Here is a 115,343-nt window from a genome sequence, read left to right as displayed (position 1 = left end):
AGGACGAACGAGGATTCACCGTCCACTGCGTCCTGGACGAGAACCCCGCGGGTTCCGGATCAATCGGCAGACAGGAGAGTGATCCTCTTCAGCCGGAACCGGCGCCCGGCCGAGCATGCGGTTCCGCGTTGATGTGCACACGGGGCACGCGAGGGCTGATGCGGGTCACGATCTCGTAGTTGATGGTGCCGGCCGCCCGGGCCCAGTCGTCGGCGGTCGGGCCGCCGTCTTCGCCCGTGCCGAAGATCACGGCCTCGTGGCCCGCCATCGTCGTGCTGTCGGTACTGGGCCCGAGGTCCACAACCGTCTGGTCCATGGCGACGCGCCCGGCCACACGGTATGTCGTGCCCGCGATCCGGACCGGGCCACCGCGGGAGGTGCGCGGGATGCCATCCGCGTATCCGAGGGGGATGAGACCGAGCACGCTCTCCTCGGACGTCCGGTAGGTGAGCCCGTAGCCCACGCCCTGTCCCGCCGGCACCCGCTTGCAGTGGGACACCAGAACGCGGAGCGTCATCGCCGGGCGGAGGCCGAGGTCGGCCGAGGAACGGTCTTGGAACGGGGAGAGGCCGTAAAGAGAGAGTCCTGTGCGAACGAGATCGAAGTGAGTGTCGGGCCGTGAGAGGGCCGCCGGTGAATTCGCGATGTGCCTCACTTCGAGCTCGCATCCGGCGTCTTCCGCGAGTGCGACGGCGTCGCGGAAGACGCCGAGCTGGGCGTCGGTCCCGGGCCGGTGCGGCTCATCGGCGAGGGCGAGATGGCTGAAGACTCCGACGACGCGGAGCAGACCCCGGTCCTGGTACCCGGTGGCCTCGGCGAGCACGGCCTCCCAGCGGTCCGGGGTCGCGCCGTTCCGGCCGAGTCCGGTGTCGATCTTGAGGTGAACACGTGCCGGCCGTCGTCGCCCGCGGGCTGCCTCGGCGATCCGGCGCAATTCCCAGCCGGAGCACCCGAGGTCGATCTCGGCGCCGACGGCTGCGGAGAAGTCGCCGGCGGGGGTGTGGAGCCATGCGAGGACCGGCGCCACGATACCTTCCGCGCGCAGCGCGAGGGCCTCGCCGATGTGTGCGACTCCGAGCCAGGTGGCGCCCGCTTCGATCGCCGCCCGGGCGACGGGGACGGCCCCGTGCCCGTACGCGTCCGCTTTCACGACGGCCATCACGCGGGCAGGCCCGGCGATCTTCCGTATGACGCGGACGTTGTGGCGGATGGCCCCGAGGTCGACGACGGCGCAGCGCTCCGGAGGACGAGCGGGGCGTCCTCCGTCGGTGTCCTTCTCCGCCCGGACGGCGGGTGGCACACGTCGCATCCCGTCACGCCCGCGCAATCGGTTGTCCGGCCTTGACGACCGTCTTCGGCCGGGTGAGCACCGAGAGGTCTGTTAGCGGGTCACCGTCCACCATGACCAGGTCGGCGAACGCCCCGGGGGTGACCTCGCCGATGCGGCCCTCCATGCCGAGCAGTCGCGCGGCCACCGTCGTCGCCGAGCGGATCACGTCGATCGCGGGCTGCACCTGTCCCCGGAGGGTGAACTCCGTGGCTTGGTGGGAGTGCATTCCGCCCAGCAGATCGGAACCGAAGACGATCTCGACGCCTCCACGGTGCGCCAGTTCCAACGCGCGCAGTCCGTGGTCGAACACCTCGGACACCTTGCGGTGGCTCACCCCCGGCAGACCGTTCCGCGGGCCCTCCTCCGCGAGTGCCTGGTAGGTGACCAGGGTCGGCACGTAGAACGCCTCGTGCTCCTTGAACAGTTCGACACTCGTCCCGTCCAGCAGGTTGCCGTGCTCGATGCTCCGGACGCCCGCACGCAGCGCGCGGTTGACGGCACGCGCCGTGTAGGCGTGACCCGCGACGTACCGGTTCGCGGCCTCGGCCTCCTCCACCGCGGCGCGGATCTCGTCTATGGACAACTGGGTGGAATCGATCCGGTCGGTGGGCGAGGCTACCCCGCCGGACAGCATGAGCTTGAGGTGGTGGGCACCGGTGCGCAACTGCTCACGCGCCGCCTTGCGGATCTGCTCCACCCCGTCGCACACCATGCCGACGGTCGGGCAGCAAGGGTGACCGTCGATGGTGTTCCGGCCGCGCTGGCGCATGTCGGCGTGCCCGCCGGTCTGGGACAGGGCCTTGCCGCCGAACAACAGGCGCGGCCCGGTGAGGTGTCCCTCGTCGAGTGCGTCGGCGAGGCCGTAGTCCGCGCCGCCCATGTCGCGCACGGTGGTGAAGCCGCGCTCCAGCATGCCGCGCAGGATGTGCCCGGACCGCGCCGCGACGTAGGACGGTGCCCATTCGGCCTGTGCGGCGATGTCCGCGGTGCATGCGGTGACGTGCACATGGGCGTCGGTGAACCCGGGCAGGACGGTGCGGCCCTCGGCGTCGATGATGACACTCGTGGAAGGAATCGGGCCGGTCCGGCTGCCGACCTCGGCGATCGTGTCCCCGTCGGTCAGGATGCCGACGCCTTCGAGGTACTCCCCGGTGTGCACGTCGAGGACGCGGGCGTTGGTGATGAGGATGCTGGACGTCACGAGAGTTCCTTCGGGGTGGGGACGGAAGGCCCGAGCGGGCTGATGCGGATGCCCGGCCGCAGGCGGCGCCATGGGAGATCGGCGGGGTCGGCGGCGACCGGGCCCGGTGCGGCGGCCACGAGCACGGCTTCGGCGGCGGGCTGGAAGTCCGCGCGGAAGTGCACCGAGCTCTTGAGCACCACTATGCGTTCGGATTCCGTCCGGATACCGAGCATGCGCAGTTGCGCCCGGTCGAGGAGCTGGACCTTCCCGCTGGTCACGCCGATGCGCAGGCCGCCGATGCGCAGGCATGCGCTCGGTCCGGAGTCGACCTCGGTGCCGTGCATCATCGGTCCTTCGAACCGGCACCGGCCGTCGGCGAGGTGCTCGACCACGAACGCTCCCTCGAAGGGTTCGGCGCCGGCGATTCCGGGGTGACCGCCGAGCGCCGTGTGGACGGTCGCACCCAGCCCGGCGGCGTGTGCGGCCGCCGCCGCGCCGGGGTCCCAGATCGCCGCCAGCGCCGCGGATTCCCCGGCACCGGCCAATGCCCGGAGCATCCCGGTCGTCTTGGCGTCGCCGCCGGCGCCGGGGTTGTCCTGCGTGTCGGCGATGACGACCGGACGCGAGGCGCCCTCGGCGAGGCGGCCCGCCTCCACGACCGCGGCCTTAGGCGGCAGGACGTCGATCCGCCACTCGGCCTCGCGCCGCACGACGTTCTCGTACAGCGAGTCCACGGCCCGGCCCGCGGCCTCGGGATCGGGGCCGTGGCACCACACGACCGGGCCGCACTCGGGGAAGTCCGCGGCCGGGAAGCCGGCGGCGAACGAGAGACACGCGTCGTCGCCGCTGAGGGGGGCGACGGTCCCGTACACCTCGCGGGCCGGGCCGAAGTCGGTGCACCCGCTGTTGACCGGGATGAGGAACGGGATCCGGCGCCATCGCAGATGCAGCCGCTCGCCCGAGCAGAGCCGGCGCAGCAGCCCCGCGGCCCGGACGCCGGTCTCGGCCATGTCGACATGCGGGTAGGTACGCAGCCCCACCGCGGCGTCCACGGCGGACAGCATCTGTTCGGTGACGTTCGCGTGCAGGTCCAGGCTCACCACGACGGGCACGTCGGGCCCGATGACGGCCCGCAGCCGGGTGAGCAGCTCGCCCTCTCCGTCGTCGCAGTGCTCGGCGGCCATGGCTCCGTGCAGATCGAGGAAGACCGCGTCCGGCCGGGTGGTGCGCGCCGCGTCAACGATCTCGCCGGCGATCCGTTCGTAGGCGTCACGGGTCACCCGGCCGGACGGGCATGCCGCTGCCCAGATCACCGGTACGAGGTCCGCGCCGCTGTTCGCCATCGCGGTGAGGAAGCCACCGACCGCGAGGTTGACCCGCGTCAGTTCGTGCAGCCGCTCGCCGCGGCGCAGCGCGGGGAATCCCTCGCCGTTGAGGAAGCTCTCGTAGGTCGCCGGGGTCGCGGCGAAGGTATTGGTCTCGTGCTGGAATCCAGCGACCAGGATGCGCATCGTTCTCTTCTTCCGGTGGCTCAACGGGCGCGGACGGGGAGCCGGATCAGGGCGATCCCGATGCCGCTGGCCAGCAACATGCCGACCAGGACCAGGAGCCCGGGGACGTCGGAACCGGTGCCGTCCTTGAGGTGGCCGAGCAGCATCGGGCTGAGGAAGCCGCCGAGCAGGCCAATGCTGTTGATGAACGCGATTCCTCCCGCGGCGGCCGTCCCCGACAGGTACGCCGACGGCATCGACCAGAACACCGCGTACGCGGCCCAACTGCATGCGGTCGAGACGGTGAGGGCGAGCAGCGAGAGCGGGAGGTTACCGTTACTGAACGCGGCGACCGCCATCGCCAGCCCGGACAGGACCGCCGGGACCGCGCTGTGCAGCCGCCGTTCCCCCAGCCGGTCGGAACGCCTGCTCACCACGAGCATCGCGAGTATCGCGGCGGCGTAGGGCACCGCGGAGAGCAGTCCGACGGTCGTGAGGCTTTCGACTCCGTTGCCGGCCAGGATCGTCGGGAGCCAGAAGATCGCCGCGTACATCCCGCCGATGAGGCAGAAGTAGCTCACCGCGAGCCCGTACACGCGGGGGTCACGCAGCACCTGGCGGAACTCGTGCCGCGTCCCGGCCTTCGTCCCGACGGTGAGGTCCCGCGCCAGCCGGCTCCTCTCGTGCTCGTCGAGCCAGCGCGCCTGCGCGGGCGAGTCGGCGAGGGTCTTGTACACCACGAAGGCGAGCAGGACCGTCGGTACACCTTCGAGGAGGAACATCCATTGCCAGCCGGAGAGACCGCCGGCGCCGTCCATTCCGGTCATGATCCATGTCGACACGGGCCCGCCGATCATCGCGCTGAGCGGCCCGGCGAGCATGAAGACGGTCATGGGCGTGGCCAGCAGTCGCGACGGATACCAGAAGCCGAGGTAGAAGATGATGCCCGGGGCGAAGCCGGCTTCGAACACACCGAGGAGGAACCGCAGGACGAGGAAGCTCGTGGTGTCGTTCACGAACATCATCGCGGTGGAGGTGAGGCCCCACAGCACCATGATCCGGACGATCGTCTTGCGGGTGCCGATCCGGGCCAGCAGCAGGTTGCTGGGAACCTCGAACAGGACGTAGCCGAGGAAGAAGATGCCCGCACCGAGGCCGTACACCGCTTCGCTGATCCCGATGTCCTCCGACATCTGCAGCTTGGCGAACCCGATGTTGACGCGGTCCAGGGCCGCGAAGGTGTAGCAGACCAGCAGCAGCGGCAGCAGCTTGCGGCTGATCTTGCGGTACAGCCCGTCCTGTCGGGTGACCGGTCTCTCCCCGGTCTCGGTGGAATGGTTCATGTGGTGTACTCCCTCCCGGTCCGCCGGGTGCGGCGTCCTCGTGTCGGTAGAGCATTGACCTGGGGACCCGTGCGGCCCGAGAAATGATGGATACTGCCTCCGGAGGTCCGGTGAGTGATGGATTCGGACAAACTGCTGGACGAGACCGACCTGGCGTTGGTGGACGCCCTGCAGGTCGGCCCGCGGGCGAGCTGGGCGAAGCTCGGTGAGGTGCTCGGTGTCGCCCCGGTCACGCTGGCCCGCCGCTGGCAGCGGCTCGTGGACACCGGCGCCGCGTGGATCAGCGTCGCGGGCAGCGACGCGCACTCACGTGGTGCGATCGTGGAGTTCGTCTGCGCGCCCGGCACGGAGCTGACCGTGGCGGCGGAGCTGGCGGAACTCCCCTACGCCAGCACGGTCGGGATCACCACCGGCGACTACCACGTGTACGCGAACATCGTCGCCTCCACGCTGGCGGCGACCACCGAGATCCTGCTGCGCGGCCTGCCCCTGTCGCCGCACGTGCTGCGGACCCGCAGCCATGTGTTCGGCAGCCTGTTCGGTGGCATGGTGTGGCGACTGGGCGTGATGAACAAGTCGCAGACCCAACAGATCCGCGAGGTACTCGGCCCCCCGCAACAGGAGGCCCGACCGCTCGGCGTGCTGGACCGCGCCCTGTTCCTGGCCCTGGGGCACGACGGGCGGCGCACCTACACGGACCTCGCCGAGGCACTCGACACCACCCCCAAGGCGGTTCAGCGCCGCCTGAACCGCCTCGAACGCAACGGCGACATCGCGTTCCGCTGCGATGTCGCCCGCACGCTGGCGGGCTGGCACACCATGGCCCTGCTGTGGCTGACCGTCCCCGACGCCGAACTGCGGACCGTCGGCAACCGCATCGCGGGCTGGGCGGAGACCCGGATGTGCGCGGCGGTGGCAAGCCCGACCAACCTTGCGGTCATCCTGAACCTGCGGTCGTTCGAGCACCTGGAGGAGATCCTTCTCCGGATGGCCACGGGCATGCCCGGGGTGACGGTCACCGAACGGCGGTTGGTCCTGCGACAGGTGAAGATCTACGGCCGCTTGGTGGACGAGGAGGGGCGGAGCACCGGGGTGGTCCCGCCCGATCCATGGGCCGAACCACAGCGGTGACGCGCGGGGGAAGGAGTCCGGCCCGCACGGCCTGGCGGGCCTTGACCCCGCGGGGCTGGACCTGTCCGGTCCGAGCGCCGGGGGACGCGGGTATGAGATCGGTACGCCTATGGGCGAACCGAACGATCGGGCGACCCGGTTCGACGAATCCGCGAGCCTTCCCGGCCCGCCGCCGGACGTCAGGTCCCGCACTCCGACACCTCTGGGACATCCGGAGGCCGGACCACCCCCGAAGAGCAACTGCCCTCCGGCCTCCACAAACCGGATCCGTAACCTTGGCGCTATTCTCCAGAAAGGACGTCGCGGAAGAGGACGCACACCCTCCCCGCGTCGATGCGCATATCTGGTTCCGTGACAGGAGAAAAGTGCGCCCCACGGGCAAGGAAATTTGAAGTGTGCCACCGCACCCACATCGGCCCGGAGCGCGGTCAACCGCCCTGCGCTAAACATGGCGGCCAGTTGCATTAGCGGTTCCCAGAGCTTCAATTGTCCTCACCGAATTTTTATACCGGTGAGAGCTTTTTGGTTTCCGGTTTCTTTCCGGAGGGGGCAATCATCACGGCAGCGCTGTACCCGCACAGTGCGGACACAGGACACCGCCCCAAAGGAGATATGACATGGCTACCGGCACCATGAAGTGGTTCGACGCGGAAAAGTGTCTCGGCTTCATCGAGCAGGACGGCGGCGGCGCTGATGTGTTCCCCACTACTCGAACATCGCCGCTTCGGGCTTCCGCGAGCTGCGGGAGGGCCAGAAGGTGGAGTTCGACGTCGCTCAGGGCCAGAAGGGCTCGCAGGCGGAGAACAACGTTCCCGCCTGACGTCGACACGTCGACACCGGGCTGGGGCCCGCGCCTGACGGATGCGGGCCCCAGCACTGCTGCTTCACAGATTCCCCTTCCGCGGCAATCGCTTCGCGGACAGCGGGGGAGCCCCGCCCGGGTCGGCGAATAGCCCCCGATGAATCACGACGGGGAGAAGGCCGTCATTTGTTTGCGGCTCGCGGATCTTTTCGGGCAGCCCTTCCCCCGTCGCAACAACGGGAAGTTCCGTCCTTCTCGATTTCGTTTCTTTTCACTGGTTCGTACTTGCGATTCTCCCTGGGGATCACTGCTGCGGGAGTCCCTCGATGCATGCCGTATCGAGGGACTGTTTCGCATGAAGCACACCACCCGCACCACTCGACCTCGTCGTCAACGTCGTCAACGTCGTCAACGTCGACCCTCCCACCGATCACAAGGACTACCTCCACCGCGGCGGCCGCACCGCACGCGCCGGAGAGTCCGGCCGCGTCGTCACCCTCGTGATGCCCAACCGGCGCCGCGACATGACCCGGCTGACGGCCGACGCCGGCATCACCCCGCTCACCACCCAGGCGCGCGCCGGCGATGCCGAACCGAACCGCATCACCGGCGCCCGGACCCCGACGGGCGTCCCCGTCACCATCACCGCACCGGCCCCCGAACAGCCCAAGCGCCGCCCGTCCGCGTCACGCGGCCGACGCGGCGGGGACCGTCGTTCCCAAGCAGGGCAGCCCCCGCGCCCTCACCCCTCCGCCGACCTTGAGGCCGGTTGGCCGGTTGCGTCCCGACTGCCGGAGCGGCGACTTCGTCCTCCGTCCCGCCGACGGCGCCGCGGCGGGGCCACGGCTGGAGGCTCCGGTCGGGGCCGGGCGGTTGGTGCTGCCCCTCGTGCTCCTGGCGGCGCCGGTCGACCGCTCCGGCCGGGGCGGCGATCGGGCAGTCGACGGGTTCGGAGTCGACACCGGCTGTCCTCAGCCTGCTCGGCGTCTCCACGCGAACCGGTCAGGGATCGCCGTGCTCACCTCCGCGCGCCAAGGCGGCGGCAATGCCGTCCAGGACGGTCTCCAGGCCCGCGGTGAACTGGGCCTCCAGATCCCAGGGCTGGGCACCCGCGGCCATGGCCCGGGCGAGGCGGGGGAAGTCGGAGAAGTCGTCCGGAGGGCCAGTCGATGTGCCGGACCCGGTGGAGGCTTCACTCGCGACCAGAGTGAGGGCCACCCCCTGCACGTAGGAGGCGAACGTGAACATATGACGGAACGCTTCCGCAGGCTCCAGGCCGAGCCCGTCGAAGGACGCGAGCGCGCTCTCGCTGTCGGCGGCCACTCCCCGACCGAGCCGCCCACGGGTGGACATCATGACCTGCGGCAGGATCCAGGGGTGGCGGAGGTAGAGCTCCCAGTCGCGCCGGGCTGCCCGCCTCAGCCCTTCACGCCAGCCGTCCGCCGGGGTCTGCGGTGGAGGATCCTCGTTCTGTGCGGCCTCCACCATGCGTGCGAGCAGTTCGTCCTTGGACGGAACATGCCGGTACAGGGACATGGTCGCTGCCCCCAGAGCCTCTGCCACCCGGCGCATCGACAGCGCGTCCAGTCCCTCGGCGTCCGCGATCCCGATCCCGGCGCTCACGATCCTGTCCACGGAGAGGGGGGACTCGGCGTCAGGGGGCGCGTCGGCGCCCGATCCGGGAAGTCCGGGGCGCCCGTCCAGTTCGGCGTACCCCGCGCGACGGGTCCGGTACGCGCGTGCCTGGCAGGCACGCGAGCAGTACCGGCGCGGACGTCCTCGCGCCGCGTGGTCGAACAACGTGCCGCAGCAAGCGCATCGCGCACGGCCCGGCGTACCGCCGTCTCCCTCCGCCACCATCCCGACCCTCCCTTTTCGTCACACCGCCAAGTCGTGACGAAATTCTAGCGTAACAGGATCCATGGCGCTCACCTCGCATCTTTAAAGCCTTCGTTGACTTTCTACACTCTCGCGTATGCTGTACGCGGCCGTTCGGAATGAAGCCTTCGCATGCAGCGAATCCCGGCCGACGCACGGACCCATGAGCAGAGAGAACGAGGCGGACCGATGAACGGGACAGTGAAGGACCGCGTGCCCGCACGCGCCGGACGCAGACAGTGGGCGGGGCTGGCCGTCCTCGTCCTGCCCTGCGTGCTGGTATCGATGGACATGTCCATCATGTTCACCACGCTCCCGACCCTGACCGCCGACCTCCGGCCAAGCAGCTCCGAGCTGCTGTGGATCATGGACGGCTACGGCTTCATGCTGGCCGGCCTGCTGATCACCATGGGCACCCTCGGCGACCGGTTCGGCCGCCGCCGCGTCCTGCTCTGCGGAGCCGCGGCCTTCGGTCTCGCCTCCGCCCTCGCCGCGTTCTCCACCACCCCACAGACGCTCATCGCCGCCCGGATGCTGCTCGGCGTCGCGGGTGCCACGCTGGCCCCCTCCACCCTCTCCCTGATACGCGCGATGTTCCACGACGAGAAGCAGCGCACCACCGCCGTCGGCGTGTGGACGGCCGGCTTCGCCGGCGGCGCGGTACTCGGCCCGATCATCGGCGGCCTCCTCCTGGACCACTTCTGGTGGGGTGCGGTATTCCTGGTGAACACCCCCGTGATGGCAGTGCTGCTCGCCCTCGGCCCGCGACTACTGCCCGAGTTCCTCGACCCCTCTCCCGGCCGCTTCGACCTCTCCGGCGCCCTCCTCTCCCTCCTTGCCGTCCTGGGCGTGATCTACGGCATCAAGTCAGGTGCGGAACACGGCTTCGGCACTCCGGCACTGCTGTCCCTGGCCGCCGGGACCACCTTCGGTTACGCCTTCCTGCGCCACCAACGCCGGAGCCCCTACCCCATGTTCGACCTGGGGCTCTTCCGCGAACGCCGCTTCAGCGTGGCTCTCGGCATCGACGCACTCGCCACCTTCGGCCTGGTCGGCTTCTCCCTGTTCAGCTGGCAGTTCCTGCAGCTGGTCCTCGGCATGAAGCCCTTCACGGCAGCCCTGTGGACGCTGCCCACCTTCCTCGTCATGCCAGTTGGCATCGCGCTTGCCACCATGGCCGCTCCGCGCCTCGGCAAGGACCGGGTGATCACCGCCGGACTGGCCATCGCCGTGGCCGGGTTCATCCAGCTCGCCTTCACCGGCGCGCACAGCGGCGCTCCGCACATCGTCACAGGCATGGGGATCGTGTCGATCGGCATCGCCGCCGTCTCCGCCGTCGTCACCGAAGTGATCGTCTCCGCCGCTCCGCCCGAACGCGCCGGAGCCGCCTCCGCGATGGCCGAAACCTCCGCCGAGTTCGGCGGAGCCCTCGGCATCGCAATCCTCGGCAGCATCGGCGCCGCTCTCTACCGGGCCGACGTCACCGCGACGGCCCCCGGCTCACTCGGCCCGGAACAGCTGGAGGCGGCAGCCGCCACCCTCGGCGGTGCCGTCGACCTCGCCGCGGATCTCCCGCACTCGGCCGGGGCCGCCGTGCGCGACAGCGCCTTCGCCGCCTTCGCGCACGAGACCCGTATCGCGGCCATCGTCTGCGCCGCCCTGGCAGCGGCGGGCGCACTCCTGGTGGCCACGGCGCTGCGGCGGCCCCGCACCCACCCCTGACCGGTCTTCCTCTGATACACGTCCCAGACCGCCGGCTCCACGACCACGTCGCCGTATGGCGCCATCAGGGTTCGGTCGGCGCGAGGACACCTGCCCGGTTCTCGTACTCGCGGCGGGCCTTGCGCCGGGCCGGGACCGCCGGGAGGCCCTGGCAGCCGCCGACCGGCCGGCAGCGGGCGAGGTGACGGGGTGCACGACCGCGATGGCGGTGACGCGGGGGATGCAGCCCAGACCGCGTCGTACGGTGCCCCCTGATCGTGCGCCTCCGGGCCTTGAGCGATGAGTGGGTGCTGGGGCACGGCCGTTCCGACTCCGCTGTCCTCCGTTGCCGTCCGTACGGCGCCAACCCCCTCTCCTCTCGTCTCTCTCCCCCTCTTCGCCCGGCGCGGCCCGGGATCCGCCGCCGTGCCGGGCGGGCGCCCGCCAACGGTCGTCCCCGGCCCTCCGGACGGTATAAAGATTTCCTATGACTGGGGGAACGCGCTTCGCGGTTAGGCTCAGGGCTCAATCAGCCGGGGCCGAGATCCGGGCCTTCCGCATTTCGCAGCGCAAGAGGAGTCCACCGTTGAACGCGATGTGGCGCGTGAATCCGAGGAATACGGCACTGCTCGTGATCGACATGCAGAACGACTTCGTTCTGGAGGGGCATCCGATGGAGGTGCCGATGGCACGCCGGCGGATACCGCAGATGCAGGAGGTCGTCGCCGAGTGCCGGACCGCCGGAATTCCGGTCGTCTACAGCCGGCACGTCCTTCTCGACACCTTCAACGTGTCGCCATTGGAATCCACCTACAACCCGGCACTGCTCACCGCTGGAATGCGCAGCGGTACGCCCGGGGTGGAGATCATCGACGACCTCGCGCCGGAGCCCGAGGACGTGGTCATCCCGAAGCACCGCTACGACTTCTTCCACAACACGCCGCTCGAGACCGTGCTGACCAGCATCTCGGGCCTGCGTCAGGTGGACACGGTCATCATCATCGGCACCCTCACCGAGGTCTGCTGCGATTCGACGGCACGCAGCGCCTACATGCGCGATTTCAAGGTGGCATTCGTCGCCGACGCCACCGGTGCGCGCAGCGAGGCCGCACAGAAGGCCACGGAGGAGAACATCGGCACCTTCTTCGGCCGGGTTCTCCGGACCCGGGAACTGGTCGCGGAGATCCGTGAAAGCACGGAAGGGAGAGCGGCATGACGACGAAAGAGTACGACGTCCGCTACGAGCGTTCCGCGGTACTGCTGCTTTCCCTCGGTTTCGGTCTCGTGGGCCTGGACCGCTGGATCATCAGTCCGCTTTTCCCGTCGATGATGAAGGAACTCGGGCTGGACTATCAGGACCTGGGGAACATCATCGGTGTTCTCGGTCTTGCCTGGGGTGCTTCCTCCCTTCTCATGGGCGGTCTTTCCGACCGACTGGGACGGCGCAAGATCCTGGTCGCGTCGATCGTGTTCTTCTCGTTCTGTTCGCTGCTGACCGGACTGGTCGGCGGACTCTTCAGCCTGCTGATGGTGCGCGTCATCATGGGCGTCACCGAGGGCGCGTTCACCCCGACTGCGGTGGCGGCCACGGCGGAGGCGTCGCGCCCGCGGCGGCGCGGGCTGAACATGGGCATCCAGCAGAGCACCTTCGCCCTGTTCGGCGTGGGCCTCGGCCCCATCATCGCCACCCAGCTCCTGCGCGTCCTGCCGAGCTGGCACTGGGTCTTCGGCATCATGCTGCTGCCCGGACTGGTGCTGGCCTGGTTCGTCTTCAGGACCATCCGTGAGCCGCACCAGCTCCCCGCCTTCGAGTCCACGGTCGTCGCCACTTCCCCCGGCGAGAAGCCCGGCTGGCTGGACGTCTTCCGCTACCGCAACATCCGGCTGGCGATCCTGGCCCTGTGCGGCGCGATGACCTGCATCTTCGTGCTCAGCGCCATGGTGCCGAGCTATCTCGTCGACCACCAGGGCATCGGCACCACCCAAATGGGCGTCATCGCCTCCGGCATCGGATTCGGCGCCTTCGCCGGCCAGCTCGTGATCCCCGGGCTCTCCGACCGGTTCGGACGCAAGCCCGTGGTGATCGCCGCGCTGCTGATGGCGATGGCGATGCTGATCGGCTTCATCTTCCAGGGCCCGGTGGTGCCGCTGCTGTTCCTGCTGCTGTTCTTCATCGCCTTCGGCGCCAACGGCTGCCTGGCCCTGCTCGCCGGCACCATCACCGTGGAGTCCGTGCCCGCCGGGCTGATGGGCGCCGCGGCCGGCACCGTCATGGGCGTCGCGGAGATCTTCGGCGGCGGCGTGGCCCCGTCCGTCGCCGGTTACCTGGCGCAGAACCACGGCATCGAGACCGTCCTCTACCTGGCGCTGGGCGGACTGGTGCTCTGTGTGGTCGCCGCGTCCTTCCTCCAGGAGACGGCGCCGAAGAAGGCCGACTCCACCGACCGGGCCGACCCGGCCGACCCCGCCGCCAGGGCGCCCGCCGGCGCCTGACCGGCCCATGGCTCCGTCCCCGTTTCCCCGTCCCCCGGCCCCTTCCCCCCGGGGGCCGGCGCCCGGACCGGACGCCCCGCGTGAGAACGCGGGGTCACCCGGCTCCGGGCGCCTCGGCGTCCAGGAACCGGGCGATCGACGCGGCGAACTCCTCGCTCACCCCGTGGTCGCGTCCGGCGTCGCTGATGCCGACGGTGACGTTGATCTCCGGCAGGAGTCCGGGCAGCGGTGTGGCGGGCAGGTCGGTGCCGCAGCGCTCCCGGTCGTCGAGGACCACCCCGGTCGGCACGACGGAGATGCACTCGCCCAGCCGGATGAGGGCGTGCATCGTGCGGTAGTCGTCCACCACGTGGAAGCGGGAGATCTCGTAGGTCTCGATCAGGGTCGTGGTGATGCGGGCGTGATGGGTGAGCACCGGGTTGTCGAAGAGGACGAACCGGTAGCGGGAGAGCAGCTCGGTCAGGGCGGGGACGCTGTGCTCCTCCAGGACGGTGCCCGGCGGGTGGACCAGCGCCATGTCCTCGGTGCCGACGACCTCGGTGTGGAACGGGTGGTCGGACTCCGTGGAGTAGAAGAACCCGGCGTCGAGCTGGTTGAGTTCCAGCAGGTCGATGAGGGTGGTGGCGGGCCGGCTCGTGATCCGGAACTCGTCGGCGCCGTAGGAGCCGAGGGCGCTGCTCACCACGGCCCGCACGGAGCGCTCCGAGAGCCAGTTGTCCACGCCGAACATGACCTTGTGCGGGTGCCCGGCGACCTCGTCGAAGCTGCGGGGCCGGGCCGGGTCCTTGGTGCCGAGGACGGCGGAGGCGTTCGACAGATCGCGGATGAGCGTGGCGGCGTAGGGCAGGAAGTAGGACCCCTGGGGCGTGAGCACCACCCCGGTCCAGCCGCGTTCGAACAGGGCGAAGCCGAGGCTGTCCTCCAGCCGCCGCAGCCGTTGGCTCATCGTCGGCTGGGTGACGTAGAGGCCGGCGGCGGCCTTGGAGATGCTCCGGTGCTTGGCCACCGCGAGGAAGGAGTGAAGGGCCTCAAGGTCCACGAATGCCCCGCTTCGTTCATGTTCGGCTTGGTTGAAAGGGACCCTACTGCCTCACGGGGCCCTGTCGACCTGCCGCAGGTCACGGTTTCGCGTGCCGCGCGCGACGTGAGGGAGGGCCGGCGGGGTACCGGTGGCGCTTGATGACGTGGGGGTCCGTCCCGTCCGGCGCCCTGCGGTTCGGTTTCGTTCCGGCCCGTTCGAGGGCATTTCGCGACCCGATCGGGTCATATGAGGAGGGATCAGGTTCTTCCGGAGGCTCACTCCGGGACGATGCGCGAGGGCCGCGACCCCCGCGGACCGCTCGCCCCCGCGTCCTGGGGAGGACTCCATGAGACACCGCGCAGCCCTGCTCTGCGGCGCCGCCGTCCTCGCGGCCGGCTCGTTCACCGCCGTTCCCGCGGAGGCCGGAGCGTCCGCCTCCGTTCCCGTCGCGAAGCCCGCGCGGATCGACTGGAAGGCGTGCGGCACCGACGGTCACCCGACGCTCCAGTGCGCCTCGCTGGCCGTGCCGCTCGACCACGCCCGCCGGCGCGGCGAGCGGATCACCCTGGCACTGACCCGCGTCCCGCACACCGCGAGGACGTTCCAGGGGCCGCTCCTGGTCAACCCGGGCGGCCCCGGCGGCAGCGGACGCGGACTCGCCGGGTTCGTGGCCTCCTCGCTGCCCGGGGAGGTGGCCTCGCAGTACGACGTGATCGGCTTCGACCCGCGCGGCGTGGGCGCGAGCGAACCGGCCCTGGACTGTGCGCCGGGCCACTTCGACCCGGTGCGCCCCGGGTCGGTGCCCGCCACCCCGGCCGTCGAGCGGGCCAACCTGGCGCGGGCGAAGTCCTTCGCCGACGCCTGCGGCGCCGCGTACGCGAAGCTGCTCCCGCACATGAGCACGGTCGACGCGGCACGCGACATGGACGCGATCCGCGCGGCCCTCGGCGCGTCCCGAATCAACTACTTCGGCTACTCGTACGGCACCTACCTGGGCGCCGTCTACGCCAAGCTCTACCCGGAGCGGGTGCGCCGCCTGGTTCTGGACTCGGTCGTCGACCCGGCGGACATCTGGTACGACGCCAACCTCAACCAGGACCGCGCCTTCGAGGACCGCCACCGCGCCTTCATGGCCTGGATCGCCCGGAACGACGCCGCGTACGGGCTCGGCAGGGACCCGGACCGGATCGGGGCGCGCTGGTACGCCATGCGGGAGGCGCTGGCCGAGCACCCCGCCGACGGCAGGGTGGGCGCCGCGGAACTGGAGGACACCTTCCTGCCCGGCGGCTACTACGACGGCTACTGGCCCCACCTGGCGGCGGCCTTCGCCGCCTACGCCAACGACGGGGACACCGGGCCGCTCGTCGGAATGTACGAGGCCCTCGGTGCCCAGGACGCCGCCGGGGACAACGGCTACAGCGTCTACACGGCGGTGCAGTGCGCCGACGCCCCCTGGCCGCGCGACTGGCGCACCTGGCGCGCCGACAACGCCGAGGTGGCCCGGAAGGCCCCGTTCATGACCTGGAACAACGCCTGGTACAACGCGCCCTGCGCCTTCTGGCCCACCGCGCCGCGCCGCCCGGTGGACGTCGCCAACCGCGCGCTGCCCCCGGCGCTGCTGTTCCAGGCGACCGGCGACGCCGCCACCCCGTACGAGGGGGCCGTCACCACACACCGCCTGCTGCGGGGTTCCCGTCTGGTGGTCGAGGAGGGCGGCGGCAACCACGGCGTCACGCTCAGCGGCAACGACTGCCTGGACGGGCATCTGGCCGCGTATCTCGCCGACGGAACCGTGCCGCGCGGCGGGGGCGCGGGCGGGGAGGCGGACGCGGTGTGCCCCGCGCCGCCCCGGCCCGAGCCCCTGACGGCGAAGACGGCGTCCGCCTCCTCGCGCGGCTCCACCCTGCACGGGCTGCTCGGCGTCCGCGGCTGACCGGCCCGTCGCGAGGATCCCGGCGGGAAGTCCGGGCGGGCCGGGCGCTCCGGGCCGGGCGGCCCGCCCGCCGTGCCCGGCCGCCGGGTCGAGGGATCACGGGCCCCGCCGGTGACGGGCCCTCAGCGCCGCCCGGGGATGCGGGCCAGCGCCCGGACCGCCGCCTCGGCCAGCGCGGGATGCGCGAGGGCATCGCGGAGGACGGGCACGGCCCGGTCGTCGCCCAGGGTGCCGAGGCCCTCGACGCAGGCCAGGGCCACCCGGCGGTACGGGTCGCGCGGGCCGAGCCGTCTCGCCAGGGCGGTGATGAGCGCGGGCGCCGACTCCGGGGCGCGCAGTTCGGCCAGCAGTCGCACCGGCTGCAGGGCGTAGGCGACGCGCAGTTCGTTGGTGGCGAGCGTGGCGGCGGCGCGGGCGGTGCGCGGGTCGCCGAGGCGGGCGAGGGCGTGCGCGGCGGCGGCGCAGCGCGGCGGATCGCGGTGGTTGAGCAGCAGGATGAGCGATTCGAAGGCGCGCCGGTCGCCCGCGACGCCGAGCCGGAACGCGGCCAGTTCACGGGCCCAAAGGGGCTGCCCCTGTTCGGTGAGCACCGCGGCCAGTTCGTCGTGGTCCCCGGTGGCGGTGAGGCGGTCGTACTCCGCCGTCCCGCCCGACTCCATCCGTAAGCGCTCCGTGAGCGCGCGCGACTCCTCGTCCATGGCATCGAGGTTAGGCCGGTCACACCCGCCATGGGAGTCACGTCACGAACACGGGGGGCTGGCGCGCTCGTTACCCGCCGGTTAAGCTCGGATGAGCGAGTCATCCACTCGTACGCACTCCCCATGGCGGTCCGGTGACGCGGCCGGCATGAGGAGTTCCCGTACCCGGGCACAGGTGTGCGCCGGTCGCCCCAGGCGCTCCGGGTACCGCAGGACGGCATGGCCCCGGGACAGGGCCGGGCCGGAGGCCGCCGGGCGGGCGCACAACACGCCCCCGACGGCACGCACGGACACGCCGGGGCACCGGCGCGTTCCGCACCCGCACCCCCCTTCCCCGCACGCGTCCGGCGCGCTCCCGCGCGCCGGGGCGTGTTCCCGTCGTCATCCCCTTCTGGAGTCCTGTGATGGCCACTCCCCCGTCCGGCATCGTCCCTTCCCCGCCGCGCACCGTCGCCGTGGTCGGCCTCGGCACCATGGGCACCGGCATCGCCGAGGTCCTGGCCGTGGCCGGCCGGGACGTCATCGGCATCGACATCGGTGAGGCGCGGACCGCCGGGGCCCTCGCCGTGCTGGAGTCCTCCACCGCCCGCGCCGTGGAGCGCGGGCGGCTGACCGGGGCGGAGCGCGCCGAGGCGCTCGCCCGGGTCCGCACCGCCACCGACCTGCGGGCGGCGGCCGACGCCGATCTGGTGATCGAGGTCGCCCCGGAGTCGTACGAGGTCAAGCGGGAGATCTTCCGTGAGCTGGACCGGATCGTGCGCCCGGGGACGATCCTGGCGACCGGCACCAACGCGCTGTCCGTGACCCGGCTGGCCGCCGAGTCGGCCCACCCGGAGCGGGTGCTGGGCCTGCACTTCTTCAACCCGGCGCCGGCCATGCGGCTGGTCGAGGTGGTCTCCTCGGTGCTGACCTCGCCGGACGCCGTCGAGGTGGTCACCGGTCTCGCCCTGGATCTCGGCAAGGAGCCCGTCGCGGTCGGCGACCGGCCCGGGTTCGTGGCGGACGGGCTGCTGTTCGGCTACCTCAACCAGGCGGCGGCGATGTACGAGTCGCGCTACGCGACCCGCGAGGACATCGACGCCGCGATGCGCCTCGGCTGCGGTCTGCCGATGGGACCGCTGGCCCTGCTGGACCTGATCGGCGTGGACACCGCGCGCACCGTCCTGGAGGCCATGTACGCGGCCACCCACGACCGGCTGCACGCGCCCGCCCCGGTGCTCGGCCAGCTCGGCGAGGCGGGGCTGACGGGCCGCAAGGCGGGCCGCGGCTTCTACACCTACGAGGCGCCGGGCGGTGCCACCGTGGTCCCGGACGCCCTGACACCGCTCGGCGGCGGCCCCTCGGTCGCGGGCCGCCCGGTGCGCGTGGTCGGCGTCGCCGGATCGGGCACCATGGCGTCGGGCATCGCGGAGGTCTTCGCGGCGGCCGGGTACGAGGTCGTGCTCGCCGCCCGGAGCCCGGAGCGGGCGCGCGCCGCGAGGGACCGGGTCGCCGCCTCGCTGGCCCGCTCGGTCGGCAGGGGACGGCTGTCCGCCGAGGCGGCGGCCGGGACCCTGGAGCGCATCCGCCCGACGGGCACCTACGACGACTTCGTGGACGCCGATCTGGCGGTGGAGGCGGTCGCCGAGGACCTGGAGGTCAAGCGGCGGGTGTTCGCCGCCCTGGACAAGGTCTGCCGTCCCGGCGCCGTCCTGGCCACGACCACCTCCTCGCTGCCGGTCGTCGCCTGCGCCCGCGCCACCTCGCGCCCGCGCGACGTGATCGGCATGCACTTCTTCAATCCGGCGCCCGCGATGCGGCTGGTCGAGGTGGTGCGCACGGTGCTGACCTCCGACGAGGCGCACGCCACCGTCCGCGAGGTCTGCGCCACGGTGCGCAAGCACGCCGTGAACTGCGGGGACCGGGCCGGGTTCATCGTGAACGCGCTGCTGTTCCCGTACCTGAACAACGCCGTGAAGATGGTCGGGGAGCACTACGCGACGCCGGACGACATCGACGCGGCGATGCGGCTGGGCGGCGGGTACCCGATGGGCCCGTTCGAGCTGCTGGACGTGGTCGGCCTGGATGTCTCGCTGGCCATCGAGCGGGCGCTGCACCGCGAGTTCCGGGATCCGGGGCTCGCCCCGGCGCCACTGCTGGAGCATCTGGTGGCCGCGGGCTGCCTCGGCCGCAAGACCGGCCGGGGCTTCCGCGAGCACGCCCGCCGCTGAGCCGCCGGGCCCGCCTCCGTCCGCCGGGCCCGCCCGGCGCCGCCCGGCGGGTCTCCACCCGGCGGACCGCCGCCCGACGGGTTCCGGCCCGACGGGCGGCGGGGCGGACCGCCCGATCCGGCCGGGTCCTCCCCGCCCCCGGCGGGCGGGACGCCCCCCCCCGGTTGCGCGCACCGGTTCACGCCCATGCAGTACGTTCGGTGCATGTCCCAGCCCGCCAAGTCCTCACGTACACCAGCCACGCCCGACGCGCCGGAGAGCGCGGCCGGCAGCCGGGCCGCCGCCCAGCGGCTCAAAATGCGCCGGGAACTGGCGGCGGCGGCGATGGAGCTGTTCGCGACCAAAGGGTACGAAGCGACCACCGTCGACGAGATCGCGGCGGCGGCCGGTGTCGCCCGCCGCACCTTCTTCCGCCACTTCCGCTCCAAGGAGGAGGCGATCTTCCCGGACCACGACGACACCCTGGTCCGCGCCGAGGCCGTGCTGAACGCGGCGCCCGCGCACGAGCATCCGCTCGACACGGTGTGCCGCGGCATCAAAGAGGTCATGAAGATGTACGCGGCCCGGCCCCAGATCTCCGTGGCCCGCTACAAGCTCACGCGCGAGGTGCCCACCCTGCGCGAGGCGGAGATCGCCTCGGTGGCCCGCTACGAGCGCCTGTTCACCCGCTATCTGCTCGGCCACTTCGACGAGCACGCCCACGACGACGACTCCAACGACGACCCGCTGCTGGCGGAGGTGGCCGCCTCCGCCGTGGTGACCGCCCACAACCACGTGCTGCGGCGCTGGCTGCGCGCGGACGGGCAGGGGGACGTGGAGGCCGAGCTGGACCACGCCTTCGCGATCGTCCGCCGGACCTTCGGCACCGGCATCGGTGCCGGGCGGGGTGCCGCGCCGTCGCGGCCGGCCGCCGCCTCGGCCTCCGCCGACGGCGAGGTGCTGGTGACGGTGGCGCGCACCGACGCGCCGCTGCACGAGGTCATGCGCGCCATCGAGCAGGCGCTGAAGGACCGCTGAGAGGTAGCGGACGAGCCCCCTCCCCCGTGATCACGGCCACCCCTGTGGGTGGCCGTTCTCGTATCTCCGGGACCGGTTTCCACCTCCTCGGTGATCGCATTCGATCGATCATCGCTCATCTGTGAGGTAAAGAATTCATCTGAGTGCAATCTCTGACACTCAGTGCCTTGCAAGCTGACACGGCGTGCCATACGTTGAAGGTGTCCGGGCTGTCCCCGCGAGCCATCCCCCGCGTGCCCGGCGCCTGCGTCACAGGCACCCTCACGCCCCCTCACGCCCCCCTCACGCGCCGGCGCACACCACCCCGCCGAACCGATGGCATCCCCCGCACCGATCACTCAGCAGGAACCGACGCACCCCCAGCGCCCCTCCTCTGGGCGCCCACTGCCGGAGGCACCACCGTGACCATGAAGGACATCCTGGACGCGATCCAGTCGCCCGGCCCGACGGCGGCCGACATCGCCGCGCTGCCCCTGCCCGAGTCGTACCGCGCGATCACCGTGCACAAGGACGAGACGGACATGTTCGCGGGCCGCGAGACCCGCGACAAGGACCCCCGCGAGTCCCTCCACCTGGACGAGGTGCCGCTGCCCGAACTGGGCCCCGGCGAGGCCCTGGTGGCCGTGATGGCCTCCTCGGTCAACTACAACTCCGTGTGGACCTCGATCTTCGAACCGCTGCCCACCTTCGGTTTCCTGGAGCGCTACGGCAGGGTCAGCGAGCTGACCGGCCGCCACGACCTGCCGTACCACATCATCGGCTCCGACCTCTCCGGCGTCGTCCTGCGCACCGGCCCCGGGGTCAACGCCTGGCGGCCCGGCGACGAGGTGGTCGCCCACTGCCTCTCCGTCGAGCTGGAGTCCTCCGACGGCCACAACGACACGATGCTCGACCCCGAGCAGCGCATCTGGGGCTTCGAGACCAACTTCGGCGGCCTCGCGGAGATCGCCCTCGTCAAGTCCAACCAGCTCATGCCCAAGCCGGGCCATCTGAGCTGGGAGGAGGCCGCCGCGCCCGGCCTGGTCAACTCCACCGCCTACCGCCAGCTCGTCTCCCGCAACGGCGCCCAGATGAAGCAGGGGGACAATGTGCTGATCTGGGGCGCCAGCGGCGGCCTCGGCTCCTACGCCACCCAGTTCGCGCTGGCCGGCGGCGCCACCCCGATCTGCGTGGTCTCCAGCCCCCGCAAGGCCGAGATCTGCCGCCGGATGGGCGCCGAGCTGATCATCGACCGCAGCGCGGAGGACTACCGCTTCTGGCGGGACGAGCACAGCCAGGACACCCGTGAGTGGAAGCGCTTCGGCAAGCGCATCCGCGAACTCACCGGCGGCGAGGACGTCGACATCGTCTTCGAGCACCCCGGCCGCGAGACCTTCGGCGCCTCCGTCTACGTCACCCGCAAGGGCGGCACCATCGTCACCTGCGCCTCGACCTCCGGGTACGACCACCAGTACGACAACCGGTACCTGTGGATGTCGCTCAAGCGCATCATCGGCTCCCACTTCGCCAACTACCGCGAGGCGTGGGAGGCCAACCGCCTCGTGGCCAAGGGGAGGATCCACCCGACGCTCTCCAGGGTCTACTCCCTGGAGGACACCGGGCAGGCCGCCCACGACGTGCACCGCAACGTGCACCAGGGCAAGGTCGGCGTCCTGTGCCTCGCCCCCGAGGAGGGCCTCGGCGTGCGGGACACGGAGCTGCGCGCCCGGCACGCCGACGCCATCAACCGCTTCCGGAACATCTGAGGGGCGCGTCATGAGCGAACGCCAGAAGGACCGTCCGTGGCTGATGCGGACATACGCCGGCCACTCCACGGCCGAGGCCTCCAACGAGTTGTACCGGCGCAACCTGGCCAAGGGCCAGACGGGCCTGTCGGTCGCCTTCGACCTGCCCACCCAGACCGGCTACGACGCCGACCACGTCCTCGCCCGGGGCGAGGTCGGCCGGGTCGGGGTGCCGGTCGCCCACCTCGGTGACATGCGCCGCCTGTTCCGGGACATCCCCCTGGAGCGGATGAACACCTCCATGACCATCAACGCCACGGCCATGTGGCTGCTGGCGCTCTACCAGGTCGTCGCCGAGGAGCAGGGCGCGGACCCGGCCCTGCTCCGGGGCACCACCCAGAACGACATCGTCAAGGAGTACCTGTCCCGGGGCACCCATGTCTTCCCGCCGGGCCCCTCGCTCCGCCTGACCACCGACATGATCGCGTACACCGTCTCCCACCTGCCCCGGTGGAACCCGGTCAACATCTGCAGCTACCACCTCCAGGAGGCGGGCGCCACGCCCGTCCAGGAGATCGCCTACGCGATGTCCACCGCCATCGCCGTGCTGGACGCGGTCCGCGACTCCGGCCAGGTGCCCGAGGAGCGCATGGGCGAGGTGGTCGGCCGCATCTCCTTCTTCGTCAACGCGGGCGTCCGCTTCGTCGAGGAGATGTGCAAGATGCGCGCCTTCGGCCGCGTCTGGGACCGGGTCACCCGCGAGCGGTACGGCATCGAGGACCCCCGGCAGCGCCGCTTCCGCTACGGCGTCCAGGTCAACTCCCTCGGGCTCACCGAGGCCCAGCCGGAGAACAACGTCCAGCGGATCGTGCTGGAGATGCTGGCGGTCACCCTCTCCCGGGACGCCCGCGCGCGGGCCGTGCAGCTCCCCGCCTGGAACGAGGCCCTCGGCCTGCCCCGGCCCTGGGACCAGCAGTGGTCACTGCGCATCCAGCAGGTGCTGGCGTACGAGAGCGATCTGCTGGAGTACGGCGATCTGTTCGAGGGATCGACGGTGGTGGAGGCCAAGGTCGAGGACCTGGTGGCGGAGTCGTCCGCCGAGATCGGGCGCATCGAGGAGATGGGCGGTGCCCTGGCCGCCGTGGAGTCGGGCTACCTCAAGTCCCGGCTGGTCGCCTCCCACGCGGAGCGCCGGGCCCGGATCGAGTCCGGCGAGGAGCGGATCGTGGGGGTCAACGCCTTCGAGGGCACCGAACCCAGCCCCCTCACCGCCGATCCGGACACGGCCGTCCAGACCGTGGACCCGGCGGTGGAGGCCCGGGTGGTGGAGTCGCTCCGCCACTGGCGCGACACCCGCTACCAGCCGCCGTTCAACCACCCGCGCCCCTGCAAGGCCCTGGAGCGGCTGAAGGAGGCCGCGCGCGGCACCGGGAACCTCATGGAGGCGACCCTGGAGTGCGCCAGGGCCGGTGCCACCACCGGCGAGTGGGCGGGGGCGCTGCGCGAGGTGTTCGGCGAGTACCGGGCGCCCACCGGCGTCTCCTCGGCACCGGTGGCGGTCGCCGCCGAGGAGGGCTCGGCGCTGGCCGGGGTGCGCCGCAAGGTGGAGCTGACGGCCCGCGAGCTGGGCGTGGGCAAGCTGCGGTTCCTGGTGGGCAAGCCGGGCCTCGACGGGCACTCCAACGGCGCGGAGCAGATCGCCGTGCGGGCCCGGGACGCCGGGTTCGAGGTGGTCTACCAGGGCATCCGGCTCACCCCGGAGCAGATCGTGGACGCCGCCCTCGCGGAGGACGTGCACGTGGTGGGCCTGTCCGTGCTGTCCGGCTCGCACACCAGGCTGGTGCCCGAGGTGCTCGAACGGCTGCGCGCGGCCGGTGCCGCCGACATCCCGGTGATCGCCGGTGGCATCATCCCGAAGGGCGACGCCGACGGCCTGCGGGCCGCCGGAGTGGCCGCCGTCTTCACCCCGAAGGACTTCGACATCACCGGCATCATCGGCCGCGTCGTCGACGAGATCCGCACCGCGAACACACTCGAACCCCTGGAGGTCCCCGCATGACCAGCCCCGCTCCCCAGGTCGACCGCCTGCGCCCCCGGCGCTCCTGCCTGGCGGTGCCCGGCTCGAACCCGCGCTTCCTGGAGAAGGCCCAGGGCCTCCCCGCCGACCAGGTCTTCCTGGACCTGGAGGACGCCTGCGCGCCGCTCGCCAAGCCGGAGGCACGGCACACCGTCGTCAAGTTCCTCAACGAGGGCGACTGGACCGGCAAGACCCGTGTGGTGCGGGTCAACGACTGGACCACCGAGTGGACGTACCGCGATGTGGTGACGGTGGTGGAGGGCGCCGGGCAGAACCTGGACTGCCTCATGCTGCCCAAGGTGCAGGACGCCCAGCAGATCGTGGCCCTGGACCTGCTGCTCACCCAGATCGAGAGGACGATGGACTTCGAGGTCGGCCGCATCGGCATCGAGGCGCAGATCGAGAACGCGCGCGGTCTGAACAACGTCAACGAGATCGCCCAGGCCTCCCCGCGCGTCGAGACGATCGTCTTCGGCCCGGCCGACTTCATGGCGTCGATCAACATGAAGTCCCTGGTCGTGGGCGAGCAGCCGGCGGGCTACCCGGCGGACGCCTACCACTACATCCTGATGAGGATCCTGATGGCCGCCCGTGCCAACGACGTCCAGGCCATCGACGGCCCCTACCTCCAGATCCGCAACGTGGACGGCTTCCGCGAGGTGGCCCGGCGCGCCGCCGCGCTCGGCTTCGACGGCAAGTGGGTGCTGCACCCCGGCCAGGTGGAGGCGGCCAACGAGGTCTTCTCGCCCACGCAGGAGGACTACGACCACGCGGAGCTGATCCTCGACGCCTACGCCCACCACACCTCCGAGGAGGGCGGCAGGAAGGGGTCCGCGATGCTCGGCGACGAGATGATCGACGAGGCGAGCCGCAAGATGGCCCTGGTCGTCTCGGGCAAGGGACGGGCCGCCGGGATGCGGCGCACCTCGGCGTTCGAGATCCCGGAGGGCTGAACGCCATGCGGTTCGGACGCACCTACGAGGAGTTCGAGGTCGGCGCGGTGTACAAGCACTGGCCGGGCAAGACGGTCACGGAGTACGACGACCATCTGTTCTGCCTGCTGACCATGAACCACCATCCGCTCCACCTGGACGCCAACTACGCGGAGCGCACGACCGACTTCGGCCGCAACGTGGTGGTGGGGAACTACATCTACTCCCTGCTGCTGGGCATGTCCGTGCCGGACGTGTCCGGCAAGGCGATCGCCAACCTGGAGATCGAGTCGCTGCGGCACGTGGCGCCGACCTTCCACGGCGACACGCTCTACGGCGAGACGACGGTGCTGGACAAGCGGCCGTCGAGGTCGAAGGACGACCGCGGCATCGTGCGGGTCGAGACCCGGGGCTACAAGCAGGACGGGACGGTGGTCTGCGTCTTCCGCCGCAAGGTGATGGTGCCGACGGCGGCGTACACCGAGGAGCGCGGCGGGGAGCAGCCCGGCCGCCCCGAGCCGAGGGAACAGGGGAAGTAGATGAGCCGTCTCGCCCGCACCCACGGGCTCACGGACGTGCAGCGGGAGATCCTCTCCACCGTCCGGGAGTTCGTGGACAGGGAGATCCTCCCCGTCGCCACGGAGCTGGAGCACCGCGACGAGTATCCGCAGGACATCGTGGACGGGCTCAGGGAGCTGGGGCTGTTCGGCCTGATGATCCCCGAGGAGTACGGGGGGCTGGGCGAGTCGCTGCTCACCTACGCCCTGTGCGTGGAGGAGATCGCCCGCGGCTGGATGTCGGTGTCCGGCATCGTCAACACCCACTTCATCGTGGCGTACATGCTCAAGCAGCACGGCACACGGGAGCAGAAGGAGTTCTTCCTGCCGCGCATGGCGGCCGGTGACGTCCGGGGCGCGTTCTCCATGTCGGAGCCGGCGCTGGGCTCGGACGTGTCGGCGATCACGTCGAAGGCGGTGCGGGACGGCGACGAGTACGTCCTCACCGGCCAGAAGATGTGGCTGACGAACGGCGGTACGTCGTCCCTGGTGGCCGTGCTGGTGAGGAGTGACGAGGGTCACCCCGAGGGCACCGCCCCGCACCGGTCGATGACGACCTTCCTGGTGGAGAAGGAGCCGGGCTTCGGGGAGGTCCATCCCGGCCTCACCATCCCCGGGAAGATCGACAAGATGGGCTACAAGGGCGTCGACACCACCGAGCTCATCATGGACGGCCTGCGCGTTCCCGCGGACCGGGTGCTCGGCGGGGCCACCGGCCGGGGTTTTTACCAAATGATGGACGGGGTCGAGGTGGGCCGGGTCAATGTGGCGGCGCGTGGCTGCGGTGTCGCGCAACGTGCCTTCGAGCTCGGGGTCCGGTACGCCCAGCAGCGGCACGCGTTCGGCCGGCAGATCGCCCAGCACCAGGCCATCCAGTTCAAGCTGGCGGAGATGGCTACCAAGGTGGAGGCGGCGCATGCGATGATGGTCAATGCTGCACGCAAAAAGGACTCGGGCGAACGAAACGACCTGGAAGCGGGGATGGCCAAGTACCTCGCCTCCGAGTACTGCAAAGAGGTCGTGGAGGACGCCTTCCGGATCCACGGCGGCTACGGCTTCTCCAAGGAGTACGAGATCGAGCGCCTCTACCGCGAGGCGCCGATGCTCCTGATCGGGGAAGGCACCGCCGAGATCCAGAAAATGATCATCGGCCGTCGACTGCTCGAAGAGTATCGATTCCAGGGTTAGATGTCCGGATACGGGGTGTTTTCTTGGAGAAGAAGGTCACACCCCGTAGGCGCTGTTCGGCCGTCGACTCGGCTTCCTGGCTTACCCAGTTGCGACCGATAGCCGCTACGATCGCCGGAAAGCCGCCGTCCCCCGTCAGAGCGCGGCATCATCCGCTACGAAGGTCATCCATGCCCCACAGCCAAATCTCTGCACCCCGCGACAGCCGCGCCAGCGTACGCCTCGCGCGCGGAGCCTCGCCGTGGCTCCTGCCGACCGTCGCCACCGCAGCCCTCAGCCTGGCCCGCGCCCGCCGCTCGGGCGCGGCCAAGGCCGTTGCCGTTCCCGCCACCGCCCTGGCGGCGGGGATGCTGTGGTTCTTCCGCGACCCCGAGCGCGAGATCACACAGGGCCGGGTCATCTCGCCCGCCGACGGTGTGGTGCAGAGCATCATGCCGTGGAAGGACGGACGGACCCGGGTCGCGATCTTCATGAGCCCGCTCAACGTCCATGTGAACCGGGCGCCGCTGGCCGGCACCATCACGTCGGTCGAGCACGTCCCGGGCGGCTTCGTTCCCGCTTTCAACAAGGAGAGCGAGAACAACGAGCGGGTCGTGTGGCACTTCGACACCGAGCTGGGCGACATCGAGATGATCCAGATCGCCGGCGCCGTGGCCCGCCGCATCGTGCCCTACCTGCCGTCGGGCACCAAGGTCGAGCAGGGCGAGCGCGTCGGTCTCATCCGCTTCGGTTCCCGCGTCGACCTCTATCTGCCCGAGGGCGTGGACATCGCGGTCGAGGTGGGGCAGAAGACCGTGGCTGGGGTGACTCGAATTGACCGTGATTGATCCAGAGACACAGACCGGGTGGGTGCCCGAGGCCGACGAGGCGGACGACGAGGAGGAGATGCCGCTCTCGCTGCGCCTGTCGATAGCGGACACGCTCACTCTCGGCAACGCCACGTGCGGCTTCATGGCGGTGTACTTCACCACCACCGGCATCCTGATCCCGCACCTCATGGGCAGCGAGGAGTCGGGCATGGCCCGGCACAGCGCGGCCACGGCGGTCATCCTGATGCTGTGCGCGGCGATCTTCGACCTGTTCGACGGGCTCGTGGCGCGCAAGCTGCGCAGCTCGCCGATGGGCGCGGAGCTGGACAACCTGTCCGACCTGATCAGCTTCGGGCTGGCGCCGGCGTACTTCGTCCTCGTCTACGGCATGGTGGCGCACGACGCGTATCAGCGGGTGGCGGCGGTCGGCGCGATCGTGGTGCTGCTGGCGGTGGTGCTCAGGCTGGCGAGATTCTCGTGCGTCACCGTGAAGGACGGGACCTTCCAGGGCATGCCGTCGCCGTTCGGGGCGCTGACGGTGGTCTCGATCGTGCTGCTGGAGCTGCCGTTCGTGGCGACGCTCCTGGCCATCATCGGAACGGCATGGCTGATGGTGAGCCGGGTCGAGTACCCGAAGCCGCGGGGCCGCCTCGCGGTGGCGATGCTCTCCTGGATCGTCCTGTCCATGGGGCTGCTGGCCGCCTGGGCGTTCGACGCGCCGAGCGGGCAGTTGCTGCTCCAGACGGGGTGCGCGCTCCAGCTCGTCATGGGCGCGGTGATCCCGCTGTTCGCCACGGCCCGCCGGGTGAACAACTTCCGTGACAACCGGCGGGAGGCACGCGCGGCACAGCTTCCGTAGCTCGACCGCTGGGAAGGGCCCCGGACCCGGGAAGGGTCCGGGGCCCTTTCGTCTGCCTTCCGGGGCCCTTTCGTCTGCCTTCCGGGGCCGTTTCGTCGTCCGCCGCGCCCGTCCCACCGGAGTACCACCGGTACCACCGGTCCGGGGCTCCGCCCCGTGCACCGTCGCCGCATCCCGCCCTGGGCCCGCCCCGCCCGCGTCCCCGCACCCCCGCGCCGCACGACGCCGCCTGCCGCAGCGGCGCGAGCCGAGGCACGGCGGGCCGGAACGGCGTGGACCGGGAGACGGCGGGCCGGGCGGGGACGGCGGCACGACGGCCGACCGGGGGGGGCGCCGCAGGGCGAGGGGGAACGCCCGCGCCGCAGGGCGAGGGGGAACGCCCCGGCCGGGGCCTACGCGAGGAAGTCGCGGGCGACGCGCTCCGCCACGCGTTCCAGGACCGGGCCCGCACGGGCCACGCACACCGCCGGGTCCGGTTCCACGTCCGTCAGCGGATAGGCCCGCCGGATGCCGGCCCGCTCCAGCGCCTCCGGTGACAGGGTCAGCCGTCCGCACACGGCGACGACCTCCTTGCCGGCGGCCCGTGCCGCCGCCGCGACCCCCACCGGTGCCTTCCCTCGCAGGGTCTGCTCGTCGAGCGACCCCTCCCCGGTGATCACCAGATCGGCCCGTTCCAGTGCCGCGGCGAAGCCCAGAGCGTCGAGCAGCACCTCGATGCCGGGCCGGAACCGCGCCCCCAGCAGCAGCGCGGCGAAGCCGATGCCGCCCGCGGCCCCGGCCCCCGGCGCGGCGGCGCACTCCGCGGCACGTCGGCCGACGGCCGCCTCCAGCACCTTCGCGAAGTGGGCGAGGGCGGTGTCCAGCGTCCCGACGTCGCGGGGCGAGGCCCCCTTCTGGGGGCCGTAGACGGCGGCGGCGCCCGAGGGCCCGGTCAGCGGGTTGTCGACGTCGGCGGCGAGGACCAGTCCGGTCCGCGCGAGTCTCGGGTCCAGGCCCGACAGGTCGGCCGAGGCGACCTCGGCGAGGGCTCCGCCGCCCGGCCCCACCGGTTCCCCGTCGCGCCGCTGGAAGCGGGCGCCCAGCGCGGTCAGCATCCCGGCACCGCCGTCCGTGGTGGCGCTGCCGCCCACCCCGAACACGATCGTGCGCGCCCCAGCGTCCAGCGCGGCCCGCAGCAGTTCGCCGGAGCCGTACGTGGAGGCGGTGAGGGGGGCCAGGACCCCGGGGGGCAGCCGTCGCAGCCCGCTGGCCTCCGCCATCTCCACCACAGCGGTGGTCCCGCGCAGCGCGAGGACCGCCGTCACCTCGTCCCCGAGGGGCCCGGTGACCCGCGTCTCGTGGCGCGAGAAACCGGCGGCCAGCGCGGCGGCCACGGTGCCGTCCCCGCCGTCGGCCACCGGCAGCGCCTCGACCACCACGTCCGGCACGGCACGGCGCAGCCCGGCGGTCACATGGCGCGCGACCTCGGCGGCGGTCAGGGTGCCCTTGAACTTGTCGGCGGCGACGAGCACGCGCCGGGGCCCGTCCGCTGCGGCGTCGGCCACGCTGCTCCCCCTCGCTCCCGGCGGCGCGCCCGTCACGGCGGTCGCGCCGCTGCGACCATAACCGCGCGCACCGCTCCCGTCACACTCCCGCCGGGCGCGAACGTCCGGTCCGGCGGACGTGGAACGTCCGGTCCGGCGGACGTGGAACGTCCGGTCCGGCGGGCGCGAACGGCCGGTCCGGCGGGCCCCAGGCCGGATACGCTGACGGAATGACCTCTGCCGACTACGCCACGTACATCGCCGGCCTGCCCCGCATCCTGGCCGGGGCGGCCTCGCTGCTCCGCGACGAGGAGGGCCGGGTGCTGATCGTCGAGCCCAACTACCGCAAGGGATGGGCGCTGCCCGGCGGCACCGTCGAGTCCGACATGGGCGAGTCGCCCCGCCAGGGGGCCCGGCGCGAGACCGCCGAGGAGATCGGGCTGGACGTGGTGCCCGGACGGCTGCTGGCGGTGGACTGGGTGCCGGGTGCCCAGCGGCCCCCGATCGCGGCGTTCCTGTACGACGGCGGCGTCCTGTCCGCGGAGCGGCTCGGGGCGATCCGGTTGCAGGAGGAGGAGCTGCTGTCCTGGCGGCTGGTGCCCCGTGAGCGGCTGGGCGACCATCTGCTGGGCCCGCTGCACGGACGGGTGCTGGCCGCGCTGGACGTGCTGGCGGAGGGGTCCGGGGCGGCCGAGCTGGAGAACGGTGTCCGCGTCGACCGGTGAGCGGCCCCGCCGCCCGCCGCGCGGGGTCAGGCGGTGACGCCCCCGTCGATGACGTGGTCGTGCCCGACGACGTAGCTGGACTCGTCGGAGGCGAGCCAGAGCACCGCGTTCGCGATCTCCTGGGGGTCGGCGACCCGGCCCAGCGGCACGTCGCGCGCCATGCGGGCGGCGCGCTGCTCGCGTGACTCGCCGGGCATCAGGGACATCGGGGTGTCGATGGGGCCGGGGCTGACGGTGTTGATCCGCACGCCCTGCCCGATGTACTCCAGCGCGGCGGTGCGGCTGAGGAAGCTGACGCCGGCCTTGGAGGTCGCGTAGGCGCTCATGCCGGGGCGGCGCCAGTGCGCGCCCAGGTTGGAGGCGGTGTTGACGATGACGCCGCCGCCGTGGGCCGCCATGTGGGCGGTCTCGTGCTTCAGGGAGAGGAAGACACCGGTCAGGTTGACGGCGAGGACCCGGTTCCACACGTCCTCGTCGTGTTCGCCGACCGGCGCCCGGCCGTCGAGGATCCCCGCGTTGTTGAAGGCGACGTGGAGGCCGCCGTGCAGCGCGACCGTGTGGTCCACCATCGCCCTGACGCTGTCGGAACGCGTGACGTCGACGGCGACGGCGGACCCCTTGCCGCCCTCGGTCTCGACGAGGCGCAGCGTCTCCTCGATGCTGTCCCGGTTCGGGCCGGCCGCGACGACGGTCGCGCCCTCCCGGGCGAAGGACAGCGCCGCGGCCCGGCCGAGCACGCCGCCCGCGCCGGTAATGAGAACGACCCTGTCGGTGAAGCGGGCACCCATGACGAACTCCTTCAGCGGTACGGGACCGGCCGCGGCGGGCCTGACGCCCGCGAACGGAGGAGCATTAATTGACCATACGTTCCACTATGAGAACGGACGGCAACCTTTGCCCGGCCGGTGGTGACACTTCGAAGCTAGCACTTTCTTGAATGATCGGTCCACATAATGCCCCCGACCCCTCGTGAATCACCCGAAGGAAAAGGCGGCGCACCCCCACCAGCGGCCCGACCTGCGGATTTGACCCCATACGCGCAGTCCGCTTTTCATACTGGATCGATCGGTCTGGTGATTGCTAGCCTCGGTGCATGGCCAGAACCAAGGAATTCGATCCCGACCTGGTACTCCGGCGCGCCATGGAGCTGTTCTGGGAACGGGGCTACGAGGCGACCTCGCTGGCCGATCTGGTCGAGCACCTGGGCATCGGCCGCGCGAGCCTCTACGCCACCTTCGGCAGCAAGCACGATCTGTACCTGGCCGCCATACGGCGGTACCTGCGGGGCAGCGAGGCCGGGTTCGTCACCGCGCTCGCCCAGCCGGGCCCCGCTCTGCCGGCCGTCCGCGCCTTCGTGGAGAGCTGGGTCACCGACGCCCTGACCGACTCCGGGCGCCGGGGCTGCCTGGTGGTGAACGCGGCGGTGGAGCTGGCCCCGCGCGACCCCGAGGTGGCCCGCCAGGTGGAGGCGAGCTGGCGGGTGGTGGAGACGGCGCTGGTCTCGGCGCTGCTGCGGGCCCGTGCCCAGGGGGAACTGGCCCCCGACAAGGACCCGCACGAGATCGCCCACTTCCTGCTGGTGCTCAAGCAGGGGGTACGGGTGATCGCCCGCGCCGCGCCGGACGCCGAGCGGCTGGGCGACGCGGTCCGGCTCGCCCTGGCCGCGCTGGACTGACGGGCCGCCGCGCGGTGGCCGGCACCCGCGGCCCCGGCACCCCGTCGCTCCGGCGCGGGCGGGGCGGGGGCGGGGCCGGGGGCGGCGGAACACGGCACGGGCGGCGGAGGTCAGAACAGCTCCGGCACCGCCGTTCCCCGCTCGAAGTCGAGCAGCCGCCGCTTGCGGTGCAGGCCGCCGCCGTAGCCCGTCAGATCGCCGTTGGCGCCGACGACGCGGTGGCAGGGGACGATGATGGAGACGGGGTTGCGTCCGTTGGCGAGGCCCACCGCACGGGAGGCGGACGGGTTGCCGAGCTCGGCGGCGAGCGCGCCGTAGGTACGGGTCTCGCCGTAGGGGATGCGGCGGAGCCGGTCCCAGACGGTCCGCTGGAACGGGGTGCCGTTGAGGCGCAGCTCCAGGGTGAAGTCCATCAGTTCACCGGCGAAGTACGCCGCCAACTGCTCCTCGGTCGCGCCGAAGGGCCGTGCGTCGTGGTCGCCGAAGCTCTCCTGAGGCGGACGGTGGGCGCTGATCGGTCATGTAGACGCCGCACAGGACGCCGCCCTCGGCGACGAGGGTGAGGGCACCGTACGGGCTGTCGATCACGGTGTGCTGCTTCACGGGGGACATGGTGTTCCTCGGGACGGGTGTCGCTTGTGGCGGGGCTTCTCGTGGCGGGGGCTGCTGCCGGCGGGGACCTGTCGGACCGGGTCCCCGCGGCGCGGCCCAGGGGGCTCGGGGAGCGCGGCCCAGGAGGCTCCGGGTCGCGGTACCCGGACGGGGCTACGCCGGGAGGAAGTTGATCGGGTGGTCGTCGGTGGCCCAGAGGTACTGGACCGCGTACGCCCGCCAGGGCCGCCAGGCAGCGGCGCGGGCGGTGAGCGCGGCGGGCGTGGACGGCAGTCCCAGCCCCGAGGCGGCCCGGCGGACTCCGAGGTCGGTGGGGAGGAAGGCGTCCGGGTCCCCGAGGGCGCGCATCGCGATGACGTCGGCGGTCCAGGGGCCGAAGCCGGGCAGGGCGAGGAGCGCGGCGCGGGTGCCGGCCCAGTCGCTCCCGGCGCCGAGGGCGAGCGATCCGTCGGCCAGCCGGGAGACCAGGGTCGTCAGGGTGGTGCGCCGGGTGCGGGGCATCGCCAGGGTCTCCGGGTCCACGCCGGCCAGCGCCTCCGCCGTCGGGAAGAGGTGGGTCAGTCCGCCCTCGGGATCGTCGACCGGGTCGCCGTGGGCGATGACGAGGCGGGCCGCGTGGGTACGGGCGGCGGCGGTGGAGACCTGCTGCCCGAGCACGGCCCGCACGGCGAACTCGGCCTCGTCGGCGGTGCGCGGCACACGGCGCCCCGGGGCGCTGTCGACCAGCGGGGCGAGCAGCGGGTCGGCGCGCAACTGCCCGTCGACGGCGGCCGGGTCGGCGTCCAGGTCGAGCATCCGGCGGCACCGGCTGATGGCGACGGCCAGGTCGCGCGGGTCGCTGAGGGTGAGGCGGCAGGCGATGTGGTCCGGGCACGGTGCGAGGGCCACGATCCCGTACCCGTACGGGAGTCGCAGGGTGCGGCGGTAGGCACCGTCCCGCCATTCCTCGACGCCGGGCACGGCGGTGGCGACGAGGTGGCCGAAGAGGTTGTCGGGGTTGAGGGGCGCGCGGAACGGCAGCCGCAGCGAGAGCGCGCCGCCGGGTGCGGACGGGCCGCCGGGGGTGTGCCGGGCGCGCAGCCTGCTCGGGGAGAGCGCGTAGACCTCGCGGACGGTGTCGTTGAAGGCGCGCACGGAGGAGAAACCCGCCGCGAAGGCGATGTCCGCCATGGGCAGCGGGGTGGTCTCGATCAGCAGCCGGGCGGTCCGGGCGCGCTGGGCCCGGGCCAGGGCGAGGGGGCCCGCGCCGAGTTCCGCGAGCAGATGGCGTTCGATCTGCCGGGTGCTGTAGCCGAGTTGGGCGGCGAGTCCGGGGACGCCGTCGCGGTCCACGACGCCGTCCCCGATCAGGCGCACGGCGCGGGCGGTGAGGTCGGCGCGCCGGTTCCATTCCGGGGAGCCGGGGGAGGCGTCGGGGCGGCAGCGCTTGCAGGCCCGGAATCCGGCCCGCTGACAGGCGGCGGCGCTGGGGTGGAAGGTCATGTTCCCGGGCTTGGGCGGGACCACGGGGCAGCTCGGACGGCAGTAGATGCCGGTGGTGACGACGGCGGTGTAGAACCAGCCGTCGAAGCGGGCGTCCTTGGAGCGGACGGCGCGCAGGCAGCGTTCGGTGTCGGTGTGCATGCCGGGAGGGTTCTCCCCGTCGCTTCCGTCGCCCCCGTCGCCCGCCGTGACGGGGTGCGGGGCCGTGCCCGGCGTGGGGCCGTGCGCGGCCGGGCCCCCGTTGGCGCCGCGCGGGGCCGTGTCCTCCTTCCCGGCGCGGTACGGGGCCGGGTGCCCGTCCGCGCCGCGCCGGACCGGTCCTCTCCCGCCGCTGCGGGGGGCGGGCCCGTCCGTGGCACCACGCGGGACGGTGACTCCCGCCGCGCGGCCCGTCCCGGCTCCCGCCGCGCCGTCCGTCCCACTGTCCGTCCCGCTGTCCGCCGCGCCGTCCGTCGCACTGCCCGCCGTCGCGTTCCGCGTGCCGTCGGCGCCGTCACCGGCGGCACGGTCCGCGCCGCCCCGGTCGCGCTCCGTTCCGGCCCGGTGCCGGGTCCCGTCCGGGCCGCCCCGGTCGCCCTTCGCCCGGCGTTCCGTCCGTTCTCCGGTGCCTCCTCCGGCGTGTGCTGCCGCTCGCATGACCAGGTGCCCTTCCGTCCGCATGGGTCCAGCATGCGGTACGTGCCGGGCCCGGGCTGGCGGGAATCCGACATGCACCCATGGCCCCGGCACGGGCCCGGAGGGCGCCGGAGGGCGGAGGCGGCCGGGGCCGGAGGCCGCCGGGCGCCGGAGGGGGACGGGGCAGGCGCGCGGGACCCCGGGGCGGACGGCCGCAGCCCGGTGCACCCGGCGGAAGACCGGCACCGCGGCGGCGGAAGGGTACCCGCCCGGGCACCCGGCCGACGGGGCCGGTCCGAGCGGCACACCACCCGGCCCCGGTCACCGGCCCACCACCCCGCGCACACCCGGTCCACCCCGCGCGCCCCTTCGCCCCACGCCCGCCCCGGCCGCTTCTCCTCCCGCCCCCGTCCGGCCCCGCCTGCCGTCACTCCGTCGCCGTGGGCCGCCGGGAGGCCGCCGTCGCCCCTGCCACGTCGGTGACCGGGCGCAGCCGGTAGGTGTAGGAGTAGTCGCGGTCGGCGAAGAGCTTGAACTCGTCGTGGGTGTGCGCGCCCCAGCTGTCGTCGCCGCCGACGCCCATCTGGCGGTGGTTCAGGCGCAGGACGACCTCCTCGCGCGGGGTGAGCTGGTAGTCGTGGCGCGCCCCGGCCGACAGGTCCTCCGGGGTGAAGCGGGAGGCGTTGGCCTCCAGCAGGGGTTCCCCGCTGGCGAGCAGCCCGGTGCCCCGCCCGTCGGTGAGGGCGATCCAGCGGACGTCGGTCCGGTTGCCGTTCTCCTGGGGACGGAGGTAGGGGGTGCCCAGGTCGTCGACGGTGCCGGAGTGGAGGCCGACGTCGGTGCCGGTGTGCCGGTCCCAGTGGTTCTCCTCGGGGCCCCGGCCGTAGTAGTGGACGCGGTCCAGGCGGCCCGGCAGGAGGAGCAGGGTGCCGACCTCGGGGAGGTGGGGCAGGGTCGGGGCACCGGGGCGCAGGGTGTGGTCGACCCTGATCTCGGCGTTGCCGAACACCGTGTAGGTGGTGGTGTACGCGGAGGGGGTGGTGGACGGCAGGGTGCCGGTGACCTCGATCCGGACGGCCCGGTCGCCGAGGGCGCCGACGGTCACGCCCGTGACGGTGCGCCGGGCGCCGGCGTCGCGCCAGGTCCGGTTGCGGACGTGCTGGCCGTTGCCCCGGTCGTTGTCGGTGGGCGCCCGCCAGAAGTTGGGCACGGGGCCGGCGGTGATAAGAGGCGTGCCGTGCGCCTCGTAGGAGGTGAGGGTGCCGGTGCGCTTGTCGAGGGCGACGGTGAAGCCGGCGCCGCGCACGGTGACCTCGCGGGCGCCGTCCGCGTGGCGCAGGGCGGGCACCTCGCGCAGCGGTACGGGGGTGACGGCGGGGACGGGGACGCGGAGCGGGAGCTGCTGCCGGGCGACCTCGAACCCGGCGTCGGCCCAGGGGGTGGGCTCCCTGGTGGTGAAGGAGAGTTCGAGGAAGTACTCGGTGCCCGGCGCCGGGTCGGCGGGCAGGGCGACGGGGAGGGTGAGGGTCCGGCGGGACAGCGGCGCGACGGCGAGCTGGTCGCGGGTGAGGGTGCCGCCGTGCAGCGCCGTGCCGTCGGCGACGAGGGTCCAGCGGCCGTCGAAGGCGCGGAGGTCGGTGAAGAGGTGCTCGTTGACGAGGGTGATCCCGCCGGGGCCCCGGCCGGGGGCGGGGACGGCGTTGATCGCCTGGTAGACCCGTTTGACCTCGGCGGCCTTGCCGGTGTGGCCGCGGTCGGCGGTGAGGACGCCGTCGCCGGAGAAGGCGCCGTCGTTGGGGTTGTCGCCCCAGTCGCCGCCGTAGGCGAGGAAGGTGCGCCGTCCGGGGCGCCGGGTCGTGGTCCCGGCGGTGGCGGCGTCGAACCAGAACCGGACGCCGTCGTCCCCGGGGCCGCGCCGCCGGGAGGCGAGTTCGGCGGCGGTGAGGGCACGGGCGTAGACGCGGGCCCGGCGGATGGTGCCGCTGAACTCCCGGGTCTGCTGGTCGGCGTCGGTGGCGAGCGCGAGGGGCGCGGTGGTGCTGTCGGGGCGCCGGTCGGTGGCGCGGGTGGCCCGGACCGCGCCGTCGGCGTGGAGGGTCAGGGTCCCGGCGTCGGCGTCGAAGACCCCGGCGATGTGGTGTTCGCGGCCGGTCCAGTCGTCGGGCAGCTCCCAGCCCGCGGTGATCCAGGCTCCGGCGGAGTGGATGAAGAACTCCAGCCTGCGGCCGTTCTGTTTGAGCGCGTACTGGGTGTCGCCCTTGGCCAGGACGGGCTGGTGGTAGCCGGTGAAGCGGGGGGTGATCCATGCCTCCAGGGTGAGCGACCCGGTGAGGTCGAGGCCGTCGTGGCGGGCGAAGACGGTGCCGCCGGAGAGTCCCCGGGCGCGGTCGAGGCCGCCCCGGGGCGCGAGGATCTCGCCGCGCAGGGCGGCCGGGCCGGTCTCGGTGAGCAGGGTGCGGACGGGGGCGGGCGTGTGGAGCGCCTGGTCGGCGAAGTCCCAGATCCAGCCGCCCTGGAGGACGTCGTGGGCGCGGACGAGGTCCCAGTACGCGGTGAGGTTCCCGGTGGAGTTCCCCATCGAGTGGGCGTACTCGATCATGACGTACGGGCGGGTGTCGGCGGTGTCCGCGGCCCGCTGCGCGACGCGTCGCGGGGTGTCGTACATCTCGGAGCGGATGTCGCTGACGCCCGGCCGGTCGTCGCCCTCGTACTGGATGACGCGGGTGGTGTCGTAGGAGCGGATCCAGTCGTGCATGGCGGTGAAGGTGCTGCCGCCGCCCGCCTCGTTGCCGAGGGACCAGATGACGACGCAGGCGTGGTTCTTGTCGCGGTGGACCATGTTCTGGGCGCGGGCGACACAGGCGGCGGTCCAGTCGGGGTGGTCGCCGGGGTACTCGGCGCGGATGCCGTGCGTCTCCAGGTTGGTCTCGTCGACGACGTACAGGCCGTGGAGGTCGGCCAGTTCGAGCCAGTGCGGGTTGCCCGGGTAGTGGGAGGTGCGGACGCTGTTCATGTTCATCCGCTTGATGAGCCGGATGTCCTCGGCCATGTCCTCGCGGGTGAGCGCGGTGCCGCGGGCCGGGTGCATCTCGTGGCGGTTGGTGCCGCGGAAGGAGACGGGCCGGCCGTTGATCCTCATCAGGCCGTCCCTGAGGGCGAACTCGCGCAGGCCGACGCGGTGCGACAGGGTCTCGGTCACCGTGCCGGACGGGTCCCGCAGGGTGAGGACGGCGGTGTACAGATAGGGGTCCTCGGCGGACCACAGCCGGGGGGCGGGCACGGCCCTGTCGGCGGTCGTGGTGACGTCCAGGCCGGGACGGACGGTGGCGAGGTCCGCCTCCTGGCGCAGCGGGCGGGGCCAGACGGGGTGGCCGTCCGCGTCGAACAGCCGGGTCTCGACGGCGTAGCGGCCGGCGGCGGTGCCGTCCTGGGCGCGCACGCTCGCGGTGACCCGCAGTGCGGCACCGGTGCCGGAGCCGTCGAGCGGCGTCTCCAGCCTGAAGTCGCGCAGGCGCACGGGCGGGGTGGAGTAGAGGTAGACCGAGCGGAAGATGCCGCTCAGCCGGATCATGTCCTGGTCCTCCAGCCAGTCCCCGTCGGCGTAGCGGTAGACCTCGACGGCGAGGTGGTTGGTGCCGGGCCGGAGCTGGTCGGTGATGTCGTACTCGGAGGGGGTGTACGAGTCCTCGTCGTATCCGGCGAGTTCGCCGTTGACCCACGCGTAGTGGGCGGACTTGACGCCCTCGAAGTGCAGGAACACGCGGCGGCCGGCCCATTCGGGGGGCAGCGTGAAGGTGCGCCGGTACTGGCCGACGGGGTTGTGGCGGGTCGGCGCGGCGGGGGGCCGGGGGTCCTCGCCCCGGCCGTTGGGCCCCCAGTAGGGGTAGGTGTGGTTCAGGTAGACGGGGTCGTCGTGCCCGTGGAGCTGCCACACCGAGGGGACGGGGAGGGTGTCCCAGCCGCTGTCGTCGGTGTCGGGGCGGTGGAATCCGGGGTCCCGGTCCTCCGGGCGGTCGGCGTGGGCGAAGCGCCAGATGCCGTCGAGGCTCAGCCGGTACGGGGAGCGGGTGCGGTCGGCGGCGAGCGCCTGGGCCTCGTCGGCGTAGGGCATCAGCGTGGCGTGCGGGGGCTCGGTGCCGAGCCGGAAGACGCCGAAGTCGTTCCACTCCGGGGGTCCGTCGGGCTCGGGGCGGGCCCCCGGCACCCCCGCAGCGGCGTCCGGTGGCGCGGATAGGCCCAACGCGCCGAGGAGGGCGGCGCCGCCCTCCAGGAGCCTGCGGCGGCTGACGAGGGGGCGGGGGGCCGGGAGGGGGGCGGGTGACGCGGTCGGGTGCGGCATGACCGTGGCCTTCCGTAGGACGTGGGGGGCGGCGCACCGCACGGTGCTGTGGGGGTGCCTGCGGCCCGGGGGTGCCGGGGAGCACATCGGGGCGGCGGCTTCTGCGGAGCGCGACGGCCGGGTGGACCGGCGGCTGCCGGGCAAGGGTCACCCTAGGACTCGCACAGAAACGAATCAATTACCCCGTGTGACATTGTCGGTTCGTGGTCGGTCCGGGCGGACGGAGCGCAACGGCGGCGGTGGCGGTGCGACTTGACGGCGGGACGGTGCCGTCGCCGAGGGCCAAAGGCGGTCAAGGGTCCTGCGACGCCCGGCGGATGACCCGGTGTCATACGGGATCGCGCGGAGGACGGCGTGCCGCTCGCTTCGCGCGACGTGCTCCCGCCCGCCCAGGCCCGCCCGTGGCGGAGGACGTGCGGGTGTGCCCCGTGGTCCCGGCGCGGGAGCGCGGCGCCGCCGAGCCGTGTGCGGGGTGCGGGAGCGGGGCATCCTGCCTTCGGGCCCTGGTCCGGCCCGCCGCGCGCCTCACCCGTCTGGAGTCCCGACCGTGAGCACGACGTCCCCGCGACGGAGTACGCCCGTCCCACGAGCGGGACTTCACCGTCTCCCGGTGTCACCACCACGCGCACACCGGCGCTGCCGTCCCCCGGTTTCCGCCTCACCGGGGCGCGGCGCGGGCGGCACCCTGGTCGCGGGGCGCGCGGACGGCCTCCCCCGGTCGAAGCCCGGTCGAAGGGGCACGAGGTCCTCCGGTCCCCCCGGTGGCCGCCACGGCCCGCGCCGCGGGCGGCCCCTCCGGTCGCCCGGCGACCGGACCGCCCGGGAAAGCCGTACGCCCCGTCGTCCCGACGATGTCCACGGGGAGCGGACCTCGAAGGACCGGCGCGCGCACTCTCACCCGGCACCCCTCCCCCGTCGCCGCTCCCCCGCTTCCCCGCTTTCCCTCCCCCGTCGTTCATCCCGTCACCCGAAGGAGACCCCGTGTCCGAAGACCGGCTCATCGTCCTCGACCCCACCGCGTCCGACCCGGACGCCGAACACCGCGCGTTACGCGGGCGCGGTGCGGCGGCCCGGGTGGACATCCTCGGGCTGCGGGTCTGGTCGGTCACCGACCCCGATCTCCTCAAGCAGTTGCTGACCAGCGCGGACGTCTCCAAGGACGGCCGCGCCCACTGGCCGGACCACGCCGAGACCGTCCGCACCTGGCCGCTGGCCCTGTGGATCGCGGTGGAGAGCATGTTCACCGCGTACGGCCGGGACCACGGGCGGCTGCGCCGGATGATCGCCCCCGCCTTCTCGGCCCGCCGCATCACCGCCCTCACGGCGGACATCGAGGCCCTGGTGGACGGCCTGCTCGACGACCTCGCCACCGTCCCGCCCGGGGACGTCGTCGACCTGCGGGAACGCCTCGCGTATCCGCTGCCCATCGCGGTGGTCTGCGAGCTCATGGGCGTCCCCGCCGACCGGCGCGACCGGTTCCGCACCGTGGTGGACAACGTGTTCGCCACCCACCTCGGTGTCGAGGAGCAGGCCGCCAACACCGCCGCCCTCTACGGCCTGCTGGACTCCCTGATCGAGGCCAGGAGCGCCGAGCCCGGCGACGACATGACGTCCCTGCTGATCGCCACCCGCGACGACGAGGGCGACGGCGCCCCGCTGAGTCACGCCGAGATGCGCGACACCCTGCTGCTGATGATCAGCGCGGGGTACGAGACCACGGCCAACGTCATCGACCAGGCCGTCACCACGCTGCTGACCGACCCCCGGCAGCTCGCCCACGTCCGCGCGGGCCGCTGCACCTGGGACGACGTCGTCGAGGAGACCCTGCGCCACCAGCCCGCGATCAAGCACCTCCCGCTGCGCTACGCCCGCGCCGACATCCCCCTCCCCGACGGCCGGACCATCAGGGCCGGTGAGGCGATCCTCGCCTCCTACGCCGCCGCCAACCGCCATCCCCGCTGGCACGAGGACGCGGACACCTTCGACGCCACCCGGCTCCACAAGGACCACCTGGCCTTCGGGCACGGCGTCCACTTCTGCCTCGGCGCCCCGCTCGCCCGTCTGGAGGTCGCCACCGCGCTGCGGCTGCTGTTCCGGCGCTTCCCCGACATCCGGCTCGCCCCCGGTCCCGACGGGCTGACCAGGATGCCGAGCCTCATCTCCAACGGCCACACCGCCCTGCCCGTCCGCCCGCGTCCGGCGGGGGACGCCGCCGGGTGACGCGGCGCCCGCACGCCGGACGCCGCGTCGCCGGACACGGTCGCCCGTGCCGTGCCGTGCCGTGGAGGTGGCGGTGGCGGGGTCCGGCCGTTCAGCGGGCCGGGGCGGTGACCCCCGTCCAGGGCACGACCCGGTCGCACCAGCGGTGCAGGAGCACCGGGTCGTGGCCGACCGCGAGCAGGGTGGCCCCGCTGGCGGCGCGGTAGGACTCCACGGCGCCGACCAGGGCCGCCGTGGTGGACGCGTCGAGCATCGCGGTCATCTCGTCGCAGATCAGCAGGCGGGGGCCCAGCACCAGGGCGCGGGCCAGGCAGGCGCGCTGGAGCTGGCCGTCGCTGACCTCGTGCGGGCGGCGCGGCAGGAGGTCGGGGGTGAGTCCGACCAGGGGGGCCAGTTCGCCCAGGCGGTCCGGGACGGCGTCGCGCCGGCCGGTGGCGCGGAGGGGCTCGGCGATCAGGTCGGCCAGGGTGAGGCGGGGGTCGGCGGACAGGCGGGGCTGCTGGAAGACGACGCCGACGGCGGTGCGCAGCGCGCGCGGCGCCCGGTGCCGCCATCCGGTGACGGGGGTGCCGTCGAGGAGGACGGTTCCGGCCTCGGGGCGGTGCAGCAGGGCGGCGACCCTGGCCAGGGTGGACTTGCCGCAGCCGCTGGGGCCGAGCAGGCCGACCGCCTCGCCCGGGTCCAGTGTCAGCGAGGCGTTCCGGACGGCGGGGGCGGCGCCGTCGTAACCGGCGGTGACGGAGCGGAGTTCAAGACGCATGGGTGACCTTGCGGGGGTGGTGGCAGGCGACGCCCGAGACGGCCGGGGGCAGCACGGCGCAGGCCCCGTCGGCGTGGGCGCAGCGCGGGGCGAAGGCACAGCCGGACGGGAGGGCGTCGAGTGCGGGCGGCAGGCCGGGGATCGGGGTGAAGGCCCGGTCGGGGAGGGCGTCGAGGAGGCCGCGGCTGTAGGGGTGGCTGGGCCCGGGGTCGCCGAAGAAGGTCCGCGCGTCGGTGAGTTCGACGACGCGCCCGGCGTACATGACGGCCACCCGGTCCGCGACGCGTTCGGCGGCGGCCAGGTCGTGGGTGATCATCAGCAGGGCCCGTCCGGAGCCGTCGGCGTCGACGTGGCGGCGGAGTTCGTCCACCGTGCGGTCGACCAGTTCGCGGTCGAGGCCGGTGGTCGGCTCGTCGGCCAGCAGCAGGGGCGCGTCCCCGGCCAGGGCCAGGGCGGTGGCGGCGCGCTGGGCGAGGCCGCCGGAGAGTTCGTGCGGGTAGCGGTCCAGGTGGTCGGCGGGGAAGGCGGCGCGTTCGGCGGCTTGTTCCGCGGCGCCCCGGAGCGCCGTGCGGCCCCGGGTGCCGGTGAGTTCGGCGACGGTCTCCTCCAGTTGGGAGCGGACCGTGCGGACGGGGGTGAGGTGGGCGGCGGGGCTCTGCGGGATCAGTCCGGCCAGCCGGCCGCGCACCCGGCGGGCCAGCACGTGTTCGCCCGCGGTGAGCAGGTCCAGGCCGTCCGGGGCCTTGCCGGAGGGCGTGCGGCCGTCGGTGGACGCGGTCCCGCCGGGGAGCGGCGCGGTGTCGGTCGGTCCCGGGCGCAGCGCCAGGCGGGCGTGACCGGCGGTCTCGGCGTTGGCGGGGAGCAGCCCCAGCAGGGCCGAGACCAGGACGGACTTGCCGCAGCCGCTCTCACCGACCAGGGCCAGGCACTCGCCCGGCCGGACGTCGAAGGAGACGTCGGTGACGGCGGCGACGGCACGGCCGCGCGGCAGGCGGAAGCGGACGTGCAGCCCGCTGACGGCGAGGATCGGGGCGGTGCCGTCCCCGTCCGTGTCCGCGGCCTCCGCGTCCGCGGCCTCCGCGTCCGCGCGGGGCGCGCGCACGGGCCGGGTGCCGGGGCCGGGGCGGATGCCGGTGGCCGTGCCGGTGCCCGCCTCCGTGCCGGTGCCGGTGGTGTCCGTGCCCGTTCCTGCGTGGGTCTCGCTCACAGCATCAGCTCCGATCGGCGGCGGGGGTTGATCCGCTCGCGCCAGACGCCGGCCAGCCCGGCCACGGCGAGGGTCGGGATCACCAGGAACAGGCCGGGGAAGAGGGTCGGCCACCACTGCCCGGCCAGCAGCGAGCCGCGGGCGTCCTCGATGAGGTTGCCGAGGCTCGCCATGTGGGTGGGCAGGCCGAGGCCGAGGAAGGACAGGGCCGACTCGTGCCACATGGCGTGCGGGACGGAGAGCACGGCGGCGAGCCCCGCCTGCGGGAGCACGGCGGGCACGAGGTGCCGTACGGCCACCCGCCACCGGGAGGCGCCCCCGGAGATCGCGGCGTCGATGTACGGGCGGGAGCGCAGCGAGAGGACCTCGGCGCGGACGATGCGGGCGGTGGAGAGCCAGTGGGTGGCCGCGATGGAGACGAGGACGGGGAACACGCCGGGGCGCCAGAGGGCGACCACGAAGACGCCGAGGAGGAGGTGCGGGACCGAGGCGATGGCGTCGACGGTCCGCATCAGGGCCCGGTCGACCCAGCCGCCGAGGGTGCCGGCGAGGGCGCCGACGGCGGTGCCCAGCACCGCGGCGACCAGGGCGGCCGCCACCCCCACGAAGAGGGAGACCCGCAGCCCGTGGACGCACCGCAGCAGCAGGTCGCGGCCCAGTTCGTCGGTGCCGAACGGGTGCGCCCAGCCCGGGGGCCGGAGCTTGAGGCCCAGGTCGACGGCCTGCTGGTCGAGCTGGACCAGGGGCGGGACCACCAGGACGGCGAGGACCACCGCGGCGATGACCGCGACGGAGGTGCGGACGCGGAGCGTGCGCCAGGAGCGGCGGCGCGGGCCGGCGGGCCGCCAGACGGGGGCCGGCGGCGCGGCCGGGGGCGCCGCCACCGGGGCGGGTGCCGGGGGCCCCGAGGACGCGTCACATGTCATGGAAGCTCACCCGTGGATCGGTCAGGCCGTAGAGGAGGTCGGCGAGGAGGTTGCCGAGGAGCACGGCGACGGTGGCGAACGCGGTCAGCGCGGCGAGGAGCTGGAAGTCGACGGAGGTCGCCGCGGAGACGGTTGCGGCGGCGATGCCGGGCCAGCTGAACACGGTCTCCACCAGGAGGGCGCCGGTGATGAGTTCGGGCACCCGGGAGCCGATCAGGGTGAGCACCGGGAGCAGACCGGAGCGCAGGGCGTGGCGCAGGAGCACGGTGCGCTCGGTGAGGCCGCGGGCGCGGGCGCCGCGCACCGGGTCCTCGGCGAGCGCGTCGGCCACCCCCTGGCGCACGTACAGGGCGAACCAGGGCAGTTGGGAGAGGGCCAGGACCCCGGCGGGCAGGATCAGGTGGCGGGTGACCTCACCGGGGCGCACCGCCTCGCTGGCGGTGTCGGTCAGCCCGCCGGCGGGCAGCAGGCCGAGCCGCAGCGCGAACAGCCAGACGGCGAGGAGCGCGATCCAGAAGACGGGCGCCGCGGAGAGCACGTACGCGGCCGAGGTGACGGCGCGGTCGGTGAGGGACCCGGGGCGGCGGGCGGCCAGGACGCCGAGCAGGGTGCCGAGGAGGACGGCGATCACGAAGGCGGCCGCGCAGAGCAGGACGGACCAGACCATGCGTTCGGCGATCACGTCGGCCACCGGCTGGCGGAACACCGTGGAGTGGCCGAGGTCCCCGGAGAGCGCCGAGGTCAGCCACTCCCACCAGCGGGCCGTGAAGGGCCGGTCGGCGCCCAGGTTCTCCGCCAGCCGGTCCAGGGTCTCCCGGTCGGCGGAGAGCCCGGCGGTCCCGGCGTAGGCGCGGACCGGGTCGAAGGGGGAGGCGGCGGCCAGCGCGAACACCGCGAACGTGACCACCAGCAGCAGCGGTACGGCGTACAGCAGGCGGCGCGCGGCGAGGCGGGCCATGCCGCGGCGGGGTACCGTCCCCGCCGGGCGCGGCGCGGTGGACGTCTCCGTCACCGCTGGGGTCGCCAGTCCTCGACGTTCCACCACGGGCCGCTGGAGAAGCCGTGCTCATGGGGCTCGACCTGGGTGGTCAGGTCCTTCCAGCGGTCGGCGAGGACGTAGACGTGCTCCAGGTGGGTGAGGAAGGTGTAGCCGGGGTCCTTGGCCAGTTCGCGCTGGACCGTGTCGTACGCGGCCTTGCGCGCGGCGGTGTCGCGGGTGCGGCGGCCGTCGTCGAGGGCCCGGTCGACGGCGGGGTTGGTGTAGCGGGGCATGTTGTTGTAGCCGTCGCCCGCGAGGGCGGAGTGCAGCAGCGTGTACAGGCCGAAGTCGGGGTCACCGGTGCTGCCGAAGCCCGCCAGGACGGCGTCGCGGCTCATCCGGGGCTCGATGACGGCCCAGGTGGCGCTCTCCACCGTGATGTCGACGCCGATCCGCTTGGCGTCGGAGGCGTAGGCGAGGGCGTGGTCGCGGCGGACCTTGTCGCCGGCCGGGTGGTAGAGCCGGAAGGCGGCGCGGACCCCGTCCTTGGCGCGGACGCCGTCGGCGCCGGCCCGCCACCCGGCCCGGTCGAGGAGGCGCGCGGCCTCGGCGGTGTCGTGGGCGCGCTCGGTCCCCTTGGCGAACCACTTGTCGTGGCTGGGCAGCGGGCCGTAGGCGGGGCGGCCGGCGCCGTTCAGGATCTTGTCGACCATGGTCCCGCGGTCCACGGCGAGGTCGAGGGCGCGGCGGACGGCGGGATCGCCGGTGACCTTGTTGGCGGTGGGGAGGCTGACGGCGCGGTAGTCGTAGGACTTGGCGCGGTACGTCCTGCGGTCCCCGTCGCCCTTGAAGGTGGCGGCCAGGGCGGGGGTCAGGACGGCTCCGTCCAGGTCCCCGGAGCGCAGGCGGGTGGCGCGGACGTCGTCGTCGGTGACGATGGCCATGGTGACCCGCTCGACCTCGGGCTTCGTGCCCCAGTAGCGGGGGTTGGCCTTGAAGACGACCTTCTCGCCCTTGCGCCAGTCGGCGAGGACGTAGGGGCCGGTGCCGACCGGTTCGGTGTTGAAGGAGCCCGTGTTGGGGTCCTGCCCGGCGGCCACGTGCCGGGGCACGATGGGCAGCACGGTCCGGGCGGCGAAGGCGGCGTAGGGGTACTTGAGCCGGAAGACGACCTTGCCCTCGCCGTCGGCGCGGACGGTGTCGACGGCCGCCAGTTCGCTGCGGTTGGGGTTGTTGGTCCTCTCGTCGAGGATCGTCTCGTAGGTGAAGACCACGTCCGCGGCGGTGAACGGCTTGCCGTCGCTGAAGGCGACGCCCTCGCGCAGGGTGTACGTGTAGGTGCGGCCGTCGGGGCTGACCTGCGGAAGGCTCGCGGCGAGGGCCGGGCGGAGCGTGAGGTCGGCGCCGAGTTCGAGGAGGCCGTCGAAGATCTTCGAGTTGCCGTCCTTGCCGTAGCCGAGCAGGGGGCTGAGGCTGTCCGGCTCCGTGGCCACGCCCAGCACCACCGAGTCGGCGGCGCCCTTCGCCCCCGACTCACCGCCGGGCGCCGAGCAGGCGGTCGCAGCGGCGCCCAGGGCCACCACCGCCGCAACGATCCGTATCCGTCGACCGGCCATCAGTTGTCCGCCCCTGTCACCCTCGAAGTTTTTTGCAGAAAACATGTTATTGCATACGGATTGCAATAAGTACAGGGGGGTATCCGCCCGGTGACCGGGGGGCATGAGCGGGCCGGGAAGCGGACCCCGGGCTTCGCGGGACGGGGGAACGAGACCCGGGTCTCCCACGGGTGTCTGAAATCGGTGAACACTTCAGGACGAAGTGTTCACCGATTTACGCACCCCTCCCCCGCAGCGCCCCCTTCACAGCCCCGGAGGAGGGCCGCCGGCCTCCGGTTCCGGCGCCTCCCGGGGTCCGGGAGCCACGCGGTGGGCCGTGCCCGCGTCAGCCGAGGCGCCGGGCGAACGCCTCGTACGCCCGCTCGTCGAAGAGCACGAACCGCACCTCGTCGACACCGGTCGGAGTGTTCCGCACGGTGTCGACGGCGATGCGCGCCGCGTCGTCCACCGGCCACCGGTACACGCCGGTGGAGATCGCCGGGAACGCGACCGTGCGGGCCCCCAGCTCACCGGCCACCCGCAGGGACTCGCGATGGCAGGAGGCGAGCAGCGCGGAGCGGTCCTCGGTGGCCGACCAGACCGGGCCCACGGTGTGGATCACCCAGCGCGCGTCCAGGTCGCCCGCGGTGGTGGCCACCGCCCGGCCGGTGGGCAGACCCTTCCCGTAGTGGCCCGCGCGCAGGGCCCGGCACTCCGCCAGGATCGCCGGACCGCCGCGCCGGTGGATGGCCCCGTCGACCCCGCCCCCGCCGAGCAGGCTGGAGTTGGCGGCGTTGACGAGGGCGTCGGCGTGCTCGCGGGTGAGATCGCCGAGGGCGAGGGTGAGCGCCGTCACGACTGCCTCAGCATGCGCCAGACGGCCTTGGCCGCGTTGTGCCCCGGCATCCCGTGCACGCCGGGGCCCGGCGGCGTGGCCGAGGAGCAGATGAACACCGCCGGGTGCGGGGTGGCGTACGGGAAGAGGGACGGCCGGGGCCGCAGCAGCAGTTGCAGCCCGGAGGCGGCGCCGGAGGCGATGTCGCCGCCGACGTAGTTGGCGTTGCGTGCGGCGAGTTCGGGCGGGCCGGCGACGGCGCGGGCCAGGACGCGGTCGCGGAAGCCCGGGGCGAAGCGCTCCAGTTGGCGCTCGATGGCGTCGGTGAGGTCGCCGGTCCAGCCGTGGGGCACATGGCCGTACGCCCAGAAGACCTGCTTCCCGGCCGGGGCCCGGGTGGGGTCGGCGACGCCGGGCTGCACGGTGATGAGGAACGGCGGATCGGGGGCCCGGCCCTCCCGGGAGGCCGCGCGCAGGGCCGCGCCGATCTCGGCGCTGTCGGCACCGACCTGCACGGTGCCGGCGGTGCGCGGCGCCTCGGCGGTCCACGGGACCGGGCCGTCCAGCGCGTAGTCGATCTTGAAGGCGCCGGGGCCGTAGCGGTAGCGGGCGTAGTGGCCGCCCAGTCCGGCGATGCGGGCCAGGGCCGTGGGCGAGGTGTCGAAGACGTAGGCGCGGGCGGGCGGCAGGTCGTCGAGGCGCTTGACCTCGTAGTCGGTGTGCAGGGTGCCGCCGAGGTCGGTCAGGTACGCGGCGAGCGCGTCGGAGATGGACTGCGAGCCGCCCCGGGCGACGGGCCAGCCCCGGGCGTGCGCGGCGAGGGCGAAGACCAGGCCGACGGCGCCGGTGGCGGGGCCGCCGAGCGGGGCCATGACATGGGCGACGAGCCCGGCGAACAGGGTCCGGGCCCGCTCGTCCCGGAAGCGGCGCATCAGCCAGGTCGACGGGGGCAGCCCGGCCAGCCCGAAGCGGGCGAGGGTGACCGGGTCGCGGGGCAGCGCGGTGGACGGCAGCGACATGAAGTCGCGGACGAGGGTGTCCCAGCGGGTCAGGAAGGGGGCGACCAGCCGCCGGTAGGCGCCCGCGTCGCGCGGGCCGAAGGAGGCCGCCGTCTCCCCGACCGAACGGGACAGCACGGCGGCGGTGCCGTCGGGGAAGGGGTGGGCCATGGGCAGCGGGGCGTGCAGCCACTCCAGGCCGTACCGCTCCAGGGGCAGGGCGCGGAAGGCGGGCGAGTTGACCCCCAGGGGGTGCGCGGCGGAGCACGGGTCGTGCCGGAAGCCGGGGAGGGTCAGCTCCTCGGTGCGGGCGCCGCCGCCCACCGTGTCCCGGGCCTCGAAGACGGCGACGGAGCATCCGCGGCGCGCCAGCTCCACGGCGGCCGTCAGTCCGTTCGGCCCCGCTCCCACCACGACCGCATCGAGCATCGACGGCACCTCGGACCCCTTCGTCGGCCGACGGGCTACTGGGGTTCAGGATAGGCCGGGGCGCCGACGGCCATCGGCCGAGGGGTGTGCCCCCGGGGGTGCCGGCGGCCCGCCCCGGACCGGACCGGTGGGGCCGTCAGTCCGTCCCACCCGCGAGCAGGTCGGCCACCCTGCGGGCCGTGGCCGCGTCGCGGGCCGCGGTGAAGGGCAGTTCATTGCCGCCCGTGATGCGGAAGGGCTCCCCGGAGCGGGTCAGATGGGCGCCGCCCGCCTCCTCGACCAGCAGCAGGCCCGCCGCGTGGTCCCAGGCGGCCTCCCAGGAGAAGGCGGTGGCCTCGGACCGGCCCGACGCCACGGCCAGGTACTCCAGCCCGGCGGAGCCGCAGGGGCGCGGGGCCACTCCCGGCACGTTCAGCCCCAGCAGGGAGCGCTTCTGCTCGTCCGTGGTGAAGTCGGGGTGGGAGGTCGCGACGCGCAGCTCCCGGCCGGGCTCGGGCGGCCCGGCGTGGAGCCGTTCGCCCTCCAGGAACGCGCCCCGGCCGCGGATCGCCGTGGCGATGCGGTCGCCGACCGGCGCGTAGGTCCAGGAGCCGAGCACCACGCCCCGGTGGGCGAGCGCGATCAGCGTGCAGAAGCCCTCCTCGCCCCGGACGAACTGCCGGGTGCCGTCGACGGGGTCGACGATCCACACCGGGGCCTCGCCCCGTATCGCCCCGTACACCGCCGGGTCGGCGTGCACGGCCTCCTCGCCGACGACGACCGATCCGGGCAGCAGGGCGGAGAGCACGCCGGCCAGATACCGCTCGGCGTCGCGGTCGGCGTCCGTCACCAGGTCGTGCGGGCCGGACTTCTGGTCGACCTCGTGCTCCGCCAGACGGCGCCAGCGCGGCATGATCTCCTGGGCCGCCGCCTTGCGGACGGCCTCCTCCACGTCGCCGGTGTGCCGGGCGAGAAACTCGTCGATGGTTTCGTTGTCCTCGATCATGGCTCCATGAGAGCACGCGCCACTGACAATCCCCACCCGCCCGGGGTATTCCCGGTGGAATCGAGGTGAACACTGGGTTCCGCTCCCCCGGCCCCCGCTCCCGGCGGCGCGGCGGCCGCGCCCGCCCCGGGCGGTCCCGGCCCGGCTCTGGCCTATCTTGGCGCGCATGCAGTCATACACGATCGGCCAAGCGGCACGGCTGCTCGGCGTGAGTCCCGACACCGCGCGGCGGTGGGCGGACGCGGGCCGGGTGGCGACCCACCGCGACGAGGGCGGCAAGCGGCTCATCGACGGGAAGGACCTGGCCGCCTTCTCCGTGGAGCTGGCCCGCAGCGGCGGCACCGAGGAGGACGTGCCCACCACCTCGGTCCGCAACGCGTTCCCCGGCATCGTCACGGCGATCAAGCTCGGTGACGTGGCCGCGCAGGTCGAGATCCAGGCCGGGCCGCACCGCCTGGTCTCGCTGCTGACCCGGGAGGCCGTGGAGGAACTGGCCCTGGAGGTGGGCATGGAGGCCACGGCCCGGGTGAAGTCGACCAACGTGCACATCGACCGGGCCTGACCGCACCCCCGGGCGCCCGCGACGCGGGCCCCCCTGGAGCCGCACATGCCATGCCGCTCCCGGGATCACCTCGCTCATGCGATCCGACAACCCACTTCCCCCTCGCATCTGCGGCAGTATGATCGGCGCAAGCGCGTTCGCCGGACCGGGGGAAGCGGCCCGTGCGGCCGCCGGGAGAGCGGGGCGCGTCCGCCGAGGACCCAGAGGGAGTGGCCCCGTGATGACCCGTTCCGCGCGCCGGACCGGCCGGACCAGCCGGATGCTTCGCACGATCGGCCTGGGCGCCGCCGCCCTGCTGACCCTGAGCGCCTGCTCGTTCGCCGGGGAGTCCGGCGAGGCGTCCGGCACCGCGACCGTCGACGGGGACGGGCTGTCCGGCACGGTGAACGTCTTCGCGGCGGCCTCGCTCACCGAGAGCTTCACCGCACTGGGCAAGACGTTCGAGGACCAGCACCCCGGCACCGAGGTGGTCTTCAACTTCGGCGGCAGCGACTCGCTCGCCGCCGGAATCACCAGCGGGGCGCCCGCCGACGTGTTCGCCTCCGCCAGCCCGAAGACGATGAAGGTCGTCACCGACGCCGGGGCCGCCGCCGGCGCACCGGCCACCTTCGTCACCAACCGGCTGGAGATCGCCACCCTGCCCGGGAACCCGGAGCGGATCGGTTCGCTGAAGGACCTCACCGCGCGGGACCTCAAGGTCGTCCTGTGCGACCGCGCGGTGCCCTGCGGTGCCGCCGCCGAGAAGGCGCTGGACGCCGCGGGGCTGGAGCTGACGCCGGTCTCCTACGAGGAGGACGTGAAGTCGGCGCTGAACAAGGTGGTGCTCAAGGAGGCCGACGCGGCCCTCGTGTACCGCACCGACGTGCGGGCCGCCGGTGACAAGGTGGTGGGCGTGGAGTTCCCCGAGTCCGGACGGGCCGTCAACGACTACCCGATCACCCTGCTCAAGGACGCCCCCAACAGTGACGCGGCCGAGGCGTTCATCGAGCTGGTGCGGTCGCCCGAGGGCCTGAAGGTGCTCACCGGGGCCGGGTTCGGCACGCCGTGATCCCGCGGCGAGCGGCGCCCGCGCCCCCCGGTGCCGATGCCCCGGCGGCCCCCCGCGCGGGCCGGGCCCGGCGCGGGGGCCGGGGCGCGGTCCCGCTGCCGCTGCTGCTGCCCGCGCTCGCCGGGCTGGCCTTCCTGGTCCTTCCGCTGCTCGCCCTGCTCGTCCGGGCCCCCTGGCGGAGCATGCCCGGCCTGCTGACCGGCCCGGAGGTGTGGCAGGCCCTGCGGCTGTCGCTGGTCTGCGCCACCGCCGCGACCGCCGTGAGCCTCGTCGTGGGGGTGCCGGTGGCCTGGCTGCTGGCCCGGGTCGACTTCCCCGGCCGCGGCCTGGTGCGGGCCCTGGTCACCCTGCCGCTGGTGCTGCCGCCGGTGGTCGGCGGTGTCGCCCTGCTGATGGCGCTGGGCCGCAACGGCGTCGTGGGCCGGTGGCTGGACTCCTGGTTCGGGATCACGCTGCCGTTCACCACGGCGGGCGTCGTCCTGGCCGAGGCGTTCGTCGCGATGCCGTTCCTGGTGATCAGCGTCGAGGGCACGCTGCGCGCCGCCGACCCCCGGTACGAGGAGGCGGCGCAGACCCTCGGTGCCTCCCGCTTCACCGCCTTCCGGCGCGTCACCCTGCCGCTGGTCGCGCCCGGCATCGCGGCCGGGGCGGTGCTGGCCTGGGCGCGGGCGCTCGGCGAGTTCGGGGCGACGATCACCTTCGCCGGGAACTTCCCCGGCCGCACCCAGACCATGCCGCTGGCCGTCTACCTCGCCCTGCAGAACGACCCGGAGGCCGCCATCGCCCTCAGTCTGGTGCTGCTCGCCGTCTCCGTCGCGGTCCTGGCCGGGCTGCGGGACCGCTGGATGGGCACCTCGTGACCGGCGGGGCGGGGGAGACCGGGGCACCCGGGGGCGCCGCCTCCCCCGCCGACGAGGGGCTCGACGCGCGGCTGGTCGTGGAGCGCGGCGCCTTCCGGCTGGACGTGACGCTGACGGCGGCGCCCGGCGAGGTCGTCGCGCTGCTCGGGCCGAACGGGGCCGGGAAGACCACCGCCCTGCGCGCCCTCGCCGGCCTGGTCCCGCTCGACGGAGGACGGGTGCGGCTGGACGGGCGGTCGCTGGAGCAGGCACCGCCGGAGGACCGGCCGGTCGGGGTGGTCTTCCAGGACTACCTGCTCTTCCCGCACCTGTCCGCGCTGGACAACGTGGCCTTCGGACCGCGCTGCCGGGGCGCGCGCAGGGCGGACGCCCGCGCGCAGGCCGCCGAGTGGCTGGACCGCATGGGCCTGGCCGCTCACGCGGCCGTCAAGCCGCGCGGGCTCTCCGGCGGGCAGGCCCAGCGGGTCGCCCTCGCCCGCGCCCTGGCCATCCGGCCCCGGCTGCTGCTGCTGGACGAGCCGCTCGCCGCGCTCGACGCCCGGACCCGGCTCGACGTGCGCGCCGCGCTCCGTCGCCACCTGGCCGGGTTCGAGGCCGTCGCCGTCCTCGTCACGCACGATCCGCTGGACGCGATGGTCCTGGCCGACCGGCTGGTCGTGGTGGAGGACGGCCGCGTCGTGCAGGAGGGCACGCCCGCGCACATCGCCCGGCACCCGCGCACCGACTACATCGCCCATCTGGTCGGCCTCAACCTCTACCACGGCCACGCCGCGGGGCACACCGTGCGCCTCGACGGCGGCGGACCCGAGGTCATCACCGTCGGCGAGCTGTCGGGACCGGTCTTCGTCGCGTTCCCGCCGAGCGCGGTGACCCTGCACCGGGAGCGGCCCACCGGGTCCAGCGCCCGCAACCTCTGGCGCTGCGCGGTGGCCGGTCTGGAGACCCACGGCGACCGGGTCCGCGCGGGCCTCACCGGGGACCTGCCGCTCGCCGCCGATCTGACCACCGTCGCCGCCGCCGAGCTGGATCTGCGGCCCGGGGCCGTGGTGTGGGCGACGGTCAAGGCCACCCAGGTCCACGCCTACCGCGACTGACCCCGCGACGCCCCGCGACGGCGCCCGGCTCCCGCCGGGGCGGTGTGCTCAGACGCGCGCCGAGTCCGGCCGCTCCGCGCCGTCGGCGGGCTCCGCCACGGGCACGGCCACCGGGGCGGGGCCGGCGGAACGGGGCGTGAGGCGGCGGGCGAGCGGCTCGGTGAAGCGGGCGGTGAGCGGGCCGATCACGACCAGGATCAGGACGTAGGCGGTGGCCAGCGGCCCGATGCGGGGTTCCACGCCGACGGCGAGACCGGCGATGACGATGGAGAACTCGCCCCGCGCCACGAGGGTTCCGCCCGCCCGCCAGCGGCCCGCAGTCCGGACCCCGGCGCGGCGCGCGGCGTACCAGCCGGTGGCGATCTTGGTGAGGGTGGTGGCGACGGCCAGCAGCAGCGCGGGCACCAGCACCGGCGGGATCGCCGACGGGTCGGTGGAGAGGCCGAAGAAGACGAAGAAGACGGCGGCGAACAGGTCCCGCAGCGGGGTGAGCAGGCTGTTGGCGCCCTCGGCCACGTCACCGGAGAGGGCGATGCCGACGAGGAACGCGCCGACCGCCGCCGAGACGTTGAGCTGCTGGGCGAGGCCGGCGACCAGCAGGGTGAGGCCGAGCACGACCAGCAGGAGCATCTCGGCGCTGTCGGAGGAGACGGCCCTGCTGATCAGCCGTCCGTGGCGGAGGGCGACGTAGAGGACGGCGCCCACGGTGCCGAGGGCGATCAGCAGCGTGACGGAGCCGCCCGCGAGCCCCGCCCCGGCCAGGACGGCCGTGAGGATCGGCAGGTAGACCGCCATGGCCAGGTCCTCGATGACGAGGACGCCCAGGATCACGGGGGTCTCGCGGTTGCCGAGCCGCCCCAGGTCGCCGAGGACCTTGGCGATGACCCCGGAGGAGGAGATCCAGGTGACTCCGGCCAGCGCGACGGCGGCCACCGGCCCCCAGCCGAGGAGCAGCGCGGCCACGGCGCCGGGCACCGCGTTGAGGACGAAGTCGACGGCGCCGGACGGGTACTGGGTCCTGAGGTTGCTGACGAGGTCCGAGGCGCTGTACTCCAGGCCCAGCAGGAGCAGCAGCAGGATGACGCCGATCTCCGCGCCGGTGGCGACGAACTCCTCGCTCGCCTGGAGCGGCAGGATGCCGCCGTGCCCGAAGGCCAGCCCCGCCAGGAGGTAGAGGGGGATGGGCGAGAAGCCCACCCGGCCGGCGAGGCGGCCCAGCAGCCCGAGGGCGAGGATGACGGCTCCGAGTTCGATGAGCAGGGCGGTGGTGTGGTGCACGGGCGTCGGTCCTCCGGTTCTGTCGGCGGCGCGCCGGGGCGCCTCCCGGCGGGCCCCGTGCCGTGGGGCGCGGGACTGCGGGCGGTCGCACCGGGTCGGTCGGCGACGGGCTGGACGTGAAGCGGCTCGGGTGGCCGGGGTCCCCCTCGGGGACGGCGGCGCGGCACTCGGTGGCGGGCACGCGGTGCGGCCGGGCGGCGCGGTCGCCGCGACCGGTCCCGCGCCGCCCGGCCGGGGCCGGGGGATGGCGCGGGGCGGCCTCAGACGGCGGGCGCCCGGTGGCCGCCCGGGACGGTGCGGTCAGGCACCGGGGCGGGCGGTGACCGGATCGGGAACGCTGTCGCGCGCCGCGTTGTCGACGCGCACGGCCAGTACGGCCGGGACGCACGAACGGCGCGGGGCGACCGTGGGGACGGTGCCGCGGACGTGGTGACCTGCGGGTCGTGTCACGTCGCGTCCTTCCCCGGGTCCGGGATCCGTCGGTCATGGGCGGGCCGGCCGCGCGGGCATGCACGACCGGCCTCTTTGCCATCAAGCATTTAGGCTTGGTAAAGACTTTACCGTACGACAAACGGTGCCTTATGTGACATACAACCCCATAGGGGCACCGAAAGGACCCGAATTCCCGTCATCCGGTCCGCGTGGCCGAGGCGTCACCGGGCGCTCCACCGCCCGTCCCGCCCCGCGCTCCGCACCCCGCGCACTCACGCTCCGCACCGCCGGGCGAGGCATCGGCGGGCGAGGCATCGGCGGGCGAGGTGCCGCCGGCGGGCCCGCCGGCCGGGGAGGTCCCACCGGGGGACGTGCGCCGGGGCCCGTCCCGCCCGGGAGCCGTAACCGTCCGCCGCCCGGCGGGGCGCCCCTCGCGCGCCGCCCTCACCGCCCCGGGCAGCCGCGGCCGCCTCCGCTTCCCGCCCGCCGGACCGCCCCCGTCCCGGCCGGCGCTCCCGCCGCTCCCGGGGCTCTCGGCTCCCCCAGCACTCACAGCACCTCCGGCACCCCCGAGGCTCTCGGCACCTCCGGCACCCCCGAGGCTCTCGGCGCCTCCGGTGTCCCCGGGGCCGGAGCCCCCCGCGCCGGGGCCGTCCTCCTCCTCGTCGGACCCGCCGTGCTCGCCGAGCCAGCGGGCGAGCCGTCCGCCGCGCCCGACCGCGCGCAGCCGGCGTTCCGCGGCGTCCCGGACGGCCGGTGTGGTGATCAGCAGCATCTCGTCGCCGGTGCGCAGCACGGTGTCCCGGTCGGGTACGAGGGTGTCGCCCTCCCGCACCACCAGGGTCACCGCCGTGGGCCGCGGCAGCCGCAGCTCCCGCACGCTCACCCCGTGCAGCCGGGACCCCGCGGGGACGGTGAGGGTGAGCAGGTCGGCGTCCAGGACGTCGAGGGGCGCGGTCTCGACCTCCAGCTCCCGCGGCGTGCCGGGGCGGCTCAGTCCGAGGACCCGGGCGAGGGCGGGCAGCGTCGGCCCCTGGATCAGGGTGAACAGGACCACGAGCACGAACACGATGTCGAGCAGCCCGTCGGCGCCCTCCACCCCGGCCACGATGGGGAAGGTGGCCAGCACCACGGGGACCGCGCCGCGCAGCCCGGCCCAGGAGATGAACGCCTGGTGCCGCAGCGGCATGCGGAACGGCAGCAGGCAGATCAGCACCGACAGCGGGCGCGCGACCAGCAGCAGGACCAGTCCGACGGCCAGGGCGGGCAGCACCGCGGAGAGCAGTTCGCTCGGGTCGACGAGCAGGCCCAGCATGACGAAGAGCCCGATCTGGGCGAGCCAGCCGACGCCCTCCGCGAAGGAGCGGGTGGCGGCCCGATGGGGCAGTTTCGCGTTGCCGAGCACGAGCCCGGCCAGGTACGCGGCGATGATCCCGCTGGCGTCGACGACACCGGCGGCGGCGAAGGCGATGATCCCGAAGGCGAAGGTCGCCAGCGGGTACAGCCCCGTCGCGGGCAGCGCGATGTGCCGCAGGGCGGCGGCGCCCAGCCAGCCGGTCAGCACACCCAGCACCGCGCCCGCCGCGAGCTGGTAGGCGAGGTCGCCCAGGAGCGGCCCGGGGCCGGGCAGGTCGGCGCCGGCGGTCGAGAAGACCAGGACGAGGATGATCGTGGGCGCGTCGTTGAAGCCCGACTCCGCCTCCACGAGCCCGGTCAGCCGCCTGGGCAGCGGCAGCGAGCGCAGCACCGCGAAGACGGCGGCGGCGTCGGTGGAGGAGACGATCGCGCCGAGCAGCAGGGCCAGGTGCCAGTCCATGCCGAGCAGCCAGTGCGCGCCCGCCGCGGTCACCCCGACGGACAGCGCCACCCCGCAGGTGGCGAGCACCCCCGCCGGGGCCAGCAGCCGCCGTACGTCGCTCCACCGGGTGGTCAGGCCGCCCTCGACGAGGATGGCGCCCAGGGCGGCGGTGCCCAGGGCCTGGGCCAGCCGGGCGTCGTCGAACTCCAGGCCGAGGCCGTCCTCGCCGGCGATGACCCCGACGGCGAGGAAGAGCAGCAGACCGGGCAGGCCGACGCGGTGCGCGGTACGGGCGGCGGCGATGCCGGCCAGCAGGACGGCACCGCCGATGAGAAGGGTCAGATAGAGCTGGGACAGGGTCATCGACGGGTTCCCGCGCCCCTCTCAGGGGCGCGGCGGCGCCCGGAAGGCGGGAGGCCGGCTCCGGGCCGTGTCGAGGGCGGGGGCGAGGAGTTCACCGGCCATGCCGGCCATGACGAGTCCGGCCGCGATGAGCAGCCCGTGCTCCCGGACGACACCGGTGACCAGCGCGGCAAGCGCGGCGGCGAGCAGCAGCCGGGCGGGCCACTTCCGGTACTGGCGCGGTCGGCACGGGCGGCCCTCCGCGAGCGCCCGGTGGAAGCGTGGGTCCTCGCGGTGGAGGCCCTCCTCGATCCGACGGAGCCGTTCGTCGTGGGATTCGTGCGGTCCGGGCATGGCTCCTCCCTCGGGGAACGGGGGCACGAGCGGGCGGGGTGGTCGGTGGTCCGATCCATCGGCTCTCCTCTCGGTCGCGGCCCGTTCCGGCCCGGTCGGGAGGGGCGCCGCGGGCGCGGAGGGGCGCCCACGGCCGCGGGCGTCCGGTGCCGACGCCGACGCGGCACCCGCCCGGCGGGGCGGTGCGATGCGTGGCCGTCGAGATGTCAAGGAACACCGGTCGCGTGCGTCCCCGGCGGCGATGGGGCCGCCGGACGCCTACGGAGGGCCGGAAGGGGGATTCGGCTCCACCCTCCCCCGGCCGGGGGGACCGGCGCCATCGGGGTCGGAACCCAATTGCGGACGGCCCGCACCTGTAAAACGGCCCGGTCCGGGCCCCGGACCGCGTCCGGTGCCGTTTCCGGGAACTCCCCGCCCTTTCCGGCCGTTGTTCTTCTTCGGGACCGGTCCGGCCGTCCCCCCGCCGCTGCCCCGGCCGCCCTGTCCGGCGTCCGCCGTCCGGGCGGTCGCCGCGCGCCGCCGTCGCGCGGGTGCGGCGCGGCGCCCGGGTCCCTCCGCCCCGGGCCGCGACGCCCGCCGTCCGACGGGGCGCGCCCGACTCCTCCCCCACACCTCCCCGTTGACCCGCGGCGACCGCCGAGTGCCGCCCCGGCACGGGCCGCCGGGCCCCGCCCGCGCCGATGTCCCGGCCCGCGTCTTCCCGGCCCCCGCGTGTCCCCGTCCCGTGCGGGCGGCCGTGCCGGGGCCTGTGCTGCGGCGGACGCGAGCGGGGGGGCGCGGCCGGATCGCCGGGCGGGGCGCGGCCGGGGCGGCGGTCACCGGCACCGGGGACGGCCGGGGAACCCGGCGGTGCCGCCCGGCCGGGGTGCAGAATGGCGGGGCGACGGGCTCACGGAGCATCGCGCCCACCGAAAGGAACCGAAGCTGTGCATGGCGAGTACAAGGTGCCCGGCGGCAAACTGGTCGTCGTGGATCTGGACGTCGAGGACGGCGCCCTGCGCGGTGTGCGGGTGGCCGGTGACTTCTTCCTCGAACCGGACGAGGCGCTCGACGCGGTGAACCGCGCGCTGGAGGGCGCCCCCGCGGACACCGACGCGGCGGGCCTGGCCGCGCGCATCGACGCCGCGCTGCCCGAGGACACCGTGATGTACGGGCTGACCTCGGAGGGCGTCGGCATCGCGGTGCGCCGCGCGCTGGCGCACGCCACGGACTGGACGGACTACGACTGGCAGGTGATCCACGAGGGTCCGCAGTCCCCCGCCCTGCACATGGCGCTGGACGAGGTGCTCACCGGCGAGGTCGCCGCGGGCCTCAGGCCGCCGACGCTGCGGGTGTGGGAGTGGGGCGCCCCGGCGGTGATCATCGGCAGCTTCCAGTCCCTGCGCAACGAGGTGGACCCCGAGGGGGCCGCCCGGCACGGCATCGAGGTGGTGCGCCGCATCTCGGGCGGCGGCGCCATGTTCGTCGAGCCCGGAAACACCATCACGTACTCGCTGTCCGTGCCCGAGGCGCTGGTGCAGGGCCTCTCCTTCCAGGACAGCTACGCCTATCTGGACGACTGGGTGCTGGGCGCGCTCGGGGAGATGGGCATCCGCGCCTGGTACCAGCCGCTGAACGACATCGCCACCGACCAGGGCAAGATCGCGGGCGCCGCGCAGAAGCGGATCGTGGGCCATGGCGGCCGGCCCGGCGCGGTGCTGCACCACGTGACCATGTCGTACGACATCGACGCCGACAAGATGCTGGAGGTGCTCCGCATCGGCCGGGAGAAGCTGTCGGACAAGGGCACCAGGAGCGCGAAGAAGCGGGTGGACCCGCTGCGCCGGCAGACGGGGCTGCCGCGCGAGGCGGTCATCGAGCGGATGATCGCGTCCTTCGCCGGGCGCTACGGGATGACCCGGGGCAAGGTCACCGACGAGGAACTGGCCCGCGCCGAGGAACTGGCCCGCGACAAGTTCGGCTCCCCGGAGTGGACGGGCCGCGTGCCGTAACCGGGGCACGGTGGCCGGGACGGACGGAAACCGGGGGACGTGGCGGCCCGGCCACGGCACACGGCGGCCCGGGGCACTTGGTGGCCCGGCCGCGGCACGCAGTGGCCCTGGGCACGCGGCTGCCGAGGACGCCCACGATCCGGGCCCGCCGACCGGGGGCGCCCCGGCCCGGACACCGCGACCGGAGCTGTTCGGCGGACGAGGAGGCGTCCACGGGGACCGGGGCGTCCATGACCGCGCACACCGCCTCCCCCGGCCCCGGCTCCAGCCCCGCCGTCGGCCGGGAGCCGTCGGTCGGGAGCCGTCGGCCGGGACCCTTCGGCCGGGGAGCACCGGGCCACGGCTCCGGACGGTGACCGGGCGGCGACGGAAGGCCATCGCCGCACCCCCGTGCGTCACCGGCCGGGCACGCAGCGAGTTCGGCCTTCCCGCTCACTCGCTCCTCATGTGACACTGGCGTCCCGTCCCCCGGGCGGACCCCTCCGCTTCGTCCTCCACGAGAAGTGCGCCTTGCGTCCCCTGCCTTTCCCGCTCGCCCTGGCCGCGCGCCTGGCACCGGTCGCCGTGCTGGCCACGGCGGGCTGGGCCATGTCCTCCGACACCGACCCGGCGCCGACCGCCGAGCACCGCGCACCGCCCGACGGCGGCAGACCCTCCGCCTCGGCGCCGGCCCCGGAGGCGGTGACGAAGACGTACGCCGCGGCCCCGGCGCCCTGCGCCGGCCTGGCGGAGAAGAGCGTCCTCGCGCTGGTCCCCGGCGCGCCGAAGGCGGGCAAGGAGATCGCGTCCACCGACACCAAGGTGCGCCGCACCTGTTCGTGGAACGCCCTCAAGGACTACGACTACCGCTGGCTCGACGTCTCCTACGAGGTGATGGGCTCGGACGAGTCGGCGGCGAAGTCCTACAAGGAGCGGATCACCAGCCGCAGCGGTGGCGGCGACGTCCCCGGCCTCGGCGACTCCGCCTACTCGGTGGTGAACCTCACCAGCGAGGACGGCCAGGAGACCCGGGAGGGCACGGTGGTGGTCCGGGCCGCCAATGCGCTGGTCGTCATCACGTACAACGGGAGCGACTTCGAGTCGCACAAGGCTCCCGGCACCGACGAGATCAACCGGGGCGCCATCAAGGCCGCCAAGGAGGCCGTCGCGACGCTGGAGCGCACCCGCTCGCGGTGACCGCCCGGCCGCGGCTCAGCCGCCGAGGGCCGGGATCACGGTCGCGCCGTAGGCGTCGATGACCCGCTCCCGCGCGTCGTGCATGGCGTAGACGGCGAACTGGTCGACGCCCAGGGCCGCCAGGTGCCGGAGCTTCTCGACGTGGGCCCCGGCCGGGCCGAGGAGGCAGAAGCGGTCGACGATCCCGTCGGGGACGAAGGCGGTGTCGGGGTTGTCGGCGCGGCCGTGGTGGGAGTAGTCGTAGCCGTGCCGGTTCTCGATGTACTCCGTCAGCTCCTCGGGGACCACGCCGGAGTGCTCGCCGTACCGGGCGACGAGGTCGGCCACGTGGTTGCCGACCATGCCGCCGAACCAGCGGCACTGCTCGCGGGCGTGCGCGAGGGACTCCGGGGAGTGGTCGTCCGTCACGTACGCGGGGGCGGCGACGCAGACCGTGAGGGCGTCGGGGTCGCGCCCGGCGTCCCGGGCCGCCCGCCGCACCGCGTTCACCATCCACTCCGTCAGGAACGGGTCGGCGAGCTGGAGGATGAAGCCGTCGGCCTTCCGCCCGGCCAGGGCGAGCGCCTTCGGGCCGTACGCCGCCATCCACACCGGCAGCTTCCCGTCCCGCACCCACGGGAGGCGGACCGGGTTGCCGTCGATCACGGCCTCCCGGCCCTCGGCGAGGTCGCGGATGACGTCGATGGCCTCGCCGAGCCGGGCCAGGGTGTTGGGCCTGCGGCCGACCACGCGCATCGCGGAGTCCCCCCGGCCGATCCCGCAGACGGTCCGGTTGCCGAACATGTCGTTGAGGGTGGCGAAGGTGGAGGCCGTCACCTCCCATGTCCTCGTGCCCGGGTTGGTGACCATGGGGCCGACCGTCAGCCCGTCCGTCTCGGCGAGGATCCGGCTGTGGATGACGAACGGCTCCTGCCAGAGCACGGCGGAGTCGAAGGTCCAGCCGTGGCGGAACCCGTTGTGCTCGGCCCGCCGCATCAGCTCGACGACGCGGGAGGCGGGCGGGTCGGTCTGGAGAACGAGTCCGAAGTCCAAGGCGTGGCCTCCTAGTTCAGGTACTGGCAGGTGGACCGGGGGAGGAAGACACCGTGTCCGGCGCGGCCGACGTACTCGCGCCGTTCGATGACCGGCTCGCCCCGCGAGAGGACCGTCTCCACCCGCCCGGTGACCGTCCTGCCCTCGTACACCGAGTAGTCCACGTTCATGTGGTGGGTCCCGGCCGACAGCACCTGGGTGGCGTGCGGGTCGTAGACGACGAGGTCGGCGTCGGAGCCCGGGGCGATGGTGCCCTTCCTCGGGTAGAGGCCGAACATGCGGGCCGGGGTCGCGCAGGCGACCTCGATCCAGCGGCGGCGCGAGAGGTGCCCGTCGACGACGGCCTGGTGGAGGAGGTCCATGCGGTTCTCCACCCCCGGAAGGCCGTTGGGGATCTTCGTGAAGTCGCCGCGGCCCAGCTCCTTCTGCCCGGCGAAGCAGAACGGGCAGTGGTCCGTCGACACCACCTGGAGGTCGTTCGTCCGCAGCCCGCGCCAGAGCGCCGCCTGGTGCTCCCTCGGCCGCAGCGGCGTACTGCACACGTACTTGGCGCCCTCGAAGTCCGGCTCCGCCAGGTCGTCCGTGGACAGGAACAGGTACTGCGGGCAGGTCTCGCCGAAGACCGGCAGCCCCAGGTCCCGCGCCGCCACCAGCTCGGCCACCGCCTCCCGCGCCGACACGTGGACGACGTACAGCGGCGCGCCCGCGACCCGTGCCAGCTGGATCGCCCGGTGGGTGGCCTCCGCCTCCAACAGGGCCTTGCGGACCTCCCCGTGGTGCCGGGGCGCGGTCTCGCCCCGGGCCAGGGCCTGTTCGGCGAGGACGTCGATGGCGATGCCGTTCTCGGCGTGCATCATGACCAGCCCGCCGTTGCCGGCCGCCCGCTGCATGGCGCGCAGGATCTGCCCGTCGTCCGAGTAGAGGACACCCGGGTACGCCATGAACTGCTTGAAGGAGGTGACGCCCTCCTCCACCAGCCGGTCCATCTCCCGGAGCGTGTCCGGGCGGACGTCGGAGACGATCATGTGGAAGCCGTAGTCGATCGCGCAGTTGCCCTCGGCCTTGGCGTGCCAGGCGTCCAGTCCCTCGCGCAGCCCTCCGCCGACGCTCTGGACGGCGAAGTCGACGACGGTGGTGGTACCGCCCCAGGCCGCGGCCCGGGTGCCGGTCCCGAAGGTGTCGGCGGAGCGGGTGCCGCCGAAGGGCATCTCCATGTGGGTGTGTCCGTCGACGCCGCCGGGGAGGACGTACCTGCCGGTGGCGTCGATGGTCCGCTCGGCGGTGAACGCCTCGGCGGCGGGGGTTCCGGAGGCGGCGAGGGCGGCGATCCGGCCGTCCTCGACGAGCACGTCGGCGTGCGTCTCCTCGGCCGCGGTGACGACGAGTCCGCCGCGGACGACGGTACGGCCGCTCATGCGGCTCCCTTCTGCGGCGGACGTCCCGCCGGGGTGTGAACGTGCCTGGGGCACCGGGAACTTGGCCGCGGGAGCGCGCCGGGGCGGACGTCGAGCGGGCGACGGGCGCCGGGGCCGCGCGGGACGGCGGACGGCCGCCGCCGGGGACCGGGTCCGGCCGGCGGCAGTGCCCCTCCCCCGCCGGGGGGTCGACGGGAACGGACGGGCGTCGAGGCGTCGGGCCGGACCGGTGGCGACGTGCGGGACCGGGCCGGTCCGCGGGGTGTCACAGGGCGCGCAGGGCGCGTTCGAGGACGGCGGCGCCCTCCTCGGCCTCCGCGACGGTGAGCGACAGGGGCGGGGCGATGCGCAGGACACTGGTGTCGTGGCCGCCGCCCCTGCCGATGAGCAGCCCGCCCGCGCGGGCCTCCTCCTGGACGGCGGAGGCGGCCTCGGGGTCGGCCTCGTCGGTGCCGGGCCGGGTCAGCTCGACGCCGATCATCAGCCCCCGTCCGCGCACCTCCCGCACGTGCGGGACCCCGGCGGCCGCGGCGCGGAGCCGTTCGACGAGGAGCCCGCCGACCCGCCGGGCGTTGCCCTGGAGGTCGTTCTCCAGGAGGTGGGTCAGGTTGGCGAGCCCGGCGGCCATGGTGATCTGGGTGCCGCCGAAGGTGGAGATGCTGTTGGCGTCCAGGCAGTTCATGATCTCGGCGCGGGCGATGACCCCGCCGACGGACATGCCGTTGCCGAGTCCCTTGGCGAAGGTCACGATGTCCGGCGGGCCGTTGCGGGCGTGCGCCTGCCAGCCCCAGAAGTGGTCGCCGGTGCGGCCCCAGCCGGTCTGCACCTCGTCCGCGATCCACAGGACGCCCCGCCGGCGCAGCACCTCGCGGAAGGCGGCGTACAGGCCGTCGGGCGGGGAGGTGAATCCGCCGACTCCCTGGACGGGTTCCGCGATCAGCGCGACGGGGTCGCGGGTGTGGCCGAGCAGGTCGGTGAGGTCCGCGACGCAGGCGTCGATGAACTCCCGGTCGTCCAGGTGGGCGTAGGGGCCGCGGGTGCGGACGCCGCCGTGCACGTAGAGGGTCTGGAGCGGGGAGAGGGAGGTCGGGGACCAGCCGCGGTTGCCGGTGACGCCGACGGAGGCGAAGGAGCGGCCGTGGTAGCTGTTGCGCATGGCCAGGACGGTGTTGCCGCGCCGGTAGGCGGTGGCGAGCAGCAGGGCCGTGTCGTTGGCCTCGGTCCCGGAGGTGGTGAAGAAGACCCGGGCGTCGGGGATGCCCGACAACTGGGCGATGCGCTCGGCGAGTTCGACCATCGGCCGGTTCAGGTAGAGCGTGGAGGAGTGCACGATGCGCCCGGCCTGCTCGCCGACCGCCTTGGTGACCTCGGGCAGGGCGTGGGCGGTCATGGTGGTGAGGATGCCGCCGAAGAAGTCGAGGTACTTGTTGCCCGCGGAGTCCCAGACGTGCCGTCCCTCGCCGTGGGTGATCTCCAGGGGCTCGCCGTAGTAGAGGGCGAGCCATTCCGGCAGCACGGCGCGGTGCCGGGCGAAGAGGTCACCGGTCATGGGCGCACCAGTCCTTCGTAGGCGTCGGGGCGGCGGTCGCGGTAGAAGGCCCACTCCCGGCGGACCTCGTCGATCAGGCCGAGGTCCAGGTCGCGGACGACGAGTTCCTCCTCCACGTCGCTCGCGGCGGCGCCGACGAGCCGTCCGCGCGGGTCGACGAAGTACGAGGAGCCGTAGAAGTCGTTGTCGCCGTACTCCTCGCGGCCGACGCGGTTGATGGCGGCGACGAAGTACTCGTTGGCGACGGCCGCGGCGGGCTGCTCCAGGCGCCAGAGGTGCGCGGAGAGGCCCCGGTGGGTGGCGGAGGGGTTGTAGACGAGCTGGGCCCCGGCGAGGCCGAGGGCCCGCCAGCCCTCGGGGAAGTGGCGGTCGTAGCAGATGTAGACGCCGATCCGGCCGGCGGCGGTGTCGAAGACGGGCCAGCCGAGGTTGCCGGGGCGGAAGTAGTACTTCTCCCAGAAGCCCTCGAGCTGGGGGATGTGGTGCTTGCGGTAGGTGCCGAGGACGGTGCCGTCGGCGTCGATCACGGCCGCGGTGTTGTAGAAGAAGCCGGGCGCCTCGGCCTCGAAGACCGGGGCGACGACCACCATGCCGGTCTCCCGGGCGAGGTCGCGCATCCGGCCGATGGTGGGCCCGTCGGGCACCGGCTCGGCCCAGCGGTAGTGCGCGGGGTCCTGGACCTGGCAGAAGTAGGGGGCGTTGAAGACCTCCTGGAAGCCGATGACCCGGGCGCCCCGGCGGGCCGCCTCGCGCGCGTGCTCCTCGTGCTTGGCCACCATGGAGCCGGTGTCGCCGGTCCAGGTCGCCTGGACCAGGGCGGCACGTACGACATTGGCCATGAGCTGCTCCTTCGACCCGGCGTGCGACACGACGTCAGAGAGCCTCCACCCCCGCGAATGGGGCCGTAGGGGGACGAACGTAAGCCTCCCGGGCGGACTTGCCAAGGCCATCGCGGTCCGGTCGGAGTGTCGGACGCCTTTGGCACTCCGGTGGGCGAGCGCGACCGCCGGGGCGCACCACGGGGGCGCGGAGGGGGGCGGTCGAAGGGGGAGCGGGTCAGGCGGCGGCGGGCACGCACTGCCCGGACAGCTCGTCCAGGGACAGGCCGAGGGCGGCGGCCAGGGCGACCACCGTGAAGAACGCCGGGGTGGGGGCGCGCCCGGTCTCGATCTTGCGCAGGGTCTCGGCGGAGACCCCGGCCCGCGCCGCGACCTCCGCCATGCTGCGCTCGCCGCGTGCCGCGCGCAGCAGCCGCCCCAGGCGCTCGCCGCGCTCGCGCTCTTCGGGGGTCAGGGGGGTGCGCACCATGCGCCCCATTCTAATACCGGTCGCCCGGAACGGGCCATGGCGCGCGTCACGGAGCGGGCGGGGTGCCCCGGGGCCGGCATGGCAGGGGGCGGAGGCGGCGCCCGGCGGACGGCGGGGCGCCCGGCGGCGGGCGGCGCGGCCCCGGGCCGGACGGCGGGCTCCGGGCGCAGGGCCGGCGTCGCGGGCTCGCCGTCGCGGGCGGGTCGGGGGCCCGGTGGGGTGGGCCCGCCGTCACGGGCTCGACGGGGCGGACCCGGCGGGGCGGGTCCCGGACGACCGGACCCAATTAGAATACCGGTATAGTAATTGGCATGGTGGAACTGAAGACGGACACATCGATCGATGCCATGCACGCCGCCGGACAGGTCGTCGCGCGCGCCCTGACCGCCGTACGGCGGGCCGCGGACGTGGGCGTGAGCCTGTTGGAGCTGGACGCCGTGGCCCGGGAGGTACTGCGGGAGGCGGGCGCCGGCTCCCCGTTCCTCGGCTACCGGCCCTCCTTCGCGCCGACCCCCTTCCCCGCGGTGATCTGCGCCTCGGTCAACGACGCGATCGTGCACGGCATCCCGGACGGCTACCGGCTGCGCGACGGCGACCTCGTCTCCATCGACTGCGGGGCGACCCTGGACGGCTGGGCCGGGGACTCGGCGGTGAGCTTCACGGTGGGCACGCCGCGCCCCGCCGACACGGCGCTGATCGCCGCCGCGGGGCGGGCCCTGGACGCCGGGATCGGCGCGGCCGTCGTCGGCAACCGCATCGGCGACATCGCGCACGCCATCGGCACGGTGTGCCGCGCGGCGGGGTACGGCATTCCGGACGGCTTCGGCGGCCACGGCATCGGACGGCGGATGCACGAGGACCCCGGGGTGCCCAACGAGGGACGGGCGGGGCGCGGGATGCGGCTGCGGCACGGGATGGTCCTCGCCATCGAGCCCATGGTGACCGGCGGCGGCCGGGACGACTACCACGCCGCCCCCGACGGCTGGACGCTGCGCACCAACGACGGCTCCCGGGCCGCCCACGCGGAGCACACGGTGGCCGTCACGGACCGCGGACCGCGCGTGCTCACGGCGCGGGACGGCCTCTGATCCGCTCCGCGCCGGGGCCGGCCCCTCCCCCACCGCCGCCGTCACCGGCCGCCCGGCCCGCGCCCCCGCCACCGGCCCGGCCCAGGCCCCCGCCCCGCGGTGCCGCGCCCCCGCCCGCCACCGCCGCCCCTCCGCCAGCCCGTCCCGTCGCGCGCCGCCGCCGCATCGCCGCCGCCCCGGCCCCGGCTTCCGCCGGACGTGCCCGGCGGAACAGAACGTGTCATGTTGGGCATGACCGCCCCCCGGCCGGGTTACCCGGTCCCGGCACGTCGATCAGCGATGCAGCGGAGGTCCGTACACGATGACCAGCGGCTACATGGGACCGGAGGGCGACCCGTTCGCGGAGTTCCTGGCACGTTTCTTCGGCGGTCCTCGCCCGCGGCAGATCGACATCGGCCGGCTGCTCAGCCAGCCGGCCCGGGAGCTGGTGCGCGGCGCCGCCCAGTACGCCGCCGAGCACGGCAGCCGCGATCTGGACACCGAGCACCTGCTGCGGGCCGCGCTCTCCACGGAGCCGACCCGGGGCCTGCTCAGCCGCGCCGGGGCCGACCCCGACTCGCTGGCCTCGCAGATCGACGAGCGGACCGGCCCGGTGATGCACCCGCCGGGCGAGGTGCCGCCGCCGACCTCGCTCTCGCTGACCCCGGCCGTCAAGCGCGCCCTGCTGGACGCGCACGAACTGGCCCGCGCCTCCGGCACCGGCCACATCGGCCCCGAGCACGTGCTGAGCGCCCTGGCCGCCAACCCCGACTCGGCCGCCGGGCACATCCTGAACGCCGCCCGGTTCGCGCCCATCGGGCTGCCCCCGGAGACACCGGACACCGCGGGCCCGCGGACGGCGGAGGGCAGCCGGACGACGAACACACCGACGCTCGACAAGTACGGCCGCGACCTCACCGACCTGGCGACCCAGGGCCGTATCGACCCGGTGATCGGCCGCGAGGACGAGATCGAGCAGACCGTCGAGGTGCTCTCCCGGCGCGGCAAGAACAACCCCGTCCTGATCGGTGACGCCGGTGTCGGCAAGACCGCCGTCGTGGAGGGGCTCGCCCAGCGCATCACCGACGGCGACGTGCCCGACGTGCTGACCGGGCGGCGGGTGATCGCGCTCGACCTGGCCTCGGTCGTGGCCGGCACCCGCTACCGGGGCGACTTCGAGGAGCGTCTCACCACCATCGTGAGCGAGATCCGCGCCCACTCGGACCAACTGATCATCTTCATCGACGAGTTGCACACCGTCGTCGGCGCCGGGGGCGGCGGCGAGGGCGGCTCCATGGACGCCGGGAACATCCTCAAGCCCGCCCTCGCCCGGGGCGAGCTGCACATCGTGGGCGCGACCACGCTGGAGGAGTACCGCAGGATCGAGAAGGACGCCGCGCTCGCCCGGCGCTTCCAGCCGATCCTCGTGCCGGAGCCCGGCACGGCCGACGCCATCGAGATCCTGCGCGGGCTGCGCGACCGCTACGAGGCCCACCACCAGGTCCGCTACACCGACGAGGCACTGGTCGCGGCCGTGGAGATGTCCGACCGCTACCTCACCGACCGGCGGCTCCCCGACAAGGCCATCGACCTGATCGACCAGGCGGGCGCCCGGGTACGGCTCCAGTCCCGCACCAAGGGCACCGACGTGCGCGCCATGGAGCGCGAGGCGGACCAGCTCGTCCGGGACAAGGACCGGGCGGTGGCCGACGAGAAGTACGAGGAGGCCACCCGGCTGCGCGACCGGATCGGCGAGCTGAAGCAGCGCATCGCCGAGGCGGGCGGCCACGGGGAGGCCGACGAGGGACTCGGCCTCGTGGTGGGCACGGAGGCCATCGCGGAGGTGGTGTCCCGGCAGACCGGCATCCCCGTCAGCAGCCTCACCCAGGAGGAGAAGGACCGGCTGCTCGGCCTGGAGTCCCATCTGCACGAACGGGTGGTCGGACAGGAGGAGGCGGTGCGCGTCGTCTCCGACGCCGTGCTGCGCTCCCGGGCCGGGCTCTCCAGCCCCGAACGGCCCATCGGCAGCTTCCTGTTCCTCGGCCCGACCGGCGTCGGCAAGACCGAACTGGCCCGGGCGCTGTCCGAGGCGCTGTTCGGCAGCGAGGACCGGATGGTCCGCCTCGACATGAGCGAGTACCAGGAACGCCACACGGTCAGCCGGCTGGTCGGCGCGCCGCCCGGGTACGTCGGGCACGAGGAGGCCGGACAGCTCACCGAGGTGGTGCGCCGCCACCCGTACTCGCTGCTGCTGCTCGACGAGGTGGAGAAGGCGCACCCGGACGTCTTCAACATCCTGCTCCAGGTCCTGGACGACGGGCGGCTGACCGACTCCCAGGGCCGGACGGTCGACTTCACCAACACCGTCGTGGTGATGACCAGCAACCTCGGCTCCGAGGCGATCACCCGGCGGGGCGCCGGCATCGGCTTCGGCCCGGGCGGCTCCGACGCCGACGAGGAGGCGCGCCGGGAGCAGGTGCTGCGCCCGCTGCGCGACCACTTCCGGCCGGAGTTCCTCAACCGCATCGACGAGATCGTCGTCTTCCGCCAGCTCAGCGGGGAGCAACTGCGCCGGATCACCAGCCTGCTGCTGGACCAGACCCGGCGGATGGCCCGCGCCCAGGACGTCACCGTGGACTTCACCGACGCCGCCGTGGACTGGCTGGCCGAGCGCGGCTACCAGCCCGAGTACGGGGCCCGGCCGCTGCGCCGCACCATCCAGCGCGAGGTGGACAACCAGCTCTCCCGGCTGCTGCTGGACGGCCGGGTCCGGGAGGGCGGCCGGGTCACGGTCGAGGTCGAGGACGGGCGCCTGGTGTTCCGCACGCCGCCGGGCGCGCCCGCGGACCCGCCGTCCTCCGGCGCCGCGGGGACCGAGGTCCCCTGAGCACGGCCCCCCGGGCGCCCGGGGTGTCCCGGCCCCGTGTGTTCCGCCGGAGCGGAACCCTGCGGGGAGGGGGCACGGCGCCGGGGACGTGAGGGATCCGGGCGGGACGGCGGCCGTCGCCATGGCCCCGCGGCCCGGGGTCCTCCCCCGCGTGTCTCCTCCCGCGGAGCGGCCGGTCTCCCGCCCCTGTCGGATGCCGGGCGCGTCGACTACCTTGGGATCGCGCCACCGAAACGGTCAATTCATGTCCTGCACAGGGGAGTTGACGTGCGCGAGAGCCAAGTGCCCGAGGGCGGCCGGACGGATCCGCCGGGGGCCGGGATGAGCCGGCGCGCGCTGCTGCGCGTCTCGGCCGTGTCGTTCGGCCTGGCCTCGGGGGGTGTGCTGGCGACCGGCGGCCCCGCCCGGGCGGTGGACCTCTACAACCCGTTCAGCGGCTACCCGGTCACCGACGGCTGGTGGGAGCACGTGAACCGCGGCTCCCTGGGCGGGATCGACTTCGCCATGGCCGTCGGCACCCGCCTCCCGGCCGCGGGCGCGGGCGTCGTCACCAACATCCCGTACAACGGCACCGGCGGGCACACGGTGACCATCACCCACGGCGACGGCCACCGGACGCAGTACATGCACCTGTCGCGGTTCCTCCTCGCCGACGGCACCTCCGTCGGCAGGGGCGACGTCGTGGGCCTCTCCGGGGGCGCCGCCGGGGCCCCGGGGTCCGGCAGTTCCACCGGACCCCATGTGCACTGGCACCTGATCACCCCGGGCGGCACCCGGGTCAATCCGCTGGAGCACCTCGGCGGCGGCTCCGGGCTGCCGAGGACGACGACGGAGCAGGACGGCGTGCCGGGGCCCGTGATGTGGCGGCGGACGCAGAACTGGCTGCGGATCGAGTCGGGTTACACCGGTCCGGTCGACGGGGTACCCGGCCCGAACACCTACGCCGCGCTCCAGCGGAACATGCGGGGCTGGGGCTACACCGGCCCCGTCGACGGCGTCCCCGGGCCGAACACCTGGGCGGCGGTGCAGCGGCTGGCCGCCGCGCACGGCTACACCGGGCCGGTCGACGGGGTGATGGGCCCCAACTCGTGGCGGGGGTACAGCCGTTTCATCAACCAGGCCCGCTGGGACTGAGCCGCGGCGCGTCCGGCCGCGCGGGCCCGACGCGGGGCCCGACGCGGGGCGCCGACCGGGGACGGCCGTGCTGTCACGGCGCGGACGCCCGTCACGGCGCGGGCACGGACGCGCGTGCCGGACGGGGCGCCCCGCGACGGGACACGGAGGGCGGTCCAGGGCCTCTCGTTCGGATCACGCCGGGCTCACGGGGTCCGGCACCGCACCTCGCCGCGTTGTCGTCGGCCGCCGGGGCTCCGCCCCGACTCCCTCCTCCGCCTCGCGACGCACGGCGCCGGACCCGCCCCCCGATCCGGCCCGGTCCAAACGAAAGACCCCAGTGACCTGAGTCAGAGACTCCTCGTCGGATCGCGGCCATCAGCCGGATGCCGTGCGGCCGGCAGGTCCGGCCCGGCCCGGCCTGCTGACATCCGGCCTCCGGCACGCCGGGCGGCTCGCGAGAACCACCCGAACATCTCTGACTCAGGTCACTAGCGCTGGGGCCGGACCACCATGGCCGAGCCACCGCCGCGCCGCACCTTCTCGGCCGCGGCGAGCCACCTGCCGTCGGGGAGGCGCTGCACGCCGGTCGCCGCGCCGATCTCCGGGTTGAGCTTGAAGGAGTGGCCGATGGCCTCCAGGCGTCCCCTCACCGCGCTGTCGTAGAGGCCGGGTTCGAGCTCGGTCCGGGCGGCGTTGCGCTGGCTGGCCCTGGGCGCGGCGATGGCGTCGACGAGCGGCAGCCCCCGGTCGAGGACACCGGTGAGCGTCTGCAGCACGGTGGTGATGATGGTGGCGCCGCCGGGTGAACCCACGGCCAGGACGGGCCGGTCGTCCGCGTTGAGCACGATGGTCGGCGCGAGGGAGGAGCGCGGGCGCTTGCCGGGGCCGGGCAGGTTCGGGTCGTGGACGGCGGGGCCGGCGGGGGCGAAGGAGAAGTCCGTCAGCTCGTTGTTGAGCAGGAAGCCCCGGCCCGGCACGGTGATGCCGCTGCCTCCGGTCTGCTCGATGGTGAGCGTGTAGGAGACGACGTTGCCCCACCGGTCGGCGACGGTGAGATGGGTGGTGTTCTCCCCCTCGTACGTCGTCGGGGCCGCCGCGCCGCCGCGCGCGCAGGGGGCGGGGTTCCGGGGGTCGCCGGGGGCGAGCGGGCTGGTGAGCACCGCGTCGTCCTTGATCAGGCAGCCCCGGGAGTCCGCGTAGCGCTGCGACAGCAGTTCCCGCACCGGTACGTCCTCGAAGCCCGGGTCGCCGACCCAGCGGCCCCGGTCGGCGAAGGCGATGCGGCTCGCCTCGATGAAGCGGTGCAGGTAGCGGCTCTCACCTGCCCGGGCGAGGTCGGTGCGCTCCAGGATGTTGAGGGCCTCGCCGACGGTGGTGCCACCGGACGAGGACGGGGCGATGGAGTAGATGCCCAGGCCCCGGTACGAGGTGCGGGTGGGCGCCTGGACCTTGGCCCGGTACGCCTTCAGGTCCTTGGCGGACAGGTCCCCGGGGCGGGCCGTCCAGTCCGAACGCGGGTCGGTGGGCGGCTTGTTGACGGTGGCGACGATGTCCTTGCCGATGGCGCCCCGGTAGACGGCGTCGACGCCCTCGCGGCCCAGTTGCCGGTAGGTGCGGGCGAGGTCGGGGTTGCGGAAGGTGGAGCCGACGGCCGGCGGTCCGCCCTTCGGCAGGAACAGCCGCGCGGTGTCGGGGAAGTGGCGGAACCGCTCCTCGTTGGCGGCGGTCTGGGAGCGGAAGGTCTCGTCGACGGTGAAGCCCTGCCGGGCGAGGCGCTCGGCGGGCTTCAGCACGGAGGCGAGGGAGCGGGTGCCCCACCGGTCGAGGGCGGTCTGCCAGGTGGCGGGCGTCCCGGGGGTACCGACCGCGAGGCCGCTGGTGACGGCGGTGTCGAAGGGGATCGGGGCGCCGTTCTCGGTGAACAGGGAGGCGTCGGCGCTGAGCGGGGCGGTCTCGCGGCCGTCGATGGTCCGCACGGTGCGGGTCCGGGCGTCGTAGTGGACGAAGTAGCCGCCCCCGCCGATGCCGGAGGAGTAGGGCTCGGTCACGCCGAGCGCGGCGGCCGTGGCGACGGCGGCGTCGACGGCGTTGCCGCCGTTCCTGAGCACCTCGATCCCGGCCGCGGAGGCGTCCGCGTCCACGCTGGCCACGGCCCCGCCGTGGCCGACGGCGACGGGGGCCTTCGCGGGGGTGGCCGCCCTGGCGGGGGCGGGCGCGGGGGCGGGGGCGGGGATCGGGGCGGGCCTGGTCCTCGCGGCGGTGGGCGGCGCCGCCGCGCCCACCGAGGCCACGACGGCCACGGCCGCCAGGAGTGTGACGTTCCGTAAAACAGGGCGACGCATCCATACCTCCGGAGTCGATGACCGGCGGGTCGGCACCGTCGAACCGGGACCGTCCGGCCGGGACGTGCGGGAAGAGCGGTGGGCAGCTTAATTCATCGACATGACCGCGTCATGTACACACGGGATCACGGCGCGCGACGACCGCCGCGCGACGGACGGGACGGGCGAACGGGACGGACGGGACCTCCGGGGCGGGCGGACGGGGCCGATGGGGCAGGCCGACCGGAGTCGCCGGGGCGGGCGGACCGGAGTGCGACGGGTCCACGTTCGGATTCGGGACGGCGATGCGCCCGGATACGGGCGACGCTCCGGAACCCGGCCCCGGCCAGGGCGCCTTCCGGACAGACGGCACACGCCCCCGAAGAGGACCGGAGAGCGCACGGCGGGCCTCCCCGCCCCCGCCGCGGGTGAACGGCGCGGGCCGCGGGCGGTGTTCCCGTGCGGCGGCCCGCGCGGGTCGTCCATCGGGGACGCTCACCCTCCGTCCCGTACGGGAACCGACTCGTCGGGGCGGCACGGCACCCTCGCCCCGTTCCGCCGCCGAGAGGCCCCTCCGGCCTCCGGCGTACGGGCCGGACACGGCCGGCCCGGCCGGCCGGGGACGTGACCCGGGCGGCGGCCCGTCCGGTCCCGGCCTCCGCGCCGGCTCTCCCCGCGACTCCCGCCGGGCGGGCCGCGTTCGGTCGCTCCTTCCCTCCCGCCCGTCCCGTGCGCGGCTGACCTTCTCCCCGGCGGCGGGCGGCCCGTGGTGCGGGTCGGCTCCGCCGCGAGCAGTGATCTGCGGCCGCGCCCCGCTCCGTCGCGCGATGCGTCGGAGCATCAGTGCACCGGTGCCTGGGGACGGTTGCACGCTATCCGGGAGGGGGCACGGACCGGGCGCGACACGCACTTTTCGGGCATTAGCCCTATTTAAGGCGCTCGTTGGGCCAGAGGTTCACGCCTCCGCGACCTCCGCGTAGAGCTGCGACAGCTCGGGGACGCCCTCCTCGGCCCAGGCGTGCCCCGAGGCGACCACGTCGAACTCCCGCCCGGAGGGCAGCCGGACGACCGGCTGGCCGTCGGCCCTCAGCTGCCAGCGGGCGCCGGGCACGGAGCGCACGATCACGGTGCCCACGTACAGGCCCGCGTCGTTGCCTAGCCAGGTCAGGATCTCCTGGTCGCCGCGCCAGCGCGGGAGTATCTGGTCGAGCCGCTCCAACGAGCCCACGGAGTCGTCGAGTCGCACGCCCTCCCGGGACGCCTGGGAGCGGAGCAGATCGCACTCCGCGAGCAGTCCGCCGATGCCCTCGGCGTCATGGACCCGAGGGGCCCCGCGCCGCTTGCCCAGGAATGGGAAGTTCATACCTCCAGACTGTCATTCGTACCGCCGCGCGCACCACCGGGCGCGCGGACGGCACATCACGACTAGTGACCTGAGTCAGAGATATTCGGGTGGTTCTCGCGAGCTGCCCGGCGTGCCGGAGGCCGGATGCCGGCAGGCCGGGCCGGACCTGCCGGCCGCACGGCATCCGGCTGATGGCCGCGATCTGCCGAAGAATCTCTGACTCAGGTCACTAGGGTCTTTCGTTTGGATCGGGCCGGACCCCGCGAGCCCGGCATGATCCAAACGAGAGGACCTAGGAGACGTCCAGGTCGACCACGACGGGCGCGTGGTCGGAGGCGCCCTTGCCCTTGCGCTCCTCGCGGTCGACGTAGGAGTCGCCGACCGCCTTCGCGAACGGCGCGTTGCCGTACACCAGGTCGATGCGCATGCCGCGGTTCTTGGGGAAGCAGAGCTGGCGGTAGTCCCAGTACGTGTACGGGTGGTCGTACTTCAGCGGGCGCGGGACGACATCGGTGAGCCCCGTCCCGCGCAGGGAGGCGAGGGCCTCGCGCTCGGCGGGGGTGACATGGGTGGAGCCCTCGAAGGCCGCGCGGTCGTACACGTCGTCGTCGGTCGGCGCCACGTTGTAGTCGCCCAGGACGGCGAAGGGGCGGTCGCCCGCCGCGTCGTCCGCGACGGCGGCGCGCAGCGCCTCGAACCACTGGAGCTTGTAGGTGTAGTGCGCGTGGCCGACCTCGCGGCCGTTGGGCACGTAGACCGACCAGACGCGGACCGGGCCGCAGGTCGCGGAGATCGCGCGGGGCTCCTGGACGCCCTCGTACCCCGGGTCGCCGGGCAGGCCCTTGACCACGTCGGCGAGGCCGACGCGGGAGAGGACCGCCACCCCGTTCCACCGGCCCGTGGCGTGCACGGCCGCCTCGTACCCCAGCTCGCGCAGGGCCTCGACGGGGAACTGCGCCTCGGCGACCTTGGCCTCCTGGAGGCACAGCACATCGGTGCCGCTGCTCTCCAGCCAGGCGAGGAGCCTCGGCAGGCGGGCGGTGATCGAGTTCACGTTCCAGGTCGCGATGCGCATGTCCCCCAACCTACCCGGCGGCACCGACAGCGCGGTCCCGCCGGGGGCACCGCCGCCGGGGCCGCCCCCGGCGGGGCCCGGGCGCGGCGCCTCAGAGCCGGACCGAGCCGCCGGGGGCGAGCCGCAGGTGCTCGGTGCCGCCGAGCTGCCCGATCTGGCGGTCGTAGATCGGCCGGGCCAGATCGGTGAGCAGGGCGTCGTGGACGTCGTAGGCGCGGCGCGGGCGGACCTCGCGGACGTAGTCGATGACCTCGGAGATCTTGTTCCAGGGGGCCATGACGGGGAGCATCAGGGTCTCCACGGGGCGGCCGGGGACGGTGAGGGCGTCGCCGGGGTGGAAGACGGTGCCGCCGTCGACGAGGAAGCCGACGTTGGCGACGCGGGGGATGTCGGGGTGGATCACGGCGTGCAGTTCGCCGTGGACCTCGATGTCGAAGCCGGCGGCGGTGAAGGTGTCGCCGTGGCCGACGGTGCGGACCCGGCCGGGGAACGCCGCCGAGATCCGCTCCGCGACGGGGCGCGGCGCCCAGATCCCGGCGGCCGGGTTGTGCTCCAGCGCGGCGCGCAGCCGGGGCTCGTCGAAGTGGTCGGGGTGCTCGTGGGTGACGAGGACGGCGTCGGCGCCGACGGCCGCGTCCGGCTCGCTGAAACCGCCCGGGTCGAGGACGAGGGTCCGGCCGTCCTTCTCCAGGCGGACGCAGGCGTGCGACTTCTTGATGAGCTTCATGGGCCCATCCTGCCGCCGCGCCTGCGCACGACCGCGTACGACCGGGCCGGGCGCGCGCCGGGCGACCGCCGGAGGACGAGTGCGCCGCGGGCAGGGGTCCCGAGCGGGGTCGCGGCCCGCGGGTGACGCGCGCCCGGGGACGCCCCTGACGGGGCCCGGACCCCGCCTCGGGGAGAGCCCGCCCCGGGGCCCCTCGGGTCCCGGGTCTGCTCTCGGGCCCGCGCGTCCTCCCCCGGGGGCCTGGGTCCCCCCTCGGGTCCGGGGCCCCCTCGGGTTCGGGGCCCCCTCGGGTTCAGGGCCCCCTCGGGACCGGGGGCCTCCCCGGTCCGGGTCCCTACTCGGCGGGGGTCGTCTCCTCCTGGACGACCCGCTGGGCCACCCGGAAGGCGCTGTTCGCCGCGGGCAGGCCGCAGTAGACCGCCGCCTGGAGCAGCACCTCCTTGATCTCGGCGGGCGTCAGTCCGTTGCGCAGGGCGGCCCGGGTGTGCGCGGCCAGCTCCTCCAGGTGCCCGCCGGCGACCAGGGCGGTGAGGGTGACGCAGCTCCGGGTGCGGCGGTCGAGTCCGGGCCGGTCCCAGATCTCGCCCCACTCGCTGCGGGTGAGGAACTCCTGGAAGTCCCCGGAGAAGTCGTCCGTCCGCGACAGCTCGAGGTCGACGTGCGCGTCGCCGAGCACCTCGCGGCGCACCTTCAGCCCGGCGTCGTACGGGTCGGGCCGGGCGTGCGCCCCCGGCGTGCTCTGCGGGGGAACGGCCGCCGGGGCGATCTCGGCGATGGGCGCGTTGCGCGGCGGGGCGTGGACGACCGGTGAGGGGACGGGGACGGCCACCGGGGTCCGGGGGTGGTCGGGCACCGCGACGCCCTCCAGGGCGGGCTGGGCCGGAGCGGTGGAGGCGGTGGGCTCGGCGGCCTGGAGGACGGGGACGGCGGTCTGCCCGGTGTCGTGGACGGTCTGCCAGGCGGTGGTGAAGTGGCGCACCAGCAGGTCGGTGACGGCGGCGGGCTGCTCGACGGGGACCAGGTGGGAGGCGCCGGGCACGACAGCGAGGCGGGCGTCGGGGATGCCGGCCACCAGGGTGCGGGCCTCGGCGGGTCCGGTGACCTGGTCGTCGGAGCCGACCAGGACGAGGGCCGGGACACCGACGCGGCCGAGCTCGCCGCGGACGTCGAAGGCGGCGAGGGCCTCGCAGGCGGAGATGTAGCAGCCGGGGTCGGTGGTCCGCACCATCTGCACGGCCCACTCGGTGATCGCGGGCTGGGCGGCGGCGAATCCGCCGGTGAACCACCGCTCGGGCGCGCTGCGGGCGATGGGGTCGAGTCCGTTGGTGCGGACGACGACGCCGCGCTGCCGGAACTCGTCGGCGGTGCCGAAGCGCGGGGAGGACGCGATCAGCGCGAGGGAGGCCACGCGCTCGGGGCGGCGCAGGGCCAGCTCGATGCCGACGGCGCCGCCGAGGGCGCACCCGGCGTACCCGAAGCGCTGGACGCCGAGTCCGTCGAGGGTGGCCAGCAGCCGCGCGGCGAGGTCGGCGACGGAACCCGCCGGGTGGGCGGGGGCCCCGCCGTGGCCGGGCAGGTCGTACCGGAAGACCCGCCACTGGAGCGCCAGTTCGGGGACCTGCCGGTCCCACATGTGCCATGTGGTACCCAGTGAGGGACCGAGGATCAGGACCGGGGCCTCTTCCGGCCCGTCGAAGCGGTATTGCAGGTTCGGCGGTGTCTCACTCACGCCCCAGACCCTCTCACGTCTCACGAAATCTCACACAGCCCGGGGAAGCCGGCGCCCTGACGCGCCCGCGGCCCGACCCACCGGGCACGGCCGACGGCCTCGTCGACCGGGCCCGGCCCTTCGGCGGGTACGCGCGCCCCTGATACGGCGTGCTGCGACGACCGCGCTCCCGCCCGGTCCTCCCGTCGGCGCACGGCTTCCTCCATCAACGCAGTTGGCGGCTGCTCCGATTCTGCAGCACGGCGTGCGGTGCCGTCCCGAAGGACGGGGCGACGTGCCGGGAGACCTTTCGCGCCCTCCGATCGCCACCCGAGAACCATCTTCGGGAACGCCGCCGAACTCGTGCCGTGCGGTGGCGGTTTCGCGGAGATCGGGAGGTGATGCGGCACCCCGCTGCCGGCAGGGAAGGCGGGGCAGGAGGCCCGAGCGTCGTGGAGACGTACGCGCGCAGGCCGGGAACCTCCATGGGCCGGTACGCCCGTCCGCGGAGTTGCCCGACCGTGAAAGGCCCCGGTCCCGGGCACCCCGACGTACCGGAGTCCGGGTAACGGGCCATCCCGTTCGGCATCGTGGGGCCGCGGTCCCGCGCGGTCAGCGGCGTCACCGAGGACGACGCCGGGGTCGTCCCGGGCGTCCAGCGCGCGGCCGGCCAACGGGGCGGCGAGAACGGGCGGCGGTCTGCGTCGGCATCGGGTCCGCTCCTGCCCCGCACTCGCTCGATCCGTTCCCGGCCGTTCCCGGCCGTCCCCGTGCCGGGAACGCCGTGGGCGCGTGACGGGGGCGGTCGTGGCCCGGCGCCTGCCCGCGCGTGTTCCCGCGGCAGACCTGCGGGAACGGACCGTTCGACCGCCGCCCCGCCGAGGTGTGCCGCTCCGGCTGCCAGGGCGGCGCACCCCGGCGGGACTCGCTGGTCGGCGGCACAACCGCAGGTTCCAGGCGTTGGGGACCGGGCCGACCGGCGTGCGTCGGCGCGGGGGCGCGGATGTCCTGGAGAGTTACCCTCGCAGGCGCGGGGGCGGCTCGGGCAGCACCCGCTTCATCGGGACCGGCGACGCCCGGTCGTCTCGCACGTCGTGAAAGGACCACAGCATGACCGGCCGACGCCGTGCCCCCGCCGCATCCCACCGGCCCGTTGCCGAACCGGTCCGGCTCGACCTGTCCGATCCCGACACCCTGCGTCGTCTGTGGGACCTTCAGCGGGCCTCCTACGCGGTCGAGGCCCGGCTGATCGGCTTCGACGGCATCCCGCCCCTGCACGAGTCCCCTGAGCAGTTGGGCGCGTGCGGCGAGTCCTTCCTCGGGGTTCACGACGGGTTGAGCCTTGTCGGAGCGGTCGCCTGGACCCGCTCCCGGGACGGTGTCCTGGACATCTGTCGCCTCGTGGTCCATCCCGTCGCGCACCGCCGCGGCGTCGCGACGGCACTGCTCGACGCTCTGGACTCGATCGAGCCCGCGGAACTGACCGTCGTCTCCACCGGAACGGCCAACCTGCCCGCGGTCGCGCTCTACCGCCGGCGCGGATTCATACCCGTCGGCGAACGCCGGATCGCGCCCGGCGTCGCGGTCACGCTGCTGGAACGCGAGAACGCGTCAGCACCTCGGCCAACCAACGGTTCCCGGCCATCGCTCCTTTGAGCTCGTGTGCGCGGAACCGGACTCGGACGACGCGCCGCCGGTCCGGACGCGCGGGGGCGTCCCGGGTCCCCGGCGGGCGGGCGGCGTCGCGGGTCACGGGACGGCCGTCAGGGGCTCCGGCGTCCGGCATCGTGTTCGGGGTCTTCCCGGCCCGGCGGCTGGAGGCCGGCACTCCACTTCTCCTCGATGCGGCCGAGCCTCCACACGGCGAAGGCGACGATCCAGGTGGCGGTGAAGAGGCCGACGATGACGTAGCCGACGACGTTGAGGTCGAGGCCGCCGATCCAGTCCCAGAACGGACCGTGCAGGTCCAGCTTCTCGCCGACCAGGCCCAGGAGTTCGGCGGTGCCGACGATGAGGGCGACGGCGACCGACAGTCCGGTGATGGTGAGGTTGTAGTAGACCTTGCGGACCGGTCTGGAGAACGCCCAGCCGTAGGCGAAGTTCATGAAGGTGCCGTCGGCGGTGTCCAGCAGCGACATCCCGGCGGCGAAGAGGACCGGCAGGCACAGGATCGCGTACCAGGGCAGCCCGGAGGCGGCGCCGGTTCCGGCGAGAACGAGCAGGGCGACCTCGGTGGCGGTGTCGAAGCCGAGGCCGAAGAGCAGCCCGAGCGGGTACATCTGCCACGGCTTGGTGATCGACTTCATCAGCCGGCCCAGGAGCCGGTTCATCAGCCCCCGGTTGTCCAGCTGCCGTTCGAGCGCGGCCTCGTCGTAGCGCCCGGAGCGCATCTCACGGAAGACCTTCCGGATGCCGGCCAGGATGATCAGGTTGATGGCCGCGATGGCGTAGAGGAAGACACCGGAGACGGTGGTGCCGATCCACCCGGTGACGTCGTGGAGCCGGGAGCCGTCGTTCCGCACCGGTCCGGCCAGGGCCTTGATCCCCAGGGACAGCAGGACGGCGAGGGCGAGGACCACGCTGGAGTGCCCCAGCGAGAACCAGAATCCCACCGACAGGGGGCGCCGGCCCTCGTGCATGAGCTTGCGGGTGGTGTTGTCGATCGCCGCGATGTGGTCGGCGTCGAAGGCGTGCCGCATGCCGAGCGTGTAGGCGGTGACACCGATCCCGATCCCGAAGGTCCGCTCGCCCGGGTCGTGGTGGCCGGGAGCCGCGATCACCACCAGGGTGAACCAGCCGATGAGGTGCAGGGCGGCGATGAACGCGGCCATCCCGGCCACCCGTTGCCACTCCGCCCTGGTCATGCACCCGGCGACGCGGCACCGGCGGGACCCGGAGGCGGTGGCGGCTGCCATGTGCGTCCTCCTTCGCTTCTCCTCCGCCCGCTGCCCCGCACGGGCGGGACGACGGCTCCGCGGGACGGAGGACGGACGGCCCCACGGACGGGTGACGTGACGGGGCCCGCGCCGCACGGCCGTGTCCGGCGCGGGCCCCCGTCCGCCCGCCGACGCCTGCCGGCGGGCGGACGGGGTCACGAGCAGGGCGTTCCGGACGCCCCGGTCAGGGGGCGAGCAGGAGGCTGTCGCCCCGCTCCCGGGCGGCGGCGTAGCGCCTGGCCACGTCCTGCCAGTTGACGACGGCCCACATCGCGTCGATGAAGTCGACCTTCTGATTCTTGTACTGCAGGTAGAAGGCGTGCTCCCAGGCGTCGAAGACGAGGATCGGGGTCGAGCCCTGGCCGACGTTGCCCTGGTGGTCGTAGACCTGCTCGACGATGAGACGGCCGGAGAGCGGCTCGTAGGCGAGTACGCCCCAGCCCGAACCCTGCGTGGTGGCGGCCGCCTTGGTGAGCTGGGCCTTGAAACCGGCGAAGGAGCCGAAGGACTCGGTGATGGCGTCCGCGAGGTCGCCCACGCCGTCGGCCGCCCGCGGCTCACCGCCGCCGCCGTCCTTCGGGCTGTTCATGTTGTGCCAGTAGATGCTGTGCAGGATGTGTCCCGACAGATGGAAGGCCAGGCTCTTCTCCAGGCCGTTGACCGAGCCCCACTGCCCCTTGTCGCGAGCCTCGGCGAGCTGCTCCAGGGTGTCGTTGGCGCCCTTCACGTATGCGGCGTGGTGCTTGTCGTGGTGCAGTTCGACGATCTGCGGGTTGATGACGGGTTCGAGCGCGGCGTAGTCGTACGGAAGTTCCGGGAGCGTGTAGATCGCCATGGTCAGCGTCCTCCGGCGTTATTGCGAGTGATATGCAACTGCACGCTAACAGCAGCAGGTGCCCGGGGCGATCCGACGTCGGACCTACGACCTCCGGCCCGGCGCGGCGGGCCGGGGCGGGGTGGGCGGGGACGGATGCGCGGGCGGGGCGCTCGGGCGGAAGGGGGCCGACGGGGCGGCGGCGGGTCGGCACACGGCCCCGTACGCCCCGGCCTCCCGCCGACTCCCCCGACGCACCTGACGGGCGGGGCGGGGGCGGACCCCGGCCGGACCCCGGCGGGTCTCTTGTTGCACATATATTGCAACTACTAATGGTATGCGAGAGGGGACGGATCATGGGCGGGCCGGTGGTGCTGGGGATCGAGTCCTCGTGCGACGAGACCGGGGCGGGGATCGTGCGGGACGGGAAGCTCCTGGCCCATGCGGTGGCGTCGAGCATGGGCGAGCACGCGCGCTTCGGCGGCGTGGTGCCCGAGATCGCCTCCCGTGCGCACCTCCAGGCGTTCGGGCCGGTCGTGCGGCAGGCGCTCGACGAGGCCGGGCTGCGCCTCGGGCGGATCGACGCCGTGGCCGTGACCACCGGCCCCGGCCTCTCCGGGGCGTTGCAGGTCGGCCTGGCCGGAGCGAAGACCCTCGCCTACGCCGCGGGCGTGCCGCTGTACGGGGTGCACCACCTGGCGGGGCACGTCGCCGCCGACACCCTGGAGCACGGACCGCTCCCGGAGCCCTGCGCGGTGCTGGTCGTCTCCGGCGGCCACACCTCCCTGCTGCTGGTGGGTGATCTGGCGCGCGAGCCGATCCTGCATCTGGGGGACACCCTCGACGACGCGGCGGGCGAGTGCTTCGACAAGGTCGCCCGCGTCCTCGGTCTGCCCTATCCGGGCGGTCCCGCCGTCGACCGGGCGGCGCGGACGGGGAATCCGGACGCGGTCGCGTTCCCGCGTCCGCTCACCAGGGGCGGCGACGACCCGTACGCGTTCTCCTTCTCCGGACTGAAGACCGCGGCCGCCCGCTGGGTGGAACGGCACCGGCTGCGCGGCGAGGAGCCGTCGGTCGCGGACGGCGCGGCGGCGCTCCAGGAGGCCGTGGCGGACGTGCTGACCCGCAAGGCGGTGAGGGCCTGTCTCGACCACGGCGTGCGGACCCTGGTCGTGGTCGGCGGCGTGGCGGCGAACTCCCGTGTGCGGGCGCTGGCCGAACAGCGCTGCCGGTCCGCGGGGATCGAACTGCGGGTGCCGTCGATGACGCTGTGCACCGACAACGGCGCGATGATCGCGGCCGTCGGCGACCTCCTCGCCCGCTCCGGCGCCGAGCCCGCGCCGCTGAACGTGACGGTCGATCCGTCGGCACCGTTGGCGTACGCGTCCCTGACGCCGCTTCCGGCACCCTCGGCCGGGGCCGCCTGACGCCGGAGCACCTCGGCCCCGGACCCACGACGGCCGATCCGCCCGTTCCCGCCCGCGCGCGGCGGACGAGAGGAGCCGCCGCCCCCCGAAGCCCTCCCGAAGCCCTCCCGGATCACCCCGGATCACCCCGGGCCGCCCCGCGACCACCGGCGGCGCGCCAGGAACAGGCCGCCAGGGAGCGGACCGGCACCCTTCGTCGGCGACCGGCACCCGTCCCGGCCGGCCCACGACCGCCAGGGACGGAGCGGGACGGCACCGGAGCGCGCGGGACCGCAGGGGACCCCGTCCGAAGACGGAGCGGGAGGACCCGGGCATCGCGGGACCGAACGGGTTAGGTTAGGTTACCCTTACCTAACTCCTTGCCCGCCGAGGTTCCCATGACGCTGCTCTCACTTCCGCCCGCTCCGGAAAGAAACGATTCCGCGACCGAACGGCGGGTCCCCCGCCCCTTCCTCCTCACGACGAGCGTGTACGAGCCGGAGCGGGCGGTCAGCTGGCCGCCGCACCGGCACGCGGAGCACGAACTGCTCTGGTCCGACAGGGGCGTCGTGACGATGTACGCCGACGGCAGGCAGTGGACGGTGACGCCCGGGTTCGGCCTGTGGGTGCCCGCCGGCGTGGAGCACGAGGGCTCGACGCGCGATCACACCGAGGTGCGCGCGACGTACTTCGCACCGGACTCCTGGCGGCGGGCGTGGGACCGCCCCGTCGTCGTCAGCGTCATCCCCGCGGTGCGGCAGTTGCTCATGCACCTCAAGTACGCGCGGATGACGGCCGAGCAGCGCATCCGCGCGCAGCAGGTGTGCGTCGACATGCTGGAGGTCACCGAGTCGGCCCGGCTGGACGTGCCGCTCCCCCGGGACTCGCGGCTGGCGCCCCTCGTCGAGAGGGTCCTGCGGGATCCCGCCGACGACCGTTCCCTGGAGCAGTGGGCCGTGGTCCTGAACATCACCTCCCGCACCCTGACCCGTGCCTTCGCCGCCGAGGTGGCGATGGGCTTCGCCCACTGGCGACGGCTCGTCCGCATGCGGGCCGCCCTCGGCCAGCTCGCCGACGGTTCGAGCGTCAAGGTCGTCGCGCGGCGCGTCGGTTACAGCTCCACGAGCGCGTTCGTCGCGGCCTTCCGCAAGACGGTCGGCTGCACACCCGGTGACCTGGTGGGCCGCCCGTGAGCGGCGAGCCGGGAACCGCCGCCGGACTGTCCTGAACGAGACACGTCCTGTCCTCCCGCCTCGGCGGGACCGCCATAGCGTCGGGGGCACGCCGCCGCCGACCCACCACCCTCACCCGCGGACGCGGCCCGATCTGGAGTGTCCAACCGATGATGTCCGTCCCGCCGCGCTCCGTCGAGGTGACCGGCGCGCGGCCCCCGCACGGGGTCGCCGGGGGCAACGCCTCCCGCACGCTCCTGCTCCTCGTCATCCTCGCCGTACTGGCGGTGGTGACCGTCCTCAGCGTCGTCGTCGGATCGCGCGACATCCCCCTCTCCGTGGTCCGGCAGGCGGTGTTCTCCCCCACCGGTGCGGAGGACCACTTCGTGGTCCGCGACCTGCGCGTGCCCCGCACGGTGATCGCGATCGCGGTGGGCTCCTCGCTCGGTGTCGCGGGCGGGCTGATCCAGGCGCTCACGCGCAACCCGCTGGCCGATCCGGGCATCCTGGGCGTCGCCTCGGGTGCCGCGTTCGCCGTCGCCGTCGGCATCGGGGTGTTCGGGGTCGCGTCGATCTCCGGGTACGTGTGGTTCGCGTTCGCGGGCGCCCTGGTCGTGACGCTCGCCGTCTACGTCATCGGCGCCGCCGGCCGGGGCGGCGCCGATCCGCTGCGCCTCGTGCTGGCGGGGGTCGCCCTCGGGGCGGTGCTCAGCGGTCTCACGAGTGCCCTGACGCTCCTCGACCCCCGGGCCTTCGACAGCATGCGCAACTGGGGTGCCGGTTCCGTCGTCGGGCGGAGCCTGGACCTGGTGTGGCCGGTACTGCCCTTCCTGGCCGCGGGTTTCGTGATCGCCCTCCTCACGGCGCGGCCCCTGAACGCCATCGCGCTGGGTGAGGACATGGCCGCCGCGCTCGGCGCGAACGTCCTGCGCACCCGCGTCCTCGTGGTCGTCGCCGTGACCCTGCTGGCGGGCGGCGCCACCGCGCTGGCCGGTCCGATCGGCTTCGTCGGCCTGATGGTGCCGCACGTGGCACGGTGGATGGCCGGCCCCGACCAGCGCTGGATCCTCGCCTACACGCTCGCCCTGTCCCCGATCCTGCTGCTCGTCGCGGACATCGCCGGCCGGATGGTGATGCGCCCGGCGGAGATCCCCGTCGGGATCGTCACCGCGCTGGTGGGCGCTCCGGTGCTGATCGTGCTGGTCCGCCGGAGGAAGGTGAGCGGGCTGTGACCGCCTCCTCCCCCGACCCGTCCGCGGCGTCCCCCGCCCGGGTGGACTCCGGCCGCCGGGTGCTGCACCGGAACGTCCGGGGCGTCCGGCTCCGCCTCGACGTCCGCGTCGGCGCGGTGTGCCTCGTCCTCGTGGGCGTCTGCCTGGTCATGGGGGTGCTGGGTCTCGTCAGCGGGGAGTACCCGCTCACCCTCGCGCAGGTCGGGCGCGCGCTCTTCTCCGGTGCGGACGACTTCACCCGCACCGTCGTCGTCGAATGGCGGATGCCGCGCGCGCTCGCCGCGATCACCTTCGGCGCCGCGCTCGGGGCCAGCGGCGCCGTGTTCCAGTCCCTGACCCGCAACCCGCTGGCCAGTCCCGACATCCTCGGCTTCTCGGCGGGCGCGTACACGGGCGCGCTCGTCGTGATCATCGTCCTCGGAGGCACCTACCTCGACGTCGCGGCCGGGGCGCTGATCGGCGGCGTCACGACGGCGGCGGCCGTCTACCTCCTCGCCTTCAGCCGCGGGGTGCGGGGCTTCCGGCTCATCATCGTGGGGATCGCGGTCTCGGCGACGCTGGGGTCGCTGAACACGTGGCTGACGCTCACCGCCGACCTGGACTCCGCGCTGGTGGCCGCGGTCTGGGGGGCCGGATCGCTGAACGGCATCACCTGGCAGCAGGCCGGGGCCGGCGGTGTCCTGGTCGTGCTCCTCCTCGCCGTGACGCTGGTGCTGTGCCGCCCGCTGCGGCAACTGGAACTCGGCGACGACGCCGCGCGGGCGTTGGGGGTCCGCGTCGAGTCCGCCCGTCTCACCCTGATGCTGCTCTCGGTCGGACTCGTCGCGGTCGTCACGGCCGCGGCCGGACCGATCTCGTTCGTGGCGCTCGCCGCGCCGCAGATCGCCCGCCGCGTCACCCGCGCGCCGGGCGTCCCGGTGCCCGCCTCCGCCCTCATGGGGGCGGCGCTGCTCGCGGCCTCCGACCACGTCGCCCTCCACGCCCTTCCCGCGATGCTGCCGGTGGGCACGGTCACGGTGGTCATCGGCGGCGGGTACCTGATCTGGCTCCTCGTGCACGAGGCGAGGAAACGCCCGTGACCACCACACCCCCGTCCCGGAAGGCACGAGCATGACACCCACCGACCCCGGCGCCCCGACCACGACCGCGCCACCGGCACAGGCACCGGCACCGGCACCGGCACCGGCACCGGCACCGCGGCTGAGCGTCGAGCGGGCGAGCATCGGCTACGACCGGAAGCTGATCTCCGAGCGGCTCTCGGTCACCATCCCCGACGGGTCCTTCACGGTGATCGTCGGACCGAACGCCTGCGGCAAGTCCACCCTCCTGCGCGCGCTCTCCCGGCTCATCCGTCCGCGCGAGGGCGCCGTCCTGCTCGACGGCAGGGCCATCACCTCGTACCGGGCCAAGGAGGTCGCGCGGCGCCTCGGCCTGCTTCCGCAGACCTCGCTCGCCCCCGACGGCATCACCGTCGCCGATCTCGTCGCCCGCGGCCGCTACCCGCACCAGGGCTTCATCCGGCAGTGGACGGACACCGACGAGGAGGCCGTGCTGAACAGCATGGCCGCGACCGGCGTCACCGACCTGTCGGCCCGGCTCGTCGACGAGCTGTCCGGCGGCCAACGCCAGCGCGTGTGGGTGGCGATGGTGCTCGCGCAGGAGACGCCGCTGCTGCTCCTCGACGAGCCGACCACGTTCCTGGACATCGCGCACCAGATCGACCTGCTGGAACTCTTCACCGATCTGCACCTCGCCGGCAACACGCTCGTCGCGGTCCTGCACGACCTCAACCACGCCGCCCGCTACGGCACCCACCTCATCGCGATGAAGGACGGCCGGATCGCCGCCGAGGGACCGCCGGAGTCCGTCGTCACCGAGGAACTCGTCGCCGAGGTCTTCGGCCTCGCCTGCCGCGTCGTACCGGACCCGGTGACGGGTACCCCCACGGTCGTCCCGCTCGGGCGCGACCGCGGTGCCGCCGCGTCCGCCCGGAGTCCCGAACGCGACGCGGGGCGTCCGCCGCACGTCCCGTCCCCTGCCTAGCGTGGATCACGAGGCGCCCCCGCCTCACGCACCACGTGGTCCCGCACGCGGGCCCTTCGAGCATCCTCAAGGAACCCCATGCCGTCTGCACTCCCCTCCCCGGCCCGCGCGGGCCTCCGGCCGGCCGCCCGCCGCGGCGCCCCCGCCTGGCTCTGCGCCCTCCTGGCCGTCGGTCTGCTCTCCGGATGCTCCTCCGGACCGGAAGCGAAGGCGGCCGGCGGCGACGCCCCGGCCCGGACCATCGACTTCGCCTACGAGGGCTACACGGCGACGCTCCCCGCCGACCCGCGGCGCGTCGTCGTCCTCGACAGCCGCAGCGGGCTGGAGATGGCGCTCCTCGCCGGCTACCCGATCGTGGCCACCGCCCACGGCCAGGACAGCCCGCTGTCGCCCCTGGTCGACAAGGACGCCGCCCACCTCAAGAACTCGGCGTTCGACCTCAACCGGGAGGAGATCGCCTCCTACGATCCGGACCTCATCGTGGTCGGCGCCGGCTGGTGGAAGTACTACGAGGGCGAGAACTTCAAGCTCGACGAGATAGCCCCGGTCCTCGCCGTCAACGACGGCCTCGACGTCGAGGGGGCCACCGTCGACGACCCGTTCGTCGCGATGACCGACCAGCTCACCCTGCTCGGCCGCACCGACCGCGCCGAGCGGGCGATCGCCGGGTACGACAAGGCGGTGAAGGACGCGCGCGCGAGGATCGGCGACTACGCCGAGGGCAGGAGCGCGACGGTCATCCACGCCCCCGTCGACAACTTCACCGTCATCTCCGACGAGTCGGTCTACCAGGTGGTCCTCCCCGCGCTCGGCTTCACGATCCTCGAGAACGAGGAGATCAGCAGCGCCCCGCCCAACCAGTCGGGCTCGGGGCACATGCTCAGCTACGAGAACGCCGTGAGCGCCCTGGGCGACGCGGACGTGCTCCTCGTCTACAAGGCGGAGAAGGACCTCCAGCCGGACCCGCTGCTGCGGCGCGTCCCCGCGGTCGCCGACGGCCACTGGATCGACGGCAACCTCGCCGAGCGGTTCGGCTTCGCGCTCACCTACACGAGCTTCGTGAACGGCATCGCCGACGCCGTCGAGAAGTTCGACGACTTCTGACGACCCCGGGCGCGCCCCCGGGCGACCGCCGGGCGCGCCCGATCCGCAGGGGTGGTGCGCACACCGCCCCCGAACCAGGAGAGACAGCATGGCCGACGACACTCCAGCCGCCCGCCTGCCCGCGGACTACGTCCCGCGCATCCACCGCGCCGAGGTGACCGGCGTGGAGCGGACCGGACCGGGGATGGTGCGGGTGCGCTTCGGCGGAAGCGATCTGCGCGACTACCCCACCACCGGGACCGGCGACGAGTACGTCCGGATGTTCTTCCCCGACCGGCCCGGTGACGAGGTCCGCCTCCCGCGGATCACCACCCTGCGCGGATGGGAGTACCCCGACGGTGTGGAGCCCTCCCCCATGCGCGTCTACACCGTCCGCGACCACGCGCCCGGCCGGCTCACCGTGGACTTCGTCGTGCACGACGGCGGGGTGGCCGCGGCCTGGGCCCGGCGGGCCCGGCCGGGGGACGCCGTCGGCGTCAATCCGCCCTGCGGCCTCTACGAACGGCCCGGCACCCTCACCCGGCAGCTCCTCGTCGCCGACGAACCGGGGCTGCCCGCCGCGCTGCGGCTCGCGGAGCTGACCGCCGGTGAGGTGCGCACCACCCTCCTCGTCGAGGTCCGCGACCCCGCCCACCGTGCCCGCGCCGGCGTCGGGGGCGTCGAGTACGTCTGGCTGGACGGCAGCGGCAACGGTGTCCGCGGGAGCCGGCTCCTCGACGCCCTGCGCGAACTGGCCCCGGGCCACGACACCTATGTGTGGGTCTCGACCGAGGGGCGGCTGAACCGCGCGGTGCGGCGGTACCTGCGGCACGAGCGGGGACTCCCGGCACACCACTACAAGTGCGTGGCGTACTGGCAGGAACGCGCGGAGGCCTGGCGGGCACGGTACGAGGAACTCGGGCCGGAGTTCGCGTCGAAGGCCCGCGCGGTGCGGACCGCGGAGGGCCGCGACCCCGAGGAGGCCGCCGACGAGATGGACGGCCTGTACGAGGCGGCCGGGCTCTGAGGCACCGGGCCCCGGGCTCCGCCCTCCGCCCGGTGGCGGGACCCCCGGGACCGTCCCGGTGGAGACCGCCCGCTCCGGGAGGACCGCCGTGGTGCGGGCCCGTCCAGCCCGCACCGCGGCGGTCCTCCCGGTCGTGTGCCTCCCGGTGGCGGGCCGTGCCGTGGCGCACCCGCGCACGGCCCGCCACCGGAGGGACGGCCCGCCGGGGTGGCACCGCGCGCCCCCGGCGGGCACGACCCGTCATCGGCCCCGAGCCCGCTATCGGGGCGGGGCGGCCGCCGGGCCCGGGAGGCGGCCGGTGCGGCGGGCCCACGCCTCGAAGGCCACGGTCATGAAGGGCGGTACGGCGGCCAGCAGGGCGAGGAGCGTCGTCCGGCCCAGCCGCCACTTGAGCCGGACCGCCACCAGGACGGTCAGGAGCACGTAGGCGACGAAGGCGGCGCCGTGGAGCGCGCCGAAGATCCGGACGCCGAGTTCGGTGGTGCCGGGGACGTACTTGACGTACATCCCGGCCAGCAGGCCCGCCCAGGTGCACGCCTCCACGACGGCGACCCAGGTGAAGAGGCGCGGCAGGAGCCCGATGGTGGCACCGGTGGTGGCGGCACCGGTGGCCTTGGCGACGGCGGTGGCGGTGGCCCTGGCGGGTCCGGCGGCCGGTGGAGCCGGTGCGTCCGACGCGGGCGGGGCGGCGTCGGCGGGCGGGGGCGGTGTCCCGGGGCGCGTGGGCCACAGGGCGCGGTCGCCGAGGAGGCGGACCACCGCGGGGACCAGGAGGGGCCGGATGACGAAGGTGTCCAGGAGGATGCCGAAGGCCATGGCGAAGCCGAACTGGAAGAGTTCGCGGATCGGCTGGGTCATGAGGACGGCGAACGTCGCCGCGAGGACGAGCCCCGCGGAGGAGACGACGCCGCCGGTGCGCGTGACGGTGGCGCCGATGGCCCGCGCCGGGGGCAGGGTGCGCAACTCCTGCTTGAACCGGCTCATGATGAAGATGTTGTAGTCGACGCCGAGCGCGACGAGGAAGACGAAGATGTACGCGGTGACCCTGTTGCCGATCCCCTCGTCGCCGAGGACGGTCAGGGTGAGGAAGGTGGTGGCGCCCAGGGTGGCCAGGAAGGACAGGACGAGCGTCGCGACCAGGTAGAGCGGGGCGAGCAGCGAGCGCAGCAGGAGTCCGAGGACCGCGGTGACGACGGCGAGGATCAGGAGCGCCACGAGGGTGGTGTCGCGGTCGAGGGCCGAGCGGATGTCCGCGGTCCGCGCCGTCTCCCCGCCGACGAGCACCGTGGCGTCCGCCACGCCCGCGTCGTGGGCGGCGGTCCGCGCGGCCCGGCCGAGCGGGTCGACCGTGTCCAGTGCCTCGGAGCCGTACGGGTCGAGGTCGAGGACGACGTCGTAGAAGGCGGTCCTGCCCCCGTCGCCGAAGCGCGGTGCGCCGACCCGGCCGACGTCGTCGGTGCCGGCCAGCGCGTCGGCGACGGCACCGGCGGCGGTCCCGGAGCGCAGGTCGCCGCCGGAACGGACGACGACGGTGGCCGGTGCGGTCTCGCCGGGCCCGAACTGCGCCTGGATGAGCCGCTGTCCCCGCGCGGACTCGGTGGCGGTCCGGAAGCCGCTGAGGGTGTTGTAGCTCTCCCGGTAGCCGAGCAGCCCGGCGCTCATCACCACGAGCAGGACGAGGACGGCCGAGACGACGCGCACCGGCGCCCGGCCGACCAGGGCGGCGACCCGGTGCCAGAGTCCCGCGCCGCGGCCCCGCGCGGCGGCCCGGTCCACGCCGCCCGGCCAGAAGACGCCCCCGCCCAGCAGGAGGATCAGGGCCGGGACGAAGGTGAAGGCGACCGCCGCCATGACCGCCACGCCGAGGGCGAGGTAGGGCCCGAAGCCGCGCAGCGCCGGGGAGACGGCCGCCAGCAGGGCGAACATGGCCAGCACCACGGTGGAGGCGCTGGCGAGGACGGACTCGGCGGTGCGGCGCACCGCGGTCCGCATCGCGCGCGGACGGTCCGGCTCGTCGAGGAGCGCCTCGCGGTAGCGGGCGGTGATGATCAGCGCGTAGTCCGTTCCCACGCCGAACAGCAGCACGGTCATGATCGAGACGGTCTGCGAGCTGACCGTGATGATCCCGGCGTCCGCGAGGAGCGCCCCGGCCGCCTCCGACACGCGCATCGCCACGCCGACGGCGAGGAGCGGGACGAGGGCCATCAGGGGCGACCGGTAGATGACCAGGAGCGTGAGCAGGACGAGCAGGACGGTGCCCAGGAGCAGGACCTTGTCCCCGCCGCCGAAGACCTTCACGGTGTCCGCGGCGATCCCGGCGGGGCCGGTCACGGCGACCTCGGTCGGTCCCGCGCGGTCGGCCGCGAGGGTCCGCACCGCGTCGACGGCGTCCCGGAAGGACTCGTCCGTGGGGCTTCCGGACAGGGTGGCGACGATCATCCGGGTCCGGCGGTCCGGCGAGACCAGGTCCGCCCCGCCTCCGGGCGCGGTCTCCGCGGAGACGACCTCGACGACCCGGTCGGGCCGGGCGGCCCCCGACAGGGCCCCGGTGATGCGGGCCACGGCCGCGCCGGCCTCCGCCTCGGCCCGCTCGCCCCGTCCGCGCACCACGATGACCGCGGGTGTCACGTCCTGCCCCGGGAGCTCGGCCCGGATGAGGTCGCGGGCCCTCATGGAGTCCGAGGCGGCGGGCGGGAGGTTGGCGGAGGCGTTGTCCTCGACGGAGTCCAGAGCGGGGGCGAGCCCGGCGAGGAGGCCCGCGACCAGTACCCAGAGGGCCACCACCGCGGCGGCGCTCCTCCTCGACGCCAGGAGACGTCGGAGCGTGCGGGAGGGGATCGGCGGCATCGGTGACCTTCGGCAGGAGAGGCACGGACAGATGTTGGAGACAGGGGTGTCGCCAAGAGGGGGTCAAGTTAGCACGGGGTCCCCGGCCGCCCCGCGGACAGGGGATAGATTGGGGCGGGACGGCACGGCGTCGGAGGCGGAGCGGAGAGCATGCCCAGGATCGAGGCCAGCAGCGTCCGTGAGCACCGGGCCCAGCGGCTCGCCCAGCTCATCGACGCGGCGGAGGCCGTGCTGGGGGAAGACGGCATGGAGGGCCTCACCGCGGGCGCGGTCGCCGCGCGGGCCGGGATGGCCCGCAACAGCATCTACCGCTACTTCGACTCCATCGAGGACCTGCTCGAACTGGTCGTGACCCGCGAGTTCCCCGCCTGGATCGAGGCCGTGGAGCGCGCGGTCGCGGCCGGGACCTCGCCGCAGGAGCGGGCGGCCCGCTATGTCAGGGCCAACCTGGAGCAGGCCGCGCGCGGCACCCACGGCCGGCGCGCCTCCCTCTCCCGGGCCACGCTCTCCCCCTCGGCGCGGGCGCGCGTGCGGGAGCTGCACACCTCCCTGCACGAGATCCTCGCCCGGATCGTCGCCGACCTGGGGCGGCCCCGGCCGGAGCTGACCGTCGCCGTGCTCCAGGCCGTCGTCGACGCCTGCATCCGCAGGATCGACCAGGGCGACGAGGTGGACGCCGTGTCCGACTTCGCGGCGGAGGCCGTGCACCGGCTGCTGGCACACGACCGCTGACCTCCGGGAACGCGTGGAGCCGGCCGGCGGACGGGAGCGGCGGGCGGCACCGGCCCCGTGATCCCGCGCGTCCCGGCCGCTCCCGGGTCCGCGCGGCGGGCCGGGTCGCCGCTGCCGAACAGGGGCCGGGTCCGGCGCGGCAGCCCCGGGAACAGATACCCACCGGGGTATGTTGCCCATGGTGTCCGCCGCGCACCGACCGGCGTCGCCGCGTCCGGACGCCCGCTGTTCACGATCGTTCGACCTGGAGTGCAGACATGGAGTTCGGGATCACCGTCACGCTCGAAGCCCCCTTCACGGACACGGTGGAGAGGGTCCGCGCGGCACTCGCCGAGGAGGGCTTCGGCGTCCTGACCGAGATCGACGTGCGGGCCACGATGAAGGAGAAGCTCGGCGAGGAGATGGAGGAGTACCTCATCCTCGGCGCCTGCAACCCCGCCCTGGCCCACCGCGCTCTCGGCGTCGAGCGGCGGATCGGCCTCCTCCTGCCCTGCAACGTCACGGTGCGCGCCGTGCCCGAGGGCGTCGTCGTGGAGGCGATGGACCCGGCCCTGCTGGTCCAGGTCACCGGACGCGCGGAGCTGGACCCGGTCGCGGGCGAGGCCGCCGAGCGTCTGACCAGGGCCCTGGCCTCGCTGACGGGCTGAGACCGGAAGGCCGGTACGGGACCACCGGTCCGGGGCCACCGGTCCGGGGCCACGGGTCCGGGGCCACGGGTCCTGGCCGCCCCGGGCCGCGTCACCGTTCCGCCGGTGCCTCCGGGCGGCGCGCCTCACCGCCCCCCGGTTGCCGGGCCGCCCCACCCCCGCCGTTGCTCCCGCGCGGCGTCGGCGTCCCGCGCCGGTTGCCCCGCGCCGCCTCATCGCCGCGCCGCTCCCTCCGGGCCGCGTCGACGCCCAGTGGCCTCTCCGGGCGGCGTCATCACCCCGTCACGCCTCCGGGAAGCGCGAGGAGCCGGCCTGCGCGCCGGTGTCGTCCCGCACCGGGAGGCGGGCGGGTCCGCCACCGCCGGGCCCGGTCGGGAACCATCGCCGGACACCGGCTCGGGCATGAACGGCACGAGCGCGAACTCCCCCGCCCGGGAACGGTGTCACGCCGTCCCGGACGGACATCGCGTTCCGTGCCGCGCCCGTCGGCGCTTCGGGCTCCCCCGACGGGCGGAATCCCCGGCTCGCCCCACGGCCGCCGGGAGAGGTCCCCGTTCGCGCACGCAGGTGCCCGACGGCGACGGCCCCCGCTCCCCGGTCCCCGGAACGGCACGCGGAGGCGGGTCAGGCCCCGGGCACGGCACACCGTCCGGCCCATCCGGTGGCGGCCACGACCTCGCGCGCGATGGCGGCGACGGCCCTCCCGTCCGTCGCCACCCGCACCGTCCCCGCGGGAACGCGCCGGTCCAGCAGCCGCGCCTTACGGACGCTGCCCTCCAGTTCCGCTTCCAGCTCCGAGCCGAGTTCACGGCGCGTCAGCCGCTCGTGGACGGTCGCGTCGGACGCGGTGAGGAGGACGCGCACGACGCGCACCTCCTCCCCCATGGCCCGCCGGAACATGCCGGCCGTCTCGGGCAGCACGCTGAGCGTGTTCGTGTAGACCAGCCGACGGTGGCCGCGTCGCGCGAAGTTGGCCCACACCGCGGTGAGATTGCACTCGGCGATCTCCGAGCGGTCCGGGTCCCCCTCCGGCGCCGGATGCACCTGGCCCATGAAGTCGCCGTCGACGACCGCGTGGGCGACCGCCGCGGCCCGCAGCAGCGCCGAGACCTCCCATCCCACGGTCGTCTTGCCGGCCCCGGCCCGGCCGCCGATGAGGAGCACTTCCGCCTGGTCCATGGGGATCAGGGTGCCCGCCCGCGCCGGTCCCGCGCGAGGGGATATCGGCCGGTCCCGGGTCCGGACGCCCCGACGGGAGCAGGCCCGGCGGCGGGGGCACCCGCCTCGGAACGGCCTGAGCTTCGTGACGGCCCGCCGGAACGGGGCCGGACCGGCGGGCCGGGGCCCCGGCCCGCCGGTCCGGCCCACCCCACCCCGCCCGGTCCGTGCCGTGCCGTGCCCGCACTCCGTCGGCCGGTGTTCCGGACCGGCCCGAATCCGCCGTTTCCGTCGAACCGGCCGACCGCGCGGTGATTCGGACACTTCACCCTTGGCCGGACGTCGTCTCGACAACGGCCGCCGGCTGTAGCCGAATGTCCCTGGTCGGCACGTGCCGCACTCCAGCAGGTGAACAACAGGGGTCCTATGGTACGAATCCGCTCCGCTCCGGAGGTTCCGGCACCGGTCGCACCCGGCCGCGCCGACTCGCCCTCGGCGAGCGACGCCCCGAGGAGTCCGCGGGCCCTCCGACGAGCCCCGGACCCGGGGTCCACCACGCGGCGGCGTCCGCCCGGAGGACGTCCGCCCTCCGAGGCTCCGCCGCCCGCCTCCTCGGCGCCGAGCACCCGCTCAACGCCGTTCCCCGGCAGGGCTCCGGCGGCTCCCACCCCGGGAACCGGCCGCGTCTCCCCCGCCCCGGCCCTTCACGGACCGCGCGGACGGCTGCGGCCCAGGGTGCCGTTCCGAGCCGAACGCCCTTTCTCAGCAGGCCACTTCGGGAACCCCGTCGTCCCCGCGGCCACGGATCGCCCGTGGAGACCGCCCGCCCCGTCCGTCCGGACCGGCACACGCGGGGCACCGCGGCATCACCGGCGCCTCTGACGCTCCGTCACCCCGCCCGGTTCCGCCCGGCCGCCCGTCCCCCTTCCCTCTCCCGCAGCACTCTTCCGGAGGTCAACATGACGCACGCGCAGAGTCCTTCCACCACCGCCCCCGCCGAGGACGGGCAACCCGTCGAGCTGGACGCCGTCGTCGTCGGTGCCGGTGTGGCCGGCCTGTACCAACTGCACCAGCTCCGCCGGCAGGGACTGCGGGTCAGGGCGTTCGACAGCGCCGACGACGTCGGCGGGACCTGGTGCTGGAACCGGTACCCCGGGGCGCGCTTCGACAGCGAGGCGTACATCTACCAGTACCTGTTCTCCGAATCCCTCTACAAGGACTGGAGTTGGAGCAGGCGGTTCCCCGACCAGGGCGAGGTCGAGCGGTGGATGCACTACGTCGCCGACACCCTGGACCTGCGCCCCCACATATCCCTCTCCACCACCGTGACCAGCGCGCACTTCGACGAGGGCCGGGGGCGCTGGACCGTGCGCACCGACCGGGGCGACACGGTCGACACCCAGTTCCTGGTGAGCTGCGCGGGCATGCTCTCCGCGCCGCTCGACGAATGGTTCCCGGGGCAGGACACCTTCCACGGTCCCGTCGTGCACACCGCGCGCTGGCCGCGCGAGGGGGTGGAACTGCGGGGCAGGAAGGTCGCGGTGATCGGCACCGGGGCGACGGGCATCCAGGTCGTCCAGACCATCGCCGACCAGGTGGACCGGCTCACCGTCCTCGCCCGCACCCCGCAGTACGTCCTGCCCATGAAGAACCCCTCCTACGGTCCGTCCGAGGTGGCGGCGTACAAGGACCGCTTCGAGGAACTGCGCGGCACGCTGCCCGAGACCTTCACCGGCTTCGAGTACGACTTCACCCACACCTGGGCCGAGTGCACCCCCCGGCAGCGGCGGGACATCCTGGAGGAGGTCTACCAGGACGGGTCCCTCAAGCTGTGGCTGGCGGGATTCGGCGAGACCTTCTTCGAGGCCGACGTCAACGAGGAGGTATCGGAGTTCGTCCGCGAGAAGATGCGCGAACGCCTGCGGGACGAGCGGCTGATCGACCTGCTGGTGCCCAGGGACTACGGATTCGGCGAGCGCAGGGTCCCCCTGGAGAACGGCTACCTGGAGACCTACCACCGCGACAACGTGGAACTCGTGGGCGTGGCCGACAACCCCATCACCCGCTTCGTCCCCGAGGGGATCGAACTGGCCGACGGCTCGGTGCACGCCGTCGACGTGATCATCATGGCCATCGGGTTCGACGCCGGGACCGGCGCCCTGACCCGCATCGACCTGCGCGGACGGGACGGGCGCAGCCTCCGGGAGGAGTGGGGTCACGACATCCGCACGACGATGGGGCTCGCCGTCCACGGCTACCCCAACCTCCTCACCGCCGGGGCGCCCCTCGCCCCGGCCGCCGCGCTGTGCAACATGACGACCTGTCTGCAGCAGCAGACGGAGTGGATCTCGGACGCCATCGGCCATCTGCGCGGCACCGGAGCCTCGGTCATCGAACCCACCGCGGAGACCGAGCAGGCGTGGGTCGACCACCACGAGGAGACGGCGAACGCCATGCTGCTGACCCGCACGGCGTCCTGGTACATGGGGGCCAACATCCCCGGCAAGCCCCGCCGCATGCTCTCCTACACCGGCGGTGCCGGGGCCTACCGCCGCAAGTGCGCGGACGTCGCGGCGGCCGGATACCCGGGATTCCGCATCGAGTAGACCTCCCGTGCGCCACCGTGCGCGCCGGGCGGCGAACGCCGCCCGGCGCGCGTGGCCGCCTTCCCCGGGGCCGGCCGCCCCCGTCGCACGGGCGGGCCGGCACCGGGGAGGGGGCCGGCCCGGCTCCCAGCTCAGGCCCACGAGGCGGCCTTCCGTCGGATCGGGCCTGGTGACGCTCACCCGTGGCACGACGGCGCGCCCCCGGGTCAGTCCTCTCCGGGGTACTCGGCGGGGCCGCCGGGGCCGGTCAGGGCGTCGGCCGGGTCGAGGTCGGGAGCGCCCCTGGGCCACCAGTCGTCGCGGCCCGGCTCGGACTCGTAGGCGTACCACAGCCCCGTGCGGCCGAGGCGGAGCTGGAGGTGGCCCTGGGGGTGGGTGAGGTGGTTGCGCCAGGGCCGGAAGGCGGGGTGCCCGGCGGCGAGCAGCAGGGGGCGGGCACGGTCGAAGCGGCCGGCCGGGGGGTCCCACGGGTCCTCCAGGGTGGCGAGGCCCTCCGGACCGCCCTGCCGCCAGGCGGCCACCGCGCGGGCCAGCTCGGGGGTGCCGCGGCCGGTGGCGCGGGCCAGGTCAGCGTAGAGCGCGCGGCTGCCCGCGGTGAGTCCCGACCCGGGGCGGGCGGCGGCGAGGCGGACGGCGTCCTGCCACAGCGTCAGCCCGCCGACCGGGTCGCGGCCCGTGGTCAGCAGCGCGTGCGCGCGGGCGGCGGCGTCCGTGGCCAACTGGTCCAGCGCGAACGGGTCCGGGCCGTCCGGGGAGGCCGGGAAGGCGGGCGGCTGCTCGGGGTGCGGCGGCGCGGGCAGCGGGGGCGGCAGCGGCGGGAGCGGACGCCCGGCCAGCGCGTCGGCGGCCCGGACGCCGGGCGGTCGCGCCGACCGGTCCGACGCGTCCCGCGCCGCGCGGGCGGCACTGCGGCGGGACAGGGTGTCGAGCAGCCCGCGCTCGCCCCGGCCGCGCAGCAGCAGGAGGACGAACGGGTCGGCGTCGAGCAGGCGTGCCGTCTGGTAGCAGAGGGCGGCGGCGTGCTTGCAGGGGTGGCCGGAGTCGGGGCAGTTGCACTGCGGGACGAGGTCGCCGGGGCCGGGCAGGAGCGGGACCCCGCAGTCGGCGAGGGAGTGCGGCAGTTCCTTGTCGAGCAGGGCGGCGATGTGGCCCGGCCGCTCGGTGGCGGCGTCCAGGAACCGGTCCCAGTCGGTGTCGTCGAGCGTGCGCAGCCGGACCTGGACGCGGTACGGGCGGGGCCGGGCGCCCTGGACGTACGCCAGGACGTGGCCGGGGGTCACGGTGACGGCGTCGACGTGTCCCCGCTCGGCGTATCCCCGGCCCCGCGCGAGCCGCCGGGGGTCGAGCGCGCCGTCCTCCAGCGCCCGCACCCACGCCGCGCCCCACCACGTCGCGGCGAATCCGTCCTCTCCCGGCGCCTCTCGGGGCGGGAAGGCGGGGAAGGTGCGGCGCAGGTCGCCGTCCCGGTCCGGGGCCGCCATGGAACGGGGCGCGCGGGGGGCCGCCGGTACGGCCGACTGCTCCGCCCGGGGCGGCACCGCGCCACGGGCGGCACGGGAACGGGGCGGTGACGCCGTATCCGCCGCCGGGGACCCGGACCGGGAGGTGCCATCGGCCGCCGGGGACCCGGGCCGGGGCGCGGGACAGGCCGCCCGGGACGCCTCGCGCGGGGGGCGGTTTCCGGGATCGGCGATACCAGAGGCCCGGAGGCCGGACCGGTGCCCGGTGCCGGCCTGAGCGCCGGCCCCGGCCGCGGCTCCGGCCACAGGACCAGGCTCCGGCTCCGGCATGGTTTCGGACCCGTGTCCGCCCACGGGTTCGGCTCCCGACTCCGGTCCGGACTCGTCTCCGGACCCGCCCCTGTCCCAGGGCGCGACCCCGGGCTCGGAACCAGCCCCATGCTCGTCGAAACCGGGCTCAACCCCGGAATCCGGCCCGCTCTCAGCCTCAGCCCAGCCCCCGGCCCACGACAGGAAGCCGGGCTCGGAACCGGAAGCCCCGGGCTCGGAACCGGTCCCGTGATCGCCCCCGGGCGCAGCCCCGGACCCGTCGCCGGTCCAGCCCTTCGCCCGGGGCGCGAAGCCGGACGCGGAGGGCGAGGACCCGAACTCGGAACCGGACCGGACTTCACCGCCGGGGCCACCTCCGGAACCCGGTCCGGAATCGGCTCCTGCCCCGCGCCTGGCCCTGGTTCCGCACCCGGGCTCGGAGCCGGAAGCCCCGGGCTCGGAACCGGTCCCGTGATCGCCCCCGGGTGCCTCCACCGGCCCGGGCCGGGGCTCCGGATTCCGCTCGGAGCCGTCCGCGCCCCGCTCCCCGGAGCCGGAACCATGCTCCGAACCAGGCCCGTCGAGAAGCCCGGGACCCCCTGCCGGATTCGAACCGGTGCCCCTGAGAAGCCTGTTGACCGGCGTGTGCTCCGAACCGGTCGCGCCGCGCCCGGGAGCGCCCGAACCGCGCCACGGCTCGGACACCGGCGGGCTCAGGGCACCGTCCGGATTCCGCCCCCGGGGCGGGCGGACCGCAGGGCTCTGTGCCGCCGCCTCGGGGCCGGGGCCCCCGGCGGCGAAGCCCTCGGCCCCGGGGCCCTCCCCCCGCGGAGTCGCCGTTCCGGCCGAAGCCGCCACCGCGGCGGCGCCGTTGGCCGAGGCGGCCTCCTTGTCCCAGGGCAGCCGGAAGGCGTCCGCCAGCGCCTCGCGCACCTCACGGGCCCGCGCGTCGCCATGGGGAGCACCGCCCCGGAGACCGCCGCCCCGGTGTCCGGGTCCGGCGGCCGTACGGCGGGAACGCCGCCCCCGCCCCGCTTCCGCCGCGTCCTTCTCCGCCGACGCCTTCCGCCGGGCCTCCCGCAACGCCTCGCGCGCCGCGTCCCCGGGGCGGCCGCCCCGCGCCCCGACGACCGGGGCGGGTACGGCGGTGCGGTGGTCCGCCGGTGCCCCGGCGGCTTCGGCCTCCGCACCGGGCGCCGGGCGCGACCCCGCCCCGCCCGCCACCGCATCGGCATCGGCATCGGCATCGGCGACAGGCGAAGACGCCCTGGTCGGCTCCGTCCCGTCGGTGATCCCCTCGGTCGCCGCCCCGGCCCCCGGCCCGCCCCGCGCGACCGAGGCTCCGGCCCCGCCGTCGCCAACGGCCGGGGACCGCAGGCCCTCCGTGCCGACCGCGGCGCCGCGCACGGCACCGGTCCCATGGACGGATCCCGCGCCACCGGTCCCCCGGGCCCGGTCCGCGCCGGTCCGCGCCCCCTCCGGATCGGGTGCGGCGGCCGGAACGTCCTCGCGGTCGGCCGGGGACGGCGCGGCCGCTACCGCCATCGCCGCATCGCCGGACGGCCCGGCGCCGGCGTCGGCACCCGCGTCGGGGCCGGGCATCCGCTGGGCGCCACGAGCACGGCGCAGGGCCGCGCGGGCCGCGTCGGCCGGACGCCGCGCGTCGGGACGCACGGACCCGGACGACGCCCCGGGCGCCTCCGCCTCCGGCCGGGCCGGTGTCCCCGGCTCCTCCGACTCCTCGCCACCGGCCTGCGTCAACGCGTCACGATCCGCCGGGGCGATCGGAGGGGACGGCGGCGGAGCCGACGGGGGCGGTGCCTCCCCCCGCGCCGCGCGCAGGGCCGCACGGGCGGCGTCGGCCGGGCGGGGGGTCATGACGGCCTCCGCAGGGACACCAGATCGGTCAGCTCGCGGTCGGTCAGCTCGGTGAGCGCGGACTCGCCGGTGCCGAGGACGGCGTCGGCCAGGGCCCGCTTGGCTTCGAGCATCTCGGCGATGCGGTCCTCCACCGTGCCCTCGGTGATGAGGCGGTGGACCTGCACCGGCTGGGTCTGGCCGATGCGGTAGGCACGGTCGGTGGCCTGCTCCTCGACGGCCGGGTTCCACCAGCGGTCGACGTGCACGACATGGCCCGCGCGGGTGAGGTTGAGGCCGGTTCCCGCGGCCTTGAGGGACAGGACCAGCACGGGGGTCGCCCCGCTCTGGAAGCGGTCCACCATGCGCTCCCGCTCCGCCACCGGCGTACCGCCGTGCAGCAGGTCGACGGGGACCGCGCGGGCGGTCAGGTGCGCGGTGATCAGCCGGGCCATGCCGACGTACTGGGTGAAGACCAGGACCGAGCCGTCCTCCGCGAGCACCGTGTCCAACAGCTCGTCCAGCAGGGCGAGTTTGCCCGAGCGGGCGGCCGTGCTCTCCCCCGCGGCCCCGGCCGCCGCTCCCTTGCCGTGCGCCTCCTTGAGGAACAGCGCCGGGTGGTCGCAGATCTGCTTGAGCGAGGTGAGGAGTTTCAGCACCAGGCCCCGGCGGGCGATGCCCCCGGCCGTCTCGATGGCGAGCATCGACTCGCGGACCACCGCCTCGTACAGCGCCACCTGCTCGCGGGTGAGCGGGACCGGGTGGTCCGTCTCGGTCTTCGGCGGCAGCTCGGGCACGATGCCGGGGTCGGACTTCCGGCGGCGCAGCAGGAAGGGGCGGATCAGCCGGGCGAGCCGCTCCACGGCCTCCCCGTCCTCGCCGTTCTCCACGGCACGGGCGTGCCGGGCGCGGAAGGACTTGAGGGGGCCGAGCAGACCGGGGGTCGTCCAGTCGAGCAGGGCCCACAGCTCGGAGAGGTTGTTCTCGACCGGGGTGCCGCTGAGCGCGACCCGCGCGGGCGACGGGATGGTGCGCAGGGCCCTGGCGGTGGCGGAGTGGGGGTTCTTGACGTGCTGCGCCTCGTCGGCGACGACCATGCCCCAGCCCCGTTCGGCCAGGTCGGACGCGGCGGACCGCATGGTGCCGTAGGTGGTGAGGACGAAGCCGCCGTCCGGGCCGTCCAGGGAGCGGTCGGCGCCGTGGAAGCGGCGGACGGGCACGCCGGGGGCGAAGCGGGTGATCTCCCGCTGCCAGTTGCCCAGCAGGGAGGCGGGGCAGACCACGAGGGTGGGCTCGGTCCGCGCCCGCTTCAGGTGCAGCGCGATGACGGTGACCGTCTTGCCCAGCCCCATGTCGTCGGCGAGGCAGCCGCCGAGGCCGAGGGAGGTCATCAGCTCCAGCCAGGCCAGCCCGCGCAGCTGGTAGTCGCGCAGCGTCGCGCGCAGGCCGGGGGGCGGCTCGGCGGGCCGGACGCCCGCCGTCAGCCGGTCGCGCAGGGCGGCCAGGGCGCCCTCGGGCACCACCTCGACCGTCTCTCCGTCGGTCTCGGCGCTGCCGGTGAGGGCGACGGCCAGGGCGTCGACCGGGTCGAGCAGGCCGAGGTCGCGCCTGCGGGCCCGGCGGACCAGCTCGGGATCGACCAGGACCCACCGGTCGCGCAGCCGCACGACCGGCCGGTGGGCCTCGGCCAGGGTGTCCATCTCGGCCTCGGTGAGCGGGTCGCCGCCGAGCGCCAGCTGCCAGCGGAAGCTCAGCAGGTCGGTGCTCTCGAAGAAGCCGGTGCCGTCGGTGGCGGAGCCGGGTGCGGGGCGCACGACGGCGGCCGCGGTGAGGTCCTGGGCCAGGTCCCGGGGCCAGTGCACGGCGACCCCGGCCGCGGCGAGGCGGGTGGCCGCCACGCCGAGCAGATCGACGACCTCCGGTGCGGACAGGCTCAGCACGTCCGGCACGTCCTGCTCGGTGAGCCGGTCCAGCGGCGGCCAGGTCCGGGCGGCCCGGCGCACCGCGAGGGCGGTGTCCACCCGGGCGCGGGGGCCGAAGGCGGCGTCGGCGGCGCCCGACCAGAGGTCGGCGGCGTCGGCCACCAGCGTGGGGTCGGCGAGGCTGTGCACCTGGACGACGGCCGCCCCGGCGCCGCGCGCGGCGGCGCCCCCGCCCGCCGCGTCCCGGCGCTCGGCCTCCCCGTCGAAGACGTCGTACGCGGAGAGGTCGAGGCGGAGCGAGATCCGCACGCCCGCGTCCATGCCGGCGGCGACCTCCGCGGCCCAGTCCCGCGCGCCGGGCAGGCGGTGGGCCCCGGGCCCGGCGAAGGGGCGCCCGCAGGCGTGGGGGGCGGCGGGGGTGCGGGGCAGGGTGTCCGCGACGGCGTCGAGGAAGGACCGCATCAGCGCCTCCGGCTCCGGCAGCCGGATCGGCCCGGGGCCGGCCAGCGGCACGGCGTGGCCCTCCGGGGGCAGGGCGGCGGCGACCGCGCGCAGATGCGCCAGGTCCTCCGGGTCCAGCGGCCCGGCGCGCCAGGCGTCGTGGCCGTCGGGCGTCAGGCCGGGCAGCAGCCGCCCGCGCGCCGTCAGCCGCAGGGCGTGCAGCGCGGCGGCGCCCCAGCAGGCGGTGGCCGGGTGCGCGGCCGGATCGCGGCGGGCGCGCACCAGCAGGGGCAGCGCCTCGGCGACGGGCAGGGAGAGCGCGGGGGTGGTCCGGCGCCGTACGGAGGAGCCGTGCGGGCGGACGACGGTGATCTCCCCGTCCCCGGCGGGCGGGCCGGGGGCGTCCGCCGGGTCCCAGAAGGCGATCCGGCCGTCGCGCGGGAGCGGGGCGGGCAGGAACACGGCGGCGAGCCCGGGCGGCACGGACTCCGCGGCCGGGGCGCCGCCCGCCGCCCGCTCCGCCGCGCGCGCGGGACGGTGCCCGTGGCCGCGCCCGGCCGCCGCGCCCGCCGCCCGGCCGGTGGCGTCCGTCCCGGTCACCGCCATGTCCCGCATACGTTGTGTCACCTCCCGGCCCTCCGTCGGATCAGTCGTCTCCGACTCTACGGGCGGGGTCCGACAACCGGCCCCGACGGCCTCCGGGAGCGGCGGGGGCAGCGGGGCGCTCCGGGGCGTGGAGACGGCCGGGGCGGCCGGACCTTCCGGGGAGTGCCGGGCGTGCCGGGGGGGCACCGGGCCTGCCGGGTGGGACGGCGCCGTCAGGACCGCGACGACATCCCGAACCCTCCGGAGAAGGGCCTGCCCGGAGGCGCTTCCGCGCCCGCCCCGGACGACCACCCGGGCCGCCCTGTACCCCGCCGTCCCCGCCGTCCCCGCCGTCCCCGCCGTCCGGGGGCGGGTATCACCGTCCGGAGTCCGGCGTCACCGCCCGGTGGGCCCCACCGCCGCCGGACGCCGACGCCTCCGGCACCGCACGGCGATCCCGCGCCGCACGGTCTCCGCACCGCCGCACCCGCTCACGGCACCGTGTGAGAGACCACGTAGACCATCGGATAGTCCGGGTCGGCCATGTTCACGACGATGTCCTGGGTGGGCCGAGGGTTCTCCTGGACGTGGGCCAGTCCCCACCAGTCGCCCGGACCGTCGAACTCCCACCCGGCCACCTCCCGGGCGCGGTCGTTGACGGCGATCACGCCCTCGTCCAGGGCGTCCCGTCCGACGCCCACCCCGGCGAGGAAGGCGTCCAGCCCGGCGGCGGTCGTCTCGAACTGGACGTAGAGGCGGCTGGTGCGCCAGTTGTTCGTCTCGTAGTGGGCGACCTCTTCGGACGGCACCGGGACGGGCACCTCGTAGATGCGCCGCTGGAGCTTCGACGGCCAGCCCTCGGTCAGGCCGGTGGCGGCGTACTTCGCCTCCTTGTCCCGCCCGCTGCTGCGGCTCTGGTTGGCGGAGATCACCAGATAGCCGGCCGGGACGCCGATCAGCAGCACGATGGTCAGCAGGGTGAGCGCGCGGCGGCGGATCATGTGCCGCCGGTCCTCCGGCGGGCGCTCCGCCCGGGGCGCGCCGGGCGTGTCCGGGGTGTCCCGGGTGCCGGTGGCGTCCGCGCCGTCCGGGGGCCCGTGCGGGTCCTCGTCCCGGGGCGCGGCCCCGGACTGCTGCGGCAGCCCGTTCCGGCGGCCGGTCGAGCCCGTCACAGCGACTCCCGGGCCGTGTCGCGGGCCTCCGCGTACCGCTCGTAGCGCTCATGGCGTTCCACCCGGCGCCGTTTGGCGCGGCGGAAGCGGCGGGCGACCAGCCGGGCCAGGTCGGCGGCGCCGACCATGCCGGCCTCGGGGCCGAGCTGGGCGCGGACGATCCGGGCCTCGGGGCGGTAGCCGCGCCCGGTGAGCTGGCGCTTGAAGGCGTCCCGCGCGGGGCCGATCAGCAGGTCGTCGGCCGCGCTGACGCCGCCGCCGATCACGAAGCAGGAGGGGTCGAGGGCCGCGGCGAGGTTGGCGATGCCGACGCCGAGCCACTGGCCGATGTCCTGGAGCAGCTCGACGCACATGGCGTCGCCGCCCCGGGCCAGCTCGGTGATCATCGGGCCGGTGATGTCGCCGGTGTTCCCTCTGACGTGCTCGATGATCCCGTACGCCACCGGGGAGTCGGCGGCGGCCAGCTCGCGGGCCTCCCGCACCAGGGCGTTGCCGGAGCTGTACTGCTCCCAGCAGCCCCGGTTGCCGCAGGGGCAGCGGTGTCCGCCGGGGACGACCTGCATGTGGCCGAACTCTCCCGCGACCCCGTACTTGCCGCGCTTGACCCGGCCGTCCTCCAGGATCGCGCCGCCGATGCCGGTGCCCAGGGTGATCATGACGAGGTGGTCCTCGTCGCGTCCGGCGCCGAAGCGCCACTCGGCCCAGGCGGCGGCGTTGGCGTCGTTGTCGACGAGCACGGGGACGGCGAGGCGGCCCGCGAGGCGGTCGCGCAGCGGTTCGTTGCGCCAGGAGAGGTGGGGGGCGAACAGGACCCGGTTGCGGTCGGCGTCGACCCAGCCGGCCGCGCCGATGCCGACGGCGTGCACGTCGTGCCGGTCGGAGAGGTCGAGCACCAGCTCGACGATGGTGTCCTCGACGACCCGGGGGCTCTTGGACTTGTCCGGGGTCTCCGCGCGCAGCTTCTCCAGGATGTTGCCGTCGGCGTCCACGACGCCCGCCATGACCTTGGTGCCGCCGATGTCGATGCCGACGGTCGGCACCCGGGGGGCGGAGAGGTGTGAGCGGCGTTCCCTGGTGCCCACGGTGCGCAGGACCGGGGCGCGGCGGGAACCGATGGGGGCGGTGAGGTCGCGATAGGTGCTCATCGGGTGCGATTGTGCCGCACGGAGGTGTCCGGGGCCGAACGCTTCCCCTGCCGGGGCGGGGTGGACCGGCCGCCCGGCGCGGACGCGTCGGGCGGGGCCGCGGGCATGCCGGCGCGGGGCGCGCGGTCCCCCGCGCACCCCGGTTTTCCGGCCCTCCCGGAAGGCCCCGCCGACCGTCCCGGAGGGCCACGCCGACCGTTCCGCCGCGGCCTCAGTCCTCCCGCTGGAGCTCGTGGCGCAGGGCGTCCAGTTCCGAGCCGCCCGCCATCTGGCGGGTCAGTTCGTCCAGGGTGATGTCGTCGCGTTCGTGGTTGCCGACCATGGTGCCGCGCTTCAGCAGGACGAAGCGGTCGCCCACCAGATAGGCGTGGTGCGGGTTGTGGGTGATCAGGACGACGCCCAGGCCCTGGTCGCGGGCGGCGGACACGTACTTCAGGACGACGCCGGACTGCTTGACGCCGAGCGCGGCCGTGGGCTCGTCGAGGACGAGGACCTTCGCGCCGAAGTGCACCGCGCGGGCGATGGCCACGCACTGGCGTTCGCCGCCGGAGAGGGTGCCGATGGGCTGGTCGACGTCGCGCAGGTCGATGCCCATGCGCAGCAGTTCCGCGTGGGTGGTGCGGCGCATGTGGTCGACGTCGAGCCGCCGGAACGGGCCGACACCCCGGCGCGGCTCGGAGCCGAGGAAGAAGTTCCGCCAGACCGGCATGAGCGGGACCACGGCGAGGTCCTGGTAGACGGTGGCGATGCCCCGGTCCAGGGCCTCGCGCGGGGAGCCGAGGCGGGTCTCCTCCCCGTCGAGGGCGAGGGTGCCGCCGTCGTGCCGGTGCAGCCCCGCGATGATCTTGATGAGGGTGGACTTGCCCGCGCCGTTGTCGCCCAGGACACAGGTGATCTCCCCGGCGTGGACGGTGAGGGACACCCCCTCCAGGGCGCGGACGTGGCCGTAGTGCTTGCTGACGTCGGTCAGTTCCACGAGGGGCGTACGGCCGTCGGTGCGCTGCGTCATGCGGTGGCCTCCGCCCGCTTGCGGACCCAGGCGTTGAGCAGGGTCGCGAGGAGCAGCATCGCTCCGAGGAAGAACTTGAACCAGTCCGGGTTCCACTCCGCGAAGACGATGCCCTTGCTGGTCATGCCGAAGATGAGGGCGCCGACCGCCGAGCCGACGGCGCTGCCGTAACCGCCGGTGATCAGGCAGCCGCCGATGACGGCGGCGATGATGTAGATCAGCTCGTTGCCGACGCCCTCGCCGGACTGGACGACGTCGTACGAGAAGAGCAGGTGCTGGCCGGAGATCCAGGCGCCGAGGCCGACGCCCATGTAGAGGCCGACCTTGGTGCGGGTCACGGGGACGCCGACCGCGCGGGCGGCCTCCTTGTCGCCGCCGACGGCGAAGATCCAGTTCCCGGCGCGGGTGCGCAGCAGGATCCAGCTCGCGACGGCGACCAGGGCGAGCCACCAGAGGATGGTGACCTTGAAGCCGACACCGCCGACGGTGAGCGTGGAGGCGAACACGTCGCGGGCGGCGGGGAAGCCCTCCATGTCGGCGATGGACTTGGTGGAGACGGTGCCGCCGACGAGCTTGGTGAGGCCCAGGTTCACGCCGGTCAGCATCAGGAAGGTGCCGAGCGTGATGATGAAGCTGGGCAGCCCGGTGCGGGTGAGCATCAGGCCGTTGAAGGCGCCGATGGCGAGGGTGACCAGCAGCGAGACGCCGACGCCGACCCAGACGTTGGCGGTCATCTGGTAGCTGGACATCGACGAGACCAGCGCCGACGAGGTCACCAGGACGCCCGCGGACAGGTCGAACTCGCCGCCGATCATCAGCAGCGCCACGGGCACCGCCATGATGCCGATGGTGGAGGCGGCGTAGAGGACGGTGGCGAGACTGGCGGGGCGCAGGAAGCCGTCGGCGAAGACCACGAAGAAGGCGAAGACGGCGACGGCGCCGACGACGGAGCCCAGCTCGGGGCGGCCCAGCAGTCTGCGCAGCGGGGCGGCGTGGGGCGCGGTCCGCCCCCCGGTGTCCCGCACCGGCGCGGGGGCGCTCATCGGGTGCCCCGCTCCGTGTGGTCGGCGAGGGCGGCGGCGTCGTCCTCGCTGACGATCTGGGGGCCGGTGAGGACCGGGCGCCCGCCGCCGAGGACGTCCGCGTTGTACTTGTACAGCCAGAGCAGGTCGACGGCCTCGTAGCCCTGGAGGTAGGGCTGCTGGTCGACGGCGAAGCCCAGGGCGCCGGACCGGAGCCCGGCGACGACCTTGGCGTTGAGGTCGAAGGTGTCGATCTCGGCCTTGCTGCCCGCGCCCTCGCGGGCCTTGACGGCGGTGTCGGCGTAGGGCGCGCCGAGGGTGACGACGGCGTCGACGGACCGGTCGCTCTGGAGCTTGGCCTCGATGGCGGACTGGGTGTCGGGCATGTTGGTGCCGTTGACGTAGAGCCGCTGGAGGGTGCCGTCGAAGCTCTTCTCGACGCCGTCGCAGCGCTGCTCGTGACCGACGTTGCCCTGTTCGTGCAGGACGCACACGGCCCGCTCGCGGCCCCGGGCGTTGAGCTCCTCGCCGACCGCCTCGCCGGCGACGGTCTCGTCCTGGCCGATGTGGGTGAGGGCGCCGAACTCCCTGGACTCCTCGGAGCCGGAGTTCACGGTGATCACGGGGATGCCGGCCTTCCGGGCGCGGTCGAGGGCGGACCTCATCGCGTCGGGCTTGGCGAGGGTGACGATGATCCCGTCGACCTTCTTGTCGACGGCCGCGTCGACGAGCTGGGCCTGCTGCTGGGCCTCGTCGTCGTGGGAGTACAGGAAGTTGATGTTGTCCTTGACGGCGGCCTGTTCGGCGCCGCTCTGGACGATGTCCCAGAAGGTGTCGCCATCGCCCGAGTGGGTGATCATGGCGAAGGTCCAGCGGGGGGTGTCCACCGCCGCCCGTCCCTGGGCCGCCGCCGCCCTGCGGGCGTCCTCGGCGCGCTTGCCGCCGGTGCTGCTGCACCCGGCCAGGGACAGCGTCAGCGCCCCTGCCAGTGCGATGCCCGCCCATGTCCGAAAACGTGCCACGAGGCCGTGCCCCTTCTTGCCGTGCCGTGCCGTGCCGCCGGGTGCCGGGACCCGGTCGGCGTGGGGTCCCGGTGCCGGGCGGAGCCGGTCGCGGGAAATCCCGAACGCTCCATTCTCCGACACCGGAACCTGTGGTTCCGCCCAGGGGAGCACCGACGGGTCATATTGTCCGGACATTGAGACGAACCTCCACGGTGCGCGGGGCCGCCGTCCGGGACCGCGGCCCGGGGGCCGGACCCGGGGCCCGGGAGCCGGGGCGCCGGGGCGGGGGCCCGGGAGCCGGGGCGCCGGGGCGGGGGCCGGGACGGGACGGGCTCTGGCGGACGGGCGGGTCAGGGCCGTACGAGGAGCTGGAACTCGAAGGAGTAGCGGGAGGGCCGGTACAGGTGCGTGCCGAACTCGACGGCGCGTCCGGTGTCGTCGTAGGTGGTGCGCCGCATGGTGAGCAGGGGGGCGCCCTCCGGTTCGTCCAGCCGCTCGGCCTCGGCCGGGGCGGCGGCTCGGGCGCCGATGGACTGGCGGGCGCTGTGCAGGGTGATCCCGGCGCCGCGCAGCAGGCGGTAGAGGCCGGTGGCGCGCAGTTGCCCGGTGTCCAGGTCGAGGAGGCCGGGGGGCAGGTGGTTGCAGAGGTAGGCGACCGGCTCGCCGTGCGCCAGGCGCAGCCGTTCCAGGCGGTGCACATCGCCGCCCTCGGGGACGCCCAGGGCGGCGGCGACCTCGGCGGTGGCGTCGACGACGGTGTTGACCAGCACGTTCGTGGAGGGGCGGCGGCCGGCGGCGGCCAGGTCGTCGTAGAGGCTGCTCAGCTCCAGCGGGCGTTTGACCTGGCTGTGCACCACCTGGGTGCCGACGCCGCGGCGGCGCACCAGGAGGCCCTTGTCGACGAGGGACTGGATCGCCTGGCGGACGGTGGGGCGGGACAGGCCGAGCCGCGCGGCCAGGTCGATCTCGTTGCCCAGGAGGCTGCCGGGGGTCAGGGCGCCGTGTTCGATCGCCGCCTCCAACCGCTGCGCGAGCTGGAAGTACAGCGGGACCGGACTGCTGCGGTCCACTCGGAGGTCGAGCGCTGCCGTCGGGTCCACGGTTGGTTTCGGCACCCGCCGAGCGTAGCCCCACGCCCTGTTGACGGGAAGTCGTGCAGTCCGGTTGTCCGGACATACACATTGACAGCGGCCCGGCTGTGAGCCCACTTTGTTTCCATGCGCATCGGGGTCATCGGTACGGGCCGGATCGGCACCGTCCACGCCAACACGCTCAGCCGTCACCGCGACGTCGGGTCCCTGATCCTGACCGACGCCGACCGGTCGCGCGCGCAGGAACTGGCGCACCGGCTGGGCGAGACGGCGGCACCGGGCGTGGACGAGATCTTCCACTGGGGCGTCGACGCGGTGGTGATCACGACGGCCACCTCGGCCCACGCCGAGCTGATCGGGCGGGCGGCGCGCTCGGGGCTGCCGGTGTTCTGCGAGAAGCCCGTCGCGGCCGACCTGGCGGGCACGCTGCACGCCCTCGACGAGGTGGCCGCCGCCGGCACGATCCTCCAGATGGGCTTCCAGCGGCGCTTCGACAGGGGCTACGCGGGGGCGCGGGAGGCGGTGCGGTCGGGGCGGCTCGGCCGGCTGCACACCGTGCGGGCGGTCACCAGCGACCAGGCACCGCCGCCGCCCGCCTACCTGGCCCAGTCCGGCGGCCTCTTCCGGGACACCCTGATCCACGACTTCGACGCCCTGCGCTGGATCACCGGGCGGGAGGTCACCGACGTGTACGCCGCCGGGTCCGACGGCGGGCCGGGGATGTTCCGGGAGTCGGACGACGTGGACACCGGGGCGGCGCTGCTGACGCTGGACGACGGCACGCTGGCGACGGTCACCTCGACCCGGCTGCACGGGGCGGGGTACGACGTCCGCATGGAGCTGGCCGGGGAGCTGGACCAGATCGTCGTGGGGCTGGACGACCGCACGCCGATCGCGTCGACCGAGCCGACCGGGCCCCCGGCGGCGGACAAGCCGTGGACGGGGTTCCTGGAGCGCTTCGGCCCGGCGTACGAGGCGGAACTGACCGCGTTCGTGGAGCTGGTACGGGGCGAGCGGGACAACCCGTGCGACGGACACGCGGCGCTCCAGGCCCTGCGGATCGCGGAGGCGTGCGAGATGTCGCGGCGCGAACGCCGGCCGGTACGGCTGGCGGAGGTGCCGGGGGCGGCGGGCGCGGCGTTACGCGACTGAGCGCCGGGGCGCGCGGGACGCGGGGCCGGGCGGAGCCCCGGGGCGGCGGCCCCGCGCGGTCGCGGCGGGCGCGGTAGTGCGGGCGGGGGTTCCCGGCGGCGGTGTACGGCGGAGGCGTCCGGTCCGGCGGCCCGGGAGGCTTCGCGATGCCCGTGGGTGCGTCGCGGGTGTCCGGGGACTGCTTGGGGCTTCCGGGGCACGGTCCGGCGGGCGGTGTCCGGCGGGCCCGACTCTCTGCCGGAGTGGTCCATGATCCGGGCCGTGTCGCACGGCGGTGTCCGGCGGGGCGGAAGGGCCGCGGCGGACAGGACGGCGACGGCGGACGGGGACGGGAGGACCGTGGCGGCGGACGGGACCGTGGCGGGTGGGGGCGCCGGTGAGTGGGCCGAATCCTTTCCGTGTCCCCGTGCCTCTCATGGGGGAACGGACGAACCGCGTCCGTCACGTGTCCCCTGGGGAGGACCCATGAGCACCACCACCGCCGTCATCACCGCGGTGGCCGCCGCGCTGCTGCTGTGCGCGTGCGCCGTCACCCTGCTGCGCCGCCGGGGGCGGCGGCGTGGCTGACCGCACCTGGCCCGACGCGCCCCTGGTCACCGCGGCGCAGGGCGGCGACTCCGAGGCGCTGGCCACGCTCGTCCACGGCTCCTACCCGCACGTCCACCGGTTCGCGCACTCGCTGTGCGCCACCCCGCAGGACGCCGAGGACGCCGCGCAGGAGGCGCTGATCATCCTCTACCGGAAGATCGGCATGCTGCGCGCCTCCGGGGCGCTGGCCTCGTGGATGTTCCGGATCGTCCGCAACGAGTGCCTGCGCCGGGCCCGCGCGCTGCGCCCGCGCGGGCCGTCCGCGGAACCCGGTGCCGCCGGGGGCACCGCGCCCTCCGCCGAGGAGGACGTCCTGCTGCGGCTGGAGGCGGAACGGGTCGCCGACGCCGTCGCCGCCCTCCCCGACGACCAGCGGCGCGTGCTGGTCATGCGCGACATCCAGGGCCTGCCCGGCCGGACGGTCGCGGACCGGCTCGGGCTCAGCACCGCCGCGATGAAGTCCCGGCTGCACCGGGCGCGGCGGACGGTGCGGGAGACGCTGGGCGAGGAGAGCGGCGGGAGGGGAGCAACCGGTGACGGCATCTGATCCCGGCCCGGCGGACGGCACCGCCCGGCCCGGTGCTTCCGGGTCCCGCACCGCCACGTTCCGTCCGGCCCCGGCCCGCGCCGCCGGGTCCCGCGACGGGCGGTCCCGCGCCGGGCGTCCGGCGGCCGGCGGCTTCGGAAGTGCCTCGGTGCCGCGTCATCTGGCCCGTGGCGCCCTCGGGTTCGGCGCGCTCGCCGGCGGGCTGGCGCTGCTGCCCGCCGTCGGCCCGGTGAGTCTGCTGCTCGTGCCGGTCGGCGTGGTCGCGCTGCGCGGCTGCCCGATGTGCTGGACCCTCGGCCTCGTCGAGACGGTGTCGGCCGGTCGCCTGCGCCGGTCCTGCGCGGACGGGAGGTGCGGGCTGGAGCGGGCGGGAGAGACGGCCAAACCGCCCGGGGAGGAGCGGCGGGCGGGGGTCTGACCCGGGACGCGCGGCAGGGGCCCACCGAAGCGGGGCGGGGCGGGCCCGCTCGGCCGGGTCGGCCCGCTCGGCCCGGTCGGCCCGGTGATGGGAGGCGGGGCGGGGCGGTCCGGGGCGGGCCCGCCCCGCCCGGGGCCGGGCGAGGTCCCGTGCCGGTCCGTCCCGCCCGCCGGGAGCGCCCGCCGTACGTCCTCGTCGTCAGCGGGCGGTGCCGTGCGGGCCCTCGTCGTGCGGGGTGCCGTCGAGGAGACCGGCGTCGTGGACGAGGAGGGCGATCTGGACGCGGTTGTCCAGGCCGAGCTTGGCCAGGACGCGGGAGACATGGGTCTTCACCGTGGCGACGCTCATGAACAGCTCACCCGCGATCCCGGCGTTGGCGAGGCCCCGGCCGACCGCCACGGCGACCTCGCGCTCGCGCTCGTTGAGCGCGGCCATGCGCTCCCGGGCGTGCTCGCGGCGGGTGTCGGCCGCGCTCCCGGCCACCCGCTCCATCAGCCGCCGGGTCACGGCGGGCGACAGCACGGGGTCCCCGGCCGCGACCCGGCGCACCGCCTCGATGATCTCGGCGGGCGGGGTGTCCTTGAGGACGAACCCGGCGGCTCCGGCGCGCAGGGCGCGCAGCACCTGCTCGTCGGCGTGGAAGGTGGTGAGCACGATCACCTGCGGCGCGTCCGCGCGCGCCCGCAGCCGTTCGGTGGCGGTCAGTCCGTCCACCGCAGGCATGCGGATGTCCATGAGGACCACGTCGGGCCGGGTGCGGTCGACGAGTGCCCCGACCTCGTGGCCGTCGGCTGCCTCCCCGACCACCTCGATGTCGTCGGCGCCGCCCAGCATGAAGGACAGCCCGGCCCGCACGAGGGGGTCGTCGTCGACGAGCAGGAGTCTGATCGCGTTCATGGCCCCAACGTAATCACGGCGGGCGGACGGCCGTTGGCGGGAGGGCCGGGACGACCGGCCCGATCGGCGGGACGACGGGAACGGCCCGGTCGGCCGGAACGGTGGCAACGCTCCGGTCGTCGGGAACGGTCGGCACCCGCGAGGCGGCCCGGTCGACGGGACGGCGCGGAACCAGACGCCGGACGCCGGGGTCGGCCGAGGCCGGAGGGAGCCGAGCGGGCCGGGTGGCCGACGGCCGGTCAGTCGCGGAGCCCG

Annotated in this window: 84 protein-coding genes and 5 pseudogenes; 42 read left to right on the top strand and 47 right to left on the bottom strand. The window is 74.3% G+C overall.

Annotated features, from left to right (window positions below; translation table 11 throughout):
* Positions 1–88: 88 nt before the first annotated feature.
* Genes alr through ACZ7LB_RS09140 form a run of 4 tightly spaced genes read right to left on the bottom strand, consistent with a single transcriptional unit; the run spans position 89 to position 5,346 of the window.
* Positions 89–1,309, bottom strand: coding sequence for an alanine racemase (alr, locus tag ACZ7LB_RS09155; RefSeq protein WP_471466490.1), 1,221 nt, complete (start codon positions 1,307–1,309; stop codon positions 89–91).
* A gap of 4 nt (positions 1,310–1,313) precedes the next feature.
* Entirely contained in the window at positions 1,314–2,531 is a 1,218-nt protein-coding gene (locus tag ACZ7LB_RS09150) for a metal-dependent hydrolase family protein (RefSeq protein ID WP_471466488.1), read from the bottom strand.
* The gene (locus tag ACZ7LB_RS09145) at positions 2,528–4,024 is read right to left on the bottom strand and encodes a M81 family metallopeptidase (RefSeq protein WP_471466486.1); all 1,497 of its coding nucleotides are present in this window, start codon (positions 4,022–4,024) and stop codon (positions 2,528–2,530) included. Before ACZ7LB_RS09145 ends, ACZ7LB_RS09150 begins: the two co-directional genes overlap by 4 nt.
* Positions 4,025–4,044: 20 nt before the next feature.
* Positions 4,045–5,346 carry an MFS transporter gene (locus ACZ7LB_RS09140; RefSeq protein WP_471466484.1) on the bottom strand — a complete coding sequence of 434 codons (1,302 nt, stop codon included), beginning with the start codon at positions 5,344–5,346 and terminating at the stop codon, positions 4,045–4,047.
* A 117-nt stretch (positions 5,347–5,463) separates the two neighbouring features.
* Between ACZ7LB_RS09140 and ACZ7LB_RS09135 the strand changes: the two genes are divergently transcribed.
* The 3 genes and pseudogenes from ACZ7LB_RS09135 to ACZ7LB_RS09125 form a co-directional block, all read left to right on the top strand.
* Positions 5,464–6,477, top strand: a complete 1,014-nt coding sequence (locus ACZ7LB_RS09135; RefSeq protein WP_471466483.1) for an Lrp/AsnC family transcriptional regulator — start codon at positions 5,464–5,466, stop codon at positions 6,475–6,477.
* Positions 6,478–7,094: 617 nt separating this feature from the next.
* Positions 7,095–7,297, top strand: a pseudogene (locus tag ACZ7LB_RS09130) (cold-shock protein).
* 368 nt (positions 7,298–7,665) lie between these two features.
* Positions 7,666–8,013: pseudogene (locus tag ACZ7LB_RS09125) on the top strand (DEAD/DEAH box helicase); the annotation flags it as partial.
* A gap of 268 nt (positions 8,014–8,281) precedes the next feature.
* Here ACZ7LB_RS09125 and ACZ7LB_RS09120 read toward each other — a convergent pair.
* The gene (locus tag ACZ7LB_RS09120) at positions 8,282–8,902 is read right to left on the bottom strand and encodes a TetR/AcrR family transcriptional regulator (protein ID WP_471466481.1); all 621 of its coding nucleotides are present in this window, start codon (positions 8,900–8,902) and stop codon (positions 8,282–8,284) included.
* A gap of 444 nt (positions 8,903–9,346) precedes the next feature.
* Between ACZ7LB_RS09120 and ACZ7LB_RS09115 the strand changes: the two genes are divergently transcribed.
* The 3 genes from ACZ7LB_RS09115 (at position 9,347) to ACZ7LB_RS09105 (ending at position 13,351) form a co-directional block, all read left to right on the top strand.
* Complete coding sequence (locus ACZ7LB_RS09115; RefSeq protein ID WP_471466479.1) at positions 9,347–10,879, top strand: MFS transporter; 1,533 nt, start codon at positions 9,347–9,349, stop codon at positions 10,877–10,879.
* Between the two features lie 610 nt (positions 10,880–11,489).
* Positions 11,490–12,074: an isochorismatase family protein gene (locus ACZ7LB_RS09110; RefSeq protein WP_471466478.1), complete on the top strand. Its 585-nt coding sequence runs from the start codon at positions 11,490–11,492 to the stop codon at positions 12,072–12,074.
* Positions 12,071–13,351 (top strand): MFS transporter, encoded by a 1,281-nt coding sequence (locus ACZ7LB_RS09105; protein WP_471466476.1) that lies wholly within the window; start codon positions 12,071–12,073, stop codon positions 13,349–13,351. The genes ACZ7LB_RS09110 and ACZ7LB_RS09105 overlap by 4 nt, the downstream gene beginning before the upstream one ends.
* A 94-nt stretch (positions 13,352–13,445) precedes the next feature.
* Here ACZ7LB_RS09105 and ACZ7LB_RS09100 read toward each other — a convergent pair whose 3' ends face one another.
* Positions 13,446–14,390: a LysR family transcriptional regulator gene (locus ACZ7LB_RS09100; protein WP_471466474.1), complete on the bottom strand. Its 945-nt coding sequence runs from the start codon at positions 14,388–14,390 to the stop codon at positions 13,446–13,448.
* A 328-nt stretch (positions 14,391–14,718) separates the two neighbouring features.
* On the opposite strand from ACZ7LB_RS09100, the gene ACZ7LB_RS09095 reads away from it, so the two are divergent.
* The gene (locus ACZ7LB_RS09095) at positions 14,719–16,305 is read left to right on the top strand and encodes an alpha/beta hydrolase (protein ID WP_471466472.1); all 1,587 of its coding nucleotides are present in this window, start codon (positions 14,719–14,721) and stop codon (positions 16,303–16,305) included.
* A 122-nt stretch (positions 16,306–16,427) separates the two neighbouring features.
* Here ACZ7LB_RS09095 and ACZ7LB_RS09090 read toward each other — a convergent pair whose 3' ends face one another.
* Entirely contained in the window at positions 16,428–17,003 is a 576-nt protein-coding gene (locus ACZ7LB_RS09090) for an adenylosuccinate lyase (RefSeq protein WP_471466470.1), read from the bottom strand.
* 404 nt (positions 17,004–17,407) lie between these two features.
* Here ACZ7LB_RS09090 and ACZ7LB_RS09085 point away from each other — a divergent pair, with 404 nt between their 5' ends.
* From ACZ7LB_RS09085 to pssA, 9 genes are all read left to right on the top strand, one after another.
* Positions 17,408–19,213 carry a 3-hydroxyacyl-CoA dehydrogenase family protein gene (locus tag ACZ7LB_RS09085; RefSeq protein WP_471466469.1) on the top strand — a complete coding sequence of 602 codons (1,806 nt, stop codon included), beginning with the start codon at positions 17,408–17,410 and terminating at the stop codon, positions 19,211–19,213.
* 204 nt (positions 19,214–19,417) lie between these two features.
* On the top strand, positions 19,418–20,230 hold the full coding sequence (locus ACZ7LB_RS09080) for a TetR family transcriptional regulator (protein WP_471466467.1): 813 nt from the start codon (positions 19,418–19,420) through the stop codon (positions 20,228–20,230).
* Between the two features lie 407 nt (positions 20,231–20,637).
* Entirely contained in the window at positions 20,638–21,975 is a 1,338-nt protein-coding gene (gene ccrA, locus ACZ7LB_RS09075; RefSeq protein WP_471466633.1) for a crotonyl-CoA carboxylase/reductase, read from the top strand.
* A 10-nt stretch (positions 21,976–21,985) separates the two neighbouring features.
* A complete protein-coding gene (locus tag ACZ7LB_RS09070) occupies positions 21,986–24,013 on the top strand; it encodes a protein meaA (protein ID WP_471466465.1) in 2,028 nt (675 codons plus the stop codon).
* Positions 24,010–24,984: an HpcH/HpaI aldolase/citrate lyase family protein gene (locus ACZ7LB_RS09065; protein ID WP_471466463.1), complete on the top strand. Its 975-nt coding sequence runs from the start codon at positions 24,010–24,012 to the stop codon at positions 24,982–24,984. The genes ACZ7LB_RS09070 and ACZ7LB_RS09065 overlap by 4 nt, the downstream gene beginning before the upstream one ends.
* A 5-nt stretch (positions 24,985–24,989) precedes the next feature.
* Positions 24,990–25,502 carry a MaoC family dehydratase gene (locus ACZ7LB_RS09060; RefSeq protein ID WP_471466461.1) on the top strand — a complete coding sequence of 171 codons (513 nt, stop codon included), beginning with the start codon at positions 24,990–24,992 and terminating at the stop codon, positions 25,500–25,502.
* On the top strand, positions 25,503–26,708 hold the full coding sequence (locus tag ACZ7LB_RS09055) for an acyl-CoA dehydrogenase family protein (protein WP_471466459.1): 1,206 nt from the start codon (positions 25,503–25,505) through the stop codon (positions 26,706–26,708).
* A gap of 170 nt (positions 26,709–26,878) precedes the next feature.
* The gene (locus tag ACZ7LB_RS09050; protein ID WP_471466457.1) at positions 26,879–27,535 is read left to right on the top strand and encodes a phosphatidylserine decarboxylase; all 657 of its coding nucleotides are present in this window, start codon (positions 26,879–26,881) and stop codon (positions 27,533–27,535) included.
* 22 nt (positions 27,536–27,557) lie between these two features.
* The gene (gene pssA, locus ACZ7LB_RS09045; protein WP_161229824.1) at positions 27,558–28,376 is read left to right on the top strand and encodes a CDP-diacylglycerol--serine O-phosphatidyltransferase; all 819 of its coding nucleotides are present in this window, start codon (positions 27,558–27,560) and stop codon (positions 28,374–28,376) included.
* A gap of 392 nt (positions 28,377–28,768) precedes the next feature.
* Here pssA and ACZ7LB_RS09040 read toward each other — a convergent pair whose 3' ends face one another.
* A complete protein-coding gene (locus ACZ7LB_RS09040) occupies positions 28,769–29,920 on the bottom strand; it encodes a glycerate kinase (RefSeq protein WP_471466456.1) in 1,152 nt (383 codons plus the stop codon).
* A gap of 209 nt (positions 29,921–30,129) precedes the next feature.
* Here ACZ7LB_RS09040 and ACZ7LB_RS09035 point away from each other — a divergent pair, with 209 nt between their 5' ends.
* Complete coding sequence (locus ACZ7LB_RS09035; RefSeq protein ID WP_471466454.1) at positions 30,130–30,624, top strand: NUDIX domain-containing protein; 495 nt, start codon at positions 30,130–30,132, stop codon at positions 30,622–30,624.
* Between the two features lie 26 nt (positions 30,625–30,650).
* Here ACZ7LB_RS09035 and ACZ7LB_RS09030 read toward each other — a convergent pair whose 3' ends face one another.
* Positions 30,651–31,412, bottom strand: a complete 762-nt coding sequence (locus tag ACZ7LB_RS09030) for an SDR family NAD(P)-dependent oxidoreductase (protein WP_471466453.1) — start codon at positions 31,410–31,412, stop codon at positions 30,651–30,653.
* Positions 31,413–31,717: 305 nt separating this feature from the next.
* On the opposite strand from ACZ7LB_RS09030, the gene ACZ7LB_RS09025 reads away from it, so the two are divergent.
* Complete coding sequence (locus tag ACZ7LB_RS09025; protein ID WP_471466451.1) at positions 31,718–32,299, top strand: TetR/AcrR family transcriptional regulator; 582 nt, start codon at positions 31,718–31,720, stop codon at positions 32,297–32,299.
* A 110-nt stretch (positions 32,300–32,409) separates the two neighbouring features.
* On the opposite strand, the pseudogene ACZ7LB_RS09020 reads toward ACZ7LB_RS09025, so the two are convergent.
* The 3 genes and pseudogenes from ACZ7LB_RS09020 to ACZ7LB_RS09010 all read right to left on the bottom strand — a co-directional run bounded on the left by ACZ7LB_RS09020 (position 32,410) and on the right by ACZ7LB_RS09010 (position 39,347).
* A pseudogene (locus ACZ7LB_RS09020) lies at positions 32,410–32,902 on the bottom strand (methylated-DNA--[protein]-cysteine S-methyltransferase).
* Between the two features lie 162 nt (positions 32,903–33,064).
* Entirely contained in the window at positions 33,065–34,534 is a 1,470-nt protein-coding gene (locus ACZ7LB_RS09015; protein WP_471466450.1) for an AlkA N-terminal domain-containing protein, read from the bottom strand.
* A 901-nt stretch (positions 34,535–35,435) separates the two neighbouring features.
* Positions 35,436–39,347, bottom strand: a complete 3,912-nt coding sequence (locus ACZ7LB_RS09010; protein WP_471466448.1) for a glycoside hydrolase family 2 TIM barrel-domain containing protein — start codon at positions 39,345–39,347, stop codon at positions 35,436–35,438.
* Between the two features lie 981 nt (positions 39,348–40,328).
* Here ACZ7LB_RS09010 and ACZ7LB_RS09005 point away from each other — a divergent pair.
* Complete coding sequence (locus tag ACZ7LB_RS09005) at positions 40,329–41,567, top strand: cytochrome P450 family protein (protein WP_471466446.1); 1,239 nt, start codon at positions 40,329–40,331, stop codon at positions 41,565–41,567.
* 91 nt (positions 41,568–41,658) lie between these two features.
* Here the strand turns inward: ACZ7LB_RS09005 and ACZ7LB_RS09000 are convergent, their stop codons facing one another.
* From ACZ7LB_RS09000 to ACZ7LB_RS08965, 8 genes are all read right to left on the bottom strand, one after another.
* Positions 41,659–42,327, bottom strand: coding sequence for an ABC transporter ATP-binding protein (locus ACZ7LB_RS09000; RefSeq protein ID WP_471466445.1), 669 nt, complete (start codon positions 42,325–42,327; stop codon positions 41,659–41,661).
* Positions 42,317–43,354, bottom strand: a complete 1,038-nt coding sequence (locus ACZ7LB_RS08995; protein WP_471466632.1) for an ABC transporter ATP-binding protein — start codon at positions 43,352–43,354, stop codon at positions 42,317–42,319. The genes ACZ7LB_RS09000 and ACZ7LB_RS08995 overlap by 11 nt, the downstream gene beginning before the upstream one ends.
* A 176-nt stretch (positions 43,355–43,530) precedes the next feature.
* Positions 43,531–44,460 carry an ABC transporter permease gene (locus ACZ7LB_RS08990; RefSeq protein ID WP_471466443.1) on the bottom strand — a complete coding sequence of 310 codons (930 nt, stop codon included), beginning with the start codon at positions 44,458–44,460 and terminating at the stop codon, positions 43,531–43,533.
* Positions 44,450–45,418 (bottom strand): ABC transporter permease, encoded by a 969-nt coding sequence (locus ACZ7LB_RS08985; protein ID WP_471466441.1) that lies wholly within the window; start codon positions 45,416–45,418, stop codon positions 44,450–44,452. Before ACZ7LB_RS08985 ends, ACZ7LB_RS08990 begins: the two co-directional genes overlap by 11 nt.
* A 50-nt stretch (positions 45,419–45,468) precedes the next feature.
* Positions 45,469–47,055 carry an ABC transporter substrate-binding protein gene (locus ACZ7LB_RS08980; RefSeq protein WP_471466631.1) on the bottom strand — a complete coding sequence of 529 codons (1,587 nt, stop codon included), beginning with the start codon at positions 47,053–47,055 and terminating at the stop codon, positions 45,469–45,471.
* A 325-nt stretch (positions 47,056–47,380) separates the two neighbouring features.
* On the bottom strand, positions 47,381–47,890 hold the full coding sequence (locus ACZ7LB_RS08975; RefSeq protein ID WP_471466439.1) for an O-acetyl-ADP-ribose deacetylase: 510 nt from the start codon (positions 47,888–47,890) through the stop codon (positions 47,381–47,383).
* Positions 47,887–49,296 carry a phytoene desaturase family protein gene (locus tag ACZ7LB_RS08970; RefSeq protein ID WP_471466438.1) on the bottom strand — a complete coding sequence of 470 codons (1,410 nt, stop codon included), beginning with the start codon at positions 49,294–49,296 and terminating at the stop codon, positions 47,887–47,889. The genes ACZ7LB_RS08975 and ACZ7LB_RS08970 overlap by 4 nt, the downstream gene beginning before the upstream one ends.
* Positions 49,297–49,432: 136 nt before the next feature.
* A complete protein-coding gene (locus ACZ7LB_RS08965) occupies positions 49,433–50,281 on the bottom strand; it encodes an inositol monophosphatase family protein (RefSeq protein ID WP_471466436.1) in 849 nt (282 codons plus the stop codon).
* 166 nt (positions 50,282–50,447) lie between these two features.
* Between ACZ7LB_RS08965 and ACZ7LB_RS08960 the strand changes: the two genes are divergently transcribed.
* From ACZ7LB_RS08960 to ACZ7LB_RS08945, 4 genes are all read left to right on the top strand, one after another.
* Positions 50,448–50,843 carry a TOBE domain-containing protein gene (locus ACZ7LB_RS08960; RefSeq protein ID WP_471466434.1) on the top strand — a complete coding sequence of 132 codons (396 nt, stop codon included), beginning with the start codon at positions 50,448–50,450 and terminating at the stop codon, positions 50,841–50,843.
* A gap of 220 nt (positions 50,844–51,063) precedes the next feature.
* A complete protein-coding gene (modA, locus tag ACZ7LB_RS08955) occupies positions 51,064–51,891 on the top strand; it encodes a molybdate ABC transporter substrate-binding protein (protein WP_471466432.1) in 828 nt (275 codons plus the stop codon).
* A complete protein-coding gene (gene modB / locus ACZ7LB_RS08950) occupies positions 51,888–52,751 on the top strand; it encodes a molybdate ABC transporter permease subunit (RefSeq protein ID WP_471466430.1) in 864 nt (287 codons plus the stop codon). Before modA ends, modB begins: the two co-directional genes overlap by 4 nt.
* Entirely contained in the window at positions 52,748–53,845 is a 1,098-nt protein-coding gene (locus tag ACZ7LB_RS08945) for an ABC transporter ATP-binding protein (RefSeq protein ID WP_471466428.1), read from the top strand. The genes modB and ACZ7LB_RS08945 overlap by 4 nt, the downstream gene beginning before the upstream one ends.
* A gap of 48 nt (positions 53,846–53,893) precedes the next feature.
* Here ACZ7LB_RS08945 and ACZ7LB_RS08940 read toward each other — a convergent pair whose 3' ends face one another.
* The 4 genes and pseudogenes from ACZ7LB_RS08940 to ACZ7LB_RS08925 form a co-directional block, all read right to left on the bottom strand.
* A complete protein-coding gene (locus tag ACZ7LB_RS08940; RefSeq protein ID WP_471466427.1) occupies positions 53,894–55,123 on the bottom strand; it encodes a cation:proton antiporter in 1,230 nt (409 codons plus the stop codon).
* 300 nt (positions 55,124–55,423) lie between these two features.
* Complete coding sequence (locus ACZ7LB_RS08935) at positions 55,424–55,573, bottom strand: hypothetical protein (protein ID WP_471466426.1); 150 nt, start codon at positions 55,571–55,573, stop codon at positions 55,424–55,426.
* A 640-nt stretch (positions 55,574–56,213) separates the two neighbouring features.
* A pseudogene (locus tag ACZ7LB_RS08930) lies at positions 56,214–57,716 on the bottom strand (potassium/proton antiporter); the annotation flags it as partial.
* Between the two features lie 21 nt (positions 57,717–57,737).
* Positions 57,738–58,049 carry a DUF3040 domain-containing protein gene (locus ACZ7LB_RS08925; RefSeq protein ID WP_471466424.1) on the bottom strand — a complete coding sequence of 104 codons (312 nt, stop codon included), beginning with the start codon at positions 58,047–58,049 and terminating at the stop codon, positions 57,738–57,740.
* Positions 58,050–58,975: 926 nt separating this feature from the next.
* Here ACZ7LB_RS08925 and ACZ7LB_RS08920 point away from each other — a divergent pair.
* Positions 58,976–60,040, top strand: coding sequence for a lipoate--protein ligase family protein (locus ACZ7LB_RS08920; protein WP_471466423.1), 1,065 nt, complete (start codon positions 58,976–58,978; stop codon positions 60,038–60,040).
* A 510-nt stretch (positions 60,041–60,550) separates the two neighbouring features.
* Entirely contained in the window at positions 60,551–61,216 is a 666-nt protein-coding gene (locus ACZ7LB_RS08915; RefSeq protein WP_471466421.1) for a hypothetical protein, read from the top strand.
* Between the two features lie 15 nt (positions 61,217–61,231).
* On the opposite strand, the gene ACZ7LB_RS08910 is transcribed toward ACZ7LB_RS08915, so the two are convergent.
* From ACZ7LB_RS08910 to ACZ7LB_RS08890, 5 genes are all read right to left on the bottom strand, one after another.
* Positions 61,232–62,248, bottom strand: a complete 1,017-nt coding sequence (locus ACZ7LB_RS08910) for a TIGR03842 family LLM class F420-dependent oxidoreductase (protein ID WP_471466419.1) — start codon at positions 62,246–62,248, stop codon at positions 61,232–61,234.
* An 11-nt stretch (positions 62,249–62,259) separates the two neighbouring features.
* Positions 62,260–63,663 (bottom strand): dihydropyrimidinase, encoded by a 1,404-nt coding sequence (hydA, locus tag ACZ7LB_RS08905; protein WP_471466417.1) that lies wholly within the window; start codon positions 63,661–63,663, stop codon positions 62,260–62,262.
* A 265-nt stretch (positions 63,664–63,928) separates the two neighbouring features.
* Positions 63,929–65,212, bottom strand: coding sequence for an aspartate aminotransferase family protein (locus ACZ7LB_RS08900; protein ID WP_471466415.1), 1,284 nt, complete (start codon positions 65,210–65,212; stop codon positions 63,929–63,931).
* The gene (locus ACZ7LB_RS08895) at positions 65,209–66,051 is read right to left on the bottom strand and encodes a nitrilase-related carbon-nitrogen hydrolase (RefSeq protein ID WP_471466413.1); all 843 of its coding nucleotides are present in this window, start codon (positions 66,049–66,051) and stop codon (positions 65,209–65,211) included. Before ACZ7LB_RS08895 ends, ACZ7LB_RS08900 begins: the two co-directional genes overlap by 4 nt.
* A 217-nt stretch (positions 66,052–66,268) precedes the next feature.
* Positions 66,269–66,520 carry a helix-turn-helix domain-containing protein gene (locus ACZ7LB_RS08890; protein ID WP_471466412.1) on the bottom strand — a complete coding sequence of 84 codons (252 nt, stop codon included), beginning with the start codon at positions 66,518–66,520 and terminating at the stop codon, positions 66,269–66,271.
* Between the two features lie 311 nt (positions 66,521–66,831).
* Between ACZ7LB_RS08890 and map the strand changes: the two genes are divergently transcribed.
* The 3 genes from map (at position 66,832) to ACZ7LB_RS08875 (ending at position 71,608) form a co-directional block, all read left to right on the top strand.
* Complete coding sequence (gene map, locus ACZ7LB_RS08885; protein ID WP_471466411.1) at positions 66,832–67,608, top strand: type I methionyl aminopeptidase; 777 nt, start codon at positions 66,832–66,834, stop codon at positions 67,606–67,608.
* A 301-nt stretch (positions 67,609–67,909) separates the two neighbouring features.
* Complete coding sequence (locus ACZ7LB_RS08880; RefSeq protein WP_471466409.1) at positions 67,910–70,474, top strand: ATP-dependent Clp protease ATP-binding subunit; 2,565 nt, start codon at positions 67,910–67,912, stop codon at positions 70,472–70,474.
* 267 nt (positions 70,475–70,741) lie between these two features.
* Positions 70,742–71,608, top strand: a complete 867-nt coding sequence (locus ACZ7LB_RS08875; protein ID WP_471466407.1) for a peptidoglycan DD-metalloendopeptidase family protein — start codon at positions 70,742–70,744, stop codon at positions 71,606–71,608.
* Between the two features lie 470 nt (positions 71,609–72,078).
* Here ACZ7LB_RS08875 and ggt read toward each other — a convergent pair whose 3' ends face one another.
* From ggt to pcaDC, 5 genes are all read right to left on the bottom strand, one after another.
* Complete coding sequence (ggt, locus tag ACZ7LB_RS08870; RefSeq protein WP_471466406.1) at positions 72,079–73,932, bottom strand: gamma-glutamyltransferase; 1,854 nt, start codon at positions 73,930–73,932, stop codon at positions 72,079–72,081.
* Between the two features lie 934 nt (positions 73,933–74,866).
* Positions 74,867–75,274, bottom strand: a complete 408-nt coding sequence (locus tag ACZ7LB_RS08865; protein WP_471466404.1) for a DUF6278 family protein — start codon at positions 75,272–75,274, stop codon at positions 74,867–74,869.
* Positions 75,275–75,548: 274 nt separating this feature from the next.
* Positions 75,549–76,331: an exodeoxyribonuclease III gene (locus tag ACZ7LB_RS08860; protein ID WP_471466403.1), complete on the bottom strand. Its 783-nt coding sequence runs from the start codon at positions 76,329–76,331 to the stop codon at positions 75,549–75,551.
* A 91-nt stretch (positions 76,332–76,422) separates the two neighbouring features.
* Complete coding sequence (locus tag ACZ7LB_RS08855; RefSeq protein ID WP_161229709.1) at positions 76,423–77,058, bottom strand: MBL fold metallo-hydrolase; 636 nt, start codon at positions 77,056–77,058, stop codon at positions 76,423–76,425.
* A gap of 334 nt (positions 77,059–77,392) precedes the next feature.
* Complete coding sequence (gene pcaDC, locus ACZ7LB_RS08850) at positions 77,393–78,787, bottom strand: bifunctional 3-oxoadipate enol-lactonase/4-carboxymuconolactone decarboxylase PcaDC (protein WP_471466401.1); 1,395 nt, start codon at positions 78,785–78,787, stop codon at positions 77,393–77,395.
* A 1,089-nt stretch (positions 78,788–79,876) separates the two neighbouring features.
* Here pcaDC and ACZ7LB_RS08845 point away from each other — a divergent pair.
* Positions 79,877–80,422, top strand: coding sequence for a GNAT family N-acetyltransferase (locus ACZ7LB_RS08845; protein WP_471466400.1), 546 nt, complete (start codon positions 79,877–79,879; stop codon positions 80,420–80,422).
* 107 nt (positions 80,423–80,529) lie between these two features.
* Here the strand turns inward: ACZ7LB_RS08845 and nicT are convergent, their stop codons facing one another.
* Both nicT and ACZ7LB_RS08835 read right to left on the bottom strand, forming a co-directional pair.
* Positions 80,530–81,681 (bottom strand): Nickel transporter NicT, encoded by a 1,152-nt coding sequence (gene nicT / locus ACZ7LB_RS08840; protein WP_471466398.1) that lies wholly within the window; start codon positions 81,679–81,681, stop codon positions 80,530–80,532.
* Between the two features lie 205 nt (positions 81,682–81,886).
* Positions 81,887–82,537 (bottom strand): superoxide dismutase, encoded by a 651-nt coding sequence (locus ACZ7LB_RS08835; protein WP_471466397.1) that lies wholly within the window; start codon positions 82,535–82,537, stop codon positions 81,887–81,889.
* Between the two features lie 335 nt (positions 82,538–82,872).
* On the opposite strand from ACZ7LB_RS08835, the gene tsaD reads away from it, so the two are divergent.
* The 7 genes from tsaD to ACZ7LB_RS08800 all read left to right on the top strand — a co-directional run bounded on the left by tsaD (position 82,873) and on the right by ACZ7LB_RS08800 (position 90,479).
* Positions 82,873–83,943, top strand: coding sequence for a tRNA (adenosine(37)-N6)-threonylcarbamoyltransferase complex transferase subunit TsaD (gene tsaD, locus ACZ7LB_RS08830; RefSeq protein WP_471466395.1), 1,071 nt, complete (start codon positions 82,873–82,875; stop codon positions 83,941–83,943).
* Positions 83,944–84,320: 377 nt separating this feature from the next.
* Positions 84,321–85,115, top strand: coding sequence for a helix-turn-helix domain-containing protein (locus tag ACZ7LB_RS08825; RefSeq protein ID WP_471466394.1), 795 nt, complete (start codon positions 84,321–84,323; stop codon positions 85,113–85,115).
* A 149-nt stretch (positions 85,116–85,264) separates the two neighbouring features.
* The gene (locus tag ACZ7LB_RS08820) at positions 85,265–86,326 is read left to right on the top strand and encodes a FecCD family ABC transporter permease (protein WP_471466392.1); all 1,062 of its coding nucleotides are present in this window, start codon (positions 85,265–85,267) and stop codon (positions 86,324–86,326) included.
* A complete protein-coding gene (locus tag ACZ7LB_RS08815) occupies positions 86,323–87,405 on the top strand; it encodes a FecCD family ABC transporter permease (protein WP_471466390.1) in 1,083 nt (360 codons plus the stop codon). Before ACZ7LB_RS08820 ends, ACZ7LB_RS08815 begins: the two co-directional genes overlap by 4 nt.
* Positions 87,406–87,436: 31 nt before the next feature.
* Positions 87,437–88,369 carry an ABC transporter ATP-binding protein gene (locus ACZ7LB_RS08810; RefSeq protein WP_471466389.1) on the top strand — a complete coding sequence of 311 codons (933 nt, stop codon included), beginning with the start codon at positions 87,437–87,439 and terminating at the stop codon, positions 88,367–88,369.
* Between the two features lie 78 nt (positions 88,370–88,447).
* Complete coding sequence (locus tag ACZ7LB_RS08805) at positions 88,448–89,473, top strand: ABC transporter substrate-binding protein (RefSeq protein ID WP_471466387.1); 1,026 nt, start codon at positions 88,448–88,450, stop codon at positions 89,471–89,473.
* A gap of 88 nt (positions 89,474–89,561) precedes the next feature.
* Positions 89,562–90,479 (top strand): siderophore-interacting protein, encoded by a 918-nt coding sequence (locus ACZ7LB_RS08800; protein ID WP_471466385.1) that lies wholly within the window; start codon positions 89,562–89,564, stop codon positions 90,477–90,479.
* A 258-nt stretch (positions 90,480–90,737) separates the two neighbouring features.
* Here ACZ7LB_RS08800 and ACZ7LB_RS08795 read toward each other — a convergent pair whose 3' ends face one another.
* A complete protein-coding gene (locus ACZ7LB_RS08795; protein WP_471466384.1) occupies positions 90,738–93,260 on the bottom strand; it encodes an MMPL family transporter in 2,523 nt (840 codons plus the stop codon).
* A gap of 216 nt (positions 93,261–93,476) precedes the next feature.
* Between ACZ7LB_RS08795 and ACZ7LB_RS08790 the strand changes: the two genes are divergently transcribed.
* On the top strand, positions 93,477–94,058 hold the full coding sequence (locus ACZ7LB_RS08790) for a TetR/AcrR family transcriptional regulator (RefSeq protein ID WP_471466382.1): 582 nt from the start codon (positions 93,477–93,479) through the stop codon (positions 94,056–94,058).
* 257 nt (positions 94,059–94,315) lie between these two features.
* Positions 94,316–94,705 carry a DUF302 domain-containing protein gene (locus ACZ7LB_RS08785; protein ID WP_471466381.1) on the top strand — a complete coding sequence of 130 codons (390 nt, stop codon included), beginning with the start codon at positions 94,316–94,318 and terminating at the stop codon, positions 94,703–94,705.
* A 624-nt stretch (positions 94,706–95,329) separates the two neighbouring features.
* Here the strand turns inward: ACZ7LB_RS08785 and ACZ7LB_RS08780 are convergent.
* Complete coding sequence (locus tag ACZ7LB_RS08780) at positions 95,330–95,884, bottom strand: hypothetical protein (RefSeq protein ID WP_471466380.1); 555 nt, start codon at positions 95,882–95,884, stop codon at positions 95,330–95,332.
* Positions 95,885–96,822: 938 nt separating this feature from the next.
* Here ACZ7LB_RS08780 and ACZ7LB_RS08775 point away from each other — a divergent pair.
* Positions 96,823–98,469 carry a flavin-containing monooxygenase gene (locus tag ACZ7LB_RS08775; protein WP_471466378.1) on the top strand — a complete coding sequence of 549 codons (1,647 nt, stop codon included), beginning with the start codon at positions 96,823–96,825 and terminating at the stop codon, positions 98,467–98,469.
* 206 nt (positions 98,470–98,675) lie between these two features.
* Here the strand turns inward: ACZ7LB_RS08775 and ACZ7LB_RS08770 are convergent.
* The 8 genes and pseudogenes from ACZ7LB_RS08770 to ACZ7LB_RS08735 form a co-directional block, all read right to left on the bottom strand.
* Positions 98,676–99,977, bottom strand: a pseudogene (locus ACZ7LB_RS08770) (SWIM zinc finger family protein); the annotation flags it as partial.
* Positions 99,978–102,112: 2,135 nt separating this feature from the next.
* The gene (locus ACZ7LB_RS08765) at positions 102,113–105,073 is read right to left on the bottom strand and encodes an SNF2-related protein (RefSeq protein ID WP_471466629.1); all 2,961 of its coding nucleotides are present in this window, start codon (positions 105,071–105,073) and stop codon (positions 102,113–102,115) included.
* A gap of 461 nt (positions 105,074–105,534) precedes the next feature.
* On the bottom strand, positions 105,535–106,044 hold the full coding sequence (locus ACZ7LB_RS08760; protein WP_471466627.1) for a sugar kinase: 510 nt from the start codon (positions 106,042–106,044) through the stop codon (positions 105,535–105,537).
* Positions 106,045–106,211: 167 nt separating this feature from the next.
* Positions 106,212–107,360 (bottom strand): ROK family glucokinase, encoded by a 1,149-nt coding sequence (locus ACZ7LB_RS08755; protein ID WP_471466377.1) that lies wholly within the window; start codon positions 107,358–107,360, stop codon positions 106,212–106,214.
* A gap of 211 nt (positions 107,361–107,571) precedes the next feature.
* The gene (locus ACZ7LB_RS08750; RefSeq protein ID WP_471466375.1) at positions 107,572–108,369 is read right to left on the bottom strand and encodes an ATP-binding cassette domain-containing protein; all 798 of its coding nucleotides are present in this window, start codon (positions 108,367–108,369) and stop codon (positions 107,572–107,574) included.
* On the bottom strand, positions 108,366–109,412 hold the full coding sequence (locus ACZ7LB_RS08745) for an ABC transporter permease (protein WP_471466374.1): 1,047 nt from the start codon (positions 109,410–109,412) through the stop codon (positions 108,366–108,368). Before ACZ7LB_RS08745 ends, ACZ7LB_RS08750 begins: the two co-directional genes overlap by 4 nt.
* Positions 109,409–110,413, bottom strand: coding sequence for a sugar ABC transporter substrate-binding protein (locus ACZ7LB_RS08740; RefSeq protein WP_471466373.1), 1,005 nt, complete (start codon positions 110,411–110,413; stop codon positions 109,409–109,411). The genes ACZ7LB_RS08745 and ACZ7LB_RS08740 overlap by 4 nt, the downstream gene beginning before the upstream one ends.
* A gap of 332 nt (positions 110,414–110,745) precedes the next feature.
* Positions 110,746–111,495: a GntR family transcriptional regulator gene (locus tag ACZ7LB_RS08735; RefSeq protein ID WP_471466625.1), complete on the bottom strand. Its 750-nt coding sequence runs from the start codon at positions 111,493–111,495 to the stop codon at positions 110,746–110,748.
* Between the two features lie 117 nt (positions 111,496–111,612).
* Here ACZ7LB_RS08735 and ACZ7LB_RS08730 point away from each other — a divergent pair, with 117 nt between their 5' ends.
* The 3 genes from ACZ7LB_RS08730 to ACZ7LB_RS08720 all read left to right on the top strand — a co-directional run bounded on the left by ACZ7LB_RS08730 (position 111,613) and on the right by ACZ7LB_RS08720 (position 114,191).
* A complete protein-coding gene (locus ACZ7LB_RS08730; RefSeq protein ID WP_471466371.1) occupies positions 111,613–112,638 on the top strand; it encodes a Gfo/Idh/MocA family protein in 1,026 nt (341 codons plus the stop codon).
* A 559-nt stretch (positions 112,639–113,197) separates the two neighbouring features.
* A complete protein-coding gene (locus tag ACZ7LB_RS08725) occupies positions 113,198–113,773 on the top strand; it encodes an RNA polymerase sigma factor (protein WP_471466370.1) in 576 nt (191 codons plus the stop codon).
* Positions 113,774–113,921: 148 nt separating this feature from the next.
* Positions 113,922–114,191 (top strand): hypothetical protein, encoded by a 270-nt coding sequence (locus ACZ7LB_RS08720; RefSeq protein ID WP_471466368.1) that lies wholly within the window; start codon positions 113,922–113,924, stop codon positions 114,189–114,191.
* 198 nt (positions 114,192–114,389) lie between these two features.
* On the opposite strand, the gene ACZ7LB_RS08715 is transcribed toward ACZ7LB_RS08720, so the two are convergent.
* The gene (locus ACZ7LB_RS08715; protein WP_471466366.1) at positions 114,390–115,088 is read right to left on the bottom strand and encodes a response regulator; all 699 of its coding nucleotides are present in this window, start codon (positions 115,086–115,088) and stop codon (positions 114,390–114,392) included.
* Between the last annotated feature and the right edge of the window lie 255 nt (positions 115,089–115,343).

Source organism: Streptomyces sp. NPDC107521 (genome assembly GCF_055598485.1).
The sequence above is the reverse complement of the archived record's forward strand: the minus strand, read 5'-3'. Positions and strand labels throughout refer to the sequence as shown.

Coding starts and splice junctions, on each gene's coding strand:
- ACZ7LB_RS08745 (WP_471466374.1), bottom strand. CDS start 109,412: ATGAGCGCCCCCGCGCCGGTGCGGGACACCGGGGGGCGGACCGCGCCC.
- ACZ7LB_RS09035 (WP_471466454.1), top strand. CDS start 30,130: ATGACCTCTGCCGACTACGCCACGTACATCGCCGGCCTGCCCCGCATC.
- ACZ7LB_RS09030 (WP_471466453.1), bottom strand. CDS start 31,412: ATGGGTGCCCGCTTCACCGACAGGGTCGTTCTCATTACCGGCGCGGGC.
- ACZ7LB_RS09105 (WP_471466476.1), top strand. CDS start 12,071: ATGACGACGAAAGAGTACGACGTCCGCTACGAGCGTTCCGCGGTACTG.
- ACZ7LB_RS09060 (WP_471466461.1), top strand. CDS start 24,990: ATGCGGTTCGGACGCACCTACGAGGAGTTCGAGGTCGGCGCGGTGTAC.
- ACZ7LB_RS08805 (WP_471466387.1), top strand. CDS start 88,448: ATGCCGTCTGCACTCCCCTCCCCGGCCCGCGCGGGCCTCCGGCCGGCC.
- ACZ7LB_RS09010 (WP_471466448.1), bottom strand. CDS start 39,347: ATGCCGCACCCGACCGCGTCACCCGCCCCCCTCCCGGCCCCCCGCCCC.
- ACZ7LB_RS08970 (WP_471466438.1), bottom strand. CDS start 49,296: ATGCTCGATGCGGTCGTGGTGGGAGCGGGGCCGAACGGACTGACGGCC.
- tsaD (WP_471466395.1), top strand. CDS start 82,873: ATGGGCGGGCCGGTGGTGCTGGGGATCGAGTCCTCGTGCGACGAGACC.
- ACZ7LB_RS09000 (WP_471466445.1), bottom strand. CDS start 42,327: ATGCGTCTTGAACTCCGCTCCGTCACCGCCGGTTACGACGGCGCCGCC.
- ACZ7LB_RS08810 (WP_471466389.1), top strand. CDS start 87,437: ATGACACCCACCGACCCCGGCGCCCCGACCACGACCGCGCCACCGGCA.
- ACZ7LB_RS08715 (WP_471466366.1), bottom strand. CDS start 115,088: ATGAACGCGATCAGACTCCTGCTCGTCGACGACGACCCCCTCGTGCGG.
- ACZ7LB_RS08755 (WP_471466377.1), bottom strand. CDS start 107,360: ATGAGCACCTATCGCGACCTCACCGCCCCCATCGGTTCCCGCCGCGCC.
- ACZ7LB_RS08855 (WP_161229709.1), bottom strand. CDS start 77,058: ATGAAGCTCATCAAGAAGTCGCACGCCTGCGTCCGCCTGGAGAAGGAC.
- ACZ7LB_RS08750 (WP_471466375.1), bottom strand. CDS start 108,369: ATGACGCAGCGCACCGACGGCCGTACGCCCCTCGTGGAACTGACCGAC.
- ACZ7LB_RS09145 (WP_471466486.1), bottom strand. CDS start 4,024: ATGCGCATCCTGGTCGCTGGATTCCAGCACGAGACCAATACCTTCGCC.
- ACZ7LB_RS08890 (WP_471466412.1), bottom strand. CDS start 66,520: ATGGTGCGCACCCCCCTGACCCCCGAAGAGCGCGAGCGCGGCGAGCGC.
- ACZ7LB_RS08985 (WP_471466441.1), bottom strand. CDS start 45,418: ATGGCCCGCCTCGCCGCGCGCCGCCTGCTGTACGCCGTACCGCTGCTG.
- ACZ7LB_RS08765 (WP_471466629.1), bottom strand. CDS start 105,073: ATGCGGGACATGGCGGTGACCGGGACGGACGCCACCGGCCGGGCGGCG.
- ACZ7LB_RS08780 (WP_471466380.1), bottom strand. CDS start 95,884: ATGGACCAGGCGGAAGTGCTCCTCATCGGCGGCCGGGCCGGGGCCGGC.
- ACZ7LB_RS08820 (WP_471466392.1), top strand. CDS start 85,265: ATGATGTCCGTCCCGCCGCGCTCCGTCGAGGTGACCGGCGCGCGGCCC.
- ACZ7LB_RS08825 (WP_471466394.1), top strand. CDS start 84,321: ATGACGCTGCTCTCACTTCCGCCCGCTCCGGAAAGAAACGATTCCGCG.
- ACZ7LB_RS08960 (WP_471466434.1), top strand. CDS start 50,448: ATGCAGTCATACACGATCGGCCAAGCGGCACGGCTGCTCGGCGTGAGT.
- ACZ7LB_RS09085 (WP_471466469.1), top strand. CDS start 17,408: ATGGCCACTCCCCCGTCCGGCATCGTCCCTTCCCCGCCGCGCACCGTC.
- ACZ7LB_RS08925 (WP_471466424.1), bottom strand. CDS start 58,049: ATGCCCGGACCGCACGAATCCCACGACGAACGGCTCCGTCGGATCGAG.
- ACZ7LB_RS08730 (WP_471466371.1), top strand. CDS start 111,613: ATGCGCATCGGGGTCATCGGTACGGGCCGGATCGGCACCGTCCACGCC.
- ACZ7LB_RS08865 (WP_471466404.1), bottom strand. CDS start 75,274: ATGAACTTCCCATTCCTGGGCAAGCGGCGCGGGGCCCCTCGGGTCCAT.
- ccrA (WP_471466633.1), top strand. CDS start 20,638: ATGAAGGACATCCTGGACGCGATCCAGTCGCCCGGCCCGACGGCGGCC.
- ACZ7LB_RS08880 (WP_471466409.1), top strand. CDS start 67,910: ATGACCAGCGGCTACATGGGACCGGAGGGCGACCCGTTCGCGGAGTTC.
- ACZ7LB_RS08775 (WP_471466378.1), top strand. CDS start 96,823: ATGACGCACGCGCAGAGTCCTTCCACCACCGCCCCCGCCGAGGACGGG.
- ACZ7LB_RS08860 (WP_471466403.1), bottom strand. CDS start 76,331: ATGCGCATCGCGACCTGGAACGTGAACTCGATCACCGCCCGCCTGCCG.
- ACZ7LB_RS09055 (WP_471466459.1), top strand. CDS start 25,503: ATGAGCCGTCTCGCCCGCACCCACGGGCTCACGGACGTGCAGCGGGAG.
- ACZ7LB_RS09090 (WP_471466470.1), bottom strand. CDS start 17,003: ATGGACGAGGAGTCGCGCGCGCTCACGGAGCGCTTACGGATGGAGTCG.
- ACZ7LB_RS09135 (WP_471466483.1), top strand. CDS start 5,464: ATGGATTCGGACAAACTGCTGGACGAGACCGACCTGGCGTTGGTGGAC.
- ACZ7LB_RS09080 (WP_471466467.1), top strand. CDS start 19,418: ATGTCCCAGCCCGCCAAGTCCTCACGTACACCAGCCACGCCCGACGCG.
- ggt (WP_471466406.1), bottom strand. CDS start 73,932: ATGCGTCGCCCTGTTTTACGGAACGTCACACTCCTGGCGGCCGTGGCC.
- ACZ7LB_RS09065 (WP_471466463.1), top strand. CDS start 24,010: ATGACCAGCCCCGCTCCCCAGGTCGACCGCCTGCGCCCCCGGCGCTCC.
- ACZ7LB_RS08980 (WP_471466631.1), bottom strand. CDS start 47,055: ATGGCCGGTCGACGGATACGGATCGTTGCGGCGGTGGTGGCCCTGGGC.
- ACZ7LB_RS08900 (WP_471466415.1), bottom strand. CDS start 65,212: ATGACCGGTGACCTCTTCGCCCGGCACCGCGCCGTGCTGCCGGAATGG.
- alr (WP_471466490.1), bottom strand. CDS start 1,309: ATGCGACGTGTGCCACCCGCCGTCCGGGCGGAGAAGGACACCGACGGA.
- map (WP_471466411.1), top strand. CDS start 66,832: ATGGTGGAACTGAAGACGGACACATCGATCGATGCCATGCACGCCGCC.
- ACZ7LB_RS08760 (WP_471466627.1), bottom strand. CDS start 106,044: ATGATCCGCCGCCGCGCGCTCACCCTGCTGACCATCGTGCTGCTGATC.
- ACZ7LB_RS08785 (WP_471466381.1), top strand. CDS start 94,316: ATGGAGTTCGGGATCACCGTCACGCTCGAAGCCCCCTTCACGGACACG.
- ACZ7LB_RS08790 (WP_471466382.1), top strand. CDS start 93,477: ATGCCCAGGATCGAGGCCAGCAGCGTCCGTGAGCACCGGGCCCAGCGG.
- ACZ7LB_RS09070 (WP_471466465.1), top strand. CDS start 21,986: ATGAGCGAACGCCAGAAGGACCGTCCGTGGCTGATGCGGACATACGCC.
- ACZ7LB_RS08800 (WP_471466385.1), top strand. CDS start 89,562: ATGGCCGACGACACTCCAGCCGCCCGCCTGCCCGCGGACTACGTCCCG.
- ACZ7LB_RS09115 (WP_471466479.1), top strand. CDS start 9,347: ATGAACGGGACAGTGAAGGACCGCGTGCCCGCACGCGCCGGACGCAGA.
- modA (WP_471466432.1), top strand. CDS start 51,064: ATGACCCGTTCCGCGCGCCGGACCGGCCGGACCAGCCGGATGCTTCGC.
- ACZ7LB_RS08895 (WP_471466413.1), bottom strand. CDS start 66,051: ATGGCCAATGTCGTACGTGCCGCCCTGGTCCAGGCGACCTGGACCGGC.
- ACZ7LB_RS08845 (WP_471466400.1), top strand. CDS start 79,877: ATGACCGGCCGACGCCGTGCCCCCGCCGCATCCCACCGGCCCGTTGCC.
- ACZ7LB_RS09140 (WP_471466484.1), bottom strand. CDS start 5,346: ATGAACCATTCCACCGAGACCGGGGAGAGACCGGTCACCCGACAGGAC.
- ACZ7LB_RS09015 (WP_471466450.1), bottom strand. CDS start 34,534: ATGCACACCGACACCGAACGCTGCCTGCGCGCCGTCCGCTCCAAGGAC.
- ACZ7LB_RS09050 (WP_471466457.1), top strand. CDS start 26,879: ATGCCCCACAGCCAAATCTCTGCACCCCGCGACAGCCGCGCCAGCGTA.
- ACZ7LB_RS08835 (WP_471466397.1), bottom strand. CDS start 82,537: ATGGCGATCTACACGCTCCCGGAACTTCCGTACGACTACGCCGCGCTC.
- ACZ7LB_RS09025 (WP_471466451.1), top strand. CDS start 31,718: ATGGCCAGAACCAAGGAATTCGATCCCGACCTGGTACTCCGGCGCGCC.
- ACZ7LB_RS08990 (WP_471466443.1), bottom strand. CDS start 44,460: ATGACATGTGACGCGTCCTCGGGGCCCCCGGCACCCGCCCCGGTGGCG.
- ACZ7LB_RS09095 (WP_471466472.1), top strand. CDS start 14,719: ATGAGACACCGCGCAGCCCTGCTCTGCGGCGCCGCCGTCCTCGCGGCC.
- ACZ7LB_RS08965 (WP_471466436.1), bottom strand. CDS start 50,281: ATGATCGAGGACAACGAAACCATCGACGAGTTTCTCGCCCGGCACACC.
- hydA (WP_471466417.1), bottom strand. CDS start 63,663: ATGAGCGGCCGTACCGTCGTCCGCGGCGGACTCGTCGTCACCGCGGCC.
- nicT (WP_471466398.1), bottom strand. CDS start 81,681: ATGGCAGCCGCCACCGCCTCCGGGTCCCGCCGGTGCCGCGTCGCCGGG.